Genomic DNA, 112,738 nt, shown 5'->3' with positions numbered 1-112,738 from the left:
GAAGCGAGCCGAGCGCGGCCTGGCTGGCCACGCCGGCCGCCATCACGATCGCAAAGAGGGTCCCAAAGGCCGGCAGCAGCTTCCACCCGGCGGCGGCCAACGGGCGGAACGGCTGAAAATCCTCCACGTCGCCGCGCGTGAATTGAAAGCTTTCGGCCATCACGCCCTTGCACGCGGCGACCAGGGACGGCCCGAAAAAGACGAGCCACGCCACCCCCGCCAGTGCCACCAGCGCCGTCGCGAATTCACGTGATTTGAGAACGTCACCCTTTTTCCGCGCGTCCTTGAGACGCTTGGGTGTCGGGGCTTCTGTCTTTTCGCCGAACTCGTCAGCCAAGTACCAGGCTCCGTGCCGCTTCCAGGCCCTCGCGCACGACGACCAGCATGTAATCACCCATTGCCGGGAACGCCGCCGCCATCGCGATCACGCCGACGGCAAGGCTGGCCGGCAGACCGATCGAGAACAGGTTCAGCGCCGGTGCCGACCGCGAGATCATACCGACCACCAGATTAAGGCAGAGTAAAAGGAAGCCTACCGGCAGGGCGAGCAGCAGACCGGCGAAAAAGGCGTAGCCGCCGAACAGCGCGATATCGCGCAGCTGCGCCGGCGCGAGCCAGGCGGCGCCGGGTGGCAGCGCCGTATAGCTGCGGGCCACCGTGTCGACGAGCACGAGGTGGCCATCGATCGACAGGAACAGCAACGTCAGCAGGATCGACAGGAACTGGCCGATCGCCGGCGACGAGCGGCCGGAATTGGGATCGATCATGTTGGCAAAGCCGATGCCCATGGACCCGCCGATAAGTTCGCCGGCGATCAGCGGCGCGGCAAAGGCGATCTGCAGAATGAAGCCAAGCGCCAGGCCGACCAGCGCCTCGGCCGCGATGGCAAGGAAGGTGGCCAGAGCGAATACCTGCGGGGGAGGCGTGACATCGTGCATGCCAAGCACCAGCACGCCGACCGCTCCGGCCAGCACGACGCGCACCTGAAGCGGAACGGACACGTTGCCGAACACGGGCGCTGCGACAAAGGCGGCGCCGACGCGGACCATGACAAAGATCAGGGCCCATAACTGCGGCTCGATCGAAAGGCCGAACCCTAGCATAGCGGCGGCCAGTCGCCCGACGCGGCGGCGCGATCGAGGACAGTGGACGCCAGCACCAGCCTAGCGGACCAGATCGGGGATACGCTCGAAGATCGAGACGGTGAAATCGCTGAGCAGGCCCAGGATCATCGCACCGAAAATCACCAGCGACAGGCCGACCACGATCAGCTTGGGTACGAAGCTCAGCGTCTGTTCCTGGATCGAGGTGGCCGCCTGGATCATGCCGAGGATCAGGCCGGAAACGAGCGCCGGAATCAGGATCGGGGCAGCGGCGAGGGCGAGCACCCACAGCGTCTGGTTCGCCACGGTGAGGAAATAATCTGCGTCTACCATGCTGAACTCCGGTCTCTCTCGCCTGCATCTTGCGTCCGATGGCGGGGAGGCTTGAGGAACCCCCGCCGCCCGGCGCCGCGCTACGCGGCGAAACTGTTGGCGAGGCTACCCATGGTCAGCGCCCAGCCATCGACCAGCACGAACAACAGCAGCTTGAACGGCAAGGAGATGATCGTCGGGCTGAGCATCGCCATGCCGAGCGCCATCAGCACGGTCGCGACGACCAGATCGATCACCAAAAACGGCAGGAAGATCAGGAAGCCGATCTGGAACGCGGTTTTCAGTTCGCTGGTCACGAACGCCGGCAGCAGTACCGAATAGGGAATGTCGTTGGGCGTCGCATACGGGCCCGACTTCGCCATTTCGGCGAACATCGTCACGTCCTTCACCCGCGTCTGCTTCACCATGAAGGCGTGAAGCGGTGCGCCGGCGGTCTTGATCAGGTCGGTGCCGCCCATCTGCCCGGCGGCATAGGGCTGGATCGCGGTGGTGTTGATCTGGCTGATGACGGGCGCCATCACGAACAGCGACAGGAACAGGCTGAGGCCGATCAGCACTTGATTGGGCGGTGTCTGCTGCAGGCCCATCGCTTGGCGCAGGATCGACAGCACGATGATGATCCGGGTGAAGCTGGTCATCATCAGCAGGATGCCTGGCAGAATGCTGAGCAGGCCCATGATGATGAGGACCTGCAGCGACAGCGACATCGAGCCCGAGCCATTCGGTCCACCGCCAAGCTGCCCCAGCGCGCGATCGACCGCGTCCCCTGCCCCTGGTGCGGACGGCGCCGGCGCCGCGGGCGCAATCGGCGCGACCTGCGCGAAGGCTGGCATGGCGACGAGGACTGCCACCAAGAAGGCGAAGGCGATCAGCAGCACCTTGCCCCACGAGAATTCAGCCGGGCGGTTGTGCTCGGCATTGCGAAACAGGGCCGGGCCGTTGCCGACGCGGGTGACGCTCACGAAAAGGTCCTCGGCGCGTCAGCACGATCGACCAGCGTCACCCCGCCGCGCCCAACGGATACCAGCAGCCTTTTGCCTTCAAATTCCACAACGGCGAGCCGCAGACCCGGCGAGATCATCATCGTCTCCTTGACGTTGATGAGCCGCGTGTCGGTGCGACCCGGCATCCGGCTTTCCAGCCGCCGCCACAGATACAGGCAGCCGATCATCAGGCCGCAGACGAGCGGCAACAGCACGATCAGCTTCAGGATATAGGACCACATCATCGCAGATGGTCAGCCGCGCTTGTCGGGATTGACGAGCTCGGTCATCCGCACGCCGAAGCGGTCGCCCACCGTCACCACTTCGCCGCGGCCGATGAGCGTGCCGTTAACGAACACGTCGAGCAGCTCGTTGGCCTGCCGATCCAGCTCGATCACGCTCGATTCACCCAGCGCCAGCAGCTCGCGCAGCGTCAGCTGCGTGGAGCCGATCTCCACCGTCAGCTTGACATCGACGTCCTGCAGCAGGCGGAAATTCGCGGCGAGGGCGCCATCGCCCATGTCCTTTGGCGGGAAGCCGCCGCTCATGTCGTTCACTGGGTCAATCCTTCGAGAGAAGCGAGCGAGGTCAGTTTGATCGCAGCATGGCCGTTCGACGTGCCCACGGTGCCGGTGCCAAGGCGGTCGTTGCCCACCATCACCGGCACGTCCTGACCGAAGCTGATCGGGATCACGTCACCGGGCTGAAGCGCCATCAGCTTGGACAGGCGGATCGTCGGCTCGGCGAGAACCGAGCGCACCGGAAAGCGGATGTTCATCGCCGCGCGGGTGAGCGCGGTCTGCCACAAGGCGTCTTCCGCCGCCGCCTTCGCCACGACCTTGCCGGTCAGCGCCGTGCCGTGCGGCTTTAGCGCCGTCACCGGATAGACCAGATCGATAAACGACGGCTTCGCGCCCCCGGGCGCAATGCCAAACCGGGTGACGATCATCGCGTCGTCGCCGTCGAAGCTGGAGAGCATCGAGGCATTCGCCTCGCACCGGCCGACAGTGAAGTTGACGCGGGCGAGAGGCTCCCAGGCGGCCGTGAGCGGCACGGCGATCATCTGCCCCAGGCGTGCCACCATCGCCTCGGCCGCGGGCGAGAATTCCGCCGGCATTTCCGCAGGCGCAGCGCCAGTGCCGCCGAAGAAGAAGTCGAGCAGTTCAAGCACGAACTTGCCGTCCAGAACCAGCAACGCCGGCCGGTCATCCATGCCGAGCGGCAGCCACGCCGTCAGTTTGTCGGGACGTTCGGCCCGGTAATCAGCAAATCGCTGAACCGCGAGCGGTTCGGCCCAAGCCCGCACTTCCTGACGCAAAAGCGGCTCGAACACGCCGCGCAGTCCCCGCGCGAGCCGCGCGGAAAGGTGCTGCAACGTGTGCAGGTCGCCGAACGGATTGAGCTTCGCCTGCCCGAGGCCGCTCGTCTGGACGGCCTGCGGGCGGGGGCGCTCTCGCCGCTCGCGAGGAAGATCTGGCTTGGCGTTAACCATGTGAGGTCACTGAACAACAAAATTGGTAAAGTAGACGTTACTGACGCCGCCAAAGCCTTCTTTCTGTTCAAGCGTGTTGTTGATGGCGGCCGTCAGCCGCTTTGCGAGCGCGGCCTTGCCCTGCGAGGAAAAGACCTGGTCTTCCGTGGTGTCGCCCAGCGCCATCAGGATCGCAGAGCGGATCGCGATATCGTTGGTCTTGATGTTCTGGATGACGGTGTCGTCATAGGGCGTGGAGACCGCCACACCCACCTGGATGAAGTGGACGGAGTCCTGAAGGTTCGCCGTAAACTCCTTTTCCAGCGCGAAATAATTGGACGCATAGCGCTCGCCGCCAGTCCCCTCCGGCGTCGGCTTGCCTTCATGGCCCGACCCGCCGCCGCCGGCGTCGCCGCCGTGGCCGCCCCCTGATCCGCTACCTTCTTCGGCCCGCTTCTGATCACTCTTGGGCACCAGCTTCGGCTTGCTTTCGTCCTCCGCATGAGCGCTCGAACCGCCGATGATGCCAGAACCTGCGGCATAGAGGCCGGCGCCGACGCCGCCGCCGATGAGCACGATGGTGCCACCCGCGATCACCAGGATCTTGGCCAGCTTGCCCTTCTTATTCGGCGCCGATTCGGTCGCGCCCTTATCCTTGTCACTCACTGCTCAACGCCTTTTGCCAGTCACGCGATTCGTTCGTCGGCGAGCGCGGCATCATCATCGGATGCGATGCGGCCCGGCCGGTGGGGGGAGAGCGGCGCCGGCGACGGCGCGCGCTGCTGTTGGTGGGAGTGCTGCGATTGCCCGTCACCCTGGCCGGCCTGCGCGGTCAGCTTCAGGCCACGCGCCTCGGCGAGTTCGGCCAGTTTCGGTTGCGCATCGGCTAGCAACTGGCGAGTCTCGGCCTGCTGCGCATGGAATTGCACTGCGACCCTATCCCCGTCGCGCCGCAATGACACGTCGATGGTGCCGAGCTTGTCGGGCACCAGGCGGATGCTGGTATCCACCGCATCCATGGCGTCGCGGATCATCTCGATGCGCTCGATCATCTTCGCCGGCCACGTATCGCGAAACATATCAAGCGCAGCGTGGCGGCCGCCTTCGATAGCGGCGACAGGATGGGGTGCGAGGTCGGCCGTGGGCGCGGCACTCGGCGCGATCAGCAATTCCCCCTGGTCTGCCGCCCGATCGTCACGCACGGCGCGATGAATGGCAGCAGCGAACATCTGTGCGGCTGGAGCGACCTGCCCCGCTTGCGTTGACGGAAAAATTTGGGACGTGGCGCCTGCGGGAAGCTGGGGCCGCGACGCTAGCCGAGACGCACCGTTGCTGGCGTTTTCGATCCGCTCCGGCTCGCTCCGGGCAGAGCCGACGAAGACACGGTCTTCCAAGACCGGCGCCGGCATGGAGGCCGCAGGTTCTTGGTCAAGCCGGACCTGTTCGGCCGGAACCTTCTGGAGCGGTGCTGGTGATCCCTGCTGCACCGTGGGCGCGCTCAGTCCCGGGTTTGATGGCGTGACGAAGGCACCGTCCGTTTCGGAAACCGGGGAGCGGCCCTGCCCGGGGGCAGACATGATTGCTTCCCCGGCGTGGGGCTGACCAGCCGGGGCAGCGGCGGGATTCACGGTCGGCGGCAGCGCCAGATCCTGCGTTTCTGCGGTCGATGCATTACGGGCTTGTAACGGGACGGCGAAGGACTCGACTGACGTGACTGCGGCGGCGAGCACGTCAGGCACGGCCGATCCGGGCGACGTCGGAAGCGGCGTTGCAGCAAACAGGGGATGCGCCGTACCCGGCACTGCAATCACTGCCGCGCCGGGATCGGCCAGCGTGTGATATGCGGTGACCTGCTCCGCCCCGGGCGCGTGGACGGGCAAAGCGGTGAGTTGCCCCGGGGAGAGCGGCACATCGGCAGATCGCACCGGTCCGCTGGCGGGCAGCGCGGGGGCGTCCTCCCCGGCGCCGATACTGGCTGGCGGCGGGCAAGAAATCAGCCAGGTGGGCGGAGCGATCCAGATCGCGGCCGAGGCGTCATTGCCGGCTTCCTCATCCTTGCCGGGCACTGCCGGCAAGATGTTGCCGCCTTCGCCGTCACGCTGCCGAGGAAGGGTCGGCACTGTGAAGCCGGGCAGCAGCGCGGAGAAGTCCAGACCCGCCGGCGCCGCGGCAGGCAAGGCGCCCGGTGCCCCGGGCATGGCCGGACTAGGAGACAGGAACGGGATCGGCAGCATAGCGGTGATGGGTGTCTCGTCGCGTTAGGTCGACGAATCCATCAGCAAGGATCGTGCCGGATCTTTCGTGTCGGCGGCGCATCTTGCAGCGCGCGGATGGCGCGCAGCGCCGCCTCTGCCTCGCCGCGGGCGATCAGCTTTTCGACCGCCGTCTGATCGCGCTTTGCCGAGCGGGTCACCTCTGCCGCTCGCTCTGCCTCCACCGCCGCGTTGCGCACGCGGTTCTCGACCACTTCGGCGTTGCGGTGAAGCTTTTCGCGATAATGCGCCATGGCGGCGAAGGAGACGGCGGCGCCACTTCCCTGCCCCGGCGCCACGGCGGAAGCGAGCTGGGCGATCCGCTGCGACAGGGCGGTTTCGCTGGCGACCTGCTCCTGCGCACGTATTTCCGCCGCACGGGCAAGGCCCAGTTGCAGCGTGCGGACGCGGTGGACGCGCTGGAGCTTCTTGTTATCCATCGCCGAACACGCCGGTCAGCTCCGCCACCGCATCATCGAGCGAGACGCTGGCGTCGGCATCCTGGCGGATGAACTCCATGACGGCGGGATGGTAAGCGATGGCAGCATCAATCGCGGGATCCGCGCCAGCGCGATAGGCGCCCATCAGCACCAGATCGCGATTTTCTTCGTAGGTCGCGAGATGGCGACGCAGCACGCGCGCGGCCTGGACGTGCGGCTTAACCGCAATATCCGTCATCACGCGACTAACCGATTTGGATACGTCGATCGCGGGATAAACGGCATGTTCGGCGAGCGCGCGGCTCAGCACGATATGGCCGTCCAGGATCGAGCGGGCAGAATCGACCACCGGATCATTGCCGTCGTCACCATCCGCCAGCACGGTGTAGATGGCGGTTATCGCGCCGCCGGTGTTCACGTCGGTGCCCGCACGCTCGATCAGATTGGGCAGCATCGCGATGGCCGACGGCGGATAGCCGCGCGCCGATGCCGGCTCGCCGAGCGCCAGGCCGATCTCGCGCCCGGCGTGCGCCACGCGGGTGAGCGAATCCATGATGAGCAGCACGTTCTTGCCCTCGTCACGAAACGCCTCGGCAATGGCGGTCGCGCGCAGCGCGCCGCGGATGCGCAGCACCGGCGAGTGATTGGCCGGAACGGCAACCACGACGGAGCGCTTGCGCGCCTCGCCCGCCACCTTGGTTTCAAGGAAGTCGGCAACTTCGCGGCTACGCTCACCGATCAGGCCGATGACGATCACGTCGGCCTTGGCCGCACGCACCATCATGCCGAGCAGCACCGACTTGCCGACACCCGAACCCGCCATGATACCGACGCGCTGGCCCTTGCCGATGGTGAGGAGCCCGTTGATCGCGCGCACGCCCACGTCCAGCGGCTCCAGCACGCGGCCACGATCGAGCGGGGACTGGAGCTTGCCGGCGAGCGGCCACCGACCGGCGCCGCGAATGGGGCCGAGGCCATCAATCGGATTGCCGGCACCATCAACGACGCGGCCGAGCAGTGCCTCGCCAACTTCCGCCTCGCCCGGCGCCCCGGTCGGGCGGACTGGCATCTGCGGCAGCAGCGCGGCGGGTCCGCCGAGGTTCATCAGCAAGGTGCGGCCGTTGCGAAAGCCGATCACCTCCGCCTCCACGCCCACGCGCGCATCACCGATCCGGCATATCGTGCCGACCGGCAGCGTCAGGCCGACCGCCTCCATCAACAGGCCATCATAAGAGGCGAGCCGACCAGCGACCTTGGGCGCCGGACGAAAATCGGCGTTGCCCAGCGATTCAAGGTAATCGGCGGTGAAACGGTTGAGCATCTACGATCCTGGATAACCAGCGACGGTGGGCGCAATCGCCCCCGACGATGCGATGGTCAGAGAGCGGGAACGGCGACCTTGTCGAGCGCGCTGGTGAGCTGTTCCAGCCAGAGGTCCGGCCCATCCTCGACGATGGTGGAGGCAGCCTCCAGCACGAAGGAGCCACGAGCCAGTGTTGCATCGCCGACGGCAAAGATCGTGTCCGGCAGGCGGCCATGGAGCAGGCCGACATCCTCCGGGTTCACGCGCAGGATAGCGCTTTCCGCCTGATCGGCGAGCAGCTCGGCGGCCGCCTCGACCCGCCCGGCGAGGAGATCGCCGGCAATGCCGGTCTGGCCGATGAGCCCGCCGACGAGATGCAGCACCGTTTGGCGAAGCTGCCGCGCAATCCGTTCCCGATCGATCCGCTCGTCGGATTTCAGCGCGGCGGCAATCCCCTCGATCAGCGCGAGGTCGCGAGCGGCCGATGCCTCATATTCCGCGCGCGCAGCGGCATAGCCCGCGTCGAAGCCGGCCTGATGAGCTTCGACCAGAGGGTCGATCGCCGACACTTCGGCCATGGCGGCAGCGACTGGATCCATCGCGGGCGGCTGTGCCGCTGCTTCGGGCTCTGGCACCGGCATGCCGTGCGGCTGCGATGAGGCAGAAAACGCCTCCTCGATCCGCGCGATCAGATCGCCGGGTGCAAAGCCGGCAGGCCGTTCGGCAAAGACCCGCTGCAGGCGAACCGCCGCATCGTCCTGGCGCGGCGCGAAGCCGGCGACGAACACATTGGCCGCTGCCCCCGACATGGCTGCCTCAGACATAATCGTCTTCGCCCCCACCCATCATGATCGTGCCGTCCTTGGCGAGCGTGCGGGCGATGGCGATGATCGCCTTCTGCGCATCGAGCACCTCGGACAGGCGCATCGGGCCGCGCGCTTCCATCTCGTCGCGGATGCCGTCCGCGGCGCGAGCGGACATGCAGCCGAGGAAGCGATTGCGCGCCGCCTCGTCCACGCCCTTCAACGCGCGGGTCAGGATATCGCTGTCGATGTTGCGGATCAGCGTGCCCAGATTCTTGTCGTCCATGTCGAGCAGGTTGTCGAAGACGAACATCGCCTCCTCGATCGCCCGCGCGGTTTCCTTGTCCAGCTTGAACAGCTTGGGCATCACCCGCTGCTCGGTCGCCTTGCGTGCGCCCTGCAGGATCTTCGCCGCCTCGCGCGTACCGCCCAGCTTCACCTGCGTGCCCTGCGCGGCGCTCACGGCGCGGCTGCCGATCATCGTCTTCAGCGTCTCGACCGCCTCGGGCGTGATCGGGCCAAGCTTCGCGATCCGGTGCAGGATTTCGGGCTGCGCCGCATCGGGCAGCAGTTCCAGCACCTGCGCGCCGACTGCGGGATCGAGGTTGGCGATCAGCAGCGCGCAGACCTGCGGATGCTCCTTTTCGATCATCGCCGCGATGTCGGTCGCGTCCAGCCAGTCGAGCAGCTCGATCTCGCATGCCGCTTCCGGCGGCGTGATGCGAGCAAGCACGCTTTCCGCCTTCTCCTGCCCCAGCGCGCGGTGCATCACGGCCTCGATCTTGGGCTTGGGATCAAAGGTGATGCCGGTCCGCTCGCGGGCGCGGCCGACGAAATCGTCGAGTACGCCTTCGACGTCGGCTTCGCTGACGTCGGCAACGGTGTACATAGCACGGCCCAGCTCGCGCACCTCGTCGGGCTCCAGCTTCTGGAGGATCGCCGCGGCTTCCTCCTCGCCCACCAGCATCATCAGCACCGCGGCACGCTCGGTGCCGGTGAAGGTGCGAAGCGCGACTTCGCTCACTGCGCGGTCGCCTTCATCATGTCGCGCACCGCCAGCGCAGCGCGCGCCGGATTGTCGCGGGTGAAGCCACGCACCTTGCCGATGCGCTCATCGTAATTGCGGCTCGCCTCGATCTCGTCGAGTGTCACCGGCGGGGCGACGGCGATCTCAGCGCGAGCGGCCTCGCCCTCCTCGCCCGCGGCGGTGCCATCCGCGGCAAAGCCAAGCGCCGAGCGGCCCGGGGCCTCCGCCTCTTCCTTTTTCTTCATCAGCGCCTTGGCCAGCGGACGGACGCCGAGCAGCAGCACCAGCAGCGCGATAATCACCGCAGTCAGGTTGCGGGCGATGACCGGCATCCAGCTGTTGTCGTACCAGGCAGGACCGTCATTTGCCGCATCCGCCTCGCCGGCGAACTTGCGGCTGATTACCGTCACCTGATCGTTGCGGGCCTGATCATAACCAACGGCAGAGCGGACCAGCTCGGTGATCTGGTTGATCTCCATCGCGGTGCGCTTGCCCTTCTCCGGCTCGCGCAGCAGCACGGCGACGGACAGGCGCTTGACGCCGCCCGGCGCTGCACGCGTAACGGAGACTTCGCGGCCAAGATCGTAGGAGCGGGCGAACTGGTCCGACTGCTTGTTCGGGTTCGGCGCGGGGCCGCCGGCGACCGGCTGACCGGCCTGCGCAGCCTGCCCATTGGCGCCGGTCGCGGCCTGCGGCTGCTGAAGCGCGGCGGCGGGCGGCGGCGTGTTGCTGAGCGCACCGGGGATGCCGCCGGGCGCTTGTCCGTCCTGCGCCTGGTTGCCGGTCCAATTGCCGGTTTCGGCACGCAGCGCGCCTTCCTTGTCGTAGCTTTCGCGCGTTGCGGACGTTTCGTCCATGTTGACGTCGGCCTGAACCTCGGCCGTGAAGTTGCCGGTCCCGACGAGCGGCGTCAGCAGCTGGATCAGCTGCGTGCGATACTTTTCCTCGACCTGCTGTTGCAGGGCAATGCGCTGCTCTGTGCCGCTCTGCCCGGCGCCGCCCGGCTTGGAAAGGAGCCCGCCCATCTGGTCGACGATCGTCACCGCTTCGGGCTTCATGCCCGGCACGGACGACGCAACGAGATTGATGATCGACTGCACCTGCGCTTCGCTCAGCGCACGGCCACCCTGCAGCTTCACCACAACGGAGGCGCTTGGCTGCGCATTGTCGCGCACGAACACGCTCGATTCCGGCATCGCCAGGTGCACGCGCGCCTCGGTGACGACGTCGATCTCCTGGATCGAGCGTGCGAGCTCGGTCTCGCGTGCCTGGCGCAGTCGCTCGCCTTCCACGGCGCGGCTGACGCCCATCGGCAGCTGATCGAGGATCGCATAACCACCCGGCGCCGCCTTCGGCAGGCCCTGGCCGGCGAGCAGCAGGCGGGCACGGGAATAATCCTCTTCGTTCACCGTCACGGCATCGGTCGCGTCATCGATCTGGCTGTCGATGCTGGCGGCGGACAGCGCCTGGGTGACGGCCGCCTTGTCGGCATCGGGCAGGCCCGAATAGAGCATCTTCTGCGGCGGCGTGGACAATGCCGACCATGCGAGGGCGGAGGCGCCGATGAGGCTGACCATCAGCGCCATCGGGCCCGCCTTGCGGACCGCAGGCTGCGCGAAGACACCCTGGATCTGCTTCAGCGGATTGGCGAAGCGTTCAGGGATCACGGCGTTCGAAGGGGCGAGTGCGTTAGCCATATCAGACCGGCATGCTCATGATGTCCTTGTACGCGGACAGGATCTTGTTGCGGACTTGCAGCGTCGCTTCGAAGCCGACGGAGGCTTCCTGGCGGGCGAGCATCACCTTGGCGATATCCACCGTTTCGCCGCGCTCGTACGCTTCGGACAGGGCCGACGCTTTCTGCGACTGGTTGTTGACCGACTGAAGCGCCGTTTCCATCGTTGCGGCGAAGCTGCCCGCCTGCTGCGCACCCGACGCGGGCGTCGTGTCTGCCGCAGCCACCGTCGCGTTCGCCCGGCTCAGCGCAGCGTTACGTTCCAGGATCTGGGCACGCAGCGCCATCACCCGGTCGATCCCGCCTACACCTCCAACACCGCTCATGCCGTCAGTCTCCGATCATGCGGCGCAGCGATCTCTTCACCCTGCTCGCGCGCCTTCGCGAGACGGTAACGCAAGGTTCGTTCCGAAATGCCGAGGCGGCGGGCAGTTTCGATACGATTTCCGCCGCACGCCTTCAAAGTCTCACGAATGGCGGCAAATTCGGAGAGCTGGACGACCGATCCCAGCGTCGCCGAACCGGGCGCGGCAGGCTCGTTGGCGAACACTGGCGGGCGCGGCGCGGCAGCCCGGTCGAAGACGATGTGCTCGGCCTCGATCGTATCCCCGCCACAGAACAGCAGCGCGCGCTGAATCACATTCTCCAGCTCACGCACATTGCCCGGCCAGTCGTGACTGCTGAGCTTGGCAATCGCCTCATGCGAGGGCCACGGCACGACTGCGCGAGAACCGGCGTGACGCAGGATCATGGTGGCAGCGAGCGCCGGCACATCCTGTGCGCGGTCAGCCAGCGCGCGCGTGGTCAGCGGAAAGACCGAAAGGCGATAGTAAAGGTCCGAGCGGAAGCGTCCGGCAGCAACCTCTTCCTGAAGATCGCGGTTGGCACAGGCCACCACGCGCACGTCGATCGGTACCGGATGCGTCGCGCCGATTGGCACCACTTCGCGCTCCTGAAGAACGCGCAGCAGCTTGGCCTGAAGCGGCAGCGGCATTTCGGCCACTTCATCAAGCACGATGGTTCCGCCATTGGCGGCGCGGAAGAAGCCGTCGCCTGCGGCAGACGCACCGGTGAAGCTGCCCTTCACATGGCCGAACAGCATTGCCTCCAGCATGGTTTCCGGCAGCGCTGCGCAATTGATGGCAATGAACGGTCCGTCACGCCGCGCCGAATTGCGATGGATCGCGCGCGCCAGCACTTCCTTGCCGGTGCCGGTCGGGCCGTTGATGAGCACGGTGATATCGGCCTCTGCCACCCGCTCGGCGAGCGCGAACAGGGCGAGGCTTTCGGGATCGGCGGCGGTCGGCAGCTCGGGCCCGCCGGCCAGTGCGCGAACAAAGGCGTTCCCGACTACGGAATCCGCATGATCAAACGTGAGACGAGCGGGCGCACCGTCGCGAAACGGCATCACCCTGCGCTCCCCACGGGCCAGCACCACCGTCCGTGACGGCACGGGCGATGCCTCCCCTTCTGCCACCAGCCACGCCGTATCAGCGTGCGGACGACCGGTTGGCGCCGTCATCGAGAAGCCTTGCGCCCGCAATGACGAGACCAACGCCACATGGGCATCAGCAACCGTTATGGATGGAACGATCGAGCGCATCTTTGATCCCTTACGAATGATTCAGTCCATATCGGTGCAGTGGTTAACGGCCTGTTTAACCGGCAGCCGGCCGGCCGGAATCTGCCGGTGGATTGCCGCACCAGCGCAATATGCGGACGCGCCTTCGTTCAGGATTTTCCATGCACAGGCAGCAACTTGCCGGCGGCCGGCAAATTCCGGCTAAATTTTGCCGGTTGCCGGCCGTTTGGGGTGGTGACGGATCGACGCCCGCAAGTGGGGCTTGCGGTTTCCGTCGAATCACTCGGAGATCGAAATGACCGTTATCGCCTCGAACACCTCGGCGTTGCGCGCCGCCAATGCCTCGACCAGCGCCAACAAGGCTCTCTCGACGGCGATGGAGCGCCTGTCGTCCGGCAAGCGCATCAACTCGGCGAAGGACGATGCGGCCGGCCTTGCCATCGCTAGCTCGATGACCGCGCAGATCAAGGGCATGAACCAGGGCATCCGCAATGCCAACGACGGCATTTCGATGGCGCAGACCGCCGAGGGCGCGCTGGACGAGGTGAGCAACATGCTCCAGCGCATGCGCGAGCTTGAGGTCCAGTCGAAGAACGGCACCTATCAGGACGAGGATCGCGTCAACATTCGCGCCGAGCAGAAGGCGCTGAAGGAGCAGATCAGCTCGGTCGTCACCGACACCGAGTTCAACGGCAAGAAGCTGTTCGACGCGGACGCGGCCACCGGCTTCAACATCCAGACCGGGGACACATCGCTCACGCTGAAGTCGACGAACTTCGCGGCAACCGATTCCAAGCTGAAGGTCATCACCGACGAGACCTTTGCCGACAAGGACAACGTCTCCGACCTCGCAGCCTATGATGACGCGCTGAAGGAAGTGTCCAAGGCTCGCGCCGACCTTGGCGCGACGCAGAACCGGCTGGAAAGCTCGGTCAACAACATGACCTCCAACGCCACCAACCTGTCCGATGCGCGCAGCCGGATCGAAGACGCGGACTTCTCCGCAGAATCGACCAATCTCGCCAAGGCGCAGATCCTGAATCAGGCGTCCACCGCGATGCTGGCGCAGGCCAATCAGTCGCAGCAAGGCGTGCTTCGCCTGCTCGGCTAATCCACTGAACGGAGCCGGCGCCGCTTTCCTTGCGGGTGTCGGCTCCAGCGGCGCCGCCTGATCATTCGGGCGGAGGACAAGCCTCGGTGGCCGTGCGGCTGCCGGGGCTTTTTCCGTGTTGTTGCCCGCCGCACCCCGGTTGCCGCGAGCGCACGGCGCGTCCCAGCAACTTTTTGCTAAAGCCTGCGCCAACCCGGCCGTTTGCAGTGGCGGTATCCGGATCTTCGCCACGGGGGCGGTGCAGGATGCCGGATTATCGGAGAACATCAGTGACCGTTATCGGAAGCAACATCTCGTCGCTGCGCGCCAGCAACGCATCGACCAAGGCCCAGGACGCGCTGTCGACCGCCATGGAGCGCCTGTCGACCGGCAAGCGCATCAACTCGGCAAAGGACGACGCCGCCGGCCTCGCCATCTCCAGCTCGATGACCGCACAGATCCGCGGCATGAACCAGGGCATCCGCAACGCCAATGACGGCATCTCGATGGCACAGACCGCCGAAGGCGCGCTGGGCGAGGTGAGCAACATGCTCCAGCGCATGCGCGAACTGGGCGTTCAGGCGTTGAACGGCACCTATTCGGGCGACGACAAGAAGAACATCAAGGCGGAGATGGACCAGCTGTCGACCCAGATCACCGACGTTCTGGCCAACACCGAGTTCAACGGCCAGAAGCTGTTCAATGGCACTGCGGGCACCACCGGAACGGTGAAGATCCAGGCCGGCGCCACGTCTGACGACAGCATCGACCTGAAACTGGATACGCTGACCACCAACGCCGACATCATCGCCGTGGCGGGCGCCACCGCTTCCGCAATTGACGTCACCGCGGCTGCCTTCGCCAGCACCGATCTCAACAAGTTCGACAAGGCGCTTGCCGCCGTGTCCACGACCCGCGCCAACCTGGGCGCTACGCAGAACCGTCTGGAAAGCGCGGTGAACAACCTCACCAGCAACGCGACGAACCTGTCGGATGCGCGCAGCCGGATCGAGGATGCGGATTTCTCCGCAGAGTCCACCAATCTCGCCAAGGCACAGATCCTCAGCCAGGCGTCCACCGCCATGCTGTCGCAGGCCAACCAGTCGCAGCAGGGCGTGCTGAAGCTGCTCGGCTGATCCCGCACCGCGGCTCCGGCCCCGCCCCCGCACAGGGGAACGGAGCCGATACGACACGACAGCCCCGGCGACCCCAGGTCGCCGGGGCTTTTCGCAAACAAAAACCGCTTAAGTCCTGCGCCGTTCGGCCGTTTGTTGGTGCGGATGGCATGGCCAACCGCCCGGGGGCGGCGGCCCGTCCAGATTATTCGGAGCCAGAAACATGACCGTCATCGGAAGCAACATCTCGTCGCTGCGCGCCAGCAACGCTTCAATCAAGGCGCAGGACGCGCTGTCGACCGCGATGGAGCGCCTCTCGACCGGCAAGCGCATCAATTCGGCAAAGGATGATGCTGCCGGCCTAGCTATTGCCAGCTCGATGACCTCGCAGATCCGCGGCATGAACCAGGGCATCCGCAACGCCAATGACGGCATCTCGCTGGCGCAGACCGCCGAGGGCGCGCTGGACGAGGTCAGCAACATGCTTCAGCGCATGCGCGAGCTTACCGTGCAGTCGCAGAACGGCACCTATTCGGCAGACGACAAGAAGAACATCTACGCCGAACAGAACGCGCTGGCAGACCAGATCCGCTCAGTGGTCAAGAACACCGAATTCAACGGCGAGGCGCTGTTCACCGGCGGCACCGGCAACGCGGCCAAGGAATTCTCGATCCAGGCCGGTGCGAATTCGGGCGACGACATCAAGATCAGCATCGACAAGCTGACGGCGACCACGGACAACGCCCTGGCCAACGTTGTTGATCTGGCCGCCACCGAAAAGGGCATGACTGGCGATTCAGATGCCACCGCGCCGGTCGTGCCGGATCTCGACGCCTTTGACGCTGCGCTGAAGCAGATTGCCACCGTTCGTGCGAACCTCGGTGCGTCGCAGAACCGGCTGGAAAGCGCGGTCAACAACCTGACCAGCAACGCGACCAACCTGGCCGACGCACGGAGCCGGATCGAGGACGCGGACTTTTCCGCGGAGTCCACCAACCTCGCCAAGGCCCAGATCCTCAGCCAGGCGTCGACGGCGATGCTGAGCCAGGCGAACCAGTCGCAGCAGGGCGTGCTGAAGCTCCTCGGCTAAGCGCCTCTGCGGCTCCGGCCCCGCCCCCGATCATCGGGTTGGAGCCGACACATCAAAGAGCCCCGGCAACCGTCAGGCTGCCGGGGCTCTTTTGCGATTAGCGATAAGGGGCAGACGGCCGAAGCGAGTTCAACCGGCGCGCCGGCATCGCGAACTTTCGGCCACCCTTACGCCATTACATGCCGTTCAGCATTTCCAGATGGTGCTGGACCACCGGTGCAGTCTTGGCGGCCACGGCCTTCAGCGGCGCGGCGGTGCCGGACTGCGCGTAACCCTGGTGAAGCGCCAGCGCCTTCTGGTGCGCCGCCTTCTGCTGCGTCACATACGCCTGATCGCGCGCCTCGCCGCGCGCTTGGCGGAGCTCGGCCACCATGCGCGACTGGTCCGCATCAAGTGCGGGCGGCGGCGGGGTGACGCCGGCCTGCTTGGCGGCCATCTTCACGTCGTTGGTGCTCTTGGTGTGATCGGTGATCATCATCTGAGCGAACTGACGGATCTTCTGGTTCTTGGTCGTTTCCAGAACGAGCTTGCTTGACGTGCGCTCGTAAAGGTCGCTCGCACCGGCCTTGGTGACGAAGTCAGAAGGCGACAATGCCTGCGCCGCGACCGGGCTGGCGATGATGACCGTGGCAGCGATGGCAAAACTCGACAGTGCTTTCACTTGCTTCCTCCTCCGTTTGACGCGCCCCAACGCGGGAATAACTTCCCGTGCCGGGGGTATGATTGCCGAACATAGGCGGAGCGCGCGAGTTCCCTGCGGGTGTTCATTCCTGATATAGATCAGGTACTTTCCACCAATTCGGGTGAAAGCACGCGATAGTCGATGGGTTTGAAGCTGCCGCCGTTGGAATCATAGGCTGAACAAGCGGTCAGGCCGATGATTAAGTCCATCGCGGCGCGAAACACTATCCTGTCGCCAGCCTTGCTGATCGGCGGCAGCACACGCAGCTTCCCAGTTTCCCCGTCGACCGGCACGTTCATGAAGCAATTGAACGCGCTCGGGATCATGTCCTCGGTAATCCCGTGCGGCGCGAGGGCGGCAGCGAGGTTGCCGAAACAGCCCCGGTGGAGAGGCTTGTCGGGATAGAAATGGCGAAAGGTATCCACGCTGCACGGGGTGAGCAGAAAGTCGTGCCGCCCGACATCGTCGGCGACGATTTCCAGCATCGGCCGCGACCTGTTCGAATACAGGGTGTGGCCGGTCGTGAGATAGATCGTTTCCGCGTAATCGAACGTCCGCCCGGAGGAGATCGCCTCGCCGACGTCATTCGCGTTGAAGGCGAGCAGATCGGCCACCTGCACGCCCTTGGGATCGATCACTTCGAGCAGGGCGCCTGAGGGCAGGTGAAATGCCGTCCCGCTACGTTCGGGAATGCGAATGGGGTCAGTCATTCTGGCCTTGGTAGTGAAAGGGGCAGGTCCAGCCGTCATCCACGACGCGGCCGCTATATTGGCGGGCCTCGCTTGCCTCCCCGTGGCGGGCTAGCATCGGGTTGCGCGATCCCGCCAGCGCCTCGTCACGCACGAGGATCTTCTCGCGCATGCTTTCGTACAGGCCATCGGCACGCAGCCGTTCGAACTGGTCGTGCAGGTTGAAGACCAGCGCCGGCTTCGCGAAGCGGCGCGCCGGACGGCTGGCGTTGGGATGGAGACCGACGACGAAGAAGGCCTCGCCGCCGAAGCTCAGCGAGAAGTGAACATCGTCGGGATCGGGGCTGACGCGGGCGTCATATTCCTGGCCGCGCCATACGTCCTTGTCCGACAAGGATTGGATCCGAGCCCAGAGCGCGCGTTCGAATTCCGCCTCGCTCAAATTCTCCGGACCGTTGAAGACGACGGCATAGCTCCGGTAAAGCGCCGGCTCCTCGCGATAAGCGGCCGCGAAGCGCAACAGGCCGTCGTGAATCCGCAGATCGTCCCACCCGCTGTCGATGCGGTTGCAGGCCAGAACGCTCAACGTGCCCTTGGCGAGCGCCGCCTTGGCACCGACGCACGGAAAAAGCCGGTCCTGAACATGCACCTGCAACAGGCGCTCGAATCGGTCCTGGTCCTCGTGGCGCCAGGGGAATAATGGTGTGACAGGCGCAGGCATGGACCGATCCTACGCGCGGACAGCGTGGTCCGTTCCCGAGTTTCCGGTTGATCTGAGTTAATCGGCGCGGCGACAGGGCAGCGGTTCGGGCACCAAGGATCTCTCGTTCAAGGCCGACCGCCAGCGCTCAAAGGCGCGCCATCGCCTTCTTCAGCTTGGCGTGCGCAGCGCTCTTGATCTGGCAGACCCGCGCAGCACCGACACCCAGCACCGCGCCGATTTCATCCAGGTTCAACTCCTCGACGTGATACAGCTGGATCACCAGCTGATCTCGCTCTGGCAGCGCGGCAATCGCGGCGATCAGGCGATCGCGCACCTGCCCTTCCGCCAGTTGCTCGAAGGCGCTGGGCTCGTCACTCGCAAACCAGGGCTGATCATCCGCATAGACCTCGTCAAGCGAATCGAACTGCATCGCCTCCGCCGTCGCATAATCAGCGCGCAGCTTTTCCACGCTGATCTCCAATCGGCCCGCAATCTCGCTTTCGGTCGGCGACCGACGCAGGTCATGGGTCAGCGCCTTGATGGCACCCTGATAAGCGCGACGGCGCTTGATCGCCCCGCGCGTCATCGCGGCGTGCCGGCGAAGCTCGTCGATCATGGCCCCGCGCACCCGCGTGGTGAGATATTGTTTGAACGTCGCTTGTCCGCGGTCCTCAAAGGTGCCGGCCGCTTCAACCAGAGCGACAAGCCCCACCTGCACGAGATCCTCGACCTCGACCGCGGTGGAGACGCTGCCATGCACATGCCAGGCGAGCCGGCGAACGAGCGGCAGGTGTTCACGGACCAGCGCGCCCTCTTCTCGCGCGCGGCTGCGCGGCGTGTAGGTAAGCGGCATCACCTGCTGGGCCTGCTGGAACTGGGCCTGCTGGGGCATCGCGCTCATGCCGCCACCGCCATCTGCGGCTGGCCCGCACCGATCACGGGATGCGTATCGTTCGCGCCGATCACGGCGACGACCTCGACGGCCTTGTCCTCGGGGACTTCGAAGAAGCTCATGACGGGGGTATCCGGCAGACAGGTTTTGACCAACTTGCGGATCGCGACGCGGATCGCGGGCTGCACGACGAGCGCAAAGGGCTTGGCCTCGGCGATCATCGGCTGGGCGGCGCGCTGCAGCGCATCGACGATGCGGCGGCCGAGTTCGGGCTCGACAACGTGGCGGCGCGACGGATCGGACCGCAATGCCTGGCCGAGCAGCCCTTCGAGGCCACCCTCCAGCGTCATCACGCGCAGCGGCTCGCGCACGCCGCACAGTTTCTGGATGATCAGCGGGCCCAGCTCCGGGCGGATCAACTCGACGATCTCCTCGGCATCCTGCGTGCGCTGCGCCACCACCGCGATGGCGGCGGCGATGCGGCGGAATTCCTTGAGCGTGATGCCCTCGTTCAGCAGCGCCTTCAGCACGCTGGTCAGCGTGGTGAGCGACAAGGGCTGCGGCACCATCGAGGCGACGAGCTGCGGATTGCGCTCCTTCAGCCCGTCGAGCAGCGCCTGTACCTCGTCCGCGCCCAGCAAATCGGCGGCATTCTGGCCCAGCGCATGGTTGAGGTGAGTTGCGATCACCGTCCCGCTGTCGACCACCAGATAACCCGCGCCAGTGGCGGCATCAGCATCGCCCGGCGCGATCCAGGTCGCGTCGAGGCCGAAGGTCGGATCCTTCGCCTTCTTGCCCTGCAACTCGCCGAAGCCGGTGCCGGTATCCAGCGCCAGCATCTCGTCCGGCGACACCTGGTCCTCGCCGACGACAACGCCGCCGACCAGCAGACGATAGGTGTAGGGCGCCAGGTTGATATCGTCGCGCACCTTCACCTGCGGCACCACGAAGCCGAGTTCCTTCGACAGCTGCCGCCGCACGCCGGTGATCCGGCCCATCAGCGGCGCGCCCTTGCGCTCGTCGACCAGCGGCACGAGGCCATAGCCGATGTCGAGGTTGACCATCATGCCGTCGGTCACTTCCTCCCAGCCGATGCGCGACTGGTCGACCGGCTCGGGCGCGGCGACCTCCTCGACCGGCGCGGGGCGCTGCGCGATCTTGTGGAGCTTCCACGCGGTGAAGCCGGCAATCGCGGCGGCGGGCAGCAGGATCAGGTGCGGCATGCCCGGCATGACGCCCAGCAGCCCCAGGATGCCGGCCACCGGCGTCCAGGTGCGCGGGCTACCGAACTGGCTGCCGATCTGGCCGGCGAGGTCCTTCTCGCTCGACACGCGAGTCACGATCGCGGCGGCGGCGATGGACAGCATCAGCGCCGGCAGCTGCGCGACCAACGCGTCACCGATCGCCAGCAGCGTATAGGTCTTGGCCGCCTCGGCGATCGACAGCCCGTGGCTGACCGGCCCCAGGATCAGGCCGCCGATGATGTTCGCCGCCAGGATCAGGATCGCGGCGATCGCGTCGCCCTTCACGAACTTCGACGAACCGTCCATCGAGCCGTAGAAATCGGCTTCGGTCGCCACTTCGACACGGCGCTTCTTGGCTTCGTCGGGCGTCATCAGGCCGGCGTTGAGATCGGCGTCGATCGCCATCTGCTTGCCGGGCAAGGCATCGAGCGTGAAGCGCGCCGACACTTCGGACACGCGGCCTGCGCCCTTCGTCACCACGATCAGGTTGATGATCATCAGGATCGCGAAGACGAAGATGCCGACGATGTAATCGCCGCCGATCAGGAAGCTGCCGAACGCCTCGATCACATGGCCGGCCGCCGCCTCGCCCTCGTGCCCATGCACCAGCACGACGCGCGTCGAGGCGACGTTGAGGCCGAGGCGAAACAGCGTCGCGAACAGCAGCACCGTCGGAAAGGACGAGAAGTCGAGCGGCTTTTGCGCGTTCAGCGCGACCATCAGCACGGCCAAGCTGATCGCGATATTGGCGACGAAGAAGATGTCGAGCAGGAAGGCCGGGATCGGCACGACCATCACGAGCACCAGCAGCAGGATCGCGGCGGGCAGCGCCACCTGGCGCGAGTTGGCGAGGAGCTTCACTGGATCAGCCCCCCATGCTCGCGAGCATCATATACGCCAGCCGGGCATTGTCGGGTGACGGGCGGAGCAGATTGGCCGCCTGCGCCGATGCCTGATTGGCGGTCCGCCCCATGGCGGCATTGGCCCAGGTCATCGCGTCGGACGCCGACTGGTTCGCGCCGGTGATCACCGTCGCGCCCTCCATGTCGAGCATCTGGGCGGCAAATTGCAGACGCGGCAACGAATTGCCGGCATTGCCGGTGCTGCCGGCAGGCCCCGCGCCATCCCCCAGCTTGGCGCCGAACCGCTCATACACCTCGCTCAGCGAACGGGCGGAGCCATCGCGGTTGAAGAACACGTTGCGGTTCGCGCCGGCCGCGGCGGGGAACATGCTTGCGGCGGAACGGTCGGGCGACGCCTGCATCGCCTTCAGGAATTGCTTGGCGCCGCCCAGCCCCAGGAAATGCGCCATGTAGAGGTCGGTGCCGGTCACGTCGCGGCCGAGGCTGGCCTCCAGCGCATCCTTGTTGTCGGACGCATGCTCGGCGGCCATCAGCGATGCTGCCTCGGGGTTGTTGCGAAGATCCAGGATCGCACGGCGCAGGCCGGGATCGCTCACCGTCAGGCGACCCGCCGAATTGCGCTGGATACCGTCGGCAGCCCAGCCCATGCCGTGTTCCGCGCCATGGTTCTTGACCACCGCGAGCCAGCTCTGCTCGATGAATTGATAGAGGCCGCTGGCAGACGAGGTGCGCGCGCGTGCAGTCGCGTTGAATCCGCTTTCGACCTTCGCCTGACCCACCAGATAGTCGAAGTCGATCCCGGTCTTGGCGGCTGCCCGCTGGATCGCGGACTGCACCCGGCCAGCGGCATTGTAGATGGCGTTGACGGTCATCGTTGCTGAGGCACTTCCCTGTTCTCAGGGCGTGATCAGCAAGGAGTGTGCCAGATCAGGCGGCGGGATAGTGCAGCGGCCGCCGAGGATGGGGACGGCGCAGTTCAGGCAAGAACGGCGTTCAGGGCATCAACGACGTGCGCGCGCAATCAGGCGTAGGCGACGGCCCCCGGGCGATAGGCGTTGCCGCCCTCACCGGTCAGAAGCTGCAGGCGGCGGCGAACGTTTGCCGCCATCAGGTTCACGTAGATCCGGCAGGTTTCGTTCAGGCGGTTCGCTTCGTCGGCCAATTCGCGCAGCTCCGGACCCGCCGGCCCTTCCCCCAGGCCGCGGAGTGTGTCGATCGCTACCAGCTTGGCCGAAGTGGCCTTTTCCAGACCGGCAACGTCATTGGCCTTCAACGCCGCAATTTCATGGTGGAGCGTATCGATCACGCGGATCAGGGCATCACGCCTTGTCATGCGACATCCATTCGTAGCGTGCCGCGATCAGCGCGTCCGCGATCGTGGCCGGAGAAAGAGGAAAATTGCCGTTGGCGATGGCCTGCTTGATCATCTCCACCCGGGCGGTGTCGACCGGCGCCGAGGCGGAAAGCTGCGCCGCGACGGTCGGCGCCTGCGTTGCCCGCGCTTGCTCCGTAACCGTCGCCGGGGCCTTGGCCGTCCCGACACGGGTTACCCCTCCAACCTTCCGATCCAAGGGCCTTGGCCCGATTGAGTCGACCATAACTACACCTGCTGCGCCTCGATCCCGCCGGGTTAAACGGCCGGGGCACGCAGGGCTTTAGTACTTTTTTCACTCCACCCATCCCGGCAGAGTCGCACGGCCGGGAGCGAGCGCCACCGCCTGCACCGGCATCTTGCCACCATCGACGCGCACCATCAGCCGCTGGCCCGCCGCGGCGTCTGCCATGGCGACGCCTTCGCGGGTGATGGAAAACCCGTCGGATCCCGCCTCGATGACCAGCGGATCGCCGCGCTTGATGATCTTCTCGGCAGCCATGCTGGCCGCCGCCGGGGCGGCAGGCGGGCGCGCAACGGATGCGGATTGCGCGGGCATCCGGATGGGCACGAACAGGCGCCACTCCGGCCCGGCGCAGGACACGACCACCGCATCATGCGCGTCCGTGCGCCACGACAGGGCAACGGTGGGACATTGTCGAAGCCGCAGCCGCGGGTCGATCGCGGCGCGCGCGCCACCATCCTCACCGATCGGCCGGCCAGTAAAGGCAGCCACGGCCCTGTCGAGCGCGGCGGTGTCCTGATGAGCGACGGCGGCGAGCGCCAGAGCGAACGCGATCACTTCTTCTCTCCGGTAAACGCAATGGTGACGACCGCCTGCCGGCGCGAGGGCCGCTCCGCGGTTTGTATAAGCAGGCGACGGCCCGGGACGACGGGCGCCAGGGCGGCGGCGACGGCCCGGGCGCGATCCGCAGCCAGCACGGCGGCGCTGCCGGTACCGGGATCGACATCGCGGCTGGTGCCGTCGACAGACGCCGTTACGCGGAGCGACACGCGCGGATCGCTGACCGCCTCCCGTGCCCAGGCACGGAGGGCCTCGACCGATTTCGGAAGAACCGCTGAACCCGGCGCGAAGTCGAACACGCCGGCTGCGGCTACCGCCAGCGGATCGGGCGCCATGGCTTGGGGCGCCGCGCCAAAGCCGGCGCGAATGCCGTCCGCCAGAGCTTTGCGGTCAAGCGACTGGTTCGCCTGAAGCAGCACAAAGAAGCCGACCAGCAGCAGGGCGAGATCGGCAAGAGTCACCAGCCACAGCGGGCGACCCTGCGGCGATGCTGGAAATTCGTCGGCGTACGTCATGCCGCCTCGCTGGCGCCGTGCCATGAGCGGACAACGGTGCCACGGGGCTGCTCACGCGCCGCAAGCGCAACCAGTGGCTCCTCCAGCCGCCGACGCTCGAACGCCTCGACGCGCGCGGCGGCGCGCAGCCTGCTCGCCACCGGCATGGCCACCAGATTGGCGAGCAGCGCACCGTAAAGCGTCGCCAGGAGCGCAACCGCCATCGCTCCGCCGATCGCCTGCGGGTCGGTCATCTGGACGAACATGGCGACCAAGCCGACAAGGGTGCCCACCATGCCCATTGCCGGGGCAGCCTCGGCCATGCCGGCCCATACGTCCGCGGCCGCGCAGTGGCGCTCGATCCGGGCCTGACGCAGGTACCGCAAGCGACTTTCCACCGCGTCCGGCCCGTGGCCATCGACGATGTCGGCGATCGCGGCGGCAACATCGGGATCGGCAATCACCGACTTATCGAGCGCCACCGGGCCATGACGGCGGGCGATGCGGCCGAAGGCGGTGATCTGCTCCAGCAGCGGATCGGCAGCAAACCGGCGGCGCGGCAACGTGCGAAGGGCGAGAAGCGCACGGGCGAGATCGCCTGCCGATGTTCGCAGCACGGCGGACGCGATGGTGCCACCGCCGACCAGGGCAAGCGCATAGGGATCGAGAAAGGTCTCGAGGTTCATGCGCGCCCCTACGCAAGCGGCGGGCCATTTTGATCATCGGGCCGGTGCGCCGCCCTGATCCGGGTTGCTGCCGGAGTCAGGCAAAACTGCGAGCGGCAATGCTGCCACCCCGGCACCCCGGCAAGATTGCCGGCCGCCCGGCAAATCCTTGCCGCCGCACTCTGCCAGCCTCGCGCCAGCCGCCTGTTGCGACAGGTTGGCACACAGCTTGCGGAGTAACTCGCGCACAGGCTCGTGCAGGAGATTTCAGGCCAATGGCCAACGGCAGTCTTTTCGGGGTTCACGGTGCGGCGCTTGAGGTTCGGGCGCAGCGGATGAACCTGCTCGCCTCCAATATCGCCAATGCCTCGACGCCAAACTTCAAGGCGAAGGACATCGATTTCACTCAGGCGCTCGCCTCGGTGGAGCGGCAGGGCGGCATCGAACAGGCGACGCTGTACCGCACGCCGGACTCGCCCTCGATGGACGGCAACACGGTGGAGCTCAGCAAGGAGCAGACCGCCTTCGCCGAAAACGCCGTCCAGTATCAGACGACGCTGTCGTTCCTGAACGGCCGCATCAACCAGCTCACCCGCGCGCTGAAGGGAGAATAACCCATGGCGAACCAACCCCTATCGATCTTCCAGGTCGCGGGCCGCGCCATGTCGGCGCAGCTCGTGCGGATGAACACGACCGCCTCCAACCTCGCCAATGCCGGCGCGGTGACCGGCTCGTCGGAAACCGCCTATCGCAGCATGAAGCCGGTGTTCCGTACGCAGTTCGACCAGGCGAGCGGCATGGCCACCGTCAACGTGGAGCGCGTCGTCACCGCCGGTGAGGACCCGATCAAGATCCGCGATCCCAACAACCCGATGGCTGATGCCGACGGCTTTGTTTACCAGTCGGCGGTCGACGAAACGCGCGAGCTGGTCGACATGATGGAGACCGCACGCAGCTATCAGAACAACGTCGAGGTGATGAACACCGCCAAGTCGTTGATCGTCGACACGCTGAAGCTGGGGCGCTGATAGATGGCGACCTCCTTTGACGCCACGATCGGCAATTTGGGCATCGGCACCGCGAACGCGGCGGCCAAGAATGCGGCCGCAAAGTCCCCGACCATGGGTCAGGCCGATTTCCTGAAGCTGATGACCGCGCAGATGAAGAACCAGGATCCCTTCGATCCGGTCGACAATACGCAGATGGTTGCGCAGATGGCGCAATTCTCCTCGCTCGCCGGCATCACGGAGATGGGCTCCACGCTGAAGGCGATCGCCGACAAGCTGGGCGCCACCAGCATGCAGGACGCGGTCAGCTATGTCGGCCGCACCGTGCTGACGCCGGGCAATGTCGCCTACGGCCGCGCCTCGGGCGGCATCGCCGGCGGGATCGAGCTTGGCGCCGATGCCGGCAACGTCACCGTCGCGATCTCCGATGCCAACGGCCAGCTGCTGCACAGCGCCGATCTCGGCGCGCAGAAGGCGGGCACCGTCAGCTACGACTGGGACGGCAAGACCGCGGCCGGCGCGGATGCCGGGCCGGGCCCCTTCACCGTCAGCATCAGCGCCAATGACGGCAGCGGCTCGGTCGCCGCCAACAGCCTCGTCTGGGCGCCTGTCACCTCCGTCTCGACCACCAGCGGCGCTGCCGTCCTCACCTTGCCGGGGATCGGTGAGGTTCCCGCCACCGCCGTTCGCCAGATCGGCTGACCTCTCCCTCACCTATCCCACGTTCCAGGAGCTTCCCTCATGTCCTTCTACACTTCGCTTTCCGGTCTCCAGGCTGCGCAGACCGACATGTCGACCATCTCGCACAACATCGCCAACGTCGCGACCAACGGCTTCAAGAAGAGCCGCAGCGAGTTCACCGACATCATGGCGTCGAACTTCACCAGTGATCCACGCCGCCTGACCGGCTCGGGCGCCGCGCTGGCGCAGAACAAGCAGATGTTCGGCGCGGGCAGCCTGGTGACGACCGGCTCGTCGCTCGACCTCGCGATCGCCGGCGACGGCTTCTTCCCGGTAAAGACCGCTGCGGCGGGCGGCTCGACGATCGCCTATACGCGCAACGGCAGCTTCGGCGTCGATCCCAACCGCTACATCACCGATACGCAGGGCAGCCGGCTACAGGCCTATGCCGTGGAAACCGACGGCACGGTGCCGAACAACGGCACGCTCATCGACGTGCAGGTGCCGATGACCAGCGGCACGGCCAGGGCGACCGGCGCGGTGACGCTGAAGGCCGCGCTGAACAGCGGCGCGACCGGCACCGATGCGGAGTTCAAGCGCACCGACCCGTCGACCTACACCAGCGCGACCAGCACCACCGTTTACGATGCGCAGGGCAATGCGCAGACGCTGACCAACTATTTCGTTCGCAAGCCGGCAGAAGCCGCCGCCGACGGCACCGAGCTGAAGTCGAGCGACTGGACGGTCTACAGCTACATCGGTGATACCGCGGCAAACGAGGGCGCCGGCACTCCGGTGTCGTTCGATGCCGAGGGCAATCTGATCAGCGGCAATGGTGAAAAGCTCGTGTTCGACGGCGCCGGCGACCCGCGCACCATCACGCTGGACCTCACCGGTACCACGGCGGCCAAGCAGCCGTTCGCCATCGCCTCGCGCTCGCAGGACGGCCAAGCGCTGGGCGAGTTCGCCGGCATCACTGTCGACAGCGCCGGCGTCATCACCGCCAGCTATTCCAATGGCGATGCGGTGAAGCTGGGCAAGGTGGCGCTGGCGAACTTCGTCAACCCGACCGGCCTGCGCCAGAATGGCGGCCAATATTGGAGCGCCACCGGCCTGTCCGGCACGGCAACGATGGGCGGCGCCAACGAGAATGGCTTCGGCAAGCTCATGTCGGGCACGATCGAGGGTTCGAACGTCGACATCACCGAGGAGCTGGTGGAGCTGATCGCGGCGCAGCGCAACTTCCAGGCGAACGCCAAGGCGCTCGATACCTCCAGCCAGATCTCGCAGACGATCTTCAACATCCGCGCGTGATTCTGGCCTGACTCTTGCTGTGTTCCGGTTGCGCCTCGGCGTGAACGGAACACCTTTGGATCGATCGAACCATGGACAAGCTGGTCTATACGGCGGCGACGGGCCTCAAGGCGCACATGGCGGCGCAGGCCGCCATCGCCAACAACATGGCAAACGCCTCCACGACCGGCTTTCGCGCCGATCGCGTGGTGTTCGACCGGATCGAGCTGAAGGGCGGCGGCGCGCGGTTCGATGCGCGTGCGCCCGCCGCACAGGAAGTGACCGATGCCGACCGCAGCGTCGGCGCGATGATCCAGACCGGTCGCAATCTCGACGTGGCGCTGACCGATGCCGACACCTGGCTGACGGTACAGGCGCCCGACGGCACCGAAGCCTATACGCGCCGCGGCGACCTTACCGTCACCGCATCGGGCACGTTGCAGACAGGCGACGGCTATCTGGTGATGGGGTCGGGGGGCCCCATCACCATCCCGCCCTACACGTCGCTGTCGATCGGCTCGGACGGCGCGATCTCGATCGTGCCGCAGGGCGGCGCCTCCACCGACGTCACCGTTATCGACAAGCTGAAGCTGGTGTCGGACCGCGGCTCGTCCACGGTGAAGGGCCTCGACAATCTGATGCACGTGCGCGGCGGCGGGGTGCTGCCCGAAAACATGGACGCCAAGATCGTGTCCGGCACGCTCGAACAGAGCAACGTCAACATGACTCAGGTGCTCGTCGACATGATCGAGAACCAGCGCAGCTACGAGGTCCAGGCCAACCTGCTGAAGGAAGCCAAGACCATGGATGAAGGCGCCGCCTCCGTCATGCGGATGCCGGGCTGATCGCGCGAAACCTAAGGAACCACGGACATGACCACCGCCGCCATGCACATCGCGCGCACCGGGCTCGACGCCCAGGATACGCGCATGCGGGTTATCTCGAACAACCTCGCGAACGTGAATACCACCGGGTACAAGCGTGATCGCGCCGCGTTCGAGACGCTGAGCTATCAGGTGATCACCGCGCCCGGCGCGCAGTCGACGCAGGAAACGAAATACGCCACCGGCCTGAACCTGGGCACCGGCGTGCGCGTGCAGAGCACCGCGCGCATCGACACGCAGGGCTCGCTGGCCACCACCGGCAACAGCCTCGACATGGCGCTCGACGGCGACGGCTATTTCCAGGTGCAGCTGCCCGGCGGCCAGCTCGGCTACACCCGCGCCGGCAATTTCTCGCGCTCGCCCGAAGGCCTGCTGGTCACCAGCGAAGGCTATCAGGTGATGCCCGGCATCAACGTGCCCGAAAATGCCACCGCGATCACCATCGGCATGGACGGCACGGTGTCGGCGACGATCCCCGGCCAGGCGGAGGCATCGAACCTCGGCCAGATCCAGGTCGCCAGCTTCCCCAACACCGCCGGGCTTCAGTCGATCGGCGACAATTACCTCGTCGAGACCGGCGCGTCGGGCACCGCCAACATGGGCGTCCCGGGCGAGGATGGCCGCGGCAAGATCCGCCAGGGCATGCTGGAGGCAAGCAACGTCAACGTCGTCGAGGAGCTCGTCGACATGATCGAGACGCAGCGCGCCTATGAGGTCAATTCCAAGATGATCTCGGCCACCGACGAAATGCTCAAATACGTCAATCAGAACATCTGAGGACTGATCGGCCATGACGTCCCGCACGTTCCCGCTCGCCGCCGCGCTGTGCAGCGCCGCGCTTCTCGCCGCGCCCGCCGATGCCGGCCTGTTTGGCAAGAAGGCGCCGGCGGAGGATTTCACCGCGGTCCATCCGCTGCCCGCCGCCCCGGCGCCGGCACCGGCGACCGGCGCGATCTTCCAGGCGGCGGACGGCTATGCCGCGCTTCACGAGGGCTGGCGCGCACGCCGCGTCGGCGATCCGCTGACGATCGTGCTGGTGGAGCGGACCGCGGCGTCCAAATCCTCGACCTCCAAGCTCGATTCGGGCGGTGGCTTCGGCATCACCCCGCCGACCACCGGCCCGCTCAACCTCTTCAACACCACCGACGCCAGCGTCAGCGGCAATCGCAATTTCGCCGGCACCGGCACGGCGGGCCAGGCCAATTCGCTCTCCGGCGAAATCTCGGTCACCGTGGCGCAGGTCTATCCCAATGGCACGATGCTGGTGCAGGGGCAGAAGCGCGTGACGCTCAACCGCGGCGACGAATTCATCCAGATCAAGGGGCTGGTGCGCACCGCCGACGTCGACCGCGACAATCGCGTCGCCTCGACCCGCGTCGCCGATGCCCAGATCGCCTATACCGGCAAGGGCGATGTCGCGCGCGCCGGACGGCAGGGCTGGCTCAGCCGGTTCTTCCAGGTCGTCAGCCCGTTCTGACCGTCGGCATTTAGCGCCGCATTAACCATGTCGCCCTCACACCCGAGCATCATGACCATGTTCCGCACCCTCCTCGCCCTCCCCGCGCTGCTCCTCGCCGCGCTGTGCGTCGCGGCGCCCGCCTCGGCCGACCGGATCAAGGATCTCGGCGGGTTTCAGGGCATCCGGTCGAACCAGCTCACTGGCTATGGCGTGGTCGTCGGCCTGCCCGGCACGGGCGACGACAATCTCGAATATACCGTGCAGTCGATGAAGGCGGTCGCCTCGCGCTTCGGCCTGCAGCTGCCGCCCAATGCGAACCAGGGGCTGAAGAACGCCGCGGTCGTGATGATCACGGCGGAGCTTCCCGCCTTTGCCAAGCCCGGCCAGCGGATCGACATCACCGTCTCCTCCATGGGCAAGGCGAAGAGCCTGCGCGGCGGCAGCCTGATCATGGCGCCGCTGCTGGGCGCCGATGGCCAGATCTACGCCATGGCGCAGGGCAACCTCGCCGTCGGCGGGCTCGGTGCGGAGGGCAAGGACGGCTCGCAGATCGTGGTCAACACGCCCTCGACCGGCCGCATTCCCGAGGGCGCCACGGTGGAGCGCGCGGTCGCGACCGGCTTTGCCGACGCACCCAACCTCACCTTCAATCTTCAACGTGCCGATTTCACCACCGCACAGAATGTCGCTGCGGCGATCAACCAGAAGCTGGGCTTCGGCGTGGCGCAGGCGGTGGACGCCGTCTCGGTCGCGGTTCGCGCGCCGATGGGCGCCGATGTGCGCGCGACGCTGATGTCGACGATCGAGAACCTCGACGTCACCACTGCCGAGCCACCTGCCAAGGTGATCGTCAACGCACGGTCGGGCACCGTCGTCATCAACTCCGCGGTGCGCGTCGGCCCCGCCGCCGTCACCCACGGCAAGCTGACGGTGCGCATCGACGAGAACCAGCGCATCAGCCAGCCCGCGCCCTTCAGCCAGGGTCAGACCGCCATGGAGCGCAAGTCCGGCGTCGCTGTTGAAGAAGAGCAGCGCCCGATGTTCCTGCTCGCCCCAGGCCCGAAGCTTGCCGATATCGTCAAGGCAGTGAACGCGATCGGCGCCTCCCCGGCGGATCTCGTCGCCATTCTCGAGGCGCTGAAGGAAGCCGGCGCGCTCAAGGCCGAGTTGATCGTGCTGTGACCGGGCCCGTTCAGATCGGCCGCATCTCCGGCACCACCGGCATCGACTCGGGCCTGAAGCGCGAGGCGTCCAGCGAGAACCTGAAGGCCGCCGGGCAGCAGTTCGAGGCGGTGTTCACCGGCATGATGCTGAAATCGATGCGCGCGGCGAAGCTCGCCGAGCCGCTGTTCGACAGCCAGGCGATCGACACGTTCCGCGACATGCAGGACCAGAAGATGGTGCAGCAGATGGCGCAGCACACGCCGCTTGGCATCGGCAAGGCGATGACCGACTTCCTGTCGCGTGGCCTTTCGGCAACAGCACCGGGAAATTCAACGGACTCGGCCAAAGCGGCCGACGAAGGCCAAAAGTCTCAATCCGGCCTTAACCAAGGCGCCGACATAAGGCCCGCGTGAGCGACCTTCTTTCCATCGGCGCGTCGGGCGTCCGCGCGAATCAGGCTGCCCTCGGCACGGTGTCGGAGAACATCGCGAATGCCGGGGTGACCGGCTATTCGCGTCGGACGATCACGACCACGGAAGTCGTCAGCATCGGCGGTCGCGCCGGTCTGACCTCCGGACACGGCGTGTTCGTGACCGGCGTCAATCGTGCGGCCGATCAGTTCAAGGCTGCTGCTGTTCGTACCGCCGGCGCCGATCTGGCCCGCACGGAGGCCGGTGGGGTCTGGATGGACCGGATCCAGTCCGCGCTGACCGGTTCCGGGCTCGACTCTCGCCTGTCCGCCTTCTTCAATGCGGCGAAAGGGGTTGCGGCCGATCCGACCGCGACGGCACCGCGCGCAGCAATGATCGAGCAGGCGCGCTCGCTTGCCGGTTCCTTTACCACGACCGGCGCGGCTCTGGCGCAGGCCACTGCCGAGCTGGACGCGACCGCCGATCAGGCGGTGGCCGATCTCAACAGCCTCTCTGCCGCGCTTGCCAAGGTGAACGAGGGCCTGGGCCGGGTCGGCGCGAACACCACAGGCGCGGCGAACCTCGCCGATCAGCGCGACGACATTCTCGAAAGGATGAGCGCGCTGGTGGATATCACCGCCAGCTACGATGCCGCCGGCCGTGCGACGGTGCGTGCCGGTGCCGGCACCGGTGCCATGCTCGTCAGCGGCAACCAGGCCGCCACGGTCAGCTACGCGCGGAGCGCGGAAGGCGTCGTCGCCATCGCCGTGAAGAGCGGGAACGACGTGTCGATGCTGTCGCCCGGTGGTGGCGCGATCGGCGGGATCGTTGATGGGGCGCAGCGGATTGCGGCAGCGCGCACGCAACTGGCGGAAATGGCGACGGACTTCGTCAATGGCGTCAATGGCGTGCAAAGCAACGGCCAGACGCTCGATGGCGCAGCAGGCGCGCCGCTCTTCGCGGTCGGCGCCTCGCCCACCGACATCACCCTTGTCATGTCCGATCCGCGGGGGATTGCCGCTGCCGCCCCTGGCGAAGGAACCCGCGGAAACGGCAATCTGGCCGCCTTGGAAGGCCTGCGCAGCAGCGCCGGCTTCGAAGGGTCGCTGAACAATATGGTCTCCAGCAACGCGGCCGCCATCCAGGCGCGCGGGGTTGTTGCCGATGCCCAGACCGCGATCCACGACAGTGCCATTGCCGCGCGTGACGCGATCTCCGGCGTCGATCTGGATCGCGAGGCTGTCGACCTGCTGCGCTTCCAACAAGCCTATCAGGCGTCAAGCCGGGTGATCTCGATCGCGCGAGACGCCTTCCAGACCCTGCTGGATATCCGCTGATGAGCGCCAACATCTCCACCAACCTGTTCTTCAACCGCTCGACCGCGTCGATGCAGAAGCTGCAGGCGCAGTTCGATCGGCTGAACGAACAGGTGTCGACCGGCAAGAAGCTGCTTGCGCCGTCGGACGACAGCGTCGGTTACCAGCGGTTGCAAGTGATCAACCGCGCCAATGCGGATGGCACGCAGGATGCCGCCAACGTGAAGCTTGCGCAGTCGACCCTGCAGCAGGCCGGCAGCAGCCTGTCGCAGATGACCGAACGGCTGCAGCGCGCATCCGAACTGGTGATCCAGGGCCGGACGGGTACGAACTCGGATACCGCCAAAGCTGCCATCGCCACCGAACTGGAGGGCATTCTGGAATCCGTGATCGCGCTGGCGAACGGCAAGGATGCGCGCGGCATGCCGCTGTTCGGCGGCAAGGACGACGGGGCAGCAGTTGCACGTGGCGCCGGCGGCACGCTCACCTTCGCCGAAGGGAAAGCGGCGGCAATGCCGATCGGCGATGGTCAGAGCGTCGAGGTGGTCGTCAACGCCAAGGATTTCCTGGCGGTAAAGGACAGCGAGGATCTGGGCAGCGCCATTGCGGCCATGGTTGCCGCACTGCGCGCCGGTGAAACGATCCCTGAGAGCGCCGCCGATACGCTGGCGACAGTGGCTGATCAGGTCACGGCGACCCAGGCGTCGCTGGGTGCCCGGGAGGCGCGAGTCGATCTTCAGGCCGCGCAGCTCAAATCGGCGGCAGACGACCGTGAACTCGCGCGGGCAGACATTGAGGATGCGGACCCGACCGAAACGATCGTCCAGCTCCAGAAGACGATGACGATCCTTCAGGCGACGCAGGCGAGCTTCTCGAAGCTCTCGAGCCTGTCGCTGTTCGACTATCTGCGCTGACCCGCACTACCGCCGCGCACGCGGGGCAATTTCCCGATAAAGAATCTGCTCCCCCGGTCGTTTGACAGAGAGCACCTTACGTAGCGTCCGGGGATAAAGATGTTCGCCGCCATCGGCCTTGTTGTTCTTATTGCCATGGTCTTCGGCGGCTTTGCCTTCACGGGCGGTTCGCTGGGTCCGGTGCTCCACGCCCTTCCGCATGAAATGCTGATCATCGGCGGCGCCGCTGCCGGCGCGCTGATCATCGGCAATTCCGGCAAGGAGCTGAAGGCGATGGGCGGCGGCCTCGCCAAGGTGTTCAAGGGCCCGAAGTACAAGAAGCAGGATTATCTCGACGTCATCTTCCTGGTGTCAAAGCTGATGAAGATGCTGCGAATGGAAGGCCCGATCGCGCTGGAGCCGCATGTCGAGGATCCGAAATCCTCCGCCATCTTTGCCGAATATCCGCGCCTGGTGGCCGATCATACGTTGGTCAACCTGATCGCCGACACGCTGCGCCTGGTGGTCGTGTCCTCCGGCACGCTCGACGTCCACGCGGTGGAAGAAGTGATGGATAACGCCATCAAGACCCACCATCACGAGGTTGAGGGGCCACACACCACCCTGTCCTCGCTTGCCGACGCCCTGCCGGCGCTTGGCATCGTCGCGGCCGTGCTCGGCGTGGTGAAGACGATGGGTTCGATCGACCAGCCGCCATCGGTGCTGGGCGGCATGATCGGCTCCGCGCTGGTGGGGACGTTCCTTGGCGTGCTGCTCGCCTACGGCATTGTCAGCCCGCTCGCCTCGCGCCTGAAGCAGGTGATCGATGCCGATGCCGCTATCTATCATGTGGTAAAGCAGATCATCATCGCCTCGCTCCACGGCCATCCGCAGCCGCTGGTGATTGAGGCGGCGCGCTCGGGCATCGCCCACACCAACCAGCCCGGCTTTGCCGAGGTGTTCGACGGCCTCAGGGGCAAATAAGCCATGGCCGCGCGCGCACCCCATGGCAGCAACCAGCCGCCCAAGATCATCGTCAAGAAGATCTATATCGAGGGGCACGGCGGCCATCACGGCGGCGCGTGGAAGGTCGCCTATGCCGATTTCGTGACCGCGATGATGGCGTTCTTCCTTCTGATGTGGCTGCTCGGCGCCACCACGGAAAAACAGCGCAAGGGCATCGCCGACTATTTCGCGCCAACCGTTCTCAACACCAAGTCGCTCGGTATCGGCGGCAGCGGGTTGCTGGGCGGCCAGTCCGTCACGTCGACCGAAAAGACGGGGCCGAACGACGGCAACTCGCGTATGCCGACCATTGTCTCCAAGGCAGAAGGTGCCGGCGGCGCGCAGATGGGCACCGGCAGGAAGGGATCGCTGCGCAGCGCCGAGGCGATCGCGGCCGAGGATCGCCGCAACTTCGCCAAGCTGAAGGAACAGGTCGAGCGGCAGCTGAGGGAGCGCAAGTCACTGGCGGCGCTCGCCAAGCACATCCGCTTCACGATGACCCCCAACGGGATGCGCATCGACCTGGTGGATGACGCGAATTATTCCATGTTCGCGCTTGGCACGACCGCGCTGGAAAAGGATGCCTCCACGTTGATCGGCATGGTCGCGGAAGGGATCCGTCCGACGCAGAACCCGATCATGATCCGCGGGCATACCGACAGCCTGCCCTATGGCGACCCGCGGGCGATGAACAACTGGATGCTGGGCACTGCGCGTGCCGAGGCGACGCGGCGGCGCCTCGCGGCCGGCGGGATACCGGAACAGCGCTTCTACCGAATTGAAGGGGTGGCGGATCGCGAGCCGATGATCACCGAAAACCCGATGGATCCCCGAAATCGCCGGGTCGCCATCACTCTCCTGTACCGTGCAGGGGCATTCGGGCAATAACTCGTCCAGAGTGAATGCTTTTGAGAGCGCCGACAATACTTGGCGGCGGCCCCGGGACCGGATAGAGATCACCCCTTGTCCCGGGGGGGATCTGTGATTTTACCATCGTTTATCAGGAGAGGCAGGGCAAGAACGGCCACCGCGGTTCTGACGGCCGTCACGCTGGCGTTCCCCGCCATTGGACAGGATTCGTCCAGCACGCAGACGCCGCCCCTGCTCCCCGGCCACAGCGGCAATCCGATGGCGATCCGCGCGGAGGATGATCCGCTGCTGGAACTCACGCGCCGCACCGCGCCGGTGGAAACGCTGCAGCAGATCGTCAACGCGACCCTGGCGCGCGCACCGGAGGCGGAGGAGGCGAGCGCCAATCGTGATCAGGCCAGCGCCGCGCTGGGCGAGGCCAAGTCGGCGCGCCGCCCCACGGTTGATGTCACGATCACCAGCTACAAGGTGCTGTCCCGCAACTTCGGCAACAATGTCGAAAACATCATCGAGGAGTCTCGTCCGGGACGCCGCACCGATCAATTGCTGACGGTGGACCAACTGCTGCTCGACGGCGGCAGCGCCAATGCGCGGATCGGTGCCGCACGCGAGCGACTGCGCGCAGCGGAAACCGACATCCTTGGCGCGCAGGATCGCGTTGCCCTGATGACGCTCGCTTCCTGGTACGACGTCTTTACCTATCGCGCGCTGGTGGCACTCTCGACGTCCTTCTCCGCCAGCCAGCGTGAATTGCGCGTGATGGTGCAGGAACGCATCCGGCGTGGCGCCTCGGCAGAGGCCGATATCGCGCGTGTGGACAGCTACATCGCCTCCGCCGACGCGCGGCTGGCGCGCTTTCGCCGGCTGGAGGCGCAGGCGTCCGCGCGATTCCAGTCGCTGACCGGCGCACCGCCCCCGCCAGGCCTCGCCCGCGCGCCATTCATCGGCCAGGCCAGCGTCAGCAAGGATCTGGCGGTCGCACGGGCGGTGGACGTGCCGGCGGTGCGCTCCGCCCGTTCGGTGGCGGAGGCCGCTCGCAACGATGCCCGCGCCGCTCATGCCGATCGGCTGCCGACCCTTGCCGCGGGCATCGATGCCGGCCGCTACGGCATTTACGAAACCCCGCGCGACTATGACGTGCGCGCGCGGCTCACGCTTCGTCAGCGTCTGTGGGGCGGCATTGAGGAGCGCGATCAGCAGGCCCAGGCCCGCGCCCGCTCGGCCGAGGCGCGCGCCAACCGCGTGTCCACCGAAGCGGCGCGCGACGCGGAAATCGCCTGGTCCGACGTACAGGCGCTGGAGGAGCAGCGCCGCGCTCTGGAATCGACCTATCTGGCCAGCCGCCGTTCGCGCGACACGATCGCCGAGCGTTTCCGTGTCGCATCCGGCACGCTCTTCGATGTGATCGGCGCGGAAGACAGCTATTTCGAAACGGCGGTCGGCTATCTCCAGGCCGTCACTGAACTCGACGCATCACGCTACGTCCTGCTGTCCAGGACGGGCCAGTTGCTGCCGACACTCGGCATTACCGATCCATCCCAAGGACGCCAGCCATGAGCGACCATACGCTCGTCCCCGATCCCAAGCCCCGCTTCGCGCCCTGGCTGCTCGAGCCGATGGCCGAGAACAAGCGCACCTATATCAAGGTTGCTGCGGCGGCGGTGCTCATCAACGTCTTTGCGCTGGTGACGTCGCTGTTCTCCATGGTCATCTACGATCGGGTCATCCCGAACAACGCCATGTCGAGCCTGGTTGCCTTGTCGATCGGCTTTGGCTTTGTCGTCATCTTTGACTTCGTGCTGAAGATGCTGCGTGCGTATTTCGTGGATATCGCTGGCGCCGACATCGATCACCAGGTCGGCGATCGCGTGTTCAGGAAGCTGCTGGCGATCCGGCTTGACCACAAGAAAGGGTCGACCGGGGCGCTCGCCGGCTTGATGCGGGAATTGGAAGCGCTGCGCGACTTCTTCGCCTCCGCCACCATGACGGCGCTGGTCGACTTTCCGTTCCTGATCCTCACCGTCGTGGTGATCTGGGCAATCGGTGGCAAGGTGGTGCTCGTCCTTCTCGTCATCATCCCCGTCGTGCTGCTGACCGCCTGGGCGACCAATCCGGCCCTGGAACGGCTCACCGCGCGAACGCTGCGGGAGGGTTTGTCCAAACAGTCCGTGCTGGTTGAAACGATCGGCGGGCTGGAAACGGTGAAGGCATCAGGCGCCGGGCCGATGCTTACCGATCGCTGGCTCGGCGCCGTCCGGCAACAATCCGATTCCTCGCTTCGCCAGCGCCTGATTTCCAGCATCGCGATCACCGTCGCCGGCTCGGCAAGCACGATCAGCTATGCCGCGGTGGTGATCGTCGGGGTCAACCTGATCGCCGCGCGTGAGCTGACCTCGGGCGGCCTGATCGCCTGCTCCTTGCTCGCCGGCCGGGCCATCGCGCCGCTTGCCCAAATCTCTCAGTTGCTCGCACGGCTCTCGGCAACCCGAACCGCCTATCGCCAGATCAACGCGATGATGGAGCAGCCCAGCGAAGGGCCCGCAGGAGAACCGCTGCAGATCGCATCACTCTCCGGCAAGATCGAATTCCGGAACGTCACCTTCCGCTATCCCGGCGCCGCAGAGCCGGCGCTGCAGGGCGTGTCCTTCACCATCGAACCCGGCGAGCGCGTGGCGCTTCTGGGCCGCGTGGGTTCGGGCAAGTCGACGATCACTCGGCTGATCCTCGGGCTCTACCCACCCGAAGACGGCCTGGTGATGGTTGATGGCAGCGACCTGCGGCAGATCGACCCCGCCACGCTGCGCGCCCAGATTGGCGTGGCGATGCAGGACAGCGTGCTGATGACCGGCAGTGTCCGGGAGAACATCAGTCTGGGCCGATCGGGCGTCGATGATACCGAACTGCTGCGCGCCGCGACGCTGTCAGGCACGCACCAGTTCATGGGGCAAATCGCCAACGGCTATGATCTGAAGCTGGCGGATCGTGGCGAAGGCCTGTCCGGCGGTCAGCGCCAGTCGATTGCCATTGCGCGGGCACTCGCCGGTCGGCCGCCGATGCTGGTGTTTGACGAGCCTTCCGCCAGCATGGACGCCCAGACCGAGCAGGGATTGATCGAGCGGCTTCAGAACGAGGTACAGGGTCGCACCATGGTGCTCGTCACTCATCGCCCGCCATTGCTTCAGCTTGTGCAGCGGATCATCGTGATGGAGCGCGGCCGGATCGCAATGGACGGCCCGCGCGACAAGGTGATGCAGCAACTTACCCGGCCGAAGGTGGCCTGAACCATGTCGCAAACACCTGCCCCGCGCGCCGTAAACCCCCTGGCACCAGCCGAACCGACGCGGCTCGAGGATTTGGCGGAGCGCATCAAGCCGCGCCAGGCGTCCAACGTGCTGCTTTGGGCCATCCTCGCCTTTTTCGTCATCTTCATAATCTGGGCGTCCTGGGCAACGCTTGATCGAACGGTGCGTGGCCCGGGTCGGGTGATCGCCAGCTCTCAGTTGCAGACCGTGTCCAATCTTGAAGGCGGGATCGTGCAGGAGATCCTGGTCCGTACCGGACAAGTGGTGCGGGCCGGTCAGCCGCTCGTCCGGCTCGATCCCACGGCGACCGGGGGTGAGCTCAGTTCAGGCGAAGCGCAGGCCGCTGCGCTTCAGGTCAAGATCGCGCGACTGAAGGCGGAGGTTCTCGGCCGCGAGCCGGTCTATCCTGCGCCGATCAACGCGGCGGTGGCTGAGCAGATCGAGATCGAGAAGGCGCTGCACACCGCACGGATGCAGGAACTGGCCGGCATTACCGGCGCCTATGGCGCGCGCGGCGTGCAGGCCACCCGCGCAGTGGCAGAGGCGCAATCCGCGCTCAGTGCCCGGCAAAGCGCGCGCGAGGCGCGGGCTACCGAGCTCGCCACGATCAAGCCGCTCGTCGAAAAAGGGATCGAGCCACGCCTTTCCCTGGCGCAGGCCGACAGCGCCGCCTCCGTGGCCGCAAGCGAAGCGGCGCAGGCCGCAGCGTCGCTCGCCCGCGCGCAGGCCGGCGTGGCAGAGGCCAATGCCAGCCTCGCCCAGGCGCGGCAGGATTGGCGAGCGCGTGCCGCGGACGAGTTGGCGCGGGCACAGGCGGACCTGGCGGCACGCGCCTCCACCATCCCGGCGCTGGCAGCACGCGTACAACGCACCACCGTGCGCGCACCGCTCGCCGGGCGGATCAACCGCGTGCTGGTGACAACCGTCGGCGCCGCCGTTTCCCCGGGGGCGCCGCTTGCCGAAATCTCGCCCTCACGCGACACGCTGCTGATCGAAGCACGCATCCGGCCCGAAGATATCGCCCGCGTGCGAACCGGCCAGCATGCGCGGATCAACATCACCGCCTATGACAGCTCCATCTACGGCTGGATCGACGGGAAAGTGGAATCGATCTCGCCAGACGCGATTGTCGATGAGCGGGCTCAGGTGAGCTACTACAACGTCTACGTCCGCACCGACACCAAGGGCCTGCTGGATCGGCGGACGAACAAGCTGCTGCCGATCGGCACCGGCATGACGGCGGAGGTAAACCTGCTCGGCGATCCGCGCACGGTGTTGCAGTACATCCTGACGCCGATCACCCGCCTGTCGGAACGTGCCTTCCGCGAATGAACAACCTGAGGCCCGGTCTGATCCGGGCACTTCTTGCCGCCGCGCACAATAAGTCGCCCTGGCGAAAGCAAGTGAGAAGACGCGGTCATTCTGTATCGTGCAGGGAGGAGTATGCGACTGATCGCGGCGTCGGTGACGGCAGTTGCCTTGATGGCAACCGCGGGGCACGCACAAGAGGCGGGGTTGCTCCCGTCGCTGGAACGGCTTGCAAAGACCGATAACCCAGAGGCGATCTACCACCTGGGAATGGCATACCACACCGGGTCGGGTGCCGCCAAAGATCTCAACAAGGCACTCGCCGCCTTCAGGAAGGCTGCGGCTCTGGGTGATCCATTGGCGTCCTATAAAATCGGCTGCTATTACGACGGACAAGGGGCAGGACTGGTCTCCTTCGACGAAGAGAAAGCGCTTGAATACAAGCTGGTCGCTGCAAAGGCAGGATATGCTCTGGCCGAACAGGACGTAGGCATCCTCTATGCACGCCGCGGCAATATGGCGGAGGGCCTCGCTTGGCTCGAAAAGTCTGCGTCGCAAGGATGGACCGAAAGCCTGCTGACACTCGCATCAGTGTACAACGGGACATCGGGAATCACGCCCGATCCTGCAAAAACAGCAGCGTATTTTCGGCTCTTCCTGTCTCGGTCAGAACCTGACGCACAGCAGGAGGCGTGGCTCAGCCGCTTTGAACAGCAGCTATCGCCCGGCGATAAGAAGCGGGCGGAGGAGATCGTCCGCCGCTATCGACCCACGCCTACGCTGCTGACGTTGAAGGGGCTTTCGGGGCAACGCGCTGCACAAGCGCTGATCCAAACATCGATTTCCAGTTAACCGCGCTTGGGTAGCACGTCATCGCCTGGCGGCCGACGTTGCGGCCACTGACCTCCGCTCTTGCGTGGCCCCTCCCCCCCCACGCAACGGGGCCTCCGCCGCTGCGTGGGGGAGGGGCGTACCTCCTACGGCTCGTCGCGGTAGATCGCGACCGTCGGGGCGCTGCCGGCGCTTACCCGTCCGCGGTACATGCCGGGGGTGTTGTAGCTCCAGGCCGTGACGCCGGACGGCGTGTTGACGATCACCCCGCCGTCGCCGCCCAGTCCCTGAACCTCCGCCATCACCGCATCGGCGGCGACCTGCGGGCTCTCGCCCTTGAAGCGGATCCTGGCACAGATCTCGTGCGCCACGCCCTCGCGGATGAAATACTCCCCTGCCCCCGTCGCGGAAACGGCGCAGGCACGGTCATCGGCATAGGTGCCGGCCCCAATCACTGGCGCGTCACCGATCCGGCCCCAGCGCTTGCCCGTCACGCCGCCGGTCGACGTCGCCGCCGCGACATGGCCGTTCGCGTCGCGCGCCACGGCGCCGACGGTGCCATATTTGCGATCGACGTCGATGGCTGACAGCTTCTTGGCCTTCAGCGTCTCCAGCTGCTGCCGACGCTCTGGCGTTGCAAACCAGCTGGGGTCCGCCTGTTCCAGCTTCTGGGCGCGGGAGAAGGCGTCGGCACCTGCCCCGCCCAGGAAGACGTGATCGCTCTTTTCCATCACCGCACGGGCAAGGCTGACGGGGTGGCGGGTGGTGGTGACGCCGGCCACGGCGCCCGCGGCGCGGGTGCGGCCATCCATGATCGCCGCGTCCAGCTCGTTGCGGCCATCCCAGGTAAACACCGCGCCGCGACCGGCGTTGAAGTGCGGATCATCCTCCAGGACGTGGATCGCCGCCTCAACCGCATCCAGGGCGCTGCCGCCCTTGTCCAGCACGGCCGAACCCGCCTTCAGGGCCTGGTTCAGCGCGGCGCGGATCGCCTTGTCCTGCTCGGGCGAGAGCTTGTCACGCTCGATCACCCCGGCGCCGCCGTGGATCGCGAGCGACCAGCGGGGCGCCTGCTGAGCGGTAACCGGGGTGGCCAGCAAGGCGGCGAGAACAGGCAGAAACAGGCGCATGAAATCCCTTCTTCTTCTCTTTTTCAAACAATGGCCGGGCGTGAATCGGGAATATCGGCGCGTGGGCGGTGCAGACGCAGGCCGATCAGCGGGCGGAGCCAGGGAATGCGGCGGCCGCCGAGGTAAAAGGCCCAGCATCCCGCCACCGTCGCCGCCACCAGGATCAGGAAATCGAGCCCAAGCGGCAGCCCGGCGTGCAGCAGCCAATAGGCCACCACCACGATGATCGTCTGGTGGATGATGTAAAAGGGAAACACGGCCTCCGTCAGCATCGGTCGCCAGCGATGGTCGCGGTTCCAGAAGGTTTCGGCGATCCCGATCAGCGCCGCGATCGTCATCCAGCCCTGCACGCCGCGCGCCAGGCTGAAGATCGTGCCGAACGGCCGCGGTGTGACGCGATAGCCGGCAAAGACGATCTGGATTGCCGCCACGGTCAGAAACGCCAGCAAAGCGAGGATCGCCGTTACTTTCCACCAACGCGCAAAGGTCGCGATCATTCGCTCGCTGCCCGCCATGGCATAGCCGAGCACGAACATCGGAAAGTAGGTGGCGTGTGCCACCCAATCGCCGACCATCTCATGCGTTTCGCGCGCGCCGGGGAACAGGACGCCGCTGACCAGCATCAGCCACGCCGTTGGCAGGATCAGCGCGCCAGCCCCGCCGAACAGCCGCTCGAACACGCGCTGTGCCCGCGCCCGCACGCCGCCCGGCGTAACCGTCAGCACGGCGGTAAAGGCAAGCGTATAGACCCACAGGTAAGCGACGAACCACAGGTGGTTCCATGTCGGCAGGAACAGCCCGTCCAGGCGGCCGAACGCCAGATAATCGCCCGACCAGAACGCGAAGAAGCCAGCAGCATAGCCATGCTGCGTCACCAGCTCGACCCACGGCTGTGGCGGCACGATCACTGCCATGCCGAACACGAGCGGGATCAGCAGCCGCGCGGTGCGGTTGCGCATGAACGGCCACGGCCCGGTATGGCGCACGAACAGCGCCCGGCTGGCATAGCCCGAGACAAGGAACAACAGCGACAATCGCCACGGATTGGACAGCATCATCGGCACCGTCACCCATTGTTCGGCCGCGAGCTTCGCGTGGAAGCCCCACGGCACGAACACCATGCCGATGTGATAAAGGATCAGGATCGCGAACGCCCCGATCCGAAGCCAGTCGAGGCCATAGTGCCGCTGCATCGCGCGCTGACTACCCGCTAGCGGCGACTACGGATAGATCGCGCGGATTAGCGCTTCATCCGCAACGCGCCCAGGAAGTCGCGCTTGCCGATCTTCATCCCGAGCGATCGCAGGATCCCATAAGCCGTGGTGGCATGGAAATAGAAGTTCGGTTGCGAGAAGGAGAGCAGGAACTGCGCGCCGGTGAACGGCATGCGCAGCTCGCCCATCGAGAATTGCGTATCGCGGTCCGCCAGCGTGTCGAACTCGGCACGGTCGACGGCCTCCAATGCGGCAATCGCACCGCGCACCCGCTCGTGCAGCCCGGCAAAGTCGGTCGGCCACGCCGCCATGCTGGGCGAGAAATTGCCCCCGCGCACGCCCTCGATCCCGCCGATCGAATGTTCCGCCACCGATTTCACCTGATAACCGAACGGCAGCATGTCGGGCGCCAGGCGCGCGTCGATCAGCTCGGCGGCGGTCATGCCCTTTTCGGCCGCAAACGCTTCCGCCTTGTCCAGCAGGCGATCGATCGCGCCCAGGATCTGAATGTTCGACGGAATTACCGCGTCGTACAGCGAAAGCGTCATCGTCCTGCCCCACGTTTCGTTTATGTGTGCGAAGCGCTATATCGCCGCCAAAGCCGATAGGAAGCCCTTCGATGTCCCTACGCCCCTGGCGTGATATTCACCGCCGTGCGAGCCGCCAGATCATGGTCGGCAACGTGCCCGTGGGTGGCGATGCGCCCGTCACCGTTCAGACGATGACCAATACGCCGACCGACGATGCGCGTGCCACGATTGACCAGATCCGCCGCTGCGAGGACGCCGGCGTCGACATCATCCGCGTCAGCTGCCCCGACGTCGAATCCACCGCCGCGCTGAAGCAGATCGTGCGCGCGGCGCGCGTGCCGATCGTCGCCGACATCCATTTCCACTATAAGCGCGCGCTCGAGGCGGCGGATGCTGGCGCGGCGTGCCTGCGCATCAACCCGGGCAACATCGGCTCCGCCGATCGCGTCAACGAGGTGGTCAACGCCGCCAAAGCGAACGGCTGCGCGATCCGTATCGGCGTCAACGCCGGCAGCCTCGAAAAGGACCTGCTCGAGAAATACGGCGAGCCCTGCCCCGAGGCTTTGGTCGAAAGCGCGCTCGATCACATCAAGCTGCTGCAGGACCGCGACTTCCACGAATTCAAGGTCGCGGTGAAGGCATCGGACGTGTTCCTCGCCGTCGCCGCCTATCAGCAGCTCGCCGAGGCGGTCGATTGCCCGCTGCACCTCGGCATCACCGAGGCGGGCGGCTTCGTCGGCGGCACGGTGAAGAGCGCGATCGGCATCGGATCGCTCCTCTGGTACGGCATCGGCGACACGATCCGCGTCTCGCTCTCGGCCGAGCCGGAGGAGGAGGTCCGCGTCGGATTCGAGATCCTGAAGGCCCTCGGCATCCGCAACCGCGGCGTGCGCGTGGTCAGCTGCCCCAGCTGCGCGCGTCAGGGCTTCGACGTGATCCGCACCGTGCAGACGCTGGAGGAACGGCTTCAGCACATCCGCACCCCCATGTCGCTCTCCGTCCTCGGCTGCGTCGTCAATGGCCCGGGCGAGGCGCGCGAGACCGACATCGGCCTTACCGGCGGCGGCAACGGCAAGCACATGGTCTATCTCTCCGGCGTGACCGACCATGTCGTTCAGGACGAAGGGATGATCGACCACATCGTCCGGCTGGTCGAAGCCAAGGCAGCGGAGATCGAGGCCGCTGCTGACGCGACGAAAGTCGCCGCCGAATAAGCATCGCCTGTTGGCAGGATTTTTCAGCCCGCTGAATCTTCTTGCCGATGATTGAAACCGGGGCCCGCATCCTTTAACCGGATGGCGACAAGGAGAGCGGGCTCACAGGCGAGATGGATCGTCCCCACGGACGGCCGGTTGTTCGTCCAGTTCGCTCCCGCCAAGCAGGAGCTGACACAATGACCCTCCGCCGCGCCGCCATCGTCGCCCCGATCCGCACCGCCGTCGGCAAGTTCGGTGGCAGCCTCTCCTCGCTGACCGCGGGCCAGCTTGGCGCCACGATCCTGAAGGCGCTGATGGAGCGCACCAAGATCGATCCTGCCCGCGTCGACGACGTCGTGTTCGCGCAAGGGTACGGCAATGGCGAGGCGCCCGCGATCGGCCACTGGGCATGGCTCGCCGCCGGCCTGCCGATCGAGGTGCCGGGCTATCAGCTCGACCGCCGCTGCGGCTCGGGTCTTCAGGCCGTGATCGACGCCGCGATGATGGTGCAGACCGGCGTCAGCGACGTGGTCGTCGCCGGCGGCTGCGAAAGCATGTCCAACGTCGAACATTACACCACCGACATCCGCAAGGGCGTGCGCGCGGGCAACCTCACGATCCACGATCGCCTGACCCGCGGCCGCCTCATGTCGCAGCCTGTGGAGCGGTTCGGCGTCATCAGCGGCATGATCGAGACCGCCGAAAATCTCGCCAAGGATTACGACATCACCCGCGAGGAGGCCGATGCCTACGCCGTCCGCTCGCACCAGCGTGCCACCGCCGCGTGGGAACAGGGCCTGTTCGCCGACGAGCTCGTCCCCGTCTCGGTGCCGCAGAAGAAGGGCGATCCGATCGTCTTCGATCGCGACGAGGGCTTCCGCCCCGACGCGACGATGGACTCGCTTGGGCGTCTGCGCCCGCTCGAGGGCGGCGTCGTCACCGCCGGCAACGCCAGCCAGCAGAATGACGCCGCCGCCGCCTGCCTCGTCGTCGCCGAGGACAAGCTGGAGGAGCTGGGTCTGGAGCCGATCGCCTGGTTCCACAGCTGGGCCGCCGCCGGCTGCGATCCTTCACGCATGGGCATCGGCCCGGTCCCTGCGGTCGAGCGCCTGTTCGCCCGCAACGGCCTCGGCTGGGACGACATCGATCTCGTCGAGCTGAACGAGGCATTCGCGCCGCAGGTGCTCGCCGTGCTCAAGGGCTGGGGCTGGAGCAAGGACGACAGCCGCAACGAGATCCTCAACGTCAACGGCTCGGGCATTTCGCTCGGCCACCCGATCGGCGCGACCGGCGGTCGCATCCTCGCCAATCTGACGCGCGAGCTCGTCCGCCGCGACGGCCGCTATGGCCTGGAGACGATGTGCATCGGCGGCGGCCAGGGCATCGCCGCAGTGTTCGAGCGCGCCTGATGCTGCGGCTTTCGATGGGGGCGCGCGCATGAGCGCGCTTGGGCAGGCACTGGCGGCGGCGCAACGCTATCGCGACGACGCCCGTGCCGCCCTCGCGGCCCGGCTCGACGCCGCGCCGATCGACACCGAGCAGCGCGCGGCGCACGGCTTCGCCTGGGTCGCCACCACCGTCGCCGCGCTGGAGGCGGTGGCCGACTGGTCCGATCGCAACGCCGGTGAGATCAACGCCCTCGTCGCTCGCCTCGCCTTTCAGGAGAGCATCGCGCAGCTCGTCGGTGGCCTGCCGATGGGCCAGAACGAGCTGTTCCGCCCCGCCGACCTCGGCCTCGCCGCCGCCGCCCGCACGCTGGCGAGCACTTGCGCCGACCTCCTCGATCATGACGCCGCCGCTGATCGCCGCGCACTGGTCGACCGGCTCGCCGCCGGCGAATGGCCGAGCGAAACGCTCCACGATGCCGAGCTGGACGCGATCCGCGACCAGTTCCGCCGCTTCACCGATGCCGAGATCCTGCCCCACGCGCACGGCTGGCACCTCGCCAACGATCTGATCCCCGACGCTACCGTCGCGCGCATGGCGCAGCTCGGCACCTTTGGCGTCTGCATCCCCGAGACTCACGGCGGCCTCGGCCTGTCGAAGCTCGTCATGTGCATCGTCACCGAGGAATTGTCGCGCGGCTGGATCGGCGCCGGCTCGCTCGGCACCCGCTCCGAAATCGCCGGCGAACTCATCGCCGGCTCGGGCACCGAAGCGCAAAAGGCCGAGTGGCTCCCGCGCATCGCCAGCGGCGAGGTGCTCCCCACCGCCGTCTTCACCGAACCCGATGTCGGCAGCGACCTCGGCTCGCTCCAGACCCGCGCGCGCCGCGCCGCTACTGATGGGGATGGCGACGCCTGGCGCATCGACGGCGCCAAGACGTGGATCACCCACGCCAGCCGCTCCGACCTCATGACCCTGCTCGCCCGCACCTTGCCGGATGCGAAGGGCTATGCCGGCCTCTCGATGCTGCTCGTCCCCAAGCCGCGCGGCACCGAGGACGATCCCTTCCCTGCGCCGGGCATGTCGGGCAGCGAGATCGAGGTGCTCGGCTATCGCGGGATGCGCGAATATGCGCTCTCCTTCGACGGCATGGCCGCCCCCGCCGACGCCCTGCTCGGCGGCGAGGAGGGTCAGGGCTTCAAGCAGCTGATGCGCACCTTCGAGGGCGCCCGGATCCAGACCGCCGCCCGCGCCGTCGGCGTCGCCCGCCGCGCGCTGGAACTCGGCCTTTCCTACGCGCTCGACCGCCAGCAGTTCGGCCGCGCGATCATCCACTTCCCGCGCGTCGCCGACAAACTGGCGATGAGCCTCGTCGATCTCATCGCCGCGCGCGAACTCACCTATGCCGCCGCGCGCGCCAAGGACTCGGGCAAGCGCTGCGATATCGAGGCCGGCATGGCGAAGCTGCTCGCCGCCCGCGCCGCGTGGAGCAATGCCGACGCCAGCCTTCAGATCCACGGCGGCAACGGCTATGCGCTGGAGTTCGAGATCAGCCGCATCCTGTGCGACGCGCGCATCCTCAACATCTTTGAAGGCGCAGCGGAAATCCAGGCGCAGGTCATCGCGCGCGGGCTGGTCGCACAGCGCAACTGACGCCCCCTTGCGCAACGCCTGCTGATCGCGCCAAGACTGCGCGACTGTGCAGATCAAGCGGCTGCGCCTTTCCGGCTTCAAGAGCTTCGTCGATCCGGCCGATCTCAGGATCGAGCCGGGGCTGACCGGCGTCGTCGGGCCCAACGGCTGCGGCAAGTCCAATCTGCTCGAGGCGCTGCGCTGGACGATGGGCGAGAACAGCGCGAAATCGATGCGCGGCGCCGGCATGGAAGACGTGATCTTCGCCGGCACCGCCACCCGCCCCCCGCGCGATTTTGCCGAGGTGTCGCTCCTCGCCGAGGTGAACGGCGCGGAGACCGAGATCGTCCGCCGCATCGAACGCGGCGCCGGCAGCGCCTATCGCATCGACGGCAAGGACGTGCGCGCCAAGGACGTGTCGCTGCTGTTCGCCGACGCGGCGACCGGCGCGCACTCGCCCGCCCTCGTCAGTCAGGGGCGGATCAGCGCGGTGATCGCCGCCAAGCCGACCGACCGCCGCGCGATGCTGGAGGAAGCCGCCGGCATCGCGGGCCTGCACGTCCGCCGCCGCGACGCCGAGCAGAAATTGCGCGCCACCGAGGCCAATCTGCTGCGGCTCGACGAAGTCATCGCCGATCAGGAGGCACGCGCCGCCGCGCTCCGCCGTCAGGCGCGCCAGGCGGAAAAATACCGCCTCCTCTCCACCCAGATCCGGCTCGCCGAGGCACGGATGATCTTCGCCCGTTGGCGCGAAGCAGCCGCCGCTGCCGATCTGGCCAAGGCAGAGGCCGCGGCGGCCGAGGCACGCGTGACCGCGGCCAATCTTCTCCAGCAACAGGCCGCGACCGCGCAGGCACAGGCCACCGAAACGCTCGCCACCGCACGCGCCGCCGCCCTCGTCGCGCGCGATCAAAGCAGCGAGATCGCCCACCAGCTCGCCACCCTTCGCGCCGAGGAGCAGGCCACCCGCCGCCGCCTCGCCGAACTGGCGCAAGCCACTGCGCGCATCGCCGACGATCGCACGCGCGAGGGCGCCCTCGCCAACGACGCCGCTGAAGCGCTCGCCCGGCTCGATGCCGAGCGCAAGGCGCTGGAAGCCGCCATCGCCAGTGCCGCGACCGACCTGCCGCTGCGCGAGGCCGCCCTCGCCGAGGCCGAGCGCCTAGCCCGCGACGCCGAAGTCGCACTTGCCCAGGCACTCGCCCGCCAGGCCGCCGAGGCTGCCGACGCCCGCGTCGCCCAGGCCGCCGTCACCGCCGCCCGCACTCGCCTCGACCGCGCCAATCGCGAGGTGGCACAGGTCGCGCAGCAGCTCGCCGCGCTAGGCGACGCCGCCCCGATCGAGCATGATCGCGACACCGCCGCCGCCACACTCGCCGCCGCTCTCCAGCAGGCCGAAACCGCCCGCATCGCGCAGGCTGAGGCGGAAGCGGCTGAACGCACCGCGCTCACCGCGCGAGACGCAGCGCAAGCCACCCGCGCCGCCGCGCGCGCCGATCTCGCCGCGCTCGACAGCGAGGCTGCCGCGCTCCGCCGCGCCACTGAGCGCAAGGGCCGCGACCGCCTGCTTGATCACGTCCGCGCCGCGCCCGGCTACGAACGCGCCCTCGCGGCAGCCTTGGGCGACGATCTGGAGGTTGGGCTCGATCAGCAGGCCAGCACTTACTGGTCAGATGCCGCCGCCCAGTCAGAGGGAGGCGCAAGCGCCTCGGCTGACCGCCTGATCCACTACGTCACCGCGCCACCACTTCTCGCCCCCCGCCTCGCGCACATCATCGTCCTCGAAACCGACGATCAGCGCCCGCTGGCGCCCGGGGAACGCCTCGTCACCCGCACCGGCCAGCTCCGCCGCTGGGACGGCTATGTCGCGAAACAAGGCGGCGCTGCGGCTGCCGAACGACTTGAACGCCTCAACCGCCTTGCCGCGATCGACGAAGCGCTCCCCGCCACCCGCGAGCGCGTGACAACGGCCGATGCCGATCTCGCCCGCGAGGAAGCGTCAATCACCACCGCCCGCACCGCCGCACGCACCGCCCGCGAACAGCTCGCCCGCGCCGATGCTACCGCGCGCGACGCGCACGCCCGGCAGGACCGCGCCGCCGCCCAGATCGAGCGGCTGGCCGGTTTGCGCGCGGACCTCGACGCCCGCGCGACGCGGACTGCCGCCGAACGCGACGAGGCCGCGCGCGACCACGAAACCGCCGCCGCCGCGCTCACCGCGCTGCCCGATACCAGCGCCACCGCCGCCACCGTCACCACGCTCCAGCGCGAGGCTGAGCAGCGCCGCGCCGCCGTCGCCGAGGCGCGCGCCGCCCGCGTCGCCACCGAGCGCGCCGGGGCGGACGCCCGCACCCGCCTCGCCGCCGCACAGGCCGATGTGAAAAGCTGGCGCGCCCGCGCCGGCGACGCTGCCCGGCGGATTGCCGACATGGGCAAGCGCGAGGCGGAAATCGCCGCCGAAACCACCGCCATCGCCGCGCGCCCCGACGAACTCGCCGCCGCCATCGCCGTGGCCGATGCTGCGCATGATGCGGCTCGCCGTACCGCCGAGGAACTGGCCGCCGCCGAACGCACCGCCGAGGCCGCGCTACGGCAAAGCGAGGAAATCGCCCGCCGCGCCGGCGAAACGCTGGCCGAGGTTCGTGAGGCGCGCGCCGGTGCCATCGCACGCGCCGAGAACCAGGAGCTGCGCCGCGTCGAGTTCGGCCGCGTCTCGGGCGAACGCTTCGAATGCCCCGCCCCGGTCCTCCCGGAGAAGGTCGGCTTTGCCGTTGCCGACGTTCGCAGCCCGCAAGAGGAGGCCGCCGCCCACGACAAGCTGATCCGCGATCGGGAGCGGATCGGCCCGGTCAATCTCGTCGCCGAGCAGGAACTGGCGGAGCTCGAGGCCGGCGCCAGCGGCAACGCCGCGGAGCGCGAGGAGCTGGGCCAGGCCGTGAATCGTCTGCGCGGCTCCATCGGCACACTGAATCGCGAAGGCCGCCAGCGCCTGCTTGCCGCGTTCGAGGCGGTGAACGGCCACTTCCGGCGCCTCTTCACCACCCTATTCAACGGCGGCCAGGCGCATCTCGAACTCGTCGATTCGGATGATCCGCTCGAGGCCGGGCTGGAGATCATGGCGCAGCCGCCCGGCAAGCGGCTCCAGTCGCTCACCTTGCTCTCCGGCGGCGAACAAGCGCTGACCGCGGTGGCGCTCATCTTCGGCCTGTTCCTCACCAATCCCGCGCCGATCTGCGTCCTGGACGAAGTCGACGCTCCGCTCGACGACGCCAATATCGAGCGCTTCTGCGACCTCCTCGATCGCATGAGCCGCGAGACGGAAACGCGCTACCTCATCGTCACCCACAATGCCGTCACGATGAGCCGCATGCACCGCCTGTTCGGCGTCACCATGATCGAGCGCGGCGTCAGCCGATTGGTGTCGGTCGACCTTCAGGCAGCGGAGACGTTGCTCGCGGCGGAGTGATTGTCCGCAGCCTGGCGAGCGACCGCCTCCCCATGTTGTTGCGGTGTCGACCGGTACTGCTACCATCCACCGCTGTTGCGGGAGAGTGAAATGGCTTTTGAGGGTAGCTGCCACTGCGGTGAGGTCACCTTTCGTGTCGATGACCAACCGCCCACGACAGCGATCAGCTGCAATTGCTCGCATTGCCGCAGGAAGGGACTTCTGCTGTCGTTTGTACCCGCGGAGGCGCTGACGATTACCCAGGGTACAGAATCGCTAACCGAGTACTTCTTCAACAAGCATGTGATCGCGCATCGCTTCTGCGCAACCTGCGGTTGCCAGCCCTTTGGTAGCGGTACAGCGCCGGGCGGAACCGCGATGGCGGCGATCAACCTGCGCTGCGTTCCGACCATCGATCTCGATTCTTTGACGATCGAGAAGGTGGATGGAGCGAAGTTCTGACCCGCATGGGTGATGATGCCACCTCATCGCTTCAGATGAACTGACCCGATATTGCGAGCTTCCTGCCGAGCTCTCGTCATCACCCAATCGGGCGCACGGCCCCGTACAATATCAACAATTATCCAGAGCAACGCCGCCGCCCGAAATGCGGCTGCCCAGGCGATATGCATTTGGGTCACGCCCGGTCCGCCCCCGCCCAAAGAAGCAAAGAACCAGAACTCCGCCCAGTAAGCGCCTACGTCCCCGAGCGCGAACCAGGCGATCGGCCACAGCCGGCGGCTCGTCAACAGGAGGAAGGGATAGAGCCAAAGGTCGAATTGCGGCGAATAGACTTTGTTGGTGAGAAGAAACCACGCGAGCACGGGCGTGAACAAGGCCCAGAGGTGATCGCGATGCCGTGGCCAGCCGAACGCGACGATCGCTCCTGCCCCGCCAGCGAAGATCAGAAACGACCAGAGGTTTCGCGTCGCCAGGTCCGTGTTCCACCATCCTTGTACCGCTAGAATTTCCCAGACGGATGCAGCGGTGCCACTTCGTTCGCGGCTGAATGTGTAGAATTCGGCCCAGTTCTCGAATGCGCGAGCCGCGAGCGGGGCATTCAGCGCGCCCCAGAAGACGACTGCAACAAGCGCCAGCCCACCGGCGCTGCGAAATCGTGCTGTCCAACTACGGTTCCGCTGGAACAGCGCGCTGAGGCCGAGCAGCGGCAGTAACAAGATGGGGAAAAGTTTGGCGGCGGTGCCAATCGCCGCCAGCGCGGCTGCTGCCGCCGGCTCACCGCGCCGAGCAGCGAGGATGGCGGCCATGGCAAGAGCAACCGCCAGCATGTCCCAGTTATGCCCAAGGTACAGGATCAGTGGCGGCGCGGCGGCCCAGCACCAGCGCCGCAGCAGCGGCAAGCCCGCGCGCTCCATCATTCTCATCACTGCAAAGGCGAAAGCTGCATTGACGATGGACACGACCAGCAGGAAATCAGCCGCGTCGGCCCGAGGGCCAGCCAACGTGCGCGCTGCCAGACCTTCAAGCCAGATCAGTGCACCGGTGAGCACCGGATACTCGATCCTGGACTCGACGTACGGCAGTTGGCCCGCGGCTACGCCTCGCAATCCCCAGAACGGCAGCGCATCCGAATAGCAGCCGGTCAGATACTGCTCGTCGCCGGTCCATGTCGCGCCACAATGAGCCTTGAACAACCACCCGGCGGCGCACGTCAGGGCGAGCAGAATATAAGGTCCAAGCCGATCAACACGCGATGTCCCCATCCTTGCGTCGATAGCTTGCGCGCCGCACGAGGTCGACAAGCGCCCAACGAGAACTTATGTAGAACGAATGGCGCAGCTCGACGTTCGACAGAAGCTGGAAATCCTTGCGGATGCGGCAAAATATGACGCTTCCTGTGCATCGTCCGGAACGGCAAAGCGCAACTCCAGCGATGGCAAGGGGCTGGGCTCCACAGAGGGGATGGGCATTTGCCACGCCTATGCCCCGGATGGCCGCTGCATCAGCTTGCTGAAGGTTTTGCTGACCAACAGCTGCATTTTCGACTGCCATTATTGCATCAATCGGAAGAGCTCCAATGTTCGGCGTGCGCGCTTCACCGCGCAGGAGGTCGTGAATCTCACCCTCGCTTTTTATCGTCGCAACTATATCGAAGGACTGTTCCTTTCCTCCGGAATCATTCGCTCATCCAACTACACGATGGAGCAAATCGTGGAGGTGGCGCGATCGCTGCGCGAGGATCATCATTTCCGCGGCTACATCCACCTGAAGACCATCCCCGACGCTGATCCCGAGCTGATCCATCAGGCAGGGCTGTATGCCGATCGCGTCTCTATCAATGTCGAATTGCCGACGGAAAGCGGGTTGAAGCGGCTCGCTCCCGAAAAGGACGGTGGTCGCATCGAGGGTGCGATGGGCGACATGAAGTCGTCAATTCTGGATACCAAGGACGCGAAATCCCGCTACAAATCCGCCCCCAGCTTTGCGCCGGCAGGGCAGTCGACGCAGATGATTGTTGGCGCGGATGCGGCGACCGATGGTGATATCGTCACCAAGGCGGCAACGCTCTACAACAGGTTTGACCTGCGCCGGGTATATTATTCGGCCTTCAGCCCGATTCCCGATGCTTCAGCCGTGTTACCTCTTCAACGACCACCGTTGATGCGCGAGCATCGTCTGTATCAGTCGGACTGGCTGATGCGTTTCTACGGCTTCCAACCGAACGAAGTAGTCGCGGCCGCGGATGAAGCCACCGGTATGCTGCCGCTCGATATAGATCCCAAGCTCGCCTGGGCGCTGAAGTTTCGCGATAGCTTCCCGGTGGACGTGAACCGGGCGCCGCGCGAACTTCTGCTTCGTGTCCCCGGTCTCGGCACGAAGGCGGTGGCCAATATCCTCACCAGCCGGCGTTGGCGCCGCTTGCGACTGGAGGACGTGGCGCGGCTCACTGTTTCGATAGCGAAGATTCGCCCGTTCATCGTCACGGAGGATTGGCGCCCCGTCGCCTTGACCGACAAGGCAGAGTTGAAGCCGCTCGTCGCGCCGAAGAAGAAGCAGCTCGAGCTTTTCGCCGCTTGAGCGCCAACAAGCGCGCAGATCAAGCGGGGTGGGATTAGTCCCCGGTTCGGGACATCACTGCATCCGTTCGCTGCGAATGCCGCGCGCTCAACAACATCGCACAGGTTCGTTCGGCCGTTGCGCGGACTCGATCAAGCTGCTGCGCGGCGTAATCGGCCTTCATATCCGGTACGACGGAATCGATCCTGATGTGCTCGGCTTGCTGCATGCCGAACCCCTGCCACAGATAGGCGTCGAAAATTTCGCGCAGCGAGCCGACCTGCCCCTTTTCGTGCAGCCATGACAATGACGTGCCCGACGTGCTGAATGACAGAAGCGGCTTTCCCCTCAGCGCCGGGTGGCCGGACTGCTGCTGAACGTCGCGAAAACTGTACCCGGAGCCGAGCACCCGGTCGACATAACCCTTCATGATGGCCGGCGGCAGAGCGAACCAGATCGGGTAGACTAGCACAAGGATCTGCGCCGTCTGAAGCAGCTCCAGCTCGGCTGCGACGTCGGACGAGATCTCGCCATTTCCGTGTAGTGGCCGCTCCTCATCACGCAGCACAGGGTCGAAACCCATGGCGTACAGATCACGGACGATCACCTTCTGCCCATGGCGCTCAGCCGCCTCCACATAAGCGTCCACGATCTGGCCATCGAAACTGCCACGGTTCGGGTTGGCGAATACCAGATGGTGGCGGATCACATCGGATTGCGACCGGCTCATATCGTAACCTCCGTAGCTTGTATCACCGCATCACATAGCATGTCCGGCCCGGTGATCGAACGTGCAGATCCCGTTACGGCTCCAAAGCGAGACGACGCGCCCGAGCGCCCCGGACACTATCCCAGGCGAAAATCGCGCACCCCGTCCAGATCAGCGAAAAGACCAGCAGGTGCAGCGGCCGCAGGGGCTCCCCAAAGATCGCTACGGCGACAATGAACTGAAGAGTCGGCGCGACATATTGAAGCAGCGCCAATGTGGAATAGGGAAGCCGCCGCGCGGCCGCGGCGAACATCAGCAACGGCAGCGCAGTTAACGCACCCAGCAGAACGAGAAGCACTTCCGTCGACCGGGCGGCACCCATCGCGCCACTGCCTGCACTTCCGACAACCGCGACATAGCCGAGCGAAAGCGGAGCGAGGAGCAGCGTCTCGATCAGGAGCCCGCCCAGCGAGTCGATCGCCACGACCTTGCGCACGAGCCCGTACAGGCCGAAACTCACCGCGAGAGAGAGCGAGATCCACAAGGTATCGAGCGCAACAAAGGCCATCGCCAGCACGCCCACGCTAGCAAGCGCGATGGCAACGCCCTGCCACTTACGCAGTCGCTCGCCGAGCACCACCACGCCTAATGCGACGTTCAGCAGCGGGTTGATGAAATAGCCGAGGCTGCCCGCCAAGGTGTGCCCGTTGTTGACCGCCCAGATATAGATCAGCCAGTTGATCCCGATCAGCGCTGCACTGGCAACCAGCATCGCGAGAGTGCGCGGGTTAATGGCCGCCCGAACCGCTCGCCAGCGCCCCATGACGCTGACGACGCCGACGAGGAGCACCAGCGACCAGATCACCCGGTGCGCCAGCACCTCGATCGCTGGAACCGCCGCAAGCAGGCGGAAATAGAGCGGCAAGACGCCCCACATCGCATAGGCACCAAGGCCAAGCAGCAGACCGCCGCGCGCGGCGTTTTCAGTCAATGCGGCGATCCTTCTGTCGATTAGCGTTCGCTGAGGTAGTAGCGATCGGTGGCTGCCAGCTGATCGTCGAGCTCATAGACGATCGGCTGCCCGGTCGGGATCTCCAAGCTGGTGATCTCGTCGTCCGGAATGTTCGACAGATGCTTCACGAGCGCACGGAGCGAATTGCCATGGGCGGAGATCAGCACCCGCTGCTCGTCCTTCAGCGCAGGTGCGATCCGCTCCTCCCAATAGGGTAAAACCCGCGCGATGGTGTCCTTGAGGCTTTCCGTCGCCGGAATGTCGATGCCGGCGTAGCGGCGATCGTTGGTCAGGTCATAGGCACTGCCCGCTTCGGCCGCCGGCGGCGGGATGTCAAAGCTGCGGCGCCAGATATGCACCTGCTCGTCGCCATGCTTGGCCGCGGTCTCCGCTTTGTCGAGACCAGTGAGACCGCCATAATGGCGCTCGTTGAGGCGCCAGTGCTTTTCCGTCGGCAGCCAAAGACGGCCCATTGCCTCCAACGCAATGTTCAACGTCTTGATCGCCCGCGTCTGAAGCGAGGTAAAGGTCAGGTCAAAGTCGAGACCCTTTGCTGCCATCAGCTCGCCCGCCGCTTTGGCTTCGGCGGCGCCTTTCTCCGTCACATCCACGTCCCACCAGCCGGTGAAGCGGTTCTCAAGGTTCCATGCGGACTGGCCGTGGCGGATCAGGACGAGCTTGGGCATGTGTCTCATTTCTCCCGTTCGCGCCTTTGTTCACGACGCGCTGGCTTTTCCATTGTTGCCGCGCTGATAGAGAGAAGGAGAGCCCTTCGACAAGCTGAAGGGCAACCTTTGAGAGGAGAGTGCAATGGCGATCGTCCGGCAGACCCTGGTTTATGACGGTCCGGGCGGCCCGTTCGAAGGCGTTATCGCCTGGGAAGACGAGGTGGAAACACCGCGTCCGGGCGTGCTCGTGTGCCCCAACATCCTGGGCCAGAAGGAGTCGGACAACAGGAAGGCTGAGGATCTTGCGAAACTCGGCTACGTCGCCCTCGCCTGTGATGTTTACGGCCAGGGGAAGCGCAAGACACGCGAGAGCGAGAACGTTCCCGAGTATATGGACATGCTGAACGCCGACCGCGCGTTGCTGCGCGATCGTCTATCTGCGTCGCTCGAGGCGTTGCGGGGTTTTTCCGCGGTGGACCCCACCAAAGTCGCCGCAATCGGCTTCTGCTTCGGGGGCAAGTGCGTGCTGGATATGGCGCGCAGTGGGCTGCCTATCTTGGGTGGGGTAAGCTTTCACGGCGTCTATGATCGACCCGACTATGCCAACGTATCCTCTATCACGGCAAAGCTGCTCGTCTGCCACGGCTGGGAAGATCCTTTAGCAACACCGGATCAGATGGTCGCCCTGGGTCGTGAGCTCACCGAAGCGAAGGCTGACTGGCAGATCCACGCCTATGGTAATGCAGGCCACGCATTCACCGATGCAGAACTGGTCAAGCCAGCCGCTCCCGGCGTTGCCTATGAAGAACGCGCGGATCGCCGCAGCTGGAAGGCGATGAGCGACTTTCTCGCCGAATTGTTCATCTAACCTGTCGTGGCGGCGGATCCGTCCGCCGCCGCTTTCGCCATGCCGGCGTGGTTTAAGCCCGCCTATTCCGCCGCGTCACGATCTTCATGGCCGACCTCGCCGGGCTGCGCCCAGTGAAGATCATCTTTCCCGAGCACACGGCCGTCATGGCTCAGGACGGCGACCTGCTGGATCGGCCGATTGTCGCGCGCGTCAACCAAGATCGGAAAGGCAGGGCAGCCCGTTTCCCAGCGCTCGCCCCATTGCCGCAACGCGACCATGGTCGGCAGTAGCGCATAGCCCTTGTCCGTCAGGCAGTAAGCGATCTTGCGACGGTCCTCGACGAGGGACTGACGCTCCATGATCCCATGATCGACAAAGCGCCCCAGCCTGCTGGCAAGGATGTTGCGCGCAATCCCCAACTCGGACTGAAATTCCTCGAAGTGGCGCAACCCGTTGAACGCCGCCCGCAGGATCAGGAACGCCCAACGCTCGCCCATTGTCTCCAGTGCGGCGGGGAGGCTGCATTCTCCCAAGGGTTCCCGCAACTTGTCCATCAATGCTCCTCTCGCGGCGACGCTAGCCCATCCACAAGTCTACGCCGAATAGAAAATAAGAGTTTCGATAAGCAACTCGCACATGCGAGTTGTCTATTGAAACTCGCTTGTGCAGCAATTAGGTGGAACGCATTAGGTTTTTGGGGAGTGGTTTCGATGATTCGCATCCTTGCAAAGTCGGTTCTCGCCTCCGCGGCGATCCTTGCTGCCGCCGGTGTTTCCGCGGGTCCGCGCGACACCTATGTCGCGACGCCCGCGGCTGCGCCCACCAAGAGCTTCCTGATTACCCGGGATACGTCGTGGCAGGTTCGTGACGGCGCCTATGTGGCGACCAACGCACCCATCCGCGAGATGATCGCGTGCCAGCTTGTGGCGCGCAGCGCTGGTGCGCTCACCGGGTTTTCCGTGAACGGAGAGGCATTTGACGGTGCAGAGCTCGACACCTGCAACGCCAAGGCGAAGGGCGGCAAGGCGGTGGCCGTGAAGACGGAGACCGCTCAGGCACCGACCAACTGATCGGCACTCCCGCCGATAAACGGATGGGGTCTGCATCGCTGGATGCGGGCCCCTTTTTTCTGCCTAGCCCTTTTTTGTTGCAAAGAATCTTCCGCCTGCTCAGATCCTAACCGTGCTGCGGCAATATGAACTTGTAGATCGGGTCCTCGAATATGACCCGGACGCCGACGAGGCGCTGCTTAATCGCGCCTACGTCTTCTCCGTGAACGCTCATGGGACGCAGAAGCGCGCCAGCGGCGATCCCTATTTTAGCCATCCGATCGAGGTCGCCGGCATCCTGACCGAGCTTCATCTGGACGATGAAACGATCGCAACCGCGATCCTGCACGACACCGTTGAGGATACGGTCGCGACCAGCGACCAGATCCAGCAGTTGTTCGGGGATAATGTCGCCCGTTTGGTCGAGGGCGTCACCAAGCTGAGCAAGATCGAGGCGCAGACAGAAAGCGAGCGCGCAGCAGAGAACCTGCGCAAGTTCCTGCTCGCCATGTCAGGCGACATCCGGGTCCTGCTGGTGAAGCTGGCCGATCGGCTGCACAACATGCGGACGCTTCACTTCATCAAGTCCGAAGAGAAACGTCGCCGCATCGCGCGCGAGACGATGGAGATCTATGCGCCGCTGGCCGAGCGGATCGGCATGTATGAGTTCATGAAGGAGATGCAGACGCTCGCCTTCCAGCAGCTCGAACCCGAAGCCTATCAGTCGATTACCCGCCGTCTGGAACAACTGAAATCCGGCGGGGGCGATCGGATCGCGAAAATCGCATCAGGCCTAAAGATGCTTCTTTCGCGACACGGGATCGAAGTAGAAGTGACCGGTCGCGAGAAGCACCCGTACAGCATCTGGCGCAAGATGCAGGAGCGGCACATCAGCTTTGAGCAGCTGTCCGACATCATGGCCTTTCGGGCGATCGTGAAAACGGAGAATGATTGCTACGCGGCACTGGGCCATATCCATCGCCGCTGGCCGATGGTGCCCGGCCGGTTCAAGGATTACATCTCCACGCCCAAGCGCAACGGCTATCGCTCGCTTCACACGTCAGTGATCCACGCCGAGAATCAGCGCGTTGAAATCCAGATCCGCACGGAGGAAATGCATGCCGAGGCCGAGTTCGGCCTAGCGGCACACTGGGCCTACAAGCAGGGCGCCCGGGTCAGCCCGCAGACCCAGCATAGCTGGATCGCCGATCTGGTGGAGATCCTGGACACCGCCGGCAGCCCCGAGGAGCTGCTCGAACACACCCGCATGGCGATGTACCAGGATCGCATCTTCGCCTTTACACCCAAGGGCGAACTGATCCAATTGCCCAAGGGCGCCACACCGATCGACTTCGCTTACGCCGTTCACACCGATTTGGGCGATCAAGCGGTCGGCGCGAAGATCAACGGCCGGGTCGTTCCGCTGCGCACCGTGATCGAGAATGGCGACCAGGTGCAGGTGCTTCGTTCCAAGGCGCAAACGCCGCAGCCGAACTGGATGAACTTTGCGATCACCGGCAAGGCCCTCGCTGCGATCCGCCGCCACTTGCGGCAGGTCGAACGCGACCAGACAATTGCGCTCGGCCGCAAGCTTTACGACGACATTGTTGCACGTCTGCCTGCGCCATTGGGAAGCGATGCGCTCTCTCACGCGCTCAAGCGCCTGAAACTGGCCGATGACGCGGCGCTCATGCAAGCGATCGCCCGGCGCACCCTGACCGATGCCCAGGTGATGGAGGCGCTGATGCCGGGGTCGGCCGGCGCCGATGTCGCTCATGCGCCGCCGCAATCCTCAGCGATCTCGATCGACGGCCTTGCGCCAGGCGTCGCGTATGAACTGGGCGAGTGCTGCCACCCTGTTCCCGGCGACCGCATCGTCGGCTTGCGCCGCCCCGACGCGTCTATCGAGGTGCACCGGATCGACTGCCCGACCCTTGCCGAACTCGCAGATCGGTCGGAGGAGGAAACCGACTGGCTGGACGTGAAATGGGGCACCAAGACCGAGGGGGCCACGGCGCGCATCTCGGTTGAGGTGAAGAACGAACCCGGCGCTCTGGGTGTGCTGGCCACGATCATCGGGCAGCACAAGGCGAACATCATCAACCTGCGTCTCGATACGCGGGACACCCAGTTCCACACCAATATGATCGACGTCGAGGTTCATGACGCCCATCAGTTGATGCGCCTCCTGGCAGCATTGCGGGCTGCGGACGCGGTGAACTCTGTCGAACGGGTCTGATCAAGGCCACGACACACGGCTGCTTGCAGGCGCCTGCCACAAAGGCGGCGGCAAAGGGGCGCTCTTATCGCGTCGCCGCCGATGGTGGAGAAAGCTGCCGCGCTCACTTGCGGCATCATGACTGCCATGACTAGGATTGTGTCGCTACCTCAGTGAAAGGCACAAGCCCTTGGATCGCCGTACCTTCCTCGCGTCCGCCAGCGCAGCGTCCGCTTTCGCCCTGGTTCCCGAAGCCCTTCGTGCTCAGCGTACTGCCGCCACGCCGGCGAACCCCGCCGATGCGAAGCTGAACACGCTGTTCGACAAGGTGTTCGCACAAACGCTCCAGCGTTCGCCCGAGCTCGCAACGTCGCTGGGCATGGACAAGGGCGCCAATGCCGCCCTCAAGCGGCGGCTCGCGGACAGCTCTCCAGCCGGCAAGGCCGCAGCACGAGCGGAGCTCAAGCAGGCTATCGCGGCAGTTCGGGCGGTTGATCCCGCGCCCCTATCGCCCCGGTCAAAGCTGGATCGCGAGGTCGTTCTGTATTCGCTGGAAACCCGGGCCATTCCCTATGACCGGTTCAAGCTGGATGGCGTGCAGCGCCCCTTCACCATCTTTCAGCAAGGCGGCAGCTATTTCTCGACACCCGACTTTCTAAACTCGGCTCACACGATCAACAACGCTGAGGATTGCGAGGCTTATCTTGATCGGCTGGGCGCCTTCGCCAAGCGGCTGGATCAGGAGACCGCCGATCAGAAGGAAGAGGCAGCGCGCGGCTACCTTGCCCCCGATTTCTCGCTCGATCTAACGCTCGTCCAGATGGCGAAGCTGCGCTCCCCCACTGCGGCCGAAAGCGGCCTGGCCCAATCCGTCGCAAAGCGCGCTGCCGCCAAAAACATCCCGGGCGACTGGCAGGCGCGCGCAGCCCGGATCGTCGAAGCAGACATCTATCCAGCGCTGGATCGGCAGATCGCGCTCATCAAATCGCTTCGACCAAAGGCGCGCAACTCGGCAGGCATTTGGGACATCCCGCAGGGCGGCGCGATTTACGCAGCCGCGCTGGAACAGGCCACCACCACCAAGTTTACGCCCGACGAGGTCCACAAGATGGGCCTCGACCAGGTGGCAGAGATCACTGCCCAGCTGGACGCAATCCTGAAGAAGCAGGGTCTAACCAAGGGCAATGTCGGTGCACGGCTCAACGAGCTGAACGTGCGGGCCGACCAGCTTTACCCCGACACGCCCGAAGGGCGGGTGGCGTTGATCAAGAGCCTCAACGAGGGGAATGCGGCGTTGACGGCAAAGCTGGGCCAAGCCTTTATCAACCCGCCGAGCGAGCCGCTGGACATCCGCGCTGTGCCCGTGGAGATTCAGGACGGCGCCTCCAATGGCTATTACAGCCGCGCCGCGCTCGATGGTTCGCGTCCGGCAATCTACTGGATCAACCTGAAGAGCGTCGGAGACTGGCCGAAGTATTCGCTGCCGAGCCTCACGTATCACGAAGGCGTGCCGGGACATCACCTGCAGATCTCGATTGCGCAAAAGGCGCCGCAGCCGCTGCTGCGTAACCTCAGCTTCTTCAGCGCCTATTCGGAAGGCTGGGCGCTTTACGCGGAGAGCGTGGCCGACGAGCTTGGCGGCTATGCCGACGATCTGGAGCGCGCCGGCTTCCTGCAGAGCTATCTGTTCCGCGCCGCGCGGCTGGTGGTGGACACGGGCCTTCATACCAAGCGGTGGACCCGCGAACAGGCAACCGACTACATGGTCCAGACCGTCGGCTTCGCGCAGCCGCGTTCCCAGCGCGAGGTTGAGCGTTACTGCACCCAGCCGGGGCAGGCGTGCAGCTACAAGGTGGGACACGCCGCCTGGGTGCGCGCACGCGAACGTGCACAACGGATCCGCGGCGATCGCTTCGACCTGAAGCAATTCCATGAGGTGCTTCAGTATGGCGCGGTGCCGCTGACGATCCTCGAACGGCTGGTGGAGGAACAAGCGCGCGCCTGAGGCGCAACTTCCACGTGATTTCGTGCGGGGCGGTCTGTAGATCGCGGCGATCATGCACCGTCCCGCACTCTCGATCGTCGTACCCTGCTACAATGAAGCAGCCACTCTGCCCCTGCTGCACCAGCGGATTTCCGCGGCCGCCATGGCCGCCGTGGGCGAGGATCACGAGATCATCCTCATCAACGACGGTTCTCGCGATGCGAGCTGGCCGATCATGCAGCAACTCGCCGTAGCAGACCCAAGGCTTGCGGCGATCAACCTGTCCCGCAACCATGGCCATCAACTGGCACTCACCGCCGGGCTGGACCTGTGTTCGGGCGAGCAGATCCTCATCATCGACGCCGATCTTCAGGATCCGCCCGAGCTGGTGACAGCCATGCGGGAAACCATGGAGCGGGAAGGCGCGGACGTCGTCTATGCAGTGCGGCGCAAGCGCGCCGGCGAAACCCTGTTCAAGAAAGCGACGGCAGCGGCTTTCTACCGGGTTCTTGATCGGCTCACCGACACCCCCATCCCGCTGGACACGGGCGATTTCCGCCTCATGACCCGCCGCGCGCTGGACGCCCTGCTTGCGCTGCCTGAACAGGCGCGGTTCATTCGGGGCATGGTGGCGTGGATCGGCTTTCGCCAAGTCCCGTTCCCATATGATCGCGCGGAGCGGCACGCAGGGGAAACCAACTACCCCCTGTCACGCATGCTGCGGTTGGCCTTTGACGCGGTAACCGGCTTCTCAACCGCGCCGCTGCGCTTCGCCAGCCACGCCTCCGTCGCACTGGCGGGCGCGTCGGTTCTGCTGCTGGTTTATATCTTGTGGGGTTATTTCGACGGCAGCCCGGTGCAGGGCTGGACGTCCACCATGTTGGTGGTGACGGTGCTCAGCGCGGTTCAGATGTTCGTGCTCGGCATGATCGGCGAGTATATCGGGCGCCTGTACATCGAGTCGAAGCGCCGGCCGCTTTATCTCGTGGCGGACATCGCTGGCACCGTCCATCGCCGGTCGACACTGGGCTTCCAGGCCGCACGCACGCGCATTCCGCACAGTGAAGTGGTGGACGAAGACCGCGCATAAGCGCCCCCGCGTCCATCGCGGCCACCTCGTTCGTCAGGCGGGCTCCGCCAGGGTCAGGATCGACACGCCAGGAGGCATGGGCACTCGTCCGACCAGATGGCGTTCGATGCGGAAGATGGTCTCGAACAGCGCGTTCACGGGGCCTGGAGGCGGCGTATCATCGCTGTCGTCCCGCCCCGTCACTCGGCCCGCAAGCCGGGCGCCCGCCGCAAGCGGGAACAGCAACGAATTGAAATAGCCAAGCTTGCGCGGAAGAAGGCCTGCGGCCAGGATCGCCTGGCGAAGACTGCTTTTCGAATAGCGCCGGTGGTGATGGTTCACCACGTCATGGGCGCTCCACATCCACTGATGCGCAGGCACGGTGATGAGGATCTTGCCCCCGGGGGCCAGCCGTTCCCGCATTGCACGAAGGGCGGCGACATCGTCTTCGATATGCTCCACCACATCGAGCACGGCGATCAGATCATATTGGCCGTGCGGAACACCGGGCAGCGCGGGCAGCGGGGCGTCGCCGACCGGCTTCCCCAGGCGCTTTCCGGCCACATCCCGGGCGGCGGGATCGATCTCAATGGCATCCACGGTGCCGAACTGCGCAAGCATCGGCAAATTGTGGCCAGTACCGCAGCCAATCTCGAGGATGCGCGCTTGCGCCGGGAGCCGTGCTTCGCGGCTCAGATAGTCGGACAGAATGTCACGGCGCGCACGGTACCACCAGTGGGTGGAATCATGCTCAGCCATGCGGTCATAGACGCGACGATCCATCAGGCGAATACCCACAAACGATTGAGTGCAAAGGTGACAAGCGGCGTCACCAGAACGATCGGGATGAGCGGCCACCACCAAGCGCCGGCGAACATCGCATCATCAGTCAGTAGCCACACCCAGAAGGTGTTCACGGCATAGCTGACCAGCGACACGGCAAAAAACTTGGGCATCGAACTGGTGGCGGATGCGCCATGGCCGCGGAAGCTCCACTTGCTGTGGAGCACGTAGCCGGACGACATCGCGACCAGATAGCCGCAGATATTCGCCACCTGTTCGGACGTGATCTCGAGCGCAGCAAGCGGCGAATAGACGGCGGCATAGCACACCGTGGCGAGCCCCCCCGCTATGCCGAAGCGGACCAGCTGCCAGAAGGTATCCTGCATTCCGGATGCATGTCTTTTGCGGATTGCGTCCACGCCTTGCCCTTTGTGCCGCCTCAGCTAGAGGCGAGCGCCACGAACAGCCCGCTCAGGCTGAGCCTGTCAAAGCCCTGCCCTTTTCCGTGGCCGAAGAGAAGTGGTGCCTTTCAACTAGCCAGAGCGAGCAATTGAATGTGGCGGGCGTCTAGTGCCCCGACGCCGGCGAGGGAAGCCCCGTGAACAACCGACTAAAACCGCTTGCCAACGAGCTGGACCGGCACTGGATCAAATTGACCACCATAGCCTGGGTGGTGATCGCGATCTTCTACGTCTGGAAGCGCTGGGCGGCGATCCACTGGCTCTCGCTGGGGGATACCGACGATAACATGCGCTTGATGCAGGTGCGTGCGCTGCTCGACGGTCAGGGCTGGTATGACCTGCGCAACTACCGGCTCAATCCGCCACACGGTTTCGACATTCACTGGTCGCGCATCGTCGATCTTCCCATCGCCGGACTGATCCTGCTCCTGCGCCCGTTCGTCGGCGTTGCGGAGGCAGAGAAGCTCGCTTGCGGCATCGCGCCGCTCCTGCCGCTCGGCATCGTGCTGGTTTCGCTGGGTGCCACCGTACGCAGGTTGGTGGCGCCGCTCGCATGGCCGCTCGCGATCATCTTCATGATGAGCTCCACGGTCGCCCTGACGATGTTCATGCCCGACCGTATCGACCATCATGGCTGGCAGCTGGCGATGCTTAGCCTGACGGTAGCCGGGCTGTGCGATCCCAAAGGCGCGCGCGGCGGTGCGATCGTCGGGTTGGCGAGCGCGGTGTCGCTAGCGATCGGGCTTGAGATGTTGCCTTATTGCGCGATGGCGGGCGCGATCATTGCCCTGCGCTGGATTGGAGATTCAGCGCAGCGGCCGCGCCTGATGAGCTATGCGCTGGCGCTGGGCGGCGGATGTGCGGCGGGGTACGTGGTCTTCGCCTCGGAAGCTAACCGGGTGATGCGGTGCGATGCGCTCACGCCGATCTGGCTGAGCGTCTTTGTCGCGGCGGGGGCGGGCCTCGCGCTGCTCGCAATGCTGTCGCCTGCTGATCGCAGGGTCCGGCTGTTGCTCGCCGTGATTGTCGGCGGCGCCATCGCCGGCGCATTCGCGGGGATGTTTCCGCAGTGCCTCGCACGACCGGAGCAGGTTTCGGACGAGCTTTACACCAGCTGGCTGAGCAACGTGCGCGAGGCGAAGCCGATTTACCGGCATCCGTTCCGCACCGCTTTTCCGCTCGCCGCGTTGCCGGTGATGGGGCTGATCGGGGCGGGAGTAGCGACGTGGCGCGCGCGACGCGGCGACAGCTTTGCGGGATGGGCCTGTGTCAGCCTGTTTGCGCTATTCTCTGCAGCCATGCTGCTGTGGCAGGTCAGGGCCGGCGCCGCGGCGCAGCTCATGGCGGTGCCGGGCGTGACGGCTCTCGCCTTCATCCTTTTGCCCTGGCTGTTGGCGCAACGGTCGATCTTCGTCCGGGTCTTTGCCGGCGCCGCGGTGTTCTTGGTGATTTCCGGCTCTTTTTCGACGGTTATGCTGCGCACGCTGCCGATCGACCGGCCCAAACCCTATGTTCAGAGGGTCAATCGTGCCACGGGGCTGTGCGTGACGGTGCCTGCCATGGAGCCGCTGAACCAGCTGCCCCGCACGACGATCTTCACCTTTGTCGATCTGGGGCCGCGGCTGATCACGCTGACCCATCATGATGCGGTCGCCGGACCGTATCACCGCAACGGGGACGCCATTCTTGATGTCCACCATGCCTTCAAGGGATCGCCAGAGCAGGCGCGCGCCATCATGACGAAACATGGCGCGACGCTGATGCTGGTTTGCCCGAACATGGCGGAATCAACGGTTTACCGGGACCGCTCGCCTGGCGGCTTCTATGACCGGCTGGCGCATGGCGAGACGTTCGACTGGTTGACGCCGGTGCCGCTGCCCAAGCGTTCGCCATTGCGGTTGTTCCGGATCGAGCAAGCCTCGAAATAGCGCCAAGCTCCTCCGGGGCGGGCGTGATCCGGAGAAGTTTGGCCTGTTCCAGCCCGCCGGCGGCCGCCCTGCGGCGTCCATTCGGCCGCATTCTTTCGGATCGCGGCCACCAGGTTCAAGCATTCGCGTAGAGCGGTCAGGCGGCGGGCAAGCTCAGCACGAATCGGGCGCCTTCGCCGGGCGCGCTATCGACCGTCAGATCACCGCCCATCGCGTGGGCGAGACGGCGGGCGATGTAAAGGCCGAGCCCGCTTCCGCCGGGCTCGCCGGGATCGACCCGCTCGAACTTGGCAAAGATGCGTTCCTGATCGTCGAGCGCGATGCCTTTCCCCTGATCGGCGACGATCGCGTAGACGCGGTCGCTGTCGCGCTGGAGCCGCAGCCAGACGATGGCGTCGCGGGGCGAGTAGCGCACCGCATTGCCGATCAGATTGACCATGATCTGCAGGGTGCGGCGAAACTCCCCGTGCGCCGGCATGGCGCTGTCCAGATCGCCGCGGTCGATCGTCACGCCGGCATTGGCCGCCCGTACCGACAACAGGCCGGCGGCACGGCGGGTCACGTCCGCCAGATCGATGCCCTCATCCTCGACGGTGAAATCCTCGCGTTCAATCGCCTCAATGTCCGAAAGATCGTCGATCAAGCCCATGAGGTGCCGGCCGGCGCTGGCGATATCGGCGGCATAGTCGGCATATTGCGAGTCGATGTCGCCATCCACGCCCGCATTGATGCTGTCGGCATTGGCGACGATCTGCCCCAGCGGGCGCCGCAAGATGGTGTCGAGCCGGTGATTGAACAGACCGCCGATGCGGGGATCCGGCAAGGTGGACAGCTTGTGGTGATAGGCGGCGCCGACGAACCCGCCGAAGCCACCGCCGCGATCCAGCCGGACATGGCCGGCGAGCATCACCTGAGCGCCGCTGCCGTTCAGAACCGCAGGTTGATTCGAGAAGTCATCGAGCGACGCCACCGCTTCCAGCAAGGGCACGACCCCATCCGGGTTGCTTTGCAGCGACAGCAGCTTGGTCAGCGGCTGGCCCAGGGCGGTAACCGGATCGACACCGTGGCAGACCCCGGCCGCGATCAGCAGCTGCTGGATACGCAAGTGGGCATCGACCTCCCACGTCCAGTCGCCGTCCGGGGGCGGCGGCACTGTGCCACTGAAGGGGGACGGCTGCCAGGCCGGGCGCTCACGAATCAGCGAGATGGCGAGGACGACGTCTTCCGCGGCCGGTGACGCGTGAACCCAACAGTCGAGATCCTGATCGGCATCCGCGATCGTCACTGCCCGCGCGACCGGAATGCCGAGCCGGCGCGCCAGCCGGCCCAGCGCGGCAAGCGGCGGCGCGGCGAGCGGCCGGCCAACAGCGCCGCCAGCACGCTCGTTGAGCGCGGCAAAGCGGGCATCGGCCTCGATCAGCCGGTCACTGCCATCCAGACGCGCGGTAAAGGCGGGAACGTCGATCACCGCGCCACCGCACGATCCAGCGCACGCACCGCCGCGCGAAAATCCGTCGGCAAGGTGAGCAGGGCCAGCCCTTCCAGGGCTTCCTCCGGCGCAATCATGGCGACGACGTCCAGCGTGTCTGCGAACGCCTCGATATCGCGGCGGGGATCGGCTTCGGTGAGCAGAAATCCGACGCGGGCAATGGCCGCACGATCAAGGCCCGCCGCCCGAAGGGCAAGCGACAGCTGCTCCCCGGCGGGATCGAGCAGCAAAGCCCGGATCTCGCGGGCATCGACCGCTAGCACCTGCGCCAAAAGCGCAACAAAGAGCGCGAGATGCCCCTCTTCGAGCGACTGGACCAATCGCTCCGACAGTTCGGCGGCGCCGGGACGAAGCAAGGCGGCGAGCCGATCTGCAATCGCCTCAAGACGATCATCATCGCGGTACGCCGAGATGCTGTGCTGTGCCGCACCAGCGATCGCACGGTCGATGGCGATTCGGCCCGACGAGCCCCCAGACCATTTCTCACGAAGCACAGCCGCGGCCCACCAGGTCAGGCGTTCCCGAAGCGGGCCGGGCACATCCGATCGGCCGCCGGCTCGCCGGGCGTTCTCCGCGTGCAGATAGGCGATGGCCGCATCCGCCAGCCCCTCATCGCTGCCGGCGGACAGCGCCGGCAAGAATGACGGCGTCGCACCCGGCGCGCGATTGACGAGGAGCGCATCACTCAGAATATCCTGTCGGGCCTGCGCAAACAGTTCCTCCATCAAGCCGCGGTCCCGCAACAATCCCGATGCATACAGGCGGTGCACCAGCGCGCCCGCCGCGGCATGGCGCGGCAGCGCCGCCGTGCAGGGTTCAACGGCATGGCCGGCCAATTGCTCCGCCGCATGACCGGTCAGATCATGCGCAATGGAGTGAAGGATGGCACGCAGCGTTGCCGCCGTCGCGGCGCGGGTTCGATCATCCAGCCGATCGCCCTCAGCCAGAAAAAAGTCCTGAATGGCAGAGGCCAGATGGACGTCAGACCGCACGGCGGCAGCCGCGGCACGCGCCAATAGCGGTGCTGTTTGCGGCTTGCAGGCCTGTGAGGCGTCGCTTTGATCGACCGACATGAGAGCGCACCTAGCGCCGGTCACGTTAAAGGGCTGCTAAACTGGCGCGCGAAGCGCCTCGATTGCGAGCGCCAACGTGACGGTGGCGTAAAGCGCGGCGCAGACAAGGCCCAGGAACGGCATGCCGAGCATCGTGCCAACCGCCAGCGTGACGAGATAGGCGGGTGCATCGCCCCACCAATCCGGCCGCTGAGCCCGGATCGCACGATAGCCCAGCGCCCCTGCTGCGACGAGCGCCAGCGCGAGCACACGGCCGGTAAGCTCCCCCGTTTCGGCATCAAGGGCATGGCCGAGCAGCAATGCCGCCAGCGCCGGCACGCCCAGCACGGCCGCCGCCATGGCGCGTGCAAGGACATCTTCGTCGCGCAGCCAGGCGAAGCTCGCCGCAAGCGCGCCCACGGCCACCCCGAAAACGCCCAACAGCAAACCCAGGGTGAGTTGCCCGCCCCACAGCGCGACAAGGCTGGTGAGCCCGATGGCCGCGGTGGCGCCGGCCAACACGGTGGTCGGCACATGCCGGCGCATCAGCCACGGCATGGCGACGCGAGCGAGCGGGCGAACCAGCCAACGGTTGAACCAGCCCGGCCGAGCCGCGAGGGTGGCGCCAACAACGGCGCGGCTACGCATTTCCAGTGTTTCGCGGCGAGTTTCGATGCCGTGGCCGATCCTGGGCTCCCCCTCCGGAAGCACCAGCCGGAGCGCGCCCGCCTGTGCCGCAACATGGAGCAGCGAGGACTGAACATCATAATCGCGCGGCATGGCGGCGACTTCCGCCAGACGCTTGCTGTCGAGACGCGCGATCCCCGCCCAGGCATCACCGCCACCGATCAGCTCATAACCGGCGTCAGCCTCCGCTTCCGGCACCACCAGCAATGCGTCGCCCTGCTCGCGCGCCAGCGGGACCAGCACGCTTTCGGTGGTAATCAGGCCATCGGCGAGGATCAGGAGCCGGGACAGCGGGTGCAACCGGGCCGCTGCCTCGCCGGCGCTGCGCACGGTATCCACCGTCACCCCGCGCCGACCGATGCGCGCAACCGCGCCAAGCAATTCCGGTGGCAAGCGCGAGACAACCACCACGATCTGCGACACGCCCGCGGAAATGAGCAGGCGCGCCTGATATTCGATCACCGTCATTCCGGCGAACGGCAGCGTGGCGGCGAGCGCCCCCATTTGGTCGTCCGCATCCTGAACGGCAAAGATCAGCCCTGCGAGCATCGCGCGCTGTTACGGTCTGTCCGTACGCTGAGCAATCATCAAGCGGATGCATCGGCAGCGGAAATTCGCCCCCATGCGACGGCGGCGCTACAGCCGCGCAATCGCCTGACGCAAGCGCTTGATCATGGCGCGATCGCCGACCGGCCGCCGTGTCGCCTCCGTCGCGAGCGCAACGAGCCGCACCGCACCGAAACTGGCCGCGAGCCCTTTCAATCGCCAGGCGGCAGCGCGCCATGATTCCTCGTCAGCGGCATTTTCGATCGCGGCGAGGCCGCGATGCGCGCTGTCCACGAACGCGGCGCGCAGTTCGGCGATCAGAGCGGGATCATCCCCCACTGCCGCCGCCAATGCGGCATCGATTGCCCCCGGATCGATCGCCATTCGCACGACGCTACCACGAAACGCTTAATCGCAAGTTTCCGCTATTCGCTTTCAGCAGAGGGATTTCATGGTACATCTCGCCCCATGACTGGGGGGCAGACGATAATCGACATCCGTACGCGCGACGCAAGCGAGATGAACGAAACCAGCGCACCGGACGTGCCGGCAGAAGCGGTTGAGCATCCCAGCCCGGCGGAGCAGGACTATCACGCTCCGCCCGAGGTGACGGCGCCGTCGTCGCGCGGCGAGATGGCCGTGCCGATCGCGCTCGTCGCCATTTCCTTGATCTGGATCGGTGTGCTGCTGTGGCTGGCCAGCGATCAGTTCGCCAAGATGGATGCGCTCGACCGGGCGCAGTTTGCCGCGGCCCTGGTCGTCGGGCCAGCGCTCGCCGGCATCGTCTGGCTGATCCTGCTGCGCACAAGCTGGGCGGAGGCGCGGCGTTTCGCGGCCACTGCCCACGCGATGCGCGAAGAAGCCGCGGCGCTGGAATGGCTGGTCTCGTCGCTCTCCGACACCTTGCAGGACAACCGCCACCGGCTGGCCGAACAGGCCCGGGAGATCGGGACGATCGGCAACGAAGCGACGGCTCGCCTCGCCACGATCGGCCGCGGCCTATCGGAAGAGATCGACCAGGCCGACGTTCATGCCCGATCGCTGGCCGAGGCGGCCGGCAACGCTCAGAACAGCCTGGCCGCGCTGCTGGAGACCATGCCCAAGGCGCAGGCGGATGCCGAGTCGCTGATCGGCCGGATCGAAGGCGCTGCCGCCACGGCCGGCGAACAGGCAGCAGCGCTCGAGGCGAAGATCGTCGCTTTGACGGAGCGTAGCCGCGAGGCCGAGGCGGCGGCAGACAGCGCCGCGCAGAAGCTTGCCGCTCACCTGAGCCGGATGGAGAGCACCAGCGAGAGCGCCGGCGCCCGTCTGGAGGCAGTGACCGGCGAGATGTCGGCAGCGGTCGACGCGTTGCTGAACCGGACGGCCGACGCCGTCGAGGAATCGCGCAAGGGCATCGCTGCGCAGGCTGATGCGATGCTGGCGATGGTCAGCACCAACCAGGCCGCGCTGGACACGGCGGCGCGCGAGAGCGCCGAGGCGCTGGCCGAACGGGTCGGCCGGATCGAAGCGGTGATCGAGCGCATCGCCGAGCGGCTCGACAGCCAGCGTGCGGCCGGCGACGGGCTGGTCGGCGATCTCGAAGGCGGCATCGCGCGGGTCGAGGACCGGCTGCAGCGGCTGCATCATCAAGGCGTGGAGCGTTCCCAGCTATTGGCCGCTTCGATCAGCGCGCTGGGCGGATCGGCGGATGCGATGACGGAGGCACTCGCGGCCGGCGACGCCATGGCGAACAAGGCGATCTCCACCACCGAAGCGCTGCTGATCGCCCTCGATGCAGCAGCTCGGGAAATCGACGAGACGCTGCCGGCGGCAGTTGACCGGCTCGATTCGCGCGTGGTCGCCGCCAAGGCGGTGGTGGCTGCGGCCAAGCCGGAACTGCTCGCGCTGGTGACGGCGGCGGAAAGCACCCACTCGGCCATCGAAGCAATTGCGCAGGTCATCGCGGATCAGCGCGGCAACGTCGACATGCTGACCGGCAACCTGCTCGAGACGCTGGCGACCGGCCGGGCGAAGGCCGATGCGATGGGCCAGATGGTGGACGAAGCCGCCGACCGCGCCAATCGTTTCGCCGAGGAAGCCGCGCCCCGGCTCATCGAGATGCTGCTGCGGGTGCGCGACACGGCCAGCCAGGCGGCGGAGCATGCCCGCGAAGTGCTGGCCCGCGTCATTCCCGAAGCGGCCGATGCGCTGGGCAAATCGGGCGCGGACGCGCTGCGCCGGGCGGTGAATGCCGGCCTCGACACGCAGATCCACCAGATCGCCGCCACCGCCGAAGTCGCCGTCAAGGCAGCGTCGCAGGCAGCGGATCGCCTCGACGAGCGGCTGAAGGAGATCGAATCGCTGTCGGCCACCGTCGATTCGCAGATCGAGCGTGCCCGTACGGAGCGCGAGGAGCAGGAGCTGGAAAGCTTCGCGCGGCGTGCCTCGCAGCTGATCGAGGCGCTGAACTCCGCGTCAATCGATATCACGCGCAGCTTCTCGTCCGATGTCGCGGACAGCGCCTGGGCAGCGTATCTGAAGGGCGACCGGGGCGTGTTTACCCGCCGCGCCGTCCGCCTGCTGGAGGACGTGGACCAGCGGCAGATCGCGTCCTTCTACGACGACGATGCCGAGTTCCGGGACCAGGTAAACCGCTACATCCACGATTTCGAAGCGATGCTTCGCGTGATCCTGACCCAGCGCGACGGATCGCCGCTGGGCGTGACGTTGCTGTCGTCGGACATGGGCAAGCTGTACGTGGCACTGGCGCAGGCGATCGAACGACTGCGCTGAGCGAACCGGGTTCAGGCGCGTTACCGGGGTTACTGAGCCGGTGGCGCGCCGCCGGGCGCGGTCGCCGGTGCCCGCGTGCCGCACCGTGGCGTCAGGGCAAGGGCGAAATCAAGACTGGGGGATCGATCGGTGGCGGCGCGGCTGGCCGATCTCGCTGCGGCAAGCCGTGCGCGGCGGACTCCTCTTTTCCCGGCGCTGCTGCAACCGGCGCAGCGTGGATCAGGAAAGGGCGGCGGTGACGCCGCGTTCCGCCCTCACGCTCCGCATAGGAGCGGCGGCCCGCCTGCGAGACGTCGCTCGCAGGATCAGTATTTGGTCATGTCCACCATGTCGGGCGTGATCCAGCCGTAAATGTAATTCGCGTAGAACAGCGCGAACAGCACGGTGGCGACGATCGTCACCCGCAGCGCGATCTTGCCCGGCGCGAATTCATGGGGCGCGCTGTCCGCCTGCCCCGCCACCCGCTCAACGCCGGCCTCCTCGCTGGTGCGAACCCCGAAGGGCAGCACCAGAAAGACGGAAAAGGTCCAGAAGAGGATGTAGATCGCGAGCGCCGACGTCCACTTCATGGTGCGTCACACCTCCAGCAACAGAACATCGACGATCGGCTTCTTGCCGGTCCAGCGCGTGGCACAGCGGCGTACCGCCAGACGGACCTCCTCGCGCAGCCGGTCACGATCGCGCGAACCGCCCTGCACCGCTTCCGCCGCGGCGTCCTCCGCCTCCGCGATGAAGGCCGCGCGTTCCTCCTCGACCGGGATGCCCTGAAGCCGAACCTGCGGAGATCCGGCCAGGCGGCCACGATCCGTTACCGCCACGGCAACGGAAACCTGGCCATGAAGACCGATCCGGCGCCGCTCGTTGATGGTCGCGCCGTCCGCCGGCAGGATGACGTCCCCGTCCAGCACCAGACGCCCGACCGGCGCGTGGCCGATCTTCTCCGGCGCGCCCGGCGCCAGCCGGACGAGATCGCCGTCCGTCTGAACGATCGTCTGCGGGATCCCCTGCGCAAGGCCGAACCGCGCCTGTTCCATCAGGTGGCGCATTTCACCATGGACCGGCACCAGCACGCGCGGGCGCAACCATCCGTAGATCTGCGCCAGCTCCGGACGTCCCGGATGGCCCGACACATGGACGTGAGCCTGCTTTTCGGTGACCATCGCCACGCCGCGACCGGCCAGGATGTTCTGAATACGGCCGATCGCCACTTCGTTGCCGGGGATCTGCTTGGACGAAAAGACCACCGTATCGCCGGCGTCCAGCTTGATCGGGTGCGACCCCTCGGCGATCCGCGAGAGGGCAGCGCGCGCCTCCCCCTGGCCGCCGGTCGCGACGATCAGCACCTGATCGCGCGGCATGCGCATCGCTTCATCAGGCGTGATCGTGTCCGGGAAGTTCCGGAGATAGCCGCAGGAACGGGCAACCTTGATGATCCGATCCAGCGAGCGACCAGCGACGCAAAGCGCACGGCCGCTTTCCTTCGCCACCGCGCCGAGCGTCTGAAGGCGCGCAGCGTTGGAGGCAAAGGTCGTCACCAGCACGCGGCCGCGCGCCTTGGCGATCGTTTCGGAGAGCCCGACACGAACCTCGCTTTCCGATCCGGACGCCTCGGCATTGAACACGTTGGTCGAATCGCAGACCAGCACGTCGATGCCCTGGTCGCCGATCGCGGTCAGTTCGGCCGCGGTGGCAGGGGTGCCGATCACCGGCGCCGCATCCAGCTTCCAATCGCCGGTGTGGAAGACCCGGCCGGCCGGCGTGTCGATAATCAGCGCATTCGCTTCCGGAATGGAATGCGACATCGGCACGAATTGGAAGTCGAACGGGCCGACCTTGAAGCGTTCGCCCGGCGTGATGACGCGCAGGTCGATGCGATCGGCGATGCGTTCCTCTTCCAGCTTGTGGCGGATGAGGCCTGCCGTGAACGGCGTAGCATAAAGAGGCACGCCAAGATCATCGGCGAGGTAGGGCAGCGCCCCGATATGATCCTCATGCCCGTGGGTGAGGACGATGCCGCCAAGCTCCTCCAGCCGATCCTCGATGAACGAAAGATCCGGCAGCACCAGATCGATGCCGGGATAGCTGTGATCGGCAAAGGTCACGCCGCAGTCCACCATCACCCAGCGGCCGCGGCAGCCGTACAGGTTTACGTTCATTCCGATCTCGCCGGAGCCACCAAGGGCGCAGAAGAGCAGTTCGTCGTTCTTGGAAATTGTCTTTGTCCTTAATCCACACCTTTGGCGCATACCGAAGGTGCAGGCGCCACTTCGGGCGCCCGTGCATTGCCGGCCTCATGATTGCTGGGCGAGGCGTTCCCCAATTCCGTCATTGCCCAGTGCGATCCGGGCCAGGCCAAACACCCGAGGCACCGATCGGCGAAACCGCCGACCCGCGCGCTGCCGAGCGCAAAGGCCGTGAAACTCACCTGCTGATATGGGCACGTTCCCACATGATCGCCAGTCCCTGGATCGTCAGGTCTGGCTCGATCGCATCGAACACGTCGGTATGCTGCTCGAACAGCGTGGCGAGCCCTCCGGTCGCCACCACCTTTGCCGGGCGGCCGATCTCCGCCTTCATCCGTGCGACCAGCCCCTCGATCATGGCGATATAACCCCAGTAGATCCCGATGTTCATCTGATCCACGGTGTTACGGCCAATCACGCCGACATTGCCCTTGGGCGCCTCTATCGCGATGCGCGGCAGCTTGGCCGCGGCATTGACCAGTGCGTCGAGCGACAGGTTGATGCCCGGCGCGATGATCCCGCCCTTGTACGCACCGTTGAAGTCCGACACGTCGAGGGTGGTGGCTGTGCCAAAGTCGATGACGATGAGATCGCCGTGATGAAGCGCGTGCGCGGCGATGGTGTTCACCGCGCGGTCGGCGCCCAAATTCTGCGGCTCGTCAACGTCCAGCGCCACGCCCCATTCGACCGGCGGGCGACCGGCGATCAGCGGCTGGTGATCGAAGTATTTGGTGGAGAGCACTTCCAGATTGTGGAGCGCGCGCGGCACCACCGTGGAAATGATCACACCTTCCACATCGGAGCGCTGGTAACCCTCCAGCGTCAGCAGCTGGCTGAGCCAGACCGCATATTCGTCCGCCGTGCGGCGCGGGTCGGTGGCGATGCGCCAGCGCGTCTTGATCTCGCGCCCGTCGACCAGCGCAAAGACGATGTTGGTGTTCCCCGCATCGATCGCGAGCAGCATAAACCCCTCCCCCTATACCAGGAACACGTCGCCGGCATGGATGACATGCACGCTGCCATCCGCCAAGCGCAGCCGTAGCGCCCCGTCAGGCGCAAGACCATCATATGTGCCGGTGATGGTCGTCCCATCCGCCAGATTGGCGTTGAGCGGCGTTCCGGGCGCATGTGCCTGCGCCTGCCACCGCGCGACGACGGGAGCCAGCCCCTGAGCACGCCAGATGCCGAGCCAGCGGGCGAATTCGACCGTCAGATGATCATAGAGCTCAGCGACGGAGTGGATCCACAATCGGCCGGCGAGGCTCGCGGTGCGACGACCGTCGATGGAGGGATGCGAGGCGAGGTTCACCCCGAAGCCGATCACGATCGCATTACCGCTGCGTTCCAGCAGAATGCCGGCAAGCTTTGCGCCATCCAGCAGCAGGTCATTCGGCCATTTGATGGTGACGGCGGGACAGCCGAGCACCGAAATCGTTTCGGCAAGCGCCACGGCGCTGACCAGCGCGAGCGAGGGTGCGGGCGGATCGTCCGGTCGGGCCTGCACCAGCGTGCTGGCGTAAAGATTGCCGGTCGGCGAGGACCAGTCACGCCCCTGACGGCCACGTCCAGCCGTCTGCCGCTCCGCACGGAGCCAAACGCCTTCCTCCTCGCCCCGGGCGGCCAGGGCGAGGAGGTCGGCGTTGGTAGAGCCCGTTTCGGCGACCGTTAGAATACGGGTCAGAACGGCTGCACTCAGAACAGGGCTTGCGCGGCCGCCATCGTCCAGCTGCCCAGCAGCGGAATGGCGAGATAGCCGAGCGGCGAGACGGCAACCGCCGCCACGGCGATCAGCCCGCCTTCGAGCTTGTCCCCCTCACCGAAGGATTCCGCCGGCTCGTCGAAGTACATGGTCTTGACGACGCGCAGGTAATAATACGCACCGATCACGCTGGCCGCGATGCCGACTACGGCCAGCGGGAACAGGCCAGCACGAACCGCCGCATCGAATACCGCGAACTTCGCCCAGAAACCGAACAGCGGCGGAATGCCGGCGAGGCTGAACATGAAGATCGCCAGTGCGGCGGCCAGGCCAGGGCGCGTGCGCGACAGGCCGGACAGCGACGCGATCGTTTCGATCGGCCGTCCCGTCACGTCGCGCATCTGCAGCACGACCAGGAACGAGCCGAGCGTCATGGCGACATAGATCGCCATATAGGTCAGCACCGCAGCGACACCTTCGGGCGTACCGGCCGCGAGACCGATCAGCGCGAAGCCGACGTTGTTGATCGAGGAATAAGCAAGCAGCCGCTTGATGTTGCTCTGGCCGATCGCGGCCACTGCACCGAAGATGATCGACGCCAGGGCGGCAAAGATCACGATCTGACGCCACTGCACATCGGCCGGGCCCATCGCCTCGATGGCGACGCGGGCGGCGAGCCCCATTGCCGCGACCTTCGGGGCGGAGGCGAAGAAGGCAGTGACCGGCGTCGGCGCGCCTTCGTACACGTCCGGCGTCCACATGTGGAAAGGCACGGCGCTGATCTTGAAGGCGATGCCGGCGAAGACGAAGACCAGGCCGAACATTAGGCCGATCGACTTTGCTTCACCAGTGAGCGGCGACGCGGCATAGGCGCCCGCAACCTCGTAGAACATGGTCGAGCCAGTGAATCCGTACACCAGGCTGATGCCATACAGCAGGATGCCGCTGGCCAGCGCGCCGAGCACGAAATACTTCAGGCCCGCCTCTGCCGAACGCTGATCCTGGCGCATGAAGCTGGCCAGCACATACGCCGCAAGGCTCTGCAGCTCGAGGCCGATATAGAGGGTCAGCAGGTCGCCGGCGGACACCATGATGCCCATGCCGATCGCCGAAAGCAGGATCAGCACCGGATATTCCGGCCGCAGATCGTCGCCCGCCGTGCGCTCAAAAAAAGTCGGGGCGAGCAGGATCGCGACGGCGGCCGCGATATAGATCAGCACCTTGCTGAAACCGGCAAAGGCGTCCGCCCGGTACATGCCATCAAAGGCACTGCCGCCAGCGGTGGCCGGACCGATCAGGGCAAGGCAGGCACCGAGCAGGACGGCGACGGCCGCCCATGAAATCGCCCGCGTCGCGGAAGGCTGCGCCCAGGCGGAAACCATCATCAATGCCAGCGCGCCGAGCGCCAGCACGATTTCGGGAAGGGTCATCGCGACCTGCGATGCGTAATCCATCAGTGCGCCTCCCCATGGGCGTCAGATTTGGGCGCGGAATGTCCTTCGGCGTGGGCGGCCGGGATCACTCCCGTGCCCGGCGTCGGCCGCGAGTCACCCGCGGGCTGCGCACGCTCGATCCGGGCCAGCAGGCGCTCGGTATCGGCACGCATCGGCGCGATGAAGCTTTCGGGATAGACACCCATCCACAGCACCACCGCGGCGATCGGCGCCAGCAGCCACATTTCGCGGCTGGATAGGTCGGGCATGGCGCGAACCTCGTCCGACTTGATCTCACCCCAGACCACACGGCGATACAGGTACAGCATGTAGGCGGCGCCAAGGATGATGCCCGTCGTGCAGAGCAGCGCGACGGTCGTCGAGACCTTGTACGTTCCCATGAGCGAGAGCAGCTCGCCCGGGAAGTTGCTGGTGCCCGGCAGACCGATCGAGGCCATGGTGAACAACAGGAACAGGATCGCGTAGCGCGGCATATTGTTGGCAAGGCCACCGTAGCGCGCGATCTCACGGGTGTGCAGGCGATCATAGATGACGCCGACGCACAGGAACAGCGCGCCCGACACCAAGCCGTGACCGAGCATCACCAGCATCGCACCCTCGATGCCCTGCGCGTTGAACGCGAACAGGCCGATGGTGACGATCGCCATGTGCGCGACCGACGAATAAGCGATCAGCTTCTTCATGTCGGACTGCACCAGCGCAACGAGGCTGGTGTAGATCACCGCCACCGCGCTGAGGCCGAACACGAGCCACACGAGCTGCGAGGAAGCCTCCGGGAACATCGGGATGCTGAAACGCAGGAAGCCGTAGCCGCCGAGCTTCAGGAGCACGCCAGCCAGGATCACCGAACCGGCGGTCGGCGCCTGAACGTGCGCGTCCGGCAGCCAGGTGTGGACCGGCCACATCGGCATCTTCACCGCGAACGAGGCGAAGAACGCCAGCCACAGCCAGGTCTGCACTTCCGGCGGGAAGTCATAGTTCATCAGCGCCGGGATCGACGTCGTGTCGGCCGTGATGCTCATGTAGAGCATCGCGATGAACATCAGCAGCGAGCCGAGCAGCGTGTACAGGAAGAACTTGTACGACGCGTAGATGCGGTTCGCGCCACCCCAAATGCCGATGATCAGGAACATCGGGATCAGGCCGGCTTCGAAGAAGATGTAGAACAGGAAGATATCCTGCGCCGCGAAGGTGCCGATCATCAGCACTTCGGTGAGCAGGAACGCCGCCATATATTCCGGCACGCGCTTCTCGATCGCCTGCCACGACGCGCCGATGCAGATCGGCATCAGGAACACGCTGAGCGCGATCAGCAGCAGCGCATAACCGTCGATGCCGAGTGCCCAGGCGAAGCGGCCGAACACCGGCGCATATTCGACGAACTGCCACTGCGCCCCGCCGATGTCGAAGCTGAGCCACAGGATCACGCCGAGCGCGAGATCGACAAGCGTCGCAGCCAGCGCGAGCCAGCGCGCGCTTTGCGCGGACAGGAAGAGGCAGGCGACCGCGGCAATGGCCGGGATCGCGAGCATCACGGAAAGGATCGGGAAGGATGTCACGACTTAACGTCCGTTCGCCCTGAGCTAGTCGAAGGGCGTGGCGCCCGCGAAGGAAGGACGGGCGCCCCGGAGCGACGCCCGAACAATGGTGAAGTGCTGGCCATCATCCCGCGATCACCCAGGTGGCCGCGGCTGTCAGCCCGAGCAGCATCACGAATGCATAGGTATAGACGTAACCCGTCTGGATCCGTCCGGCCACGCGGCTGGACAGGGCGACCACCCATGCCGAACCGTTCGGGCCGAAGCGGTCGATCGTGCCCTCGTCGCCCTTGTGCCAGAAGAAGCGGCCAATGGCGAAGGACGGGCGAACGAAGAGCAGGTGATAGAGCTCGTCGAAATACCATTTATGCGCGATGAAATCGTACAGCACGTCGAACGTCGCGGTGAACCGCTTCGGAATGTCGGTGCGCCAGATGTACGCCATCCAGGCAACGACCAGGCCGATGATCATCACGATCGTGGCGGCAAGCTTCACCAGCAGCGGCACCTGATGCATTTCGTGCATGAGATGTTCGTTGAAGAACAGGCTGCCGCGCCAGAACGCCTCGCCCGCCTCCGGTTCGATGAACCAGTGATGGAACACGAAGCCAGCGAACACCGCGCCTAGTGACAGCACGATCAGCGGGATCAGCATGACGAGCGGGCTCTCATGCGGATGATAGCCAGCGGTTCCCGTCGGAAGCTCATGAGCATCATGACCATGGGCGTGCGGCGAGTGACCGGCATCCTCCGCGGCGGGATCGTCATGGGCGTGTGCATCATGGCCGTGCGCATCATGGCCATGGCCATGGGCGTCGTGCACGGCGTGCTGGATATGCTCCGACCCGGCCCAGCGCGGCTTGCCCCAGAAGGTGAGGAACATGAGGCGCCACGAGTAGAAGCTCGTCAGCAATGCGGCGAACGTGCCGACCCAGAAGGCACCCTGCCCGCGGCCCGAGGCCCATGCCACCTCGAGGATCGCGTCCTTCGAGTGATAGCCGGCGAAACCGCCGAAGCCGTAGATACCGACGCCGGTGATCGCCAGCGTACCCAGCATCATCGCCCAGAAGGTGATCGGGATGTGCTTACGCAAGCCGCCATAGAAGCGCATGTCCTGCTCGTGGTGCATCGCGTGGATGACCGAGCCTGCGCCCAGGAACAGCAGCGCCTTGAAGAAGGCGTGCGTGAACAGGTGGAACATCGCCGCGCCATAAGCGCCGACGCCCGCGGCGAAGAACATGTAGCCGAGCTGCGAACAGGTCGAATAAGCGATCACACGCTTGATGTCGGTCTGTGTCGTGCCGATCGTCGCGGCGAAGATGCAGGTTGCGGCCCCAATGCCGGTCACCACCATCAGCGCGGTGGGCGACGCTTCGAACATCGGCGACAGGCGGCAGACCATGAAGACGCCCGCGGTGACCATCGTCGCCGCATGGATCAGCGCCGACACCGGGGTTGGGCCTTCCATCGCGTCCGGCAGCCAGGTGTGAAGACCAAGCTGCGCCGACTTGCCCATCGCCCCCACGAACAGCAGCAGGCAGAGCACCGTCATCGTATCGAAGCGATAGCCAAGGAAGCCGATGGTCGAGCCGGCCATGCCAGGCGCGGCCTCAAGAATCGCGGGGATCGAGACGGTGTCGAACACCAGATAGGTGCCGAAGATGCCGAGCATGAAGCCCAGGTCACCGACGCGGTTGACCACGAATGCCTTGATCGCGGCAGCCTGCGCGCTCGGCTTCTTGAACCAGAAACCGATCAGCAGATAGCTGGCGAGACCCACGCCTTCCCAGCCGAAGAACATCTGGATGAGGTTGTCGGCCGTCACCAGCATCAGCATCGCAAAGGTGAACAGCGACAGGTATGCGAAGAACCGCGGCTGATCCGGGTCCTCGCTCATATAGCCCCAGCTATAGAGATGGACGAGCGCCGAGACGCTGGTGATCACGACCAGCATCACGCTGGTCAGCGCGTCGACCCGCAGCGACCAGGACGCGTCAAACGTGCCCGAGGTAATGAAGTGCAGCACAGGCGTGACGGTCGCCGAGAGGCTTCCCGACATGAAGCCGAGGAAGATCGGCCACGAGAGCGCGCACGACACGAACAGCGCACCCGTGGTCACGCCCTTGGCGACGACGCCGGGAACCGACTTGTTGCCGAAGCCAGCGACGATCGCCGCGAGCAGCGGCAGGAAGACGATGAAGAGGATCGAGGTCACGGGTCGTTCAGCCCTTCATCCGGCTGGGATCGTCAACCGAGATCGAGCCCCGGCCACGGAAGAAGATAACGAGGATCGCAAGGCCGATCGCCGCCTCGCCCGCCGCCACGGTGAGCACGAACATCGCGAACACCTGGCCCACGAGATCGCCCAGCGCCGAAGAGAAAGCGACGAGGTTGATGTTCACCGCGAGCAGGATCAACTCGATCGCCATCAGGATGACGATGATGTTCTTCCGGTTGAGGAAGATACCAAGCACCCCCATCGTGAACAGCAACGCTGCCACGACGAGATAATGGATCAGGCCAATCCCCCCGGCCGCATTCATGGCGCTCACAGCTGCACCCCCTGTCCGATCTCCGGCCGCATGTTGCGCGTCGCATCCTGCGGACGGCGCGCGATCTGCTGCGCGATATTTTGCGGGCGCACGCCCTGGCGCTGACGATGGGTCAGCACGATCGCCCCGATCATGGCGACCAGCAGCACCAGCCCTGCACCTTCGAAGACGAAGAGGTAGCGGGTGTAGAGCAGGTTGCCGATCGCCTGAATGTTGGGAATGGTGGGATCAACCGGTGCGCCGCGGCGTGCCAGATCGACGCCGCCGGCGCTCCACGCACCAACCGCGATCACGATCTCGGCCACCAGCGCCACCGCCAGAACCAGACCGATCCCGAAATACCGAACGAAACCAGCGCGAAGCTCGGCAAAGTCGATATCCAGCATCATCACGACGAACAGGAACAGCACCGCGACCGCCCCGACATAGACGATGACGAGCAGCATCGCGATGAACTCGGCACCCGCCAGCACCATCAGGCCAGCGGCGTTGAAGAACGCCAGGATCAGCCACAGGACGCTGTGCACCGGATTGCGCGAGGCAATCGTCATCGCGCCCGATACGAGCACGACGATGGCGAAGAGATAAAAGGCGATGGCCTGGATCATGCCGCCACCCCTGCTAACCGTTGAATCATCGCGCGCCGCCTATCGATATGCCGCGTCTGCGGCAATGTTTGCCGCAATCGCGCTTTCCCAGCGATCACCGTTATCGAGCAGCTTGGCCTTGTCGTAGATCAGCTCCTCGCGGGTCTCGGTCGAGAATTCGAGGTTCGGCCCCTCGACAATCGCATCCACCGGGCAGGCTTCCTGGCACAGGCCGCAATAGATGCACTTCGTCATGTCGATGTCGTAGCGCGTGGTGCGGCGGCTGCCGTCCTCGCGCGGCTCGGCCTCGATCGTGATCGCCAGCGCCGGACACACCGCTTCGCATAGCTTGCATGCGATGCAGCGTTCCTCGCCGTTGGGGTAACGACGCAGCGCATGCTCGCCACGGAACCGCGGCGACACCGGGTTACGCTCGAACGGATAGTTGATCGTCGCCTTGGGCTTGAAGAAATACTTCAAGGTCAAAGCGTGGGCCTTCACGAACTCCCAGAGGGTGAAGGCCTTGATCGTCGAAGCGATACCCATGCGTCAGATCCCAACTCGGTCGAGCATCAGCACGCCGGACACGAGGAATACCCAGAACAGCGACACCGGCAGGAACACCTTCCAGCCGAGACGCATCAGCTGATCGTAACGGTACCTCGGCACCGTTGCCTTCACCCAGCTGAAGCAGAAGAAGAAGAACAGGATCTTGGCGAACAGCCAGACAATCCCGGGCACGTAGTACAGCGGCGCCCAGTCGAACGGCGGCAGATAGCCACCCCAGAACAGCGTCGCGTTCAGCGTGCACATCAGGATGACGTTGGCATATTCGCCAAGCCAGTAGAGCGCGAAGCTCATCGACGAATATTCGGTCTGATAGCCGGCAACGAGCTCCGACTCTGCCTCGGTCAGGTCGAAGGGCGCGCGCTGGGTTTCGGCCAGCGACGAGATGAAGAACATCACCGCCATCGGGAACAGCAGCGGGTTCAGGAAGAACCCGTTGACGGGCGTGTTCAGCACGCTGCGCTGCGCTTCGACGATCGAGGTGAGATTGAACGAGCCGGCCCACATCACGATCGAGATCAGGATGAAGCCAATCGCCACTTCATAGCTGACCATCTGCGCCGCGGCACGAATGGCCGAGAAGAACGGATACTTGGAGTTTGACGACCAGCCGGCGAGGATGATGCCGTACACGCCCAGCGACGAGGCCGCGAGGATGTAGAGCAGACCGACGTTGATGTCGGCGAGCACCACGCCAATGTCGAACGGCACCACCGCCCAGACGATCAGCGCCACGGTGAAGGTGATGATCGGCGCCAGCAGGAAGAGGCCGCGGTTTGCCGCCGCGGGAACGATCGTTTCCTGCAGGAACACCTTCAGGCCGTCCGCGAAGGACTGCATGAGGCCGAACGGGCCAACGACGTTCGGGCCGCGGCGCAGCGCCATCGCCGCCCAGATCTTGCGATCGGCATAAATGATCATCGCCACCGCCAGCATCAGCGGCAGCGCAATGACGAGAATGCCGACGAGCGTGGCCAGGAACCACGCCCAGCCATAAGGCAGGCCTAGAGTTTCGTTGAAAAAGGCGGTCATTCCGCGGCCTCCGCGACGATTTCGCCGTGCACCAGTTCAGCCGAGCAACGCTGCATCGTCGGCGACGCGCGGCAGATCGCATTGGTGAGATAGAAGTCCTTGATCGGATAGCCTTCCATCACGCCCTCAGCCTTCGTGTCGAGCGACGGCGGGTTCCAGGCAAAGGTCAGCAGGCCTTCGTTCGCCAGTTCCGGGCAATCGAGCGCCATGGCAGCGCGCAATTCGTCCATGGTGTCGAAGGGGAGCGGCCGACCGAGCGTCTCCGACAGCGCGCGGAAGATGGTCCAGTCCTCACGCGCATCGCCAGGCGCGAAAACGGCACGATTGCCGCGCTGTACCCGGCCTTCGAGGTTCACATAGGTGCCCGACTTTTCCGCATAGCTGGCGCCAGGCAGCACCACGTCCGCGGCAGCCGCACCCTTGTCGCCATGGTGGCCGACATAAACCTTGAAGCCGGCGAAGCGGGTGAAATCGCACTCGTCCGCGCCCAGGAAGAAGGTGAGCTTTGCGTCGTACAGCGCGGAAACGCCGGCCTTCTGCGCATAGCCGAGCATCAGCCCGCCCATGCGGCTTGCCGCCATGTGCAGGACGTTGAACCCGTTCCAGCCATCCTTGATGAGGCCAAGCTTCTCGACCAGCCCGAGCGCTGCGCCGTGGGCGCCCTTCAGTGCGCCACCGCCGACGATCACCGCCGGACGCTCCGCCTTTCCGAACGCCTCGGTGAGCGCTTCCGGCAGATCGCCGAGCACTGCCAGGTCGTTGCCGAGCCACTCGACCTTGTAGGTCAGCTCCGTCTCCGGGCCGATCGCCCAGACCTTGGCACCGCGCTTGATCGCCTTGCGAATGCGGGTGTTGACGAGGCTGGCTTCCCAACGAAGGTTGGTGCCGACCAGCAGGATCGCGTCCGCCCGTTCGATACCGGCGATGGTGGTGTTGAAGTTCACCGCGGCCAGGCTGGACGTATCATAGTCCATGCCGGTCTGCCGCCCTTCGAGCAGCGACGAGCCCATGTCCTTCAGCAGCGCCTTGGCCGCGAACATCGTTTCGCAATCGACGAGATCGCCAGCCACGGCAGCAACGCTGTCACCGGCCCCCTTCGCCACCTCTGCGATCACGGCGAACGCCTCGTCCCAGCTTGCCGGAACCAGCTTGCCGTCGCGACGCACATAGGGGCGGTCGAGACGGCGGCGAACGAGACCGTCGACGGCGTGGCGCGTCTTATCGGTCGCCCACTCCTCGTTCACGTCCTCGTTCACGCGCGGCAGCGAACGCAGCACCTGACGACCGCGGCTGTCGAGGCGGATGTTCGTGCCCACCGCGTCCATCACGTCGATTGTCAGCGTCTTCTTGAGCTCCCACGGGCGCGCCTCGAACGAATATGGCTTCGAGGTGAGCGCGCCTACCGGGCACAGATCAACGACGTTGCCGGACAGTTCGCTGGTCACCGCCTTTTCGAGGTAGGAGGTGATCTGCATGTTCTCGCCGCGATAGATCGCGCCGATTTCCTCAACGCCCGACACTTCTTCCGCGAAGCGGACGCAGCGCGTGCACTGGATGCAGCGGGTCATGATCGTCTTGACGATCGGGCCCATGTACTTCTCGGTGACGGCGCGCTTGTTTTCCTGGAAGCGGCTGTGGCCACGGCCATAGGCAACCGCCTGATCCTGAAGATCGCACTCGCCACCCTGATCGCAGATCGGGCAATCCAGCGGGTGGTTGATCAACAGGAATTCCATGATGCCCTCGCGGGCATGCTTCACCATCGGCGAAGTGGTGAACACTTCCTGATTGTCCGCCGCGGGCAGCGCGCACGACGCCTGCGGCTTGGGCGGTCCGGGCTTCACCTCGACCAGGCACATGCGGCAGTTGCCGGCGATGCTCAGCCGCTCGTGATAACAGAAACGCGGGATTTCCTTGCCGGCCGCTTCGCACGCCTGGAGCACGGTGGCTCCCTGCGGCACCTCAACCTCGATCCCGTCTACCTTCAGCTTGGGCATTATTCTGCAGCTTCCTGCATGGGGGCGAGACCGCCACCCTTACGTTCGGTGATGCGGCGTTCCAGCTCGGGGCGGAAATGCTTGATCAGGCCCTGGATCGGCCAGGCCGCCGCGTCGCCCAGTGCGCAGATCGAATGGCCCTCGACCTGCTTCGTCACTTGCTGAAGCATGTCGATCTCGCCGATTTCGGCGTCGCCAGTGCGCAGCCGCTCCATCACGCGCCACATCCAGCCGGTGCCTTCACGGCACGGCGTGCACTGGCCGCAGCTCTCGTGCTTGTAGAAATACGAGATGCGGCTGATCGCGCGGACGACGTCGGTGGACTTGTCCATGACGATGATCGCCGCGGTGCCGAGGCCCGAGCCGACAGCCTTCAGGCCGTCGAAATCCATCGGCGCGTCCATGATCTCCTTGGCCGGTACGAGGGGGACCGACGAGCCGCCGGGGATTACCGCGAGGAGGTTGTCCCACCCACCGCGGATGCCGCCGCAATGCTTTTCGATCAGCTCGCGGAACGGGATGCTCATCGCTTCCTCGACCACGCAGGGCTTTTCCACGTGCCCGCTGATCTGGAACAGCTTGGTGCCGCGGTTGTTTTCCGCGCCGAAGCTGGCGAACCATTCCGCGCCGCGTCGCAGGATCGTCGGCGCGACCGCGATGCTCTCGACGTTGTTCACCGTCGTCGGGCAGCCGTACAGCCCCGCGCCGGCCGGGAACGGCGGCTTGAGGCGCGGCTGGCCCTTCTTGCCTTCCAGGCTTTCGATCATCGCGGTTTCTTCGCCGCAGATGTACGCGCCCGCGCCGCGGTGGACGAAGACATCGAAATCATAGCCCGAGCCGCAGGCGTTCTTGCCCACGAGGCCGGCGTCATACGCCTCCTGCACGGCGGCAAACAGCGTCTCGGCCTCGCGGATATATTCGCCGCGGATGTAGATGTACGCGGCGCGCGCGCGCATCGCGAAGCCAGCGACCAGCGCGCCCTCGATCAGCTTGTGCGGATCGTGGCGGATGATCTCGCGGTCCTTGCACGAACCGGGTTCGGATTCGTCGGCGTTGATGACCAGGAAGCTCGGCCGCTCCGGGCTCGGCGTCTTGGGCATGAACGACCATTTGGTGCCAGTTGGGAAGCCCGCACCGCCGCGACCACGCAGGCCCGAGGCCTTGATCACGTCGATGATCTTGTCCTGGCCAAGCTCCAGCAGCGCCTTGGTATTGTCCCAGTCACCGCGCTGGCGTGCGGCCTGCAACGTCCACGGCTGATAGCCGTAGAGGTTGGTGAAGATGCGGTCCTTGTCCGTCAGGGACGTGATGACGCTCATGCGCTCGCTCCCACGGCAGGGGTGTTCCATTCGGAACGGTAATCGTGATTCTCGTTCACCATCGCGGTCAGCGTGGTCGGGCCGCCGAGCGGCTCGACCGTGTGGCGGCCGGGCTCCTGCGTGCCCGCCTTGGGCTGCTCGCCGCGCGCCAGCGCATCGAGGATCGCCAGCGTGCGATCGTAGTCGAGATCCTCAAAATTGTCGTCGTTGATCTGGACCATCGGTGCCGAGGCGCAATTGCCCATGCACTCGACCTCGGTCAGCGTGAACAGGCCGTCCGGCGTCGTCTTGCCCTTGGTAAGGCCACGGTTCTTGCACGCCGCCAGCACGTCGTCAGAGCCACGCAGCATGCACGGCGTGGTGCCACAGACCTGCACGTGAAAACGGCCGACCGGCGCCAGATTGAACATCGTGTAGAAGGTCGCGACCTCGAACACGCGGATGTACGGCACGCCGATCTCGCGCGCGACGAACTCGATCACCGGCACCGGCAACCAACCCTGCGTGTTCGTTTCCGCCCCCACCTGGCGCTGTGCCAGATCGAGCAGCGGAATCGACGCGGACTGTTCGCGGCCAGCGGGGTAACGCGCGAGAATCGCGTTGCGCTTGGCAATATTTTCGTCGGACCACTGGAAACCGCTCCAGCGCGCGCGAACTTCGGCCTCGTCGGGGATCTGGGGAGCGTCAGCCATCAGCGGTCACATTCACCAAAAACGATATCCATCGCGCCGAGAATGGCGGTGGTGTCCGCGAGCATGTGGCCGCGGCTCATGAAGTCCATTGCCTGCAGGTGCGAGAAGGCCGTCGGCCTGATCTTGCAGCGGTACGGCTTGTTGGTGCCGTCCGACACCAGATACACGCCAAACTCGCCCTTCGGGCTCTCCGTGGCGACGTAAACCTCGCCAGCGGGCACGTGGAAGCCCTCGGTATAGAGCTTGAAGTGGTGGATGAGCGCTTCCATCGACTGCTTCATCTCGCCGCGCTTGGGCGGAACGACCTTGCGATCGAGGCTGGCGATCGGCCCCTCCGGCATTTCGGCCAGGCACTGCTTCATGATCCGCGCAGACTGGCGGACCTCCTCCACGCGCACCATGAAGCGATCATAGCAATCGCCGCGGGTGCCAACGGGGATTTCAAAGTCCATCTTGGCGTAGACGTCATAAGGCTGCTGCTTGCGCAGATCCCAGGGCACGCCCGCCGCGCGGATCATCGGACCCGAGAAGCCCCAGCGGATCGCGTCGTCGCGGCTGACAATGCCAATGTCGACGTTGCGCTGCTTGAAGATGCGGTTGTCAGCGACAAGGCTGATTGCGTCCTCGAACAGGACCGGCAGGCGATTGTCGAGCCAGTCGGCGATATCCGTCAGCAGCTTCAGCGGCACATCCTCGTGCACGCCGCCGACACGGAAATAATTCGCATGCATACGAGCGCCCGACGCGCGCTCGTAAAAGTTCATGCAGTCTTCGCGCAGCTCGAACAGCCACAAGTTCGGCGTCATCGCGCCAACGTCCATGACATGGCTGCCGAGGTTCAGCATGTGGTTCTTGATGCGCGTCAGTTCAGCGAAGAACACACGCAGATATTGCGCACGCAGCGGCACTTCGAGATCGAGCAGCTTCTCGATCGCGAGCACGAAGGTGTGCTCCATGCACATCGGCGAGCAATAATCGAGGCGATCGAAATAGGGGATCGCCTGCTGATAGGTCTTGTACTCGATCAGCTTCTCGGTGCCGCGGTGAAGCAGGCCGACGTGCGGATCGATGCGCTCGACGATTTCGCCGTCGAGCTCCATGACGAGGCGAAGCACGCCGTGCGCCGCGGGATGCTGCGGGCCGAAGTTGATCGTGTAATTCTGGATCGCCACCTCATCATGGGTGCGATCCCCTTCCGCCACATCAGCCAGCCGCTCCGTAGCGGGATCGATGCGATCGTTAAGGACGGTATCGGTCATTGGTTCTGCCCTCCCTTGCCGGGAATGACGTCGCGGTCGGCTGGCTTTTCGCCGATATGCGGATGGGGCTTGCCAGCGCCGGTTTCGGCCGTGCTGTCCGCATCCTTTTTCGCATAGGACTCGCTGGGTGCCGCGGCGGGCTTGGCGGGCGACTGAGTCGCACCGGCCTTCTGCACCTGATCCGCGCTAAGCGGTGTCGGCGCACCCTTGGCCTCCGGCAACGAACCCTTCTCATCGCCCGGCAGGACGTATTCCGCCCCTTCCCACGGGCTGGTGAAATCAAAGGTACGGAAATCCTGCGCGAGCTTTACCGGCTCGTACACGACGCGCTTTACTTCTTCCGAGTAGCGCATCTCGACATAGCCGCTGAGCGGGAAGTCCTTGCGCTGTGGATGGCCGCGGAAGCCATAGTCCGTCAGGATGCGGCGCAGGTCGCGATTGCCGGCGAACAGCACGCCATACATGTCGTACACTTCACGCTCATACCAGCCAGCCACCGGCCACAGCTCAGTCACCGTCGGCACCGGGGTGTCTTCGGACGCGGTAACATGGACGTGCAGACGATGGTTACGGGTCAGCGAGAGGAGGCAATAGACCACCTCGAACCGCTCCTCGCCACGATCGGGATAGTCCACCCCGGCGATATCCATCAGCTGCTGGTATTCCAGCCCCGGCGTATCACGCAGCGCGGTCAACGCCGCGATCAGGTGATCGCGGTGAACGTGCAGCTGGATCTCGCCAACATGCGCGAAGGCATCGACCAGCCCGTTCGGGATGGCGGCGCGCGCCGCATCGAGCGTCGCGTCGTTTAGCTCTGCGGCCCAGCGGGGTGCAGGCGCCCTCACCGTTCGATGCTCCCCGAGCGGCGGATCTTCCGCTGCAGCTGCATGATGCCGTACAGCAGCGCCTCGGCGGTCGGCGGGCAGCCCGGGACATAGATGTCGACCGGCACCACGCGATCGCAGCCGCGCACGACGCTGTAGCTATAGTGATAATAGCCGCCGCCATTGGCGCACGAGCCCATCGAGATGACGTATTTCGGCTCCGACATCTGATCGTACACGCGGCGCAGCGCCGGGGCCATCTTGTTGCAGAGCGTGCCGGCAACGATCATCACGTCCGACTGGCGCGGTGACGCGCGCGGCGCGGCGCCGAACCGCTCCAGATCGTAACGCGGCATGTTGACGTGGATCATCTCCACCGCGCAGCAGGCGAGCCCGAACGTCATCCACCACAGCGAGCCCGTGCGGGCCCACTGGAACAATTCCTCCGTCGAGGTGACGAGGAAACCCTTGTCGGTCAGCTCACCGTTCAGGTCGTTGAAGAAGCCGGGATCGGGCTGAACGAGGCCCGTTCCACTGGAGATCGCGCGCGCGTCGCGCGGAAGTTCGACGGGGCCGGAGTGCATGGTCATTCCCAATCCAGTGCGCCCTTTTTCCAGGCGTATACAAGGCCAAGCGCGAGCTCGCCGATAAAGATCATCATGCTGATCCAGGCGGTCCAGCCGAGATCGAACACGCTGACCGCCCAGGGATATAGGAACGCGGCCTCGAGATCGAAGATGATGAACAGGATCGCAACTAGATAAAATCGCACGTCAAATTGCGCGCGGCTGTCCTCGAAAGCGGGGAAGCCGCATTCATATTCGCTGAGTTTTTCGACGGACGGCTTGTACGAACCCGTCAGCCGCGAAACTGCCATGGGCAGAAACACGAACGCCGACGACAGCACGAGTGCCACGCCGAGGAACATCAGGATCGGCAGATATTGCGACAGGTCAACCATCGGCGCTCTTTCGGGGCTTTTCTCGCACGGGCGAACGGAACGGGGGCGCTTTAGGCCCGCCGGACGGACGGGGCAAGGCATCGGGCCGGTGAGAATCACTCGCAACTTCCTGGGGTGGCCGGGATTTCGGGCTTCGGCTAGCAACCGGCGGCATGACAGCATTGAGCCGGATCGAAGAGCAGGCAGTTGCGCGCGCAAGCGCCTCGCCAATGCTCGCGCGGACAAGGGCGTGGGCGGCGGTGAACAGCGGCACCGGCAATATCGCCGGGCTGGACGCGATGGCCGGCATGCTGGCGGACGCGTTCGCCGCGCTGCCCGGCACCGTGCGGCTGATCGAACCGGCTGCCGCAGAGCGAGTGGCAGCAGATGGCACAGTCGCCGCGGTGGCGCACGGCCAACACCTGCACGTGTCGGTCAGGCCCGACGCCGCGCGCCGGCTGCTCCTGACGGGGCATATGGATACCGTCTATCCCGCGGATCATCCATTCCAGACCCTCACGGACCGGGCGGACGGGACGATCAACGGCCCCGGTGTTGCCGACATGAAAGGCGGCCTTGCCGTCATGCTCGCCGCGCTCGAAGCGGTGGAGGCGGCGCGGTGCCCGATCGGCTATGACGTGATCATCAACTCCGACGAGGAAACCGGATCCTTTTCGTCCGCCGCGTTGATCGCAGAGGCGGCGCGCGGCAAGCTCGCGGCGCTCACCTATGAACCGGCCCTGCCCGATGGAACCCTGGCCGGCGCACGTGGGGGCACGGGCAATTTCTCCATCGTCGTGCGCGGACGCGCGGCCCACGCCGGGCGCAATCCACAGGACGGCCGCAACGCCATCGTCGCTGCCGCCGCGCTTGCCCTGGCCCTGGATGCCGCCAAGGGACCACGCTTGTCCGTCAACCCGGCGCGGATCGATGGCGGCGGGCCGAACAATGTCGTTCCGGATCTGGCGGTGTTACGGGTCAACTTCCGTCCTGCCGATGCCGATGAGATCGCACGGGCGCGGACGACGATCGATACAGCCGTCGCCGCGGTCGCCGCAGCACATGACGTTCGCATCGACGTGCATGGCACTTTCAATCGGCCGCCCAAGCCAATCGACGCGGGCGCGGCGCGTCTGTTCGATCTGGTTCGTCAGGTGGGCGGCGATCTGGACCTGCCCATCGCATGGCGGGACACCGGCGGCGTGTGCGACGGCAATAATATAGCCGCCGCCGGCACCCCGGTGATCGACACCATGGGTGTGCGGGGCGGCGCAATTCATTCTGCGGACGAATTTCTGATCGTCGAAAGCCTCGCCGAGCGAGCGGCGCTTTCGGCGGTGACCATCCTGCGACTGGCGGAGAACGGCTTGTGACTTTCGTGGTTCGCGCGGCGCGCGACGAGGATCTGGCGCATCTGTACGAGATGGCGAAGCTGACCGGTGGCGGCTTTACCAACCTGCCGCCCGATCGCCGCGCGCTGAAAGCCAAGCTGGATCGCAGCCACGCCGCCTTCACGCGCGACGAGGAAAGCGTCGCTGACGAGCTGTTCGTGCTGATCCTGGAAAATACCGCAACCGGCGAAGTACGTGGCACGTGCCAGATCTTCACCCAGGTCGGCCAACGGCACCCGTTCTACAGCTACCGCATCAGCATGCTGACCCAGCACAGCCGCGAACTGGACCGCACCTTTCGCGCCGAGATGCTGTCGCTGACCACCGACCTGGAAGGATCGAGCGAGGTGGGCGGCCTGTTCCTTCATCCCGGAGAACGGGCGGGCGGCCTGGGCCTGTTGTTGGCGCGAAGCCGCTATCTGTTCATCAAGGCGCATCGCCAGCGGTTCGGCGATCGCATCCTCGCAGAGTTGCGCGGCGTGATCGACGAAGCGGGCGGCTCGCCGTTCTGGGACGGGCTGGCCGGACGCTTCTTCGGCATGAACTTCCAGGATGCCGACGCCTTCAACGCCATCAACGGCCATCAGTTTATCGCTGACCTGATGCCCAAGCATCCGATCTATACCGCGATGCTGTCCGAGACAGCCCGTGCAGCCATCGGCCTGCCCCACCCGTCCGGCCGGGCGGCGATGCGGATGCTCGAGAACGAGGGCTTCGCATTCGAGAAGTATATCGACATCTTCGATGGCGGGCCGACGATGACGGCGCGGATCGACTCGGTACGCTCCATCCGCGAAGCGCGCGAGGCACGGATCGTCGCCATTGATCGTGACGGCGGCACCGAGGCGCTGGTCGCTCAGGGACGCTTGTCCGATTTCCGCTGCGCCTTCGGCAATGTGCGCGAGGTAGGCAACGAGGTGGTGATCGACCCCGATTGCGCCACGGCGATCCAGGCGCGCGAGGATTCCCGCGTGCTGCACGTGGCGCGGATCTGACTGCAACGCTGACCGATGGCCTGCGCCGGGGAGCCTTTATGATCCAGGAAATCAATTTCGACGGCATCGTCGGGCCCAGCCATAATTATGCTGGCCTCAGCCCCGGCAACCTGGCCGCCACTCGCAATGCCAGCGCGACAGCGCATCCCCGTGCCGCTGCCTTGCAGGGACTAGCCAAGATGCGCGCCAATCTGGCGCTGGGGCTGACCCAGGGCATCCTCCTGCCGCACCCGCGGCCTCATGACGCATGGCTTGCCTCGCTCCACACCCATTACCTGGCCGCTCCTGCCCATCTGAAGGCTCGGGCGTTCTCGGCCTCGCCGATGTGGGCCGCCAACGCCGCCACCGTTTCACCGGCGCCCGATGCTGGCGACGAGCGTTGCCACCTGACCGTCGCGAACCTCGTCACGATGCCGCATCGCAGCCACGAATGGCCGGCGACGCTGGCGCAGCTTCGGCTTGCGTTCGCGCATGATCATTTTGCTGTTCACGCGCCTATCCCCGCCCCGTTCGGCGACGAGGGTGCGGCAAATCATATGCGGCTGTGCGCCGCTCATGACGCGCCCGGGGTCGAGGTGTTCGTCTACGGCGAGACGGGCGGGCCATTCCCCGCGCGGCAACACCGCGAAGCCTCCGAGGCGATCGCGCGGGCGCACCGCCTCGACCCCGCCCGCACCTTGTTCGTGAAGCAATCGCCCGAGGCGATCGCCGCGGGCGCTTTTCATAATGACGTGGTTGCCGTCGCCAATGAGCGTATCCTGTTCGCGCACGAACAGGCGTTTGCGGATCGGCACGACTTCTTCGCCGATCTGCGCCGCATCATGCCGGACGTCGAGATCGTGGAGGTCCCGGCGGAGCGCGTGAGCCTTGACGACGCCATTCGGTCCTATCTCTTCAATGCGCAGCTCGTGACCGCGAGTACGGGCGCCCAGACGCTCATCGTGCCGGCGGAAGCGCGGGAGAACCAGGCGGTCTGGTCCTGGCTGCAGGACCATCTGGCAGGCAATGGGCCGATCCGCGCGGTAGACGTGGTAGACGTGCGCGAGTCGATGGCGAATGGCGGCGGTCCGGCGTGCCTGCGGCTGCGTGTCGCATGTGATCCGACGCTGGTTGACCCCCGTTTCCTCGTCGATGCGGCGAAGCTGGACCGGATTGCGGACGTGATTGCGACACACTGGCCCGAGGCGATCGCGTTCGACGCAATCGGGGATGCCGACCTAGTGGCGCAGGTCATCCGGGCACGCCGCGCGCTCTACGCAGCGCTCGACCTTGTCGAACTTATTGACAGTTGAGAGGAAGGTAGAGCGGCTAGTTGGCGGAAATCCGCCACTGGCGCGGAGCTTGCTTGGTTAACGCCATGTTTACCAAGATAGCCCGGCTCTTCACGATCAAGACGAAGTTCGAGGCGTTCATGGTCATCTATGGCCTCGGACTGGGCGCGACCGAGCGCGGGGTGCATTACTTGCGGGACTATCCCGGCCTCGGCGGCTGGCTGCTCTTCTCCGTCTGCCCCATCGCGGTTTTCATGGCCGGCGGGCGGATCCTTGAATCGGTAGAGCGCAACGGCGAGTAATCGCCGCGTCCATGCCAGGAGGGCGGCGGTGACGCCGCCCAGCTGTCGATTGCCTTTACAACCCTGCCGGCCGCGCAATCCGATAGGTCACCGTGTGCCGACGCGGATCGTCAGCCGCAAAAAGGGGATGATCGAAGTCCACGGCGGGCTCGTAGCTCATGCCAAGGCGCTCCATCAGCAGCCGGCTCTTGGCATTGTCGGTCGCGGTGATCGCGACGATAGCGTTGTCGTCTCGGTTCTCCCAACCCCATGCAATCGCGGCGGCAGCGGCCTCTCGCGCATAACCGGCGCCCCAATAGGGGAGGGCCAGCATCCAGCCGATCTCCAGCATTCCCTCGATCGGCGTATCGGGAGCGCCGGGCTTCAGCCCGCAAAAGCCGATCGTCGCTTGCTCGGCCCGCAGCACCACGGCGCGGAAGCCGAGCGGTGCGTAGGAGGCGTGACGAGCGAGAGCCATGTCGCTTTCCGCTGCGTTCTTCACCGGTCCCAGATCGGCCATGACGATGGGATCCGCCCACATGGCATGAAGCGGCGCGCGGTCCTGCGGCTGAGGCGTGCGCAGCACCAGCCGCTCCGTCTCGATCGGCAACGAGGGCGCCGTCATGCCCGTCATTGGCCAAGCAGGCGGGCTGCGTGCACCGCGTGATAAGTGAGGACGCCCGAACAGCCAGCGCGCTTAAAGGCGGTGAGAGTTTCGAGGACCATGGCGTCGCGATCGGCTGCGCCCGCAGCGACCGCGGTCTCGATCATCGCATATTCGCCGGACACCTGATATGCGAACACCGGCACCTCGAACCGCTCCTTCACGCGTCGGGCGATATCAAGGTATGGCAGGCCGGGCTTCACCATCACGCTGTCGGCGCCTTCTGCGAGATCGAGCGCAACCTCGCGAAGAGCCTCCTCCCCGTTCCCATAGTCCATCTGGTACGTCTTCTTGTCGCCCTTCAGCAGCCCGCGGCTGCCCACGGCGTCGCGGAACGGGCCGTAGAAGGCACTCGCGTATTTGGCCGCATAAGCCATGATCTGCACATTGTGACGGCCATCCGCCTCCAGAGCGGCGCGGATCGTGCCGATACGGCCGTCCATCATGTCGGATGGCGCGACGATATCAGCGCCGGCGGCGGCCTGGTTCAGCGATTGGCCAACCAGTAATTCCACGGTTGCATCGTTCAGCACATAGCCGGCCTCATCCACGAGGCCGTCATGGCCATGCGCAGTATAAGGATCGAGCGCGACGTCGGTCAGAATGCCAATGTCGGGAACCGAATCCTTGATGGCGCGAATGGCACGGCACATCAGATTGTCGGGATTCAGCGCTTCACGGCCATCTTCGCTGCGCAGATGCGCCGGCGTGTTCGGAAAAAGCGCAAGACACGGGATCCTGAGCGCATGCGCCTCCTTGGCCCGCGCGACGATGAGGTCGACCGACCAGCGCGAAACGCCGGGAAGGCTGGCGATCGGTTCCTCGACGCTCTCGCCCTCGGCGATGAACAGCGGCCAGATCAGATCGGCGGGGGTGAGCGTCGTCTCCCGATGCAGGCGCCGGCTCCAGTCAGCGGCACGGGTTCGACGCAGGCGAAGGGCGGGAAAGGAAGCGTGCATGGCCCTGCCTTGCGCCGCTCCCGACGCCTGCGCAAGCGTTACGGGGGCGAATCGGCCTGCCGTGCGTTAGGGCGGCATGAGCGAGATCCGGTCAGCCGCGTTGATCGTCAACGCCAAGTCACGCAAAGGGCAAAAGCTATTCCAGCGCGCGTGCGAGCGGCTGGATGAACTGCCGTTCTCGGTCGACGCGCACGCGGTGCAAAAGCCGGAGCATCTGGAGCGCACGGTGAAGCGCGCGCTGGCGAAGAACCCCGATCTGGTGATCCTGGGCGGCGGCGACGGGACGGTGAGCGGCCTGGTCGACCTGCTTGTCGGAAAGGACGTGATCCTGGGCGTCCTGCCGCTTGGCACGGCCAACAGTTTCGCGCGCACCCTGGGTCTGCCGCTTGACGTGGATGGGGCGATCGATGTGCTGGCAACAGGCGTGCCCAAGCGGATCGACCTGGGCATGATCGATGGAGACTATTTCGCGAACTGCGCGGCCATGGGCCTGTCGCCGCAAATCGCGGAGACGGTGCCGCATAATCTGAAGAAGGTATTGGGGCGGATCGGCTATCTCGGCTGGGCCGGGCTGCAATATCTGCGCTTCCGCCCCTTCATCCTGACCGTTGATGACGGAACGGAAGAGAAGCGGATGCGGGTGGTGGAAGTGCGGATCTCCAACGGGCCATATCACGGCGGCACCTGGCTGGTGGATGAGGCGAAGATCGATTCGGGGCAGATCGTCGTTCAGGCCGTTACCGGGCGTTACCGGCGCACGCTGCTGAAGAACTGGTTCGCCAACATCCTGGGCCTTTCGGCGAGGCACCACGATACGATCACCTTTTCGGGCCGCAATCTGAAGATCGACACGCGCCCCAACCTGCCGATTTCAATCGACGGCGAGGTGCTGGCACACACGCCCGTTCACGCCAAGATCGCGCCTGGCGCCATTCAGGTGATGGTGCCGCGAGACTCCGACGAAGAGCCTGGCTGAGAGTCAGCGATCAGGCTGCCGGCTTTAGCGTGCCGGCAGGTTCGATATCGGCGTGGCTGCGCTCTTCGCAATGCTCCTCCGGCACGAGTAGCCCGCCCTCCCGCCAGCGCCCGAAGCGGTAATAAAGCGCTGCCAACAGCGCGTTGGCACCCGAGCCCACCGGGAAGCTCCACCACAGGGCATCCGCTCCGATCACGGGAAGCAACGCATAGGCCACGCCCAGCCGGACCGGGAACATGGCGACTGTCATGATCAGCAGCGGCCCCCAGACGGCGCCGTTGGCGCGGATCACCCCGAACAGCACCATGGTCGCACCGAACATGATGAAGCCCCAGGTCGCCAGCAGGTTGATGTGCTGCGCGATCGGCACCACGGGGCTGGCGCCGGGGATGAACAGGCCGATGATGGCGAAGTCGAACAACAGCACCAGCGCAACCGTCGCGCCGGTAATCAGGACATTGTAGATGATGCCGGCGCGGGTGATGCGCGCCACCCGGTCCCATCGCCCGGCGCCGATATTCTGCGCTGCCATCGCCGACACCGCCGCGCCGATGGCCATGGCCGGCATCTGGACATAGCCCCACAGCTGCTGAACGATGCCATAGGCGGCCACCGTATCAATACCGCTACGGTTGACGAGGCCGACCATCGCCAACGCGGATACCGACAGCACCAGCATCTGCGCCCCGATCGGCACCCCCTTGCTGACGATGGTTCGAACCAGCTCGCGTTCGGGAAGGATGTAGCGGATCTCGGCGCCCTTCAGGCGCAGCGGCAGATCGCGCCAGCGGATCCAGGCGACCAGCGCGCCGAGCGCGACGATATTCGCAATCAGCGTGGCGGTGGCAGAGCCCGCGATGCCCATGCGCGGAAACGGACCCATGCCGGCGATGAGCAGCGGGTTCATCACCGCGTCCACCAGAACGGCAAGCCCCATGAACCACAAAGGGGTGACCAAGTCTCCGGTGCCCCTCAGCCCCATGAACATGAGCACGAGCAGCATGGAGGGCGGCAGCGCCAGGAAAATGACGCGCAAGTAATCGAGCGCTGGCTCAAAGGCGTCCGGCGGGGTGGCGAGGACGACCAGGATCTCCGGCGCGAATATCCAGCCCAGCGTTCCCACCACGACCGATCCGGCGAGCACGAGGCCGATGGCGGAGCCGAACGCCCGACGCGCAGCCTCCACATCGCGGCGGCCCCAGCTCTGGCCGACGATGATCGTTGCCGCCATGCCGAAGCCGAACACGGCACCGAACATCAGGAACATGATGATGTTGGCGTTGGATGTCGCGGCAAGCGCCCCCTCCCCCAGGAAGCGGCCCACCCAGATCGTGTTGATCGAGCCGTTCAGGGATTGAAGGACGTTGGAAGCAAGCGTCGGGAGCGCGAACAGCAACAGCGCGGAGCCGATCGGACCCGTGGTGAGATCCCGCTGCCCGGGACGGCCGTGAACATGGGAAACCGCTTCGTCCATGTTGCCCCCTCCTAGTTTCTTGCGCCGGCTTGATACCGATCCTCAACCGTCCATGCGGCACGCCCAACCGGCCGACAAGGAGGATTCACTTGCCGCCGCCAAGCCGGTTGTTGGCGCCAATGTTGAGAAAGTTGAGACACTCGAGAAGGATCTTTCGACATTCACGCCCCTCGCCGCTGCGGTTGCCGCAGTGCCATGAACGGCCGAGGTAGGACAGCGGGGCGGCGCATCTGGCCCCCTGGCCCGCGATCTGGCGGGCACGCAGCACAGCGGCAAAACGGAACGACGCGGCGCTAGCGGGCCGCGACCGGCTACTCCTCGATCCGCGCAACACCCAAGCGAGGAATGTCGATGGCGGGGCAGCGATCCATCACGACCTTCAGCCCGGCCGTTTCGGCGCGTGCTGCCGCCTGCTGGTTGACGACACCCAATTGCATCCAGACCGATTTCGCCCCGGCCGCGATCGCTTGATCAACAGCCTCGGCGGCAGCCTCCGAGCGGCGGAAGATGTCCACCATGTCGATCGGCTCGCCAATCTGCGACAGCTCGCGAAAGACATATTCGCCGTGCACATGTTCGCCGGTGATCTGCGGATTGACCGGAATCACGCGATAACCGTGCGCCTGCAGTTGCCGCATCACGCCATAGCTGGGCCGATCGGGGCGATCGGATGCGCCCACCAGTGCGATCGTACGGGTTTCCTCTAGCAGAGCCTTGATATCGGCATCGGCGGTCAGCGGCATGATCGGCCTTTCGACTATGGTCCGCTCGTGCCGCAGCCCCAATGCATGCGGCACGACCGGTCCATTGCTAACGCGCGCCGCCTCCGCCGGTTTCCAGCCAGGACGCGACCGCACCGGCGAGTGGGGCGAACACGGTATCGCCCGGTTCAGCGGCGGGCGGACGCCCAGCGTCGGACGCGGTGCGGATGGCAATGGTGAGCGGCACGCGCCCGAGAAACGGCACGCCCAGTTCCCGCGCCGCTGCTTCAGCGCCGCCTTGCCCGAACGGGTCGGATGTTTCGCCGCAATGCGGACAGACATAGCCAGCCATGTTTTCGACCAGTCCGATGATCGGCACGCCAGCCTTGTTGAACAGGTCGATCGCTCGGGTCGCGTCGATCAGCGCGAGATCCTGCGGCGTGGAAACGATCACTGCCCCGGCAGGCCGATATTTCTGGATCATGGTCAACTGCACGTCGCCGGTGCCCGGCGGCAGATCCAGCACCAGCGTGTCGGCCGCGCCCCAGTCCGCCTCGACAAGCTGACCCAGGGCGCCAGCCGCCATTGGCCCGCGCCAGGCGATCGCCTTGCCCGGCTCGATCAGCTGCCCCATCGACAGCATCGGTACGCCATAAGGGGTGGAGACGGGCAGCAGCACCTTGTCCTTCGCCTCCGGCCGCTGGCCTTCCGCCGCCATCAGGCGCGGCTGAGACGGACCGTAGATGTCGGCATCCACCAACCCGACCCTTCGTCCCTGCTGGCGAAGCGCGATGGCGAGGTTCGCCGCGAGCGTGGATTTTCCGACCCCGCCCTTTCCGCTCGCCACGGCAATGAGCTTCCGGTTGGCGCGCTCCGCGGTGACGACCACGCGCGCGTTGGGGCCCGCGGCCATGCGGACGGCCGCTTCCATCGCGTCGCGCGCCTTGGCGTCCAATCCCGTGGCATCAAGCACCACCCCGACACGCTCGCCTTCGATCCTTACGGTGGCGCGCGCGCCCGCAACGGCGGCAACCGCCTGCTTCACGTCATTCTCGTCCATGGCAACAAGTCGTTACGCCCTTCGCCGCCGCTGGGCACTGTTTTTCGGAGGAAGGACACCTATAAAGACTGACATGACCATCCTGCCACAATGGCTGCGCCGACCTTCGATCCTGACGAACGACTCCTCCAACGGGCCCTGGGGCGGCGGTGGTGACGACAATGGCGGTACGCCGCGAAACCCGTGGGCAGTGCCACCCGGCGGCCGCAAGGGAACGCCCAAGCCGACCGCCCTCGACGAGTTCCTGAAGAAGGCGCGGGGCGGTGGCTCCGGCGGTGGCGGCGGGCCACAGTTGCCGCTGGGCGCGAACCCGCGCAGCCTGTGGCTGATCGGCCTTGCGCTGATCGTGGCCGTGTGGCTGATCTTCACATCGCTGCACCAGATCGGGCCGCAGCAGCGCGGGGTCGTGACGTTCCTTGGCCGTTACTCCGGCATGCTGGAACCTGGCATCCGCCTGACGCTGCCGGCGCCGCTCGTTGCCGTGCAGAAGGTGGACGTCGAGGCTGTGCGAGTGGATGAATTCCCGCGCGACGGCAGCGAAAACGTGCTGACCGGGGATCAGAACATCATCGACCTCGCCTACACGGTGCGCTGGCGCGTCGACAATCCGAGCGACTTCGTGTTCGAGATCAAGGACCCGGTGGAGACGGTGCGCGCGACGGCCGAGAGCGCGATGCGCGCCGTGCTGGCGACGACCACGCTGAACCAGGCGATCGGCGCCGGCCGGACCGACATCGAGGCGCGCGTCGCTCAGATGATGCAGCAGATCCTGAACGATTACCGCGCTGGCGTCCGCGTTCAGGGCGTCTCGATCCGCCAGGCCGCGGCCCCGGCCAGCCTGATCGACGATTTCAACGCCGTCACCGCCGCCCAGCAGGAGGCAGTGGCCAACCTCAACAACGCGCGCAGCTATTCGCAGCAGGTGATCGCCCGGGCGCAGGGTGAGGCCGCGTCCTTCGACAAGGTATATGAACAGTATCGCCTGGCGCCTGAAGTGACGCGTCGCCGCATGTATTACGAGACCATGGAGGCCGTGCTGGCCAAGACCGACAAGACCATCGTTGAAACGCCGGGCGTTGCCCCGCTGCTGCCGCTGGACCGTGCGCGCAAGCTGCAGGAGCCGCAGGTCGAGGTTGCCCAGCCGCAGGGAGGCGCACGATGAGCGCTGTCACCCGCAATCCCGTCGCGATTGGCTTTGCGGCGCTGGGCGCCGTGATCCTAGCGGCCGCGACCTTCGCGATCGTGCCGGAAACCAAGCAGGCGGTCGTGCTGCGGCTGAACAACCCGGTGGGCCAGCCGGTGAACCAGTATCAGCCTGGTCAGCAAATCGGCGCAACCGGCGCTGGCCTGATCGCGCGCATCCCGTTCATCGACAAGATCGTCTGGGTCGACAAGCGCGTGCTGGACGCCGACCTCGACAACACGCTGGTGCTGTCGACCGATCAGTTGCGCCTGAACGTGGACGCCTTTGCACGCTTCCGCATCGTGGATCCGCTGCGCGCCGTGACCTCCACTGGCAGCACCTCGAATACCGAGGAGCGGGTGGCCGATCAGCTTCGCCCGCTGCTTGGCACTGCGCTTCGCAACGAACTGGGCAAGGTGCCGTTCTCCGTCCTGCTGAGCCCGGAACGCGGCAAGGTGATGGATGCGATCCAGGCCTCGCTGCAGCGTGATGCCAAGCAATATGGCGCTACCATCGTCGACGTGCGCATCAAGCACGCGGACCTGCCCGATGGCAGCCCGTTGGACAGCGCGCTTCAGCGCATGCGCACGGCGCGGCAGCAGGAAGCGAACACCATCCGCGCCCAAGGCCAGAAGCAGGCGCAGATCGTTCGCGCGGACGCCGACGCGACGGCCGCGCGCATCTATGCCGAATCGTTCAGCAAGGATGCGAGCTTCTACGATTTCTATCGCGCCATGCAGTCGTACCGGCATACGTTCGGCGTTGATGGCGGCCCGCGTCCGGAAGGATCGACCAGCATTATCATGAGCCGTGACAACGCCTATCTGAAGGAATTCAATGGTCGATAGGACCGCAACGGGAAAGCGGCGGGTTCGTTGAACATTCAAATGCCGTTCATCGACTGGACGGCAAAATCCAACGGTTAGGCCGGAATCGGCCAAACGAGAGGAACATGACGATCGTGCGTTACGCTTACGCCCTCACTGGTGCCTTACTCCTCGGCGGCACCGCCGCCTCGCTCGCGATGCAGAATCCGGCAACCGCGCAGAGCGCGCAGAACGAGCCGGGATCGATCCAGGCCAGTGCGCCGCGCGTCGGTGCCCCGATGAGCTTCGCCGACATGGTCGCGAAGCTGCAGCCGGCCGTGGTCAACATCTCCACCGACCAGAAGGTTACGGTGGCACAGCCGGCCAACCCCTTCGCTGGCACACCCTTCGCCGACCTGTTCGGGCAGTTCGGTGGCGGTCGTGGCCAGAATGGCGCGCCGATTACCCGCGAGGCGCAGTCGCTGGGTTCCGGCTTCATCATTTCGCCCGACGGCTATGTCGTCACCAACAACCACGTGGTGGCACCGGGCACGAACCGCGCAACGGTTGAGGCAATCCGCGTCACCCTGCCGGATCGCAAGGAATATGTCGCGAAGCTGGTCGGCCGCGACGCCGCGTCCGACCTCGCGCTGCTGAAGATCGATGCGCCGGGGCCGCTGCCCTATGTGCGCTTCGGCGATTCGGCGCGGGCGCGCGTTGGTGACTGGGTGGTCGCCATCGGCAATCCCTTCGGCCTTGGCGGTACCGTGACGGCCGGCATCGTGTCCGCGGTTCACCGCGTGACAGGCCAGGGCGGCGCCAACGACCGGTTCATCCAGACCGATGCGTCGATCAACCAGGGCAATTCGGGCGGCCCGATGTTCAACCTGAATGGCGAAGTGATCGGCATCAACAGCCAGATCTTCTCGCAGTCGGGCGGCAACATCGGCATCGGCTTCGCCATTCCGGCGGAGGACGCCAAGCCGATCATCGACACGCTGATGAAGGGCAAGCCGGTCCAGCGTGGCTATATCGGCGTCAGCATCCAGCGGCTGACCGATGACATCGCCGCTGCGCTGAACCTGCCGAAGGATTCGGGCGAGATCATCGCCCGTGCCGAGCCCGGCGGGCCGGCGGCCAAGGCTGGCCTGCGGGCGGGCGACGTCGTGACTCGCGTTAACGGCACTGCCGTTACGCCGGACACCACGCTGTCCTATCTGGTGGCCAACGTGCCGCCGGGCCAGCAGGCGCGACTGGACGTGATCCGCGACGGGCGGCCGACGACGGTTACCGTCACCACCACCGTTCGTCCGGCCGAAGAGCAGCTTGCCCAGCAGCTTGGCACCGACGACAGCTTCTCCGACGAAAACGGCGCGGATGCGCCGGCATCGGGCGGCGCCAACGGGATCGGCCTGACCGTTCAGCCACTCACCCCGGCGATCGCACGCCAGGTGGGTGTCGACTCCACGGTTCAGGGCGTTGTTGTCAGCGGCGTCGATGCGACAAGCGACGCTGGCCAGAAGCTGCGCCGCGGCGACGTGATCGTTTCCGTGAACTCGGTACCGACCCGTACGGCAGCGGACGTGGCCCGCGGGGTGCAGGCTGCCAAGGCCGCAGGGCGCCCGCAGGTGCTTCTGTCAGTGGTGCGCGGTCGCAACCCGGCCGTCTTCATTGCGGTCAAGCTCAAGTAAGCGCGACAGCGAACCCGAGGGATCAGGGGCCTCGCACGGCGGTGCGGGGCCCTTTCCTTTTAGGGCGCACGGCAAGCCGCACGCCGCTCGACTTCGCCGCGGTTCGAAGATTAGGAACAAGCCGCAGAAGCGGAGGGTGACGTGAGCGATACTATCTTCATCGGCGCGGACGAAAGCGGGGCCAATCCGCAGCACCTGAATCTTCGGCTGGCCAACCGCCACGGGCTGATCGCCGGGGCAACCGGCACCGGCAAGACCGTGACGGTTCAGGGCATCATCGAGAATTTTTCCGTGGCCGGCGTTCCCTGCTTCGTCGCGGATGTGAAGGGTGATCTCGCCGGCCTTGCCATGCCTGGCTCCCCCCTCGCCAAAACTCATGCCGCCTTTTCCGACCGCGCGAGCATCGTCGGCCTGCCGGACTGGCATTATGCCGAGGCGCCGGTTCAGTTCTGGGACTTGTACGCAGAGCAGGGCCACCCGATCCGCACGACGATATCGGAGATGGGCCCCCTGATGCTCGCCCGGCTGCTCGGCCTGAACGAAGTGCAGGAAGGCGTTCTGACGATCGCCTTCCATGTCGCCGACCAGGACGGGCTGCTCCTGCTGGATCTGGACGATCTGCAGGCGATGCTGGCGCATTGCGCGGAGCGGGCGAGCGAACTCACCAGCACCTATGGCAACGTGTCCAAGCAGTCGATCGGCGCCATTCAGCGCGCGCTGATGCAATTGCGTAGCCAGGGCGGCGAGCGCTTCTTCGGGGAGCCGGCGCTGGACCTCGCCGATTTCCTGCGCACCGACGATCGCGGGCGCGGGGTCGTGAACATCCTGGCCGCGGATCGGCTGATGGCGGCGCCGAAGCTGTATGCCACCTTCCTGCTGTGGCTGCTTTCGGAGCTGTTCGAAACCTTGCCGGAAATCGGCGATCCGGAGCGCCCGACGCTGTGCTTCTTCTTCGACGAGGCACACTTGCTGTTCGATGATGCGCCAAAGGCATTGGTCGACAAGATCGAGCAGGTCGTGCGCCTGATCCGCTCCAAGGGCGTCGGCGTCTACTTCATCACGCAGAACCCGATCGACATCCCTGACGAAGTCGCCGGCCAGCTCAACAACCGCATCCAGCACAAGCTCAACGCCTTCACGCCACGCGATCAGGCGGCGGTGCGAAGCGCAGCCACCACGTTCCGCGCCAGCCCCGGCCTGGATGTTGCCGCCGCCATCACCGAATTGAAGATCGGTGAGGCGCTGGTGTCGCTGCTGCAGCCCGACGGAGCACCGTCGCCGGTGGCGCGGTGCCTGGTCCGCCCACCCGCAAGCCGGGTTGGACCGCTTTCGGCGGACGAGCGGCGCGTCCTCGTCATGACCGACGCGGTCGGCACCAAATACGACGCGGTGGTGGATCGGGAATCTGCCGAGGAACGACTGGCTGCCCGGGCCGCAGCGGCAGTCGAAGAAAGAACGCAAGCAACCAGCGACAAGGCCGCGGACGCGCGCGACAAAGCAAGTGCCAAGGCCGCCCGCACTGCCGAGCGGGAGCAGGCGAACTCCCCCTGGAACCAGGCGATCGCCTCGGCCACGCGCGCTGCCGGCTCCTCGATCGGGCGGCAGGTGGCGAATGAGCTCGGCAAGCAGGTGTTCGGCTCCGGCCGGGGAAAGGCGAGCGGCGGGCTGATGGGATCGATCGTTCGCGGCGTTCTGGGCGGGCTGTTCCGCGGCCGGTAAGGCAAGAAGCGCGCTGCGCTGCGGCCCGAGCATCTCGTTGCAATCGCAACAACTGCTTTGGTCTTGGGAATTTGCGCGCTAGGCTCGCCCGTCAAGGGGGCCCCGTTCCCCCAACATCGTATCATCGGGGAGCGTATTCTTGCCCATCATTCCGTCGATCGCATTCGGCTTCCTTGCGATCCTGTTGGCCGGCGGTGTCGCCGGCGTCGTCAAGAAAGGCCCGGAATTTCTTGGCCATCCCAAGGGACTTTACGTCCTGTTCTTTGCCGAAATGTGGGAACGTTTCTCCTACTACGGCATGCGCGCGCTGCTGATCTTCTACCTGACCAAGCACTGGCTGTTCGATGACGGCAAGTCGAACCTGATCTACGGCGCCTATACGAGCCTGGTGTACATCACCCCGGTGCTGGGCGGCTATCTGGCCGACCGCTATCTGGGCCAGCGCAAGGCAGTGACGTTCGGCGCGGTGATGCTGACGCTGGGCCACCTGCTGATGGCGGTGGAAGGCGACGGTGGACAAGGTTCTGCGGCGATCAACATCTTCTGGCTGGCGCTCGCGTTCATCATCGTCGGCACCGGCTTCCTGAAGGCCAATATCTCGGTGATCGTGGGGCAGCTCTACCCGCTCACCGACACACGCCGCGACGGCGCCTACACCATCTTTTACATCGGCATTAACACCGGCGCGGCGATCGGCACGATCATGGCCGGCTGGCTGGGCGAGACTTATGGCTGGGCCTATGGCTTCGGCGCGGCCGGCGTTGGCATGCTGCTGGGCCTGGTGGTGTTCATCCTGGGCAAGCCGCTGCTGCTGGGCAAGGGCGAGGCGCCTCGTCCGCTGACGGCACGCACGGAGTGGTCGCTGTACGGCATCGGCCTCGCCTCGGTCGCGGTGATCTGGGCGCTGGTGCAGTATCAGGACGTTATCCAGACGCTGCTGATCATCTCTGGCGTGGCGATGCTCGGCTATGTCCTGTTTGAAAGCTTCAAGCTGGAGCCGCACGCGCGCGACCGGATGTTCGCGGTGCTGTTCCTGATCGCGCTGAATCCGGTATTCTGGGGTCTGTTCGAACAGGCGGGCGGCAGCCTGAACCTGTACACCGATCGCTTCGTCGATCGCGGCGGCGTTCCGGCATCGCTGTTCCAGTCGATCAACCCGATCTACATCGTGCTGCTCGGCCCGATCTTCGCCGCTTTGTGGGTGTTTCTGGGCAAGCGCGGCCTGGAACCGTCGGCACCGGCAAAGTTCGGCCTCGCCCTGGCGCAGGTCGGCCTTTCCTTCCTTGTGTTCGTGTGGGGTGCGCAAAGCGTCGGCCTGGCAGTGGCAACGCCGGTGTTCTTCGTGTTCGCCATCTATTTCCTACAGACCACGGGTGAGCTCTGCCTTTCCCCGGTAGGCCTCAGCGCGATGAACCGACTGGCGCCGAAGCACCTCGCCAGCCTGATCATGGGCGCGTGGTTCTACATGACGGCCGTCGGCAACTTCGTCGCAGGCAAGATCGGTGAGGCGACCGGCGGCGAGAGCGGCGAGATGACCAAGGAAGGCACGCTCGCGATCTATTCGACCATCGGCTGGTGGACGATCGGCATCGCCGCGGTGGTCCTGGCCCTGAGCCCGCTGGTGCGCCGCTGGATGCATCTCGATACGTTGCGGGACGTCGACCATGCCATGGCCGGCGAAGCGGAGTTGGCCGAGCCGAAGGCGGCCGGCATGAACACCAGCGGGGAAACGCGGCGCTGACACCGCGCCCGCGAGCCAATCAATCCGTCGCCCCAGTTCCGGGCGGGGCGACGGCAAGGAGATCGTGACGGAATTTCATAGGGGCGGGAGAGGCAGGATGGGCAATGTCGTGGCGGCAGCGTTGGCGTTCGTAGGCACCCACTTCCTATTGTCTCATCCGCTCCGAAGGCCGCTGGTGCGGGCCATTGGCGAGAAGGGCTTCCTGGGGCTCTACAGTCTCGTCGCCGCGGTTACGCTCGGCTGGCTGGCGCTTGCCTATCGCGCCGCCCCGCCCGCCCCGCCCCTCTGGCCGGTGGGCGACGTGCTATGGGCCATCGGGACGGTGCTGATGCTGGCGGGTGCGATCCTGTTCATGGGATCGCTGGTCCGCAACCCTGCCCTGCCGCAAGCCGCAGCGGGAAGCGTGCCGGAGGCGAAGGGCGTCTTCGCGATTACGCGCCATCCGATGATGTGGGGCTTTGCCATCTGGGGCTTCGTCCACATCCTGGTCTTTCCCGATCCGTCCAACATCGTGCTGGCGCTCTCGATCATGGTGCTCGCGCTGCTCGGTGCCCATCTGCAGGACCGAAAGAAGGAAGTGCTGCAGCCTGAATTCTGGCGCGAGTGGGAGCGGCGCACCAGCTACTGGCCGTTCGCCGCCGTCGCCGCCGGGCGGGCGCGGGTCGGCAAGATTGGCATGCACGCGCTGGCGGGCGGGTTTGTCGTATGGCTCGCCGCGACCTGGGCGCATATGCCGCTGGCGGGTTGGCCGGCGGGCATCTGGCGCTGGATCGTCTGACCTTCCAAGCCGAGGGATCGCGCAAGTCAGCGGCGGAGCGCCGCCAGATCCTCTTGCGTGTTCACATTGGCGGGCACGACCCCGAGTGCGACACTGCGTGCGCCCGCCGCAGCCGCCCAGCGGCGCACGGCCCGTGGCTGTCCGGATGCAAGCCATGCATCGATATGGTCGGCCAAGGCCACCGGCCACCACCCCAGCACCGGGAGGCCAGCGACATAGGCCGGCCCTTCACCCGCGAGCGATTCCACCAGATTGGCCGGCAGCAGCGGCGCGTCGCAAGGCGCGCTGAGGACCGAGGCATAACCGTTGGCCTGCGCCCATCGCAGCGCGCCGGCGATCGCGCCGAGGGGGCCAAGCCCCGGCGCGGGATGATCCGCGACGCTGACCAGCGAGCCGTGCTGCCGGCCGACCACAATCAGCGCCTCGCTTTCGCTCCCCAGCGCCGCGGCGACATGGTCGATCAGCGGCGCCCCGTCGAACAAGGCCAGGGCCTTGTCAGACCCGAAGCGACTGGCCGCGCCGCCAGCGAGGATGGCGCCGACCACGCCTGCAACCTTTGCCACATCAAACTCCGGATCGAACTTCCTAACGGCCGAAGGGCCCGGTGATCGCTCACCGGGCCCATGGTACGCGCCGTTACATCCGGCAGAAAGACTTAGCGGCAAACCACCTGGCCACGATCGACCGAGTTACCGAGCAGCGCACCGGCACCCGCACCGATCAGGGCACCCAGCGTGTTGGAGCCGCCATTGGCCAGCAGGCTGCCTAGGACGCCGCCGCCGATGCCACCGATAATCAGGCCGGTGGTGCCGTCAGAGCGGCGGCAGTAATAGCGGCCGTTATAGCCGCGATAGATGCGGTCGTTCCGGCTGAGGCGGCGCTGCTGATAGTAGCGGCCGTCGCGATAGAAATTGTCGGCGTAGTAAGCACGCTGGCCCGGGGGCATGCGGTTGTAATCGAACCTGCTCCACTGCTGGCGATCACGACGCCAGTCGTTCCGGGCATCGCGCACGTCGCGGCGATATTCCCGCTGCGCCTGACGCACGTCACGGCGAGAATCGGCGCGGCGCAAGTCCTCGCGATACTCGCGACGGGCATCACGGATATCTTCGCGATACTCGCGGCCGGCCTGCGCCTGCACCGGGAGCGCGGTGACCGTGGTCGCGGCAATCGCAGCGGCAATAATGATACGCATGGAACAACTCCTCGCTGATTATGCCGCAACAACCTGCAAAACACCTGGGAAGTTGCGTGAACGAAAAACTACATCTCGTTCATCTGCGTGAAAGTCACTGTTCCAAGGTATGCGAAAGAGTGATTTCCGCATTCAATACTTTGGAAACCGGGCAATTCTTCTTGGCGTCTGCCGCAATCCTCTCGAACTCGCTGTCCGAGATACCCGGAACTTTGGCGCGCAGGTCCAACGCCGATTTGGTGATGGTGAATCCTTCACCATCCTTTTCAACCGTGACCTTCGCGCTGGTTTCTAGCGTTCCGTCGTTATAGCCGGCGCCTGCGAGTGCGAAGCTGAGCGCCATGGTGAAGCAGCTGGCATGAGCAGCGGCGATCAACTCCTCCGGATTGGTGCCAGGCTCATTTTCGAACCGGGTGCCAAAGCCATAGCGTTGATCGGCCAGGACGCCCGATTGGGTCGAGATCCAGCCCTTGCCCTCTTTGCCGAGCCCTTCGTACCGGGCCGAGCCACTGCGTGTCGGCATGCCTATTCTCCTCACGCGCGCGAGGCGCGACCGCTTAGGGTCGCGCCTCGTCATCAAAGATGGTGATTGGGGCGATCAACGGCAGCGGCGGTTGCTCGTGCTGCGCTCCACTTCGCGGCCGGCAAGCGCACCCACCGCGGCGCCGCCCAGGGTGCCGAGCGTACGATCGCCCCGGGTATCGATGGTGCGGCCCAGCAGCGCGCCGGCAACGCCGCCGACGATCAGGCCAGTGGTGCCATCGGGCTTGCGGCAACGCCAGCGACCGTCCTTGCCCTTCCATTCGCGATAGCTGTAGCGGCGCTGCGCATCGGCGTCGGTCGTGGTGACAACCACGCTGGGCAGAACCATGGCGGTGGCGCCGAGCGCCAGCATCATCTTACGCATTTTACACTCCCTCTGAACTTACGGACGTCATGAAACAGGTACGCGACCGTAACGTGCGCTACTGACGCGGGTTGCATGAACCTGACACAACATCGTGTTCATCGAGGGAAAGGGTTGCCAGCGCGCCGTTGCGAAAAGAACCGGATCGGATCCGCGCGGCCGGTCGCGGCGCGATGGCCCGATGCAAGGAATTGCGGGAGGTAAGCGAACGAGCCGGACACGGAGGTCCGGCTTCGATCGCACGCCGGATCAG

The 112,738-nt window shown here is 65.7% G+C and carries 114 protein-coding genes (2 of these 114 running past the window's edge); 45 read left to right on the top strand and 69 right to left on the bottom strand.

The genetic code is table 11. The features are described from left to right. The 16 genes from LQ954_RS01295 to LQ954_RS01220 form a co-directional block, all read right to left on the bottom strand. Positions 1-337, bottom strand: partial view of an EscU/YscU/HrcU family type III secretion system export apparatus switch protein gene (locus tag LQ954_RS01295; protein WP_231021546.1) — the 5' end (the start) only. Its footprint begins 794 nt before the window's first position; the window shows 337 of its 1,131 coding nt (coding positions 1-337); it begins with the start codon at positions 335-337; the stop codon falls past the left edge of the window. Continuing rightward, the gene (gene fliR, locus LQ954_RS01290) at positions 330-1,103 is read right to left on the bottom strand and encodes a flagellar biosynthetic protein FliR (RefSeq protein WP_231021545.1); all 774 of its coding nucleotides are present in this window, start codon (positions 1,101-1,103) and stop codon (positions 330-332) included. The genes LQ954_RS01295 and fliR overlap by 8 nt, the downstream gene beginning before the upstream one ends. Positions 1,104-1,163: 60 nt before the next feature. Then, positions 1,164-1,436, bottom strand: a complete 273-nt coding sequence (fliQ, locus tag LQ954_RS01285) for a flagellar biosynthesis protein FliQ (RefSeq protein ID WP_046407818.1) — start codon at positions 1,434-1,436, stop codon at positions 1,164-1,166. An 80-nt stretch (positions 1,437-1,516) separates the two neighbouring features. After that, complete coding sequence (fliP, locus tag LQ954_RS01280) at positions 1,517-2,314, bottom strand: flagellar type III secretion system pore protein FliP (protein WP_443026609.1); 798 nt, start codon at positions 2,312-2,314, stop codon at positions 1,517-1,519. Between the two features lie 80 nt (positions 2,315-2,394). Then, on the bottom strand, positions 2,395-2,664 hold the full coding sequence (locus tag LQ954_RS01275; RefSeq protein WP_125944174.1) for a FliO/MopB family protein: 270 nt from the start codon (positions 2,662-2,664) through the stop codon (positions 2,395-2,397). 9 nt (positions 2,665-2,673) lie between these two features. Further along, positions 2,674-2,976: a flagellar motor switch protein FliN gene (gene fliN / locus LQ954_RS01270; RefSeq protein WP_046407812.1), complete on the bottom strand. Its 303-nt coding sequence runs from the start codon at positions 2,974-2,976 to the stop codon at positions 2,674-2,676. Further along, a complete protein-coding gene (locus LQ954_RS01265; RefSeq protein ID WP_231021543.1) occupies positions 2,973-3,911 on the bottom strand; it encodes a flagellar motor switch protein FliM in 939 nt (312 codons plus the stop codon). Before LQ954_RS01265 ends, fliN begins: the two co-directional genes overlap by 4 nt. Before the next feature lie 6 nt (positions 3,912-3,917). After that, positions 3,918-4,556, bottom strand: coding sequence for a flagellar basal body-associated FliL family protein (locus tag LQ954_RS01260; protein WP_231021540.1), 639 nt, complete (start codon positions 4,554-4,556; stop codon positions 3,918-3,920). Between the two features lie 20 nt (positions 4,557-4,576). Next, positions 4,577-6,088, bottom strand: a complete 1,512-nt coding sequence (locus LQ954_RS01255) for a flagellar hook-length control protein FliK (protein WP_231021538.1) — start codon at positions 6,086-6,088, stop codon at positions 4,577-4,579. 77 nt (positions 6,089-6,165) lie between these two features. Continuing rightward, entirely contained in the window at positions 6,166-6,582 is a 417-nt protein-coding gene (locus tag LQ954_RS01250) for a hypothetical protein (protein WP_227771331.1), read from the bottom strand. Further along, entirely contained in the window at positions 6,575-7,903 is a 1,329-nt protein-coding gene (locus LQ954_RS01245; protein ID WP_227771330.1) for a FliI/YscN family ATPase, read from the bottom strand. Before LQ954_RS01245 ends, LQ954_RS01250 begins: the two co-directional genes overlap by 8 nt. 56 nt (positions 7,904-7,959) lie before the next feature. After that, a complete protein-coding gene (locus LQ954_RS01240; protein WP_231021537.1) occupies positions 7,960-8,709 on the bottom strand; it encodes a FliH/SctL family protein in 750 nt (249 codons plus the stop codon). Next, positions 8,702-9,712 (bottom strand): flagellar motor switch protein FliG, encoded by a 1,011-nt coding sequence (gene fliG, locus LQ954_RS01235; RefSeq protein WP_227771328.1) that lies wholly within the window; start codon positions 9,710-9,712, stop codon positions 8,702-8,704. Before fliG ends, LQ954_RS01240 begins: the two co-directional genes overlap by 8 nt. Further along, positions 9,709-11,412 carry a flagellar basal-body MS-ring/collar protein FliF gene (gene fliF, locus LQ954_RS01230; protein ID WP_231021535.1) on the bottom strand — a complete coding sequence of 568 codons (1,704 nt, stop codon included), beginning with the start codon at positions 11,410-11,412 and terminating at the stop codon, positions 9,709-9,711. Before fliF ends, fliG begins: the two co-directional genes overlap by 4 nt. A gap of 1 nt (position 11,413) precedes the next feature. Beyond that, positions 11,414-11,776: a flagellar hook-basal body complex protein FliE gene (fliE, locus tag LQ954_RS01225; protein WP_231021534.1), complete on the bottom strand. Its 363-nt coding sequence runs from the start codon at positions 11,774-11,776 to the stop codon at positions 11,414-11,416. Continuing rightward, entirely contained in the window at positions 11,773-13,053 is a 1,281-nt protein-coding gene (locus LQ954_RS01220) for a sigma-54 interaction domain-containing protein (RefSeq protein ID WP_231021532.1), read from the bottom strand. The genes fliE and LQ954_RS01220 overlap by 4 nt, the downstream gene beginning before the upstream one ends. Positions 13,054-13,327: 274 nt before the next feature. Between LQ954_RS01220 and LQ954_RS01215 the strand changes: the two genes are divergently transcribed. From LQ954_RS01215 to LQ954_RS01205, 3 genes are all read left to right on the top strand, one after another. After that, a complete protein-coding gene (locus LQ954_RS01215) occupies positions 13,328-14,143 on the top strand; it encodes a flagellin N-terminal helical domain-containing protein (protein ID WP_227771324.1) in 816 nt (271 codons plus the stop codon). A 269-nt stretch (positions 14,144-14,412) separates the two neighbouring features. Next, a complete protein-coding gene (locus tag LQ954_RS01210; RefSeq protein WP_227771323.1) occupies positions 14,413-15,258 on the top strand; it encodes a flagellin N-terminal helical domain-containing protein in 846 nt (281 codons plus the stop codon). Positions 15,259-15,460: 202 nt separating this feature from the next. Beyond that, entirely contained in the window at positions 15,461-16,327 is an 867-nt protein-coding gene (locus LQ954_RS01205) for a flagellin N-terminal helical domain-containing protein (protein ID WP_227771322.1), read from the top strand. A gap of 175 nt (positions 16,328-16,502) precedes the next feature. Here LQ954_RS01205 and LQ954_RS01200 read toward each other — a convergent pair whose 3' ends face one another. From LQ954_RS01200 to LQ954_RS01150, 11 genes are all read right to left on the bottom strand, one after another. Beyond that, positions 16,503-16,988, bottom strand: coding sequence for a DUF4142 domain-containing protein (locus LQ954_RS01200; RefSeq protein WP_227771321.1), 486 nt, complete (start codon positions 16,986-16,988; stop codon positions 16,503-16,505). Positions 16,989-17,107: 119 nt separating this feature from the next. Beyond that, complete coding sequence (locus LQ954_RS01195) at positions 17,108-17,719, bottom strand: DUF1989 domain-containing protein (protein ID WP_231021530.1); 612 nt, start codon at positions 17,717-17,719, stop codon at positions 17,108-17,110. Further along, positions 17,712-18,419: a guanitoxin biosynthesis heme-dependent pre-guanitoxin N-hydroxylase GntA gene (gene gntA / locus LQ954_RS01190; protein ID WP_227771319.1), complete on the bottom strand. Its 708-nt coding sequence runs from the start codon at positions 18,417-18,419 to the stop codon at positions 17,712-17,714. The genes LQ954_RS01195 and gntA overlap by 8 nt, the downstream gene beginning before the upstream one ends. 127 nt (positions 18,420-18,546) lie before the next feature. Further along, positions 18,547-19,302, bottom strand: a complete 756-nt coding sequence (locus LQ954_RS01185; protein ID WP_231021527.1) for a sigma-70 family RNA polymerase sigma factor — start codon at positions 19,300-19,302, stop codon at positions 18,547-18,549. Further along, complete coding sequence (gene flhA / locus LQ954_RS01180; protein WP_330999923.1) at positions 19,299-21,398, bottom strand: flagellar biosynthesis protein FlhA; 2,100 nt, start codon at positions 21,396-21,398, stop codon at positions 19,299-19,301. Before flhA ends, LQ954_RS01185 begins: the two co-directional genes overlap by 4 nt. 4 nt (positions 21,399-21,402) lie before the next feature. Next, complete coding sequence (locus tag LQ954_RS01175; RefSeq protein WP_231021525.1) at positions 21,403-22,272, bottom strand: lytic transglycosylase domain-containing protein; 870 nt, start codon at positions 22,270-22,272, stop codon at positions 21,403-21,405. 149 nt (positions 22,273-22,421) lie between these two features. Then, on the bottom strand, positions 22,422-22,733 hold the full coding sequence (locus tag LQ954_RS01170; RefSeq protein ID WP_231021523.1) for a flagellar protein FlgN: 312 nt from the start codon (positions 22,731-22,733) through the stop codon (positions 22,422-22,424). Then, the gene (gene flgM, locus LQ954_RS01165; RefSeq protein ID WP_227771314.1) at positions 22,720-22,971 is read right to left on the bottom strand and encodes a flagellar biosynthesis anti-sigma factor FlgM; all 252 of its coding nucleotides are present in this window, start codon (positions 22,969-22,971) and stop codon (positions 22,720-22,722) included. The genes LQ954_RS01170 and flgM overlap by 14 nt, the downstream gene beginning before the upstream one ends. Before the next feature lie 96 nt (positions 22,972-23,067). Continuing rightward, entirely contained in the window at positions 23,068-23,574 is a 507-nt protein-coding gene (locus LQ954_RS01160) for a flagella basal body P-ring formation protein FlgA (protein ID WP_231021521.1), read from the bottom strand. Beyond that, positions 23,571-24,092, bottom strand: a complete 522-nt coding sequence (locus tag LQ954_RS01155) for a flagellar motor protein MotB (protein WP_231021520.1) — start codon at positions 24,090-24,092, stop codon at positions 23,571-23,573. Before LQ954_RS01155 ends, LQ954_RS01160 begins: the two co-directional genes overlap by 4 nt. Then, entirely contained in the window at positions 24,089-24,757 is a 669-nt protein-coding gene (locus LQ954_RS01150; RefSeq protein ID WP_231021518.1) for a motility protein A, read from the bottom strand. Before LQ954_RS01150 ends, LQ954_RS01155 begins: the two co-directional genes overlap by 4 nt. Positions 24,758-25,011: 254 nt before the next feature. Here LQ954_RS01150 and LQ954_RS01145 point away from each other — a divergent pair, with 254 nt between their 5' ends. The 17 genes from LQ954_RS01145 (at position 25,012) to LQ954_RS01065 (ending at position 41,180) form a co-directional block, all read left to right on the top strand. Next, on the top strand, positions 25,012-25,350 hold the full coding sequence (locus LQ954_RS01145; RefSeq protein ID WP_227771310.1) for a flagellar basal body rod protein FlgB: 339 nt from the start codon (positions 25,012-25,014) through the stop codon (positions 25,348-25,350). Between the two features lie 3 nt (positions 25,351-25,353). Continuing rightward, a complete protein-coding gene (gene flgC, locus LQ954_RS01140; protein WP_046407775.1) occupies positions 25,354-25,764 on the top strand; it encodes a flagellar basal body rod protein FlgC in 411 nt (136 codons plus the stop codon). A gap of 3 nt (positions 25,765-25,767) precedes the next feature. Continuing rightward, positions 25,768-26,445: a flagellar hook assembly protein FlgD gene (locus LQ954_RS01135; RefSeq protein WP_231021517.1), complete on the top strand. Its 678-nt coding sequence runs from the start codon at positions 25,768-25,770 to the stop codon at positions 26,443-26,445. 39 nt (positions 26,446-26,484) lie between these two features. Next, a complete protein-coding gene (locus LQ954_RS01130) occupies positions 26,485-27,738 on the top strand; it encodes a flagellar hook protein FlgE (RefSeq protein WP_231021515.1) in 1,254 nt (417 codons plus the stop codon). A 71-nt stretch (positions 27,739-27,809) separates the two neighbouring features. Next, positions 27,810-28,562, top strand: coding sequence for a flagellar basal body rod protein FlgF (locus tag LQ954_RS01125; protein ID WP_231021514.1), 753 nt, complete (start codon positions 27,810-27,812; stop codon positions 28,560-28,562). Between the two features lie 27 nt (positions 28,563-28,589). Continuing rightward, positions 28,590-29,378: a flagellar basal-body rod protein FlgG gene (flgG, locus tag LQ954_RS01120; RefSeq protein ID WP_227771305.1), complete on the top strand. Its 789-nt coding sequence runs from the start codon at positions 28,590-28,592 to the stop codon at positions 29,376-29,378. 13 nt (positions 29,379-29,391) lie between these two features. Further along, positions 29,392-30,078 (top strand): flagellar basal body L-ring protein FlgH, encoded by a 687-nt coding sequence (locus tag LQ954_RS01115; protein WP_231021513.1) that lies wholly within the window; start codon positions 29,392-29,394, stop codon positions 30,076-30,078. A 57-nt stretch (positions 30,079-30,135) separates the two neighbouring features. Then, positions 30,136-31,242 (top strand): flagellar basal body P-ring protein FlgI, encoded by a 1,107-nt coding sequence (locus LQ954_RS01110; RefSeq protein WP_231021512.1) that lies wholly within the window; start codon positions 30,136-30,138, stop codon positions 31,240-31,242. Continuing rightward, positions 31,239-31,637 (top strand): rod-binding protein, encoded by a 399-nt coding sequence (locus tag LQ954_RS01105; protein WP_227771302.1) that lies wholly within the window; start codon positions 31,239-31,241, stop codon positions 31,635-31,637. Before LQ954_RS01110 ends, LQ954_RS01105 begins: the two co-directional genes overlap by 4 nt. Then, positions 31,634-32,971 carry a flagellar hook-associated protein FlgK gene (flgK, locus tag LQ954_RS01100; RefSeq protein ID WP_231021511.1) on the top strand — a complete coding sequence of 446 codons (1,338 nt, stop codon included), beginning with the start codon at positions 31,634-31,636 and terminating at the stop codon, positions 32,969-32,971. Before LQ954_RS01105 ends, flgK begins: the two co-directional genes overlap by 4 nt. Continuing rightward, entirely contained in the window at positions 32,971-33,864 is an 894-nt protein-coding gene (gene flgL / locus LQ954_RS01095; RefSeq protein WP_227771300.1) for a flagellar hook-associated protein FlgL, read from the top strand. The genes flgK and flgL overlap by 1 nt, the downstream gene beginning before the upstream one ends. 99 nt (positions 33,865-33,963) lie before the next feature. Next, positions 33,964-34,827, top strand: coding sequence for a flagellar motor stator protein MotA (gene motA, locus LQ954_RS01090; protein ID WP_227771299.1), 864 nt, complete (start codon positions 33,964-33,966; stop codon positions 34,825-34,827). Between the two features lie 3 nt (positions 34,828-34,830). Continuing rightward, positions 34,831-35,736, top strand: coding sequence for a flagellar motor protein MotB (locus LQ954_RS01085; RefSeq protein ID WP_227771298.1), 906 nt, complete (start codon positions 34,831-34,833; stop codon positions 35,734-35,736). Between the two features lie 240 nt (positions 35,737-35,976). Next, positions 35,977-37,275 (top strand): TolC family protein, encoded by a 1,299-nt coding sequence (locus LQ954_RS01080; RefSeq protein ID WP_231021510.1) that lies wholly within the window; start codon positions 35,977-35,979, stop codon positions 37,273-37,275. Further along, complete coding sequence (locus LQ954_RS01075) at positions 37,272-38,999, top strand: type I secretion system permease/ATPase (protein ID WP_227771296.1); 1,728 nt, start codon at positions 37,272-37,274, stop codon at positions 38,997-38,999. The genes LQ954_RS01080 and LQ954_RS01075 overlap by 4 nt, the downstream gene beginning before the upstream one ends. A 3-nt stretch (positions 39,000-39,002) precedes the next feature. Then, positions 39,003-40,352, top strand: a complete 1,350-nt coding sequence (locus LQ954_RS01070) for an HlyD family type I secretion periplasmic adaptor subunit (RefSeq protein WP_227771295.1) — start codon at positions 39,003-39,005, stop codon at positions 40,350-40,352. A 111-nt stretch (positions 40,353-40,463) separates the two neighbouring features. Then, positions 40,464-41,180, top strand: coding sequence for a tetratricopeptide repeat protein (locus LQ954_RS01065; protein ID WP_231021509.1), 717 nt, complete (start codon positions 40,464-40,466; stop codon positions 41,178-41,180). 125 nt (positions 41,181-41,305) lie between these two features. Here LQ954_RS01065 and LQ954_RS01060 read toward each other — a convergent pair whose 3' ends face one another. From LQ954_RS01060 to LQ954_RS01050, 3 genes are read right to left on the bottom strand one after another with little or no spacing between them, the layout of a single operon-like run. Beyond that, a complete protein-coding gene (locus LQ954_RS01060) occupies positions 41,306-42,289 on the bottom strand; it encodes an isoaspartyl peptidase/L-asparaginase family protein (protein ID WP_231021508.1) in 984 nt (327 codons plus the stop codon). A gap of 23 nt (positions 42,290-42,312) precedes the next feature. Continuing rightward, a complete protein-coding gene (locus LQ954_RS01055) occupies positions 42,313-43,482 on the bottom strand; it encodes an acyltransferase family protein (protein WP_231021506.1) in 1,170 nt (389 codons plus the stop codon). A 47-nt stretch (positions 43,483-43,529) separates the two neighbouring features. Further along, positions 43,530-44,051, bottom strand: a complete 522-nt coding sequence (locus LQ954_RS01050; protein WP_231021504.1) for a DUF1993 domain-containing protein — start codon at positions 44,049-44,051, stop codon at positions 43,530-43,532. Between the two features lie 71 nt (positions 44,052-44,122). Here LQ954_RS01050 and ispG point away from each other — a divergent pair, with 71 nt between their 5' ends. The 5 genes from ispG to LQ954_RS01025 all read left to right on the top strand — a co-directional run bounded on the left by ispG (position 44,123) and on the right by LQ954_RS01025 (position 52,154). Next, the gene (gene ispG / locus LQ954_RS01045) at positions 44,123-45,247 is read left to right on the top strand and encodes a flavodoxin-dependent (E)-4-hydroxy-3-methylbut-2-enyl-diphosphate synthase (protein WP_231021502.1); all 1,125 of its coding nucleotides are present in this window, start codon (positions 44,123-44,125) and stop codon (positions 45,245-45,247) included. A 179-nt stretch (positions 45,248-45,426) separates the two neighbouring features. After that, on the top strand, positions 45,427-46,638 hold the full coding sequence (locus LQ954_RS01040; protein ID WP_231021500.1) for an acetyl-CoA C-acetyltransferase: 1,212 nt from the start codon (positions 45,427-45,429) through the stop codon (positions 46,636-46,638). Between the two features lie 28 nt (positions 46,639-46,666). Continuing rightward, the gene (locus LQ954_RS01035; RefSeq protein WP_231021498.1) at positions 46,667-48,268 is read left to right on the top strand and encodes an acyl-CoA dehydrogenase family protein; all 1,602 of its coding nucleotides are present in this window, start codon (positions 46,667-46,669) and stop codon (positions 48,266-48,268) included. Positions 48,269-48,314: 46 nt separating this feature from the next. After that, on the top strand, positions 48,315-51,713 hold the full coding sequence (gene smc, locus LQ954_RS01030) for a chromosome segregation protein SMC (protein ID WP_231021496.1): 3,399 nt from the start codon (positions 48,315-48,317) through the stop codon (positions 51,711-51,713). A 90-nt stretch (positions 51,714-51,803) separates the two neighbouring features. Continuing rightward, positions 51,804-52,154, top strand: coding sequence for a GFA family protein (locus tag LQ954_RS01025; RefSeq protein WP_231021495.1), 351 nt, complete (start codon positions 51,804-51,806; stop codon positions 52,152-52,154). Between the two features lie 23 nt (positions 52,155-52,177). Here LQ954_RS01025 and LQ954_RS01020 read toward each other — a convergent pair whose 3' ends face one another. Next, complete coding sequence (locus tag LQ954_RS01020; protein ID WP_231021493.1) at positions 52,178-53,416, bottom strand: glycosyltransferase 87 family protein; 1,239 nt, start codon at positions 53,414-53,416, stop codon at positions 52,178-52,180. Between the two features lie 67 nt (positions 53,417-53,483). On the opposite strand from LQ954_RS01020, the gene LQ954_RS01015 reads away from it, so the two are divergent. Next, positions 53,484-54,731 (top strand): putative DNA modification/repair radical SAM protein, encoded by a 1,248-nt coding sequence (locus LQ954_RS01015; RefSeq protein WP_227771284.1) that lies wholly within the window; start codon positions 53,484-53,486, stop codon positions 54,729-54,731. A 34-nt stretch (positions 54,732-54,765) separates the two neighbouring features. On the opposite strand, the gene LQ954_RS01010 is transcribed toward LQ954_RS01015, so the two are convergent. The 3 genes from LQ954_RS01010 to gpmA form a co-directional block, all read right to left on the bottom strand. Then, positions 54,766-55,440 (bottom strand): NAD(P)H-dependent oxidoreductase, encoded by a 675-nt coding sequence (locus tag LQ954_RS01010; RefSeq protein WP_231021492.1) that lies wholly within the window; start codon positions 55,438-55,440, stop codon positions 54,766-54,768. A 73-nt stretch (positions 55,441-55,513) separates the two neighbouring features. After that, positions 55,514-56,410: an EamA family transporter RarD gene (rarD, locus tag LQ954_RS01005; RefSeq protein ID WP_231021490.1), complete on the bottom strand. Its 897-nt coding sequence runs from the start codon at positions 56,408-56,410 to the stop codon at positions 55,514-55,516. Positions 56,411-56,430: 20 nt separating this feature from the next. Further along, positions 56,431-57,117, bottom strand: coding sequence for a 2,3-diphosphoglycerate-dependent phosphoglycerate mutase (gene gpmA, locus LQ954_RS01000; protein ID WP_231021488.1), 687 nt, complete (start codon positions 57,115-57,117; stop codon positions 56,431-56,433). Between the two features lie 124 nt (positions 57,118-57,241). On the opposite strand from gpmA, the gene LQ954_RS00995 reads away from it, so the two are divergent. Beyond that, positions 57,242-57,967 (top strand): dienelactone hydrolase family protein, encoded by a 726-nt coding sequence (locus LQ954_RS00995; RefSeq protein WP_227771280.1) that lies wholly within the window; start codon positions 57,242-57,244, stop codon positions 57,965-57,967. 62 nt (positions 57,968-58,029) lie between these two features. Here LQ954_RS00995 and LQ954_RS00990 read toward each other — a convergent pair whose 3' ends face one another. Beyond that, positions 58,030-58,503, bottom strand: a complete 474-nt coding sequence (locus tag LQ954_RS00990; protein ID WP_227771279.1) for a winged helix-turn-helix transcriptional regulator — start codon at positions 58,501-58,503, stop codon at positions 58,030-58,032. A gap of 156 nt (positions 58,504-58,659) precedes the next feature. On the opposite strand from LQ954_RS00990, the gene LQ954_RS00985 reads away from it, so the two are divergent. The 4 genes from LQ954_RS00985 to LQ954_RS00970 all read left to right on the top strand — a co-directional run bounded on the left by LQ954_RS00985 (position 58,660) and on the right by LQ954_RS00970 (position 64,290). Then, a complete protein-coding gene (locus LQ954_RS00985; RefSeq protein WP_231021486.1) occupies positions 58,660-59,019 on the top strand; it encodes a CC_3452 family protein in 360 nt (119 codons plus the stop codon). Between the two features lie 112 nt (positions 59,020-59,131). Further along, positions 59,132-61,237 (top strand): RelA/SpoT family protein, encoded by a 2,106-nt coding sequence (locus tag LQ954_RS00980; protein ID WP_227771277.1) that lies wholly within the window; start codon positions 59,132-59,134, stop codon positions 61,235-61,237. A 169-nt stretch (positions 61,238-61,406) separates the two neighbouring features. After that, positions 61,407-63,221 (top strand): DUF885 domain-containing protein, encoded by a 1,815-nt coding sequence (locus LQ954_RS00975; RefSeq protein WP_231021484.1) that lies wholly within the window; start codon positions 61,407-61,409, stop codon positions 63,219-63,221. Positions 63,222-63,273: 52 nt separating this feature from the next. Further along, positions 63,274-64,290 (top strand): glycosyltransferase family 2 protein, encoded by a 1,017-nt coding sequence (locus tag LQ954_RS00970; protein WP_231021482.1) that lies wholly within the window; start codon positions 63,274-63,276, stop codon positions 64,288-64,290. Positions 64,291-64,323: 33 nt separating this feature from the next. Here the strand turns inward: LQ954_RS00970 and LQ954_RS00965 are convergent, their stop codons facing one another. Further along, positions 64,324-65,052, bottom strand: coding sequence for a class I SAM-dependent methyltransferase (locus LQ954_RS00965; RefSeq protein WP_231021480.1), 729 nt, complete (start codon positions 65,050-65,052; stop codon positions 64,324-64,326). Continuing rightward, positions 65,052-65,438, bottom strand: a complete 387-nt coding sequence (locus LQ954_RS00960; protein WP_231021477.1) for a GtrA family protein — start codon at positions 65,436-65,438, stop codon at positions 65,052-65,054. Before LQ954_RS00960 ends, LQ954_RS00965 begins: the two co-directional genes overlap by 1 nt. Positions 65,439-65,650: 212 nt before the next feature. On the opposite strand from LQ954_RS00960, the gene LQ954_RS00955 reads away from it, so the two are divergent. After that, positions 65,651-67,441, top strand: coding sequence for an AcrB/AcrD/AcrF family protein (locus LQ954_RS00955; protein ID WP_231021475.1), 1,791 nt, complete (start codon positions 65,651-65,653; stop codon positions 67,439-67,441). A 136-nt stretch (positions 67,442-67,577) separates the two neighbouring features. Here the strand turns inward: LQ954_RS00955 and LQ954_RS00950 are convergent, their stop codons facing one another. The 4 genes from LQ954_RS00950 to LQ954_RS00935 all read right to left on the bottom strand — a co-directional run bounded on the left by LQ954_RS00950 (position 67,578) and on the right by LQ954_RS00935 (position 71,599). After that, positions 67,578-68,909, bottom strand: a complete 1,332-nt coding sequence (locus LQ954_RS00950) for a sensor histidine kinase (protein ID WP_231021473.1) — start codon at positions 68,907-68,909, stop codon at positions 67,578-67,580. Continuing rightward, on the bottom strand, positions 68,906-70,003 hold the full coding sequence (locus tag LQ954_RS00945) for a DUF2336 domain-containing protein (RefSeq protein ID WP_231021471.1): 1,098 nt from the start codon (positions 70,001-70,003) through the stop codon (positions 68,906-68,908). The genes LQ954_RS00950 and LQ954_RS00945 overlap by 4 nt, the downstream gene beginning before the upstream one ends. 36 nt (positions 70,004-70,039) lie before the next feature. After that, positions 70,040-71,218 carry a hypothetical protein gene (locus LQ954_RS00940; protein WP_231021470.1) on the bottom strand — a complete coding sequence of 393 codons (1,179 nt, stop codon included), beginning with the start codon at positions 71,216-71,218 and terminating at the stop codon, positions 70,040-70,042. A gap of 87 nt (positions 71,219-71,305) precedes the next feature. Continuing rightward, positions 71,306-71,599, bottom strand: a complete 294-nt coding sequence (locus LQ954_RS00935) for an Hpt domain-containing protein (RefSeq protein WP_227771268.1) — start codon at positions 71,597-71,599, stop codon at positions 71,306-71,308. Positions 71,600-71,683: 84 nt separating this feature from the next. Here LQ954_RS00935 and LQ954_RS00930 point away from each other — a divergent pair, with 84 nt between their 5' ends. Continuing rightward, positions 71,684-73,990, top strand: coding sequence for a hypothetical protein (locus LQ954_RS00930; protein ID WP_231021468.1), 2,307 nt, complete (start codon positions 71,684-71,686; stop codon positions 73,988-73,990). Positions 73,991-74,295: 305 nt separating this feature from the next. Here LQ954_RS00930 and LQ954_RS00925 read toward each other — a convergent pair whose 3' ends face one another. The 18 genes from LQ954_RS00925 to ndhC form a co-directional block, all read right to left on the bottom strand. Continuing rightward, positions 74,296-74,559 carry a DUF1467 family protein gene (locus tag LQ954_RS00925; protein WP_227771266.1) on the bottom strand — a complete coding sequence of 88 codons (264 nt, stop codon included), beginning with the start codon at positions 74,557-74,559 and terminating at the stop codon, positions 74,296-74,298. A gap of 6 nt (positions 74,560-74,565) precedes the next feature. After that, the gene (locus LQ954_RS00920) at positions 74,566-76,203 is read right to left on the bottom strand and encodes a ribonuclease J (protein ID WP_231022688.1); all 1,638 of its coding nucleotides are present in this window, start codon (positions 76,201-76,203) and stop codon (positions 74,566-74,568) included. 208 nt (positions 76,204-76,411) lie between these two features. After that, entirely contained in the window at positions 76,412-77,197 is a 786-nt protein-coding gene (locus tag LQ954_RS00915) for a type III pantothenate kinase (protein WP_227771265.1), read from the bottom strand. Positions 77,198-77,209: 12 nt separating this feature from the next. Beyond that, on the bottom strand, positions 77,210-77,905 hold the full coding sequence (locus tag LQ954_RS00910) for a biotin--[acetyl-CoA-carboxylase] ligase (RefSeq protein ID WP_231022687.1): 696 nt from the start codon (positions 77,903-77,905) through the stop codon (positions 77,210-77,212). 20 nt (positions 77,906-77,925) lie between these two features. Beyond that, the gene (nuoN, locus tag LQ954_RS00905) at positions 77,926-79,386 is read right to left on the bottom strand and encodes an NADH-quinone oxidoreductase subunit NuoN (RefSeq protein WP_231021466.1); all 1,461 of its coding nucleotides are present in this window, start codon (positions 79,384-79,386) and stop codon (positions 77,926-77,928) included. Continuing rightward, positions 79,386-80,945, bottom strand: coding sequence for an NADH-quinone oxidoreductase subunit M (locus LQ954_RS00900; RefSeq protein WP_227771263.1), 1,560 nt, complete (start codon positions 80,943-80,945; stop codon positions 79,386-79,388). The genes nuoN and LQ954_RS00900 overlap by 1 nt, the downstream gene beginning before the upstream one ends. 103 nt (positions 80,946-81,048) lie before the next feature. Further along, a complete protein-coding gene (gene nuoL, locus LQ954_RS00895; RefSeq protein WP_231021464.1) occupies positions 81,049-83,139 on the bottom strand; it encodes an NADH-quinone oxidoreductase subunit L in 2,091 nt (696 codons plus the stop codon). A 7-nt stretch (positions 83,140-83,146) separates the two neighbouring features. Further along, positions 83,147-83,467 (bottom strand): NADH-quinone oxidoreductase subunit NuoK, encoded by a 321-nt coding sequence (nuoK, locus tag LQ954_RS00890; protein ID WP_227771565.1) that lies wholly within the window; start codon positions 83,465-83,467, stop codon positions 83,147-83,149. 5 nt (positions 83,468-83,472) lie between these two features. Next, the gene (locus tag LQ954_RS00885) at positions 83,473-84,084 is read right to left on the bottom strand and encodes an NADH-quinone oxidoreductase subunit J (protein ID WP_227771261.1); all 612 of its coding nucleotides are present in this window, start codon (positions 84,082-84,084) and stop codon (positions 83,473-83,475) included. A 39-nt stretch (positions 84,085-84,123) separates the two neighbouring features. After that, a complete protein-coding gene (gene nuoI / locus LQ954_RS00880) occupies positions 84,124-84,609 on the bottom strand; it encodes an NADH-quinone oxidoreductase subunit NuoI (RefSeq protein WP_227771260.1) in 486 nt (161 codons plus the stop codon). 3 nt (positions 84,610-84,612) lie between these two features. Beyond that, on the bottom strand, positions 84,613-85,662 hold the full coding sequence (gene nuoH, locus LQ954_RS00875; protein ID WP_227771259.1) for an NADH-quinone oxidoreductase subunit NuoH: 1,050 nt from the start codon (positions 85,660-85,662) through the stop codon (positions 84,613-84,615). Beyond that, entirely contained in the window at positions 85,659-87,659 is a 2,001-nt protein-coding gene (gene nuoG, locus LQ954_RS00870; RefSeq protein WP_231021462.1) for an NADH-quinone oxidoreductase subunit NuoG, read from the bottom strand. The genes nuoH and nuoG overlap by 4 nt, the downstream gene beginning before the upstream one ends. Then, complete coding sequence (nuoF, locus tag LQ954_RS00865; protein WP_231021460.1) at positions 87,659-88,978, bottom strand: NADH-quinone oxidoreductase subunit NuoF; 1,320 nt, start codon at positions 88,976-88,978, stop codon at positions 87,659-87,661. Before nuoF ends, nuoG begins: the two co-directional genes overlap by 1 nt. Next, positions 88,975-89,670, bottom strand: coding sequence for a complex I 24 kDa subunit family protein (locus LQ954_RS00860; RefSeq protein ID WP_231021458.1), 696 nt, complete (start codon positions 89,668-89,670; stop codon positions 88,975-88,977). The genes nuoF and LQ954_RS00860 overlap by 4 nt, the downstream gene beginning before the upstream one ends. Further along, positions 89,670-90,929 carry an NADH-quinone oxidoreductase subunit D gene (locus LQ954_RS00855; protein ID WP_227771255.1) on the bottom strand — a complete coding sequence of 420 codons (1,260 nt, stop codon included), beginning with the start codon at positions 90,927-90,929 and terminating at the stop codon, positions 89,670-89,672. Before LQ954_RS00855 ends, LQ954_RS00860 begins: the two co-directional genes overlap by 1 nt. Beyond that, on the bottom strand, positions 90,926-91,774 hold the full coding sequence (locus tag LQ954_RS00850; protein WP_231021457.1) for an NADH-quinone oxidoreductase subunit C: 849 nt from the start codon (positions 91,772-91,774) through the stop codon (positions 90,926-90,928). The genes LQ954_RS00855 and LQ954_RS00850 overlap by 4 nt, the downstream gene beginning before the upstream one ends. Then, positions 91,771-92,337, bottom strand: coding sequence for a NuoB/complex I 20 kDa subunit family protein (locus tag LQ954_RS00845; protein ID WP_046410043.1), 567 nt, complete (start codon positions 92,335-92,337; stop codon positions 91,771-91,773). Before LQ954_RS00845 ends, LQ954_RS00850 begins: the two co-directional genes overlap by 4 nt. Before the next feature lie 2 nt (positions 92,338-92,339). Continuing rightward, on the bottom strand, positions 92,340-92,714 hold the full coding sequence (gene ndhC, locus LQ954_RS00840) for an NADH-quinone oxidoreductase subunit A (protein WP_227771253.1): 375 nt from the start codon (positions 92,712-92,714) through the stop codon (positions 92,340-92,342). A 152-nt stretch (positions 92,715-92,866) separates the two neighbouring features. Here ndhC and LQ954_RS00835 point away from each other — a divergent pair, with 152 nt between their 5' ends. The 4 genes from LQ954_RS00835 (at position 92,867) to LQ954_RS00820 (ending at position 96,652) form a co-directional block, all read left to right on the top strand. Continuing rightward, the gene (locus LQ954_RS00835; protein ID WP_231021455.1) at positions 92,867-94,066 is read left to right on the top strand and encodes a hydrolase; all 1,200 of its coding nucleotides are present in this window, start codon (positions 92,867-92,869) and stop codon (positions 94,064-94,066) included. Beyond that, on the top strand, positions 94,063-95,079 hold the full coding sequence (locus tag LQ954_RS00830) for an arginine N-succinyltransferase (protein WP_231021453.1): 1,017 nt from the start codon (positions 94,063-94,065) through the stop codon (positions 95,077-95,079). The genes LQ954_RS00835 and LQ954_RS00830 overlap by 4 nt, the downstream gene beginning before the upstream one ends. A gap of 38 nt (positions 95,080-95,117) precedes the next feature. Beyond that, complete coding sequence (locus tag LQ954_RS00825; protein WP_231021452.1) at positions 95,118-96,371, top strand: N-succinylarginine dihydrolase; 1,254 nt, start codon at positions 95,118-95,120, stop codon at positions 96,369-96,371. 65 nt (positions 96,372-96,436) lie between these two features. After that, positions 96,437-96,652 (top strand): hypothetical protein, encoded by a 216-nt coding sequence (locus LQ954_RS00820; protein ID WP_227771249.1) that lies wholly within the window; start codon positions 96,437-96,439, stop codon positions 96,650-96,652. 55 nt (positions 96,653-96,707) lie between these two features. Here the strand turns inward: LQ954_RS00820 and LQ954_RS00815 are convergent, their stop codons facing one another. Both LQ954_RS00815 and hemB read right to left on the bottom strand, forming a co-directional pair. Beyond that, the gene (locus LQ954_RS00815) at positions 96,708-97,256 is read right to left on the bottom strand and encodes a GNAT family N-acetyltransferase (RefSeq protein ID WP_231021450.1); all 549 of its coding nucleotides are present in this window, start codon (positions 97,254-97,256) and stop codon (positions 96,708-96,710) included. Between the two features lie 5 nt (positions 97,257-97,261). After that, entirely contained in the window at positions 97,262-98,254 is a 993-nt protein-coding gene (gene hemB / locus LQ954_RS00810; protein ID WP_231021448.1) for a porphobilinogen synthase, read from the bottom strand. A gap of 76 nt (positions 98,255-98,330) precedes the next feature. Between hemB and LQ954_RS00805 the strand changes: the two genes are divergently transcribed. Further along, positions 98,331-99,230: a diacylglycerol/lipid kinase family protein gene (locus tag LQ954_RS00805; protein ID WP_231021445.1), complete on the top strand. Its 900-nt coding sequence runs from the start codon at positions 98,331-98,333 to the stop codon at positions 99,228-99,230. 10 nt (positions 99,231-99,240) lie between these two features. Here LQ954_RS00805 and LQ954_RS00800 read toward each other — a convergent pair whose 3' ends face one another. After that, positions 99,241-100,704, bottom strand: coding sequence for an MATE family efflux transporter (locus LQ954_RS00800; RefSeq protein WP_231021443.1), 1,464 nt, complete (start codon positions 100,702-100,704; stop codon positions 99,241-99,243). A 52-nt stretch (positions 100,705-100,756) separates the two neighbouring features. Between LQ954_RS00800 and LQ954_RS00795 the strand changes: the two genes are divergently transcribed. Further along, a complete protein-coding gene (locus LQ954_RS00795) occupies positions 100,757-100,903 on the top strand; it encodes a hypothetical protein (RefSeq protein WP_231021441.1) in 147 nt (48 codons plus the stop codon). Positions 100,904-101,015: 112 nt separating this feature from the next. Here the strand turns inward: LQ954_RS00795 and LQ954_RS00790 are convergent, their stop codons facing one another. Together LQ954_RS00790 and LQ954_RS00785 are read right to left on the bottom strand one after the other, a co-directional pair. Beyond that, complete coding sequence (locus LQ954_RS00790; protein WP_227771564.1) at positions 101,016-101,447, bottom strand: CoA-binding protein; 432 nt, start codon at positions 101,445-101,447, stop codon at positions 101,016-101,018. 67 nt (positions 101,448-101,514) lie between these two features. Continuing rightward, a complete protein-coding gene (locus LQ954_RS00785) occupies positions 101,515-102,465 on the bottom strand; it encodes an Mrp/NBP35 family ATP-binding protein (protein ID WP_321576545.1) in 951 nt (316 codons plus the stop codon). 73 nt (positions 102,466-102,538) lie between these two features. Between LQ954_RS00785 and hflK the strand changes: the two genes are divergently transcribed. The 6 genes from hflK (at position 102,539) to LQ954_RS00755 (ending at position 110,383) form a co-directional block, all read left to right on the top strand. Then, positions 102,539-103,627 carry a protease modulator HflK gene (hflK, locus tag LQ954_RS00780; protein WP_227771244.1) on the top strand — a complete coding sequence of 363 codons (1,089 nt, stop codon included), beginning with the start codon at positions 102,539-102,541 and terminating at the stop codon, positions 103,625-103,627. Beyond that, positions 103,624-104,496 carry a protease modulator HflC gene (gene hflC, locus LQ954_RS00775; RefSeq protein ID WP_227771243.1) on the top strand — a complete coding sequence of 291 codons (873 nt, stop codon included), beginning with the start codon at positions 103,624-103,626 and terminating at the stop codon, positions 104,494-104,496. The genes hflK and hflC overlap by 4 nt, the downstream gene beginning before the upstream one ends. 113 nt (positions 104,497-104,609) lie before the next feature. Continuing rightward, positions 104,610-106,145 carry a Do family serine endopeptidase gene (locus LQ954_RS00770; protein WP_231022686.1) on the top strand — a complete coding sequence of 512 codons (1,536 nt, stop codon included), beginning with the start codon at positions 104,610-104,612 and terminating at the stop codon, positions 106,143-106,145. Positions 106,146-106,286: 141 nt separating this feature from the next. Then, positions 106,287-107,864, top strand: a complete 1,578-nt coding sequence (locus tag LQ954_RS00765; RefSeq protein ID WP_231021439.1) for a helicase HerA-like domain-containing protein — start codon at positions 106,287-106,289, stop codon at positions 107,862-107,864. Positions 107,865-108,003: 139 nt separating this feature from the next. Continuing rightward, positions 108,004-109,605: a peptide MFS transporter gene (locus tag LQ954_RS00760; protein WP_443026593.1), complete on the top strand. Its 1,602-nt coding sequence runs from the start codon at positions 108,004-108,006 to the stop codon at positions 109,603-109,605. 97 nt (positions 109,606-109,702) lie between these two features. Beyond that, positions 109,703-110,383, top strand: coding sequence for an NnrU family protein (locus tag LQ954_RS00755; protein WP_231021438.1), 681 nt, complete (start codon positions 109,703-109,705; stop codon positions 110,381-110,383). A 26-nt stretch (positions 110,384-110,409) separates the two neighbouring features. On the opposite strand, the gene mobA is transcribed toward LQ954_RS00755, so the two are convergent. The 5 genes from mobA to dapD all read right to left on the bottom strand — a co-directional run. After that, positions 110,410-110,946 (bottom strand): molybdenum cofactor guanylyltransferase, encoded by a 537-nt coding sequence (gene mobA / locus LQ954_RS00750; RefSeq protein ID WP_231021435.1) that lies wholly within the window; start codon positions 110,944-110,946, stop codon positions 110,410-110,412. A gap of 92 nt (positions 110,947-111,038) precedes the next feature. Further along, a complete protein-coding gene (locus tag LQ954_RS00745; protein ID WP_227771239.1) occupies positions 111,039-111,578 on the bottom strand; it encodes a glycine zipper 2TM domain-containing protein in 540 nt (179 codons plus the stop codon). A 94-nt stretch (positions 111,579-111,672) separates the two neighbouring features. Next, positions 111,673-112,101, bottom strand: a complete 429-nt coding sequence (locus LQ954_RS00740) for an OsmC family protein (protein WP_227771238.1) — start codon at positions 112,099-112,101, stop codon at positions 111,673-111,675. A 75-nt stretch (positions 112,102-112,176) separates the two neighbouring features. Beyond that, positions 112,177-112,485, bottom strand: coding sequence for a glycine zipper 2TM domain-containing protein (locus LQ954_RS00735; RefSeq protein ID WP_227771237.1), 309 nt, complete (start codon positions 112,483-112,485; stop codon positions 112,177-112,179). Between the two features lie 249 nt (positions 112,486-112,734). Continuing rightward, positions 112,735-112,738, bottom strand: partial view of a 2,3,4,5-tetrahydropyridine-2,6-dicarboxylate N-succinyltransferase gene (gene dapD / locus LQ954_RS00730; protein WP_227771236.1) — the 3' portion only. Its footprint extends 815 nt past the window's final position; only the last 4 of its 819 coding nucleotides appear in the window; its start codon lies off the right edge, out of view — the gene reads right to left on this strand; its stop codon occupies positions 112,735-112,737.

The sequence above is a fragment of the Sphingomonas sp. IC-11 genome, assembly GCF_021043365.1.
Lineage (GTDB): Bacteria > Pseudomonadota > Alphaproteobacteria > Sphingomonadales > Sphingomonadaceae > Sphingomonas.
Note: the sequence above shows the minus strand (reverse complement) of the source record. Positions and strands in the feature narration are given on the sequence as shown.

Bases quoted from the DNA above. Each gene is read 5' to 3' on its own strand.
- fliR (WP_231021545.1), bottom strand. From the start codon at position 1,103: ATGCTAGGGTTCGGCCTTTCGATCGAGCCGCAGTTATGGGCCCTGATC.
- fliQ (WP_046407818.1), bottom strand. From the start codon at position 1,436: ATGGTAGACGCAGATTATTTCCTCACCGTGGCGAACCAGACGCTGTGG.
- LQ954_RS01275 (WP_125944174.1), bottom strand. From the start codon at position 2,664: ATGATGTGGTCCTATATCCTGAAGCTGATCGTGCTGTTGCCGCTCGTC.
- LQ954_RS01265 (WP_231021543.1), bottom strand. From the start codon at position 3,911: ATGGTTAACGCCAAGCCAGATCTTCCTCGCGAGCGGCGAGAGCGCCCC.
- LQ954_RS01255 (WP_231021538.1), bottom strand. From the start codon at position 6,088: ATGCCCGGGGCACCGGGCGCCTTGCCTGCCGCGGCGCCGGCGGGTCTG.
- LQ954_RS01250 (WP_227771331.1), bottom strand. From the start codon at position 6,582: ATGGATAACAAGAAGCTCCAGCGCGTCCACCGCGTCCGCACGCTGCAA.
- LQ954_RS01245 (WP_227771330.1), bottom strand. From the start codon at position 7,903: ATGCTCAACCGTTTCACCGCCGATTACCTTGAATCGCTGGGCAACGCC.
- LQ954_RS01240 (WP_231021537.1), bottom strand. From the start codon at position 8,709: ATGTCTGAGGCAGCCATGTCGGGGGCAGCGGCCAATGTGTTCGTCGCC.
- fliF (WP_231021535.1), bottom strand. From the start codon at position 11,412: ATGGCTAACGCACTCGCCCCTTCGAACGCCGTGATCCCTGAACGCTTC.
- fliE (WP_231021534.1), bottom strand. From the start codon at position 11,776: ATGAGCGGTGTTGGAGGTGTAGGCGGGATCGACCGGGTGATGGCGCTG.
- LQ954_RS01220 (WP_231021532.1), bottom strand. From the start codon at position 13,053: ATGCGCTCGATCGTTCCATCCATAACGGTTGCTGATGCCCATGTGGCG.
- LQ954_RS01215 (WP_227771324.1), top strand. From the start codon at position 13,328: ATGACCGTTATCGCCTCGAACACCTCGGCGTTGCGCGCCGCCAATGCC.
- LQ954_RS01205 (WP_227771322.1), top strand. From the start codon at position 15,461: ATGACCGTCATCGGAAGCAACATCTCGTCGCTGCGCGCCAGCAACGCT.
- LQ954_RS01195 (WP_231021530.1), bottom strand. From the start codon at position 17,719: ATGACTGACCCCATTCGCATTCCCGAACGTAGCGGGACGGCATTTCAC.
- gntA (WP_227771319.1), bottom strand. From the start codon at position 18,419: ATGCCTGCGCCTGTCACACCATTATTCCCCTGGCGCCACGAGGACCAG.
- LQ954_RS01185 (WP_231021527.1), bottom strand. From the start codon at position 19,302: ATGAGCGCGATGCCCCAGCAGGCCCAGTTCCAGCAGGCCCAGCAGGTG.
- LQ954_RS01175 (WP_231021525.1), bottom strand. From the start codon at position 22,272: ATGACCGTCAACGCCATCTACAATGCCGCTGGCCGGGTGCAGTCCGCG.
- LQ954_RS01170 (WP_231021523.1), bottom strand. From the start codon at position 22,733: ATGACAAGGCGTGATGCCCTGATCCGCGTGATCGATACGCTCCACCAT.
- LQ954_RS01155 (WP_231021520.1), bottom strand. From the start codon at position 24,092: ATGACGTACGCCGACGAATTTCCAGCATCGCCGCAGGGTCGCCCGCTG.
- LQ954_RS01150 (WP_231021518.1), bottom strand. From the start codon at position 24,757: ATGAACCTCGAGACCTTTCTCGATCCCTATGCGCTTGCCCTGGTCGGC.
- LQ954_RS01145 (WP_227771310.1), top strand. From the start codon at position 25,012: ATGGCCAACGGCAGTCTTTTCGGGGTTCACGGTGCGGCGCTTGAGGTT.
- flgC (WP_046407775.1), top strand. From the start codon at position 25,354: ATGGCGAACCAACCCCTATCGATCTTCCAGGTCGCGGGCCGCGCCATG.
- LQ954_RS01135 (WP_231021517.1), top strand. From the start codon at position 25,768: ATGGCGACCTCCTTTGACGCCACGATCGGCAATTTGGGCATCGGCACC.
- LQ954_RS01130 (WP_231021515.1), top strand. From the start codon at position 26,485: ATGTCCTTCTACACTTCGCTTTCCGGTCTCCAGGCTGCGCAGACCGAC.
- LQ954_RS01125 (WP_231021514.1), top strand. From the start codon at position 27,810: ATGGACAAGCTGGTCTATACGGCGGCGACGGGCCTCAAGGCGCACATG.
- flgG (WP_227771305.1), top strand. From the start codon at position 28,590: ATGACCACCGCCGCCATGCACATCGCGCGCACCGGGCTCGACGCCCAG.
- LQ954_RS01115 (WP_231021513.1), top strand. From the start codon at position 29,392: ATGACGTCCCGCACGTTCCCGCTCGCCGCCGCGCTGTGCAGCGCCGCG.
- LQ954_RS01110 (WP_231021512.1), top strand. From the start codon at position 30,136: ATGTTCCGCACCCTCCTCGCCCTCCCCGCGCTGCTCCTCGCCGCGCTG.
- flgL (WP_227771300.1), top strand. From the start codon at position 32,971: ATGAGCGCCAACATCTCCACCAACCTGTTCTTCAACCGCTCGACCGCG.
- motA (WP_227771299.1), top strand. From the start codon at position 33,964: ATGTTCGCCGCCATCGGCCTTGTTGTTCTTATTGCCATGGTCTTCGGC.
- LQ954_RS01085 (WP_227771298.1), top strand. From the start codon at position 34,831: ATGGCCGCGCGCGCACCCCATGGCAGCAACCAGCCGCCCAAGATCATC.
- LQ954_RS01080 (WP_231021510.1), top strand. From the start codon at position 35,977: ATGGCGATCCGCGCGGAGGATGATCCGCTGCTGGAACTCACGCGCCGC.
- LQ954_RS01075 (WP_227771296.1), top strand. From the start codon at position 37,272: ATGAGCGACCATACGCTCGTCCCCGATCCCAAGCCCCGCTTCGCGCCC.
- LQ954_RS01070 (WP_227771295.1), top strand. From the start codon at position 39,003: ATGTCGCAAACACCTGCCCCGCGCGCCGTAAACCCCCTGGCACCAGCC.
- LQ954_RS01065 (WP_231021509.1), top strand. From the start codon at position 40,464: ATGCGACTGATCGCGGCGTCGGTGACGGCAGTTGCCTTGATGGCAACC.
- LQ954_RS01060 (WP_231021508.1), bottom strand. From the start codon at position 42,289: ATGCGCCTGTTTCTGCCTGTTCTCGCCGCCTTGCTGGCCACCCCGGTT.
- LQ954_RS01055 (WP_231021506.1), bottom strand. From the start codon at position 43,482: ATGCAGCGGCACTATGGCCTCGACTGGCTTCGGATCGGGGCGTTCGCG.
- LQ954_RS01050 (WP_231021504.1), bottom strand. From the start codon at position 44,051: ATGACGCTTTCGCTGTACGACGCGGTAATTCCGTCGAACATTCAGATC.
- ispG (WP_231021502.1), top strand. From the start codon at position 44,123: ATGTCCCTACGCCCCTGGCGTGATATTCACCGCCGTGCGAGCCGCCAG.
- LQ954_RS01040 (WP_231021500.1), top strand. From the start codon at position 45,427: ATGACCCTCCGCCGCGCCGCCATCGTCGCCCCGATCCGCACCGCCGTC.
- LQ954_RS01035 (WP_231021498.1), top strand. From the start codon at position 46,667: ATGAGCGCGCTTGGGCAGGCACTGGCGGCGGCGCAACGCTATCGCGAC.
- LQ954_RS01025 (WP_231021495.1), top strand. From the start codon at position 51,804: ATGGCTTTTGAGGGTAGCTGCCACTGCGGTGAGGTCACCTTTCGTGTC.
- LQ954_RS01020 (WP_231021493.1), bottom strand. From the start codon at position 53,416: ATGGGGACATCGCGTGTTGATCGGCTTGGACCTTATATTCTGCTCGCC.
- LQ954_RS01015 (WP_227771284.1), top strand. From the start codon at position 53,484: ATGGCGCAGCTCGACGTTCGACAGAAGCTGGAAATCCTTGCGGATGCG.
- LQ954_RS01010 (WP_231021492.1), bottom strand. From the start codon at position 55,440: ATGAGCCGGTCGCAATCCGATGTGATCCGCCACCATCTGGTATTCGCC.
- gpmA (WP_231021488.1), bottom strand. From the start codon at position 57,117: ATGCCCAAGCTCGTCCTGATCCGCCACGGCCAGTCCGCATGGAACCTT.
- LQ954_RS00995 (WP_227771280.1), top strand. From the start codon at position 57,242: ATGGCGATCGTCCGGCAGACCCTGGTTTATGACGGTCCGGGCGGCCCG.
- LQ954_RS00990 (WP_227771279.1), bottom strand. From the start codon at position 58,503: ATGGACAAGTTGCGGGAACCCTTGGGAGAATGCAGCCTCCCCGCCGCA.
- LQ954_RS00985 (WP_231021486.1), top strand. From the start codon at position 58,660: ATGATTCGCATCCTTGCAAAGTCGGTTCTCGCCTCCGCGGCGATCCTT.
- LQ954_RS00970 (WP_231021482.1), top strand. From the start codon at position 63,274: ATGCACCGTCCCGCACTCTCGATCGTCGTACCCTGCTACAATGAAGCA.
- LQ954_RS00965 (WP_231021480.1), bottom strand. From the start codon at position 65,052: ATGGATCGTCGCGTCTATGACCGCATGGCTGAGCATGATTCCACCCAC.
- LQ954_RS00960 (WP_231021477.1), bottom strand. From the start codon at position 65,438: ATGCAGGATACCTTCTGGCAGCTGGTCCGCTTCGGCATAGCGGGGGGG.
- LQ954_RS00945 (WP_231021471.1), bottom strand. From the start codon at position 70,003: ATGTCGGTCGATCAAAGCGACGCCTCACAGGCCTGCAAGCCGCAAACA.
- LQ954_RS00940 (WP_231021470.1), bottom strand. From the start codon at position 71,218: ATGCTCGCAGGGCTGATCTTTGCCGTTCAGGATGCGGACGACCAAATG.
- LQ954_RS00935 (WP_227771268.1), bottom strand. From the start codon at position 71,599: ATGGCGATCGATCCGGGGGCAATCGATGCCGCATTGGCGGCGGCAGTG.
- LQ954_RS00930 (WP_231021468.1), top strand. From the start codon at position 71,684: ATGACTGGGGGGCAGACGATAATCGACATCCGTACGCGCGACGCAAGC.
- LQ954_RS00925 (WP_227771266.1), bottom strand. From the start codon at position 74,559: ATGAAGTGGACGTCGGCGCTCGCGATCTACATCCTCTTCTGGACCTTT.
- LQ954_RS00915 (WP_227771265.1), bottom strand. From the start codon at position 77,197: ATGCTGCTCGCGATCGATGCGGGGAACACCAACATCGTCTTTGCGCTG.
- nuoN (WP_231021466.1), bottom strand. From the start codon at position 79,386: ATGGATTACGCATCGCAGGTCGCGATGACCCTTCCCGAAATCGTGCTG.
- nuoK (WP_227771565.1), bottom strand. From the start codon at position 83,467: ATGAATGCGGCCGGGGGGATTGGCCTGATCCATTATCTCGTCGTGGCA.
- LQ954_RS00885 (WP_227771261.1), bottom strand. From the start codon at position 84,084: ATGATCCAGGCCATCGCCTTTTATCTCTTCGCCATCGTCGTGCTCGTA.
- nuoI (WP_227771260.1), bottom strand. From the start codon at position 84,609: ATGGGTATCGCTTCGACGATCAAGGCCTTCACCCTCTGGGAGTTCGTG.
- nuoH (WP_227771259.1), bottom strand. From the start codon at position 85,662: ATGACCGCCTTTTTCAACGAAACTCTAGGCCTGCCTTATGGCTGGGCG.
- nuoG (WP_231021462.1), bottom strand. From the start codon at position 87,659: ATGCCCAAGCTGAAGGTAGACGGGATCGAGGTTGAGGTGCCGCAGGGA.
- nuoF (WP_231021460.1), bottom strand. From the start codon at position 88,978: ATGAGCGTCATCACGTCCCTGACGGACAAGGACCGCATCTTCACCAAC.
- LQ954_RS00860 (WP_231021458.1), bottom strand. From the start codon at position 89,670: ATGGCTGACGCTCCCCAGATCCCCGACGAGGCCGAAGTTCGCGCGCGC.
- LQ954_RS00855 (WP_227771255.1), bottom strand. From the start codon at position 90,929: ATGACCGATACCGTCCTTAACGATCGCATCGATCCCGCTACGGAGCGG.
- LQ954_RS00845 (WP_046410043.1), bottom strand. From the start codon at position 92,337: ATGCACTCCGGCCCCGTCGAACTTCCGCGCGACGCGCGCGCGATCTCC.
- ndhC (WP_227771253.1), bottom strand. From the start codon at position 92,714: ATGGTTGACCTGTCGCAATATCTGCCGATCCTGATGTTCCTCGGCGTG.
- LQ954_RS00835 (WP_231021455.1), top strand. From the start codon at position 92,867: ATGACAGCATTGAGCCGGATCGAAGAGCAGGCAGTTGCGCGCGCAAGC.
- LQ954_RS00825 (WP_231021452.1), top strand. From the start codon at position 95,118: ATGATCCAGGAAATCAATTTCGACGGCATCGTCGGGCCCAGCCATAAT.
- LQ954_RS00820 (WP_227771249.1), top strand. From the start codon at position 96,437: ATGTTTACCAAGATAGCCCGGCTCTTCACGATCAAGACGAAGTTCGAG.
- LQ954_RS00815 (WP_231021450.1), bottom strand. From the start codon at position 97,256: ATGACGGCGCCCTCGTTGCCGATCGAGACGGAGCGGCTGGTGCTGCGC.
- hemB (WP_231021448.1), bottom strand. From the start codon at position 98,254: ATGCACGCTTCCTTTCCCGCCCTTCGCCTGCGTCGAACCCGTGCCGCT.
- LQ954_RS00805 (WP_231021445.1), top strand. From the start codon at position 98,331: ATGAGCGAGATCCGGTCAGCCGCGTTGATCGTCAACGCCAAGTCACGC.
- LQ954_RS00800 (WP_231021443.1), bottom strand. From the start codon at position 100,704: ATGGACGAAGCGGTTTCCCATGTTCACGGCCGTCCCGGGCAGCGGGAT.
- LQ954_RS00795 (WP_231021441.1), top strand. From the start codon at position 100,757: ATGCGGCACGCCCAACCGGCCGACAAGGAGGATTCACTTGCCGCCGCC.
- LQ954_RS00790 (WP_227771564.1), bottom strand. From the start codon at position 101,447: ATGCCGCTGACCGCCGATGCCGATATCAAGGCTCTGCTAGAGGAAACC.
- LQ954_RS00785 (WP_321576545.1), bottom strand. From the start codon at position 102,465: ATGGACGAGAATGACGTGAAGCAGGCGGTTGCCGCCGTTGCGGGCGCG.
- hflK (WP_227771244.1), top strand. From the start codon at position 102,539: ATGACCATCCTGCCACAATGGCTGCGCCGACCTTCGATCCTGACGAAC.
- hflC (WP_227771243.1), top strand. From the start codon at position 103,624: ATGAGCGCTGTCACCCGCAATCCCGTCGCGATTGGCTTTGCGGCGCTG.
- LQ954_RS00755 (WP_231021438.1), top strand. From the start codon at position 109,703: ATGGGCAATGTCGTGGCGGCAGCGTTGGCGTTCGTAGGCACCCACTTC.
- LQ954_RS00745 (WP_227771239.1), bottom strand. From the start codon at position 111,578: ATGCGTATCATTATTGCCGCTGCGATTGCCGCGACCACGGTCACCGCG.
- LQ954_RS00740 (WP_227771238.1), bottom strand. From the start codon at position 112,101: ATGCCGACACGCAGTGGCTCGGCCCGGTACGAAGGGCTCGGCAAAGAG.
- LQ954_RS00735 (WP_227771237.1), bottom strand. From the start codon at position 112,485: ATGCGTAAGATGATGCTGGCGCTCGGCGCCACCGCCATGGTTCTGCCC.